General features: G+C 73.0%; 72 protein-coding genes, 1 rRNA gene and 1 pseudogene. 30 read left to right on the top strand and 44 right to left on the bottom strand.

What is annotated here, in order from left to right; all coding sequences use genetic code 11:
- Window positions 1–93 (top strand): 5S ribosomal RNA (gene rrf / locus ABD330_RS23290); the annotation flags it as partial.
- Between the two features lie 84 nt (window positions 94–177).
- The gene (locus tag ABD330_RS23285; RefSeq protein WP_344467897.1) at window positions 178–867 is read left to right on the top strand and encodes a class I SAM-dependent methyltransferase; all 690 of its coding nucleotides are present in this window, start codon (window positions 178–180) and stop codon (window positions 865–867) included.
- Window positions 868–938: 71 nt separating this feature from the next.
- Here ABD330_RS23285 and ABD330_RS23280 read toward each other — a convergent pair whose 3' ends face one another.
- The gene (locus ABD330_RS23280) at window positions 939–1340 is read right to left on the bottom strand and encodes a VOC family protein (protein ID WP_344467896.1); all 402 of its coding nucleotides are present in this window, start codon (window positions 1338–1340) and stop codon (window positions 939–941) included.
- A gap of 127 nt (window positions 1341–1467) precedes the next feature.
- Here ABD330_RS23280 and ABD330_RS23275 point away from each other — a divergent pair.
- Window positions 1468–1548 (top strand): annotated as a pseudogene (locus tag ABD330_RS23275) (carboxymuconolactone decarboxylase family protein); the annotation flags it as partial.
- A 35-nt stretch (window positions 1549–1583) separates the two neighbouring features.
- On the opposite strand, the gene ABD330_RS23270 reads toward ABD330_RS23275, so the two are convergent.
- Window positions 1584–2057: a GbsR/MarR family transcriptional regulator gene (locus ABD330_RS23270; RefSeq protein WP_344467895.1), complete on the bottom strand. Its 474-nt coding sequence runs from the start codon at window positions 2055–2057 to the stop codon at window positions 1584–1586.
- 98 nt (window positions 2058–2155) lie between these two features.
- On the opposite strand from ABD330_RS23270, the gene ABD330_RS23265 reads away from it, so the two are divergent.
- The 5 genes from ABD330_RS23265 to ABD330_RS23245 all read left to right on the top strand — a co-directional run bounded on the left by ABD330_RS23265 (window position 2156) and on the right by ABD330_RS23245 (window position 10237).
- The gene (locus tag ABD330_RS23265; protein WP_344467894.1) at window positions 2156–3061 is read left to right on the top strand and encodes an ABC transporter ATP-binding protein; all 906 of its coding nucleotides are present in this window, start codon (window positions 2156–2158) and stop codon (window positions 3059–3061) included.
- Window positions 3058–4650 carry an ABC transporter permease gene (locus ABD330_RS23260; RefSeq protein WP_425555615.1) on the top strand — a complete coding sequence of 531 codons (1593 nt, stop codon included), beginning with the start codon at window positions 3058–3060 and terminating at the stop codon, window positions 4648–4650. Before ABD330_RS23265 ends, ABD330_RS23260 begins: the two co-directional genes overlap by 4 nt.
- A 79-nt stretch (window positions 4651–4729) precedes the next feature.
- Entirely contained in the window at window positions 4730–6112 is a 1383-nt protein-coding gene (locus ABD330_RS23255; RefSeq protein ID WP_344467893.1) for a DUF2254 domain-containing protein, read from the top strand.
- 195 nt (window positions 6113–6307) lie between these two features.
- Window positions 6308–7171, top strand: coding sequence for an SMP-30/gluconolactonase/LRE family protein (locus ABD330_RS23250; RefSeq protein ID WP_344467892.1), 864 nt, complete (start codon window positions 6308–6310; stop codon window positions 7169–7171).
- A 171-nt stretch (window positions 7172–7342) separates the two neighbouring features.
- On the top strand, window positions 7343–10237 hold the full coding sequence (locus ABD330_RS23245) for a glycosyl hydrolase 2 galactose-binding domain-containing protein (RefSeq protein WP_344467891.1): 2895 nt from the start codon (window positions 7343–7345) through the stop codon (window positions 10235–10237).
- 149 nt (window positions 10238–10386) lie between these two features.
- Here ABD330_RS23245 and ABD330_RS23240 read toward each other — a convergent pair whose 3' ends face one another.
- From ABD330_RS23240 to ABD330_RS23225, 4 genes are all read right to left on the bottom strand, one after another.
- Window positions 10387–12462 carry a glycosyl hydrolase family 8 gene (locus ABD330_RS23240; protein ID WP_344467890.1) on the bottom strand — a complete coding sequence of 692 codons (2076 nt, stop codon included), beginning with the start codon at window positions 12460–12462 and terminating at the stop codon, window positions 10387–10389.
- Between the two features lie 223 nt (window positions 12463–12685).
- Window positions 12686–13489 (bottom strand): alpha/beta fold hydrolase, encoded by an 804-nt coding sequence (locus tag ABD330_RS23235; protein ID WP_344467889.1) that lies wholly within the window; start codon window positions 13487–13489, stop codon window positions 12686–12688.
- A gap of 124 nt (window positions 13490–13613) precedes the next feature.
- Window positions 13614–14282 carry a DUF4097 family beta strand repeat-containing protein gene (locus tag ABD330_RS23230; RefSeq protein ID WP_344467901.1) on the bottom strand — a complete coding sequence of 223 codons (669 nt, stop codon included), beginning with the start codon at window positions 14280–14282 and terminating at the stop codon, window positions 13614–13616.
- Window positions 14283–14762: 480 nt separating this feature from the next.
- Window positions 14763–15614, bottom strand: coding sequence for an SDR family NAD(P)-dependent oxidoreductase (locus ABD330_RS23225; RefSeq protein WP_344467888.1), 852 nt, complete (start codon window positions 15612–15614; stop codon window positions 14763–14765).
- A gap of 101 nt (window positions 15615–15715) precedes the next feature.
- Between ABD330_RS23225 and ABD330_RS23220 the strand changes: the two genes are divergently transcribed.
- Complete coding sequence (locus ABD330_RS23220; protein WP_344467887.1) at window positions 15716–16177, top strand: MarR family winged helix-turn-helix transcriptional regulator; 462 nt, start codon at window positions 15716–15718, stop codon at window positions 16175–16177.
- Between the two features lie 79 nt (window positions 16178–16256).
- On the opposite strand, the gene ABD330_RS23215 is transcribed toward ABD330_RS23220, so the two are convergent.
- Both ABD330_RS23215 and ABD330_RS23210 read right to left on the bottom strand, forming a co-directional pair.
- Window positions 16257–17039: a thioesterase II family protein gene (locus tag ABD330_RS23215; RefSeq protein WP_344467886.1), complete on the bottom strand. Its 783-nt coding sequence runs from the start codon at window positions 17037–17039 to the stop codon at window positions 16257–16259.
- A 112-nt stretch (window positions 17040–17151) separates the two neighbouring features.
- The gene (locus ABD330_RS23210; protein ID WP_344467885.1) at window positions 17152–17886 is read right to left on the bottom strand and encodes a WXG100 family type VII secretion target; all 735 of its coding nucleotides are present in this window, start codon (window positions 17884–17886) and stop codon (window positions 17152–17154) included.
- A 677-nt stretch (window positions 17887–18563) separates the two neighbouring features.
- Here ABD330_RS23210 and ABD330_RS23205 point away from each other — a divergent pair.
- Window positions 18564–20375 carry a hypothetical protein gene (locus ABD330_RS23205; RefSeq protein ID WP_344467884.1) on the top strand — a complete coding sequence of 604 codons (1812 nt, stop codon included), beginning with the start codon at window positions 18564–18566 and terminating at the stop codon, window positions 20373–20375.
- A gap of 85 nt (window positions 20376–20460) precedes the next feature.
- On the opposite strand, the gene ABD330_RS23200 is transcribed toward ABD330_RS23205, so the two are convergent.
- Together ABD330_RS23200 and ABD330_RS23195 are read right to left on the bottom strand one after the other, a co-directional pair.
- Window positions 20461–21141, bottom strand: a complete 681-nt coding sequence (locus ABD330_RS23200; RefSeq protein WP_425555617.1) for a response regulator — start codon at window positions 21139–21141, stop codon at window positions 20461–20463.
- Between the two features lie 95 nt (window positions 21142–21236).
- Complete coding sequence (locus ABD330_RS23195; protein WP_344467882.1) at window positions 21237–22121, bottom strand: sensor histidine kinase; 885 nt, start codon at window positions 22119–22121, stop codon at window positions 21237–21239.
- 151 nt (window positions 22122–22272) lie between these two features.
- Here ABD330_RS23195 and ABD330_RS23190 point away from each other — a divergent pair, with 151 nt between their 5' ends.
- Together ABD330_RS23190 and ABD330_RS23185 are read left to right on the top strand one after the other, a co-directional pair.
- Window positions 22273–23028 (top strand): ABC transporter ATP-binding protein, encoded by a 756-nt coding sequence (locus ABD330_RS23190; RefSeq protein ID WP_344467881.1) that lies wholly within the window; start codon window positions 22273–22275, stop codon window positions 23026–23028.
- A complete protein-coding gene (locus ABD330_RS23185) occupies window positions 23025–25373 on the top strand; it encodes an ABC transporter permease (RefSeq protein WP_344467880.1) in 2349 nt (782 codons plus the stop codon). Before ABD330_RS23190 ends, ABD330_RS23185 begins: the two co-directional genes overlap by 4 nt.
- A gap of 125 nt (window positions 25374–25498) precedes the next feature.
- On the opposite strand, the gene ABD330_RS23180 is transcribed toward ABD330_RS23185, so the two are convergent.
- From ABD330_RS23180 to ABD330_RS23155, 6 genes are all read right to left on the bottom strand, one after another.
- On the bottom strand, window positions 25499–26623 hold the full coding sequence (locus tag ABD330_RS23180) for an NHL repeat-containing protein (RefSeq protein ID WP_344467879.1): 1125 nt from the start codon (window positions 26621–26623) through the stop codon (window positions 25499–25501).
- Window positions 26624–26843: 220 nt separating this feature from the next.
- Window positions 26844–27071, bottom strand: a complete 228-nt coding sequence (locus tag ABD330_RS23175) for a hypothetical protein (protein ID WP_344467878.1) — start codon at window positions 27069–27071, stop codon at window positions 26844–26846.
- Between the two features lie 121 nt (window positions 27072–27192).
- A complete protein-coding gene (locus tag ABD330_RS23170) occupies window positions 27193–27423 on the bottom strand; it encodes an EF-hand domain-containing protein (protein ID WP_344467900.1) in 231 nt (76 codons plus the stop codon).
- Window positions 27424–27462: 39 nt separating this feature from the next.
- A complete protein-coding gene (locus tag ABD330_RS23165) occupies window positions 27463–27909 on the bottom strand; it encodes a VOC family protein (protein WP_344467877.1) in 447 nt (148 codons plus the stop codon).
- A 135-nt stretch (window positions 27910–28044) separates the two neighbouring features.
- Window positions 28045–28638 (bottom strand): DUF4240 domain-containing protein, encoded by a 594-nt coding sequence (locus ABD330_RS23160; protein ID WP_344467876.1) that lies wholly within the window; start codon window positions 28636–28638, stop codon window positions 28045–28047.
- A 20-nt stretch (window positions 28639–28658) separates the two neighbouring features.
- Complete coding sequence (locus tag ABD330_RS23155; RefSeq protein ID WP_344467875.1) at window positions 28659–30233, bottom strand: MFS transporter; 1575 nt, start codon at window positions 30231–30233, stop codon at window positions 28659–28661.
- A gap of 135 nt (window positions 30234–30368) precedes the next feature.
- Between ABD330_RS23155 and ABD330_RS23150 the strand changes: the two genes are divergently transcribed.
- A complete protein-coding gene (locus ABD330_RS23150) occupies window positions 30369–31280 on the top strand; it encodes a helix-turn-helix transcriptional regulator (RefSeq protein ID WP_344467874.1) in 912 nt (303 codons plus the stop codon).
- On the opposite strand, the gene ABD330_RS23145 is transcribed toward ABD330_RS23150, so the two are convergent.
- The 16 genes from ABD330_RS23145 to ABD330_RS23070 form a co-directional block, all read right to left on the bottom strand.
- Entirely contained in the window at window positions 31267–32160 is an 894-nt protein-coding gene (locus tag ABD330_RS23145; protein ID WP_344467873.1) for a glycosyltransferase family 2 protein, read from the bottom strand. The genes ABD330_RS23150 and ABD330_RS23145 overlap by 14 nt on opposite strands.
- Window positions 32157–32564 carry a DUF2304 domain-containing protein gene (locus ABD330_RS23140; protein ID WP_344467872.1) on the bottom strand — a complete coding sequence of 136 codons (408 nt, stop codon included), beginning with the start codon at window positions 32562–32564 and terminating at the stop codon, window positions 32157–32159. Before ABD330_RS23140 ends, ABD330_RS23145 begins: the two co-directional genes overlap by 4 nt.
- Window positions 32561–33250, bottom strand: a complete 690-nt coding sequence (locus tag ABD330_RS23135; RefSeq protein WP_344467871.1) for a glycosyltransferase family 2 protein — start codon at window positions 33248–33250, stop codon at window positions 32561–32563. The genes ABD330_RS23140 and ABD330_RS23135 overlap by 4 nt, the downstream gene beginning before the upstream one ends.
- A 66-nt stretch (window positions 33251–33316) precedes the next feature.
- Window positions 33317–33781, bottom strand: coding sequence for a DUF2304 family protein (locus ABD330_RS23130; protein WP_344467870.1), 465 nt, complete (start codon window positions 33779–33781; stop codon window positions 33317–33319).
- 121 nt (window positions 33782–33902) lie between these two features.
- Window positions 33903–34289 (bottom strand): hypothetical protein, encoded by a 387-nt coding sequence (locus tag ABD330_RS23125; RefSeq protein WP_344467869.1) that lies wholly within the window; start codon window positions 34287–34289, stop codon window positions 33903–33905.
- 91 nt (window positions 34290–34380) lie between these two features.
- Window positions 34381–34908, bottom strand: a complete 528-nt coding sequence (locus ABD330_RS23120; protein ID WP_344467868.1) for a GNAT family N-acetyltransferase — start codon at window positions 34906–34908, stop codon at window positions 34381–34383.
- Window positions 34909–35025: 117 nt separating this feature from the next.
- Window positions 35026–36138 (bottom strand): DUF1648 domain-containing protein, encoded by a 1113-nt coding sequence (locus ABD330_RS23115; RefSeq protein ID WP_344467867.1) that lies wholly within the window; start codon window positions 36136–36138, stop codon window positions 35026–35028.
- Complete coding sequence (locus ABD330_RS23110) at window positions 36135–36629, bottom strand: GntR family transcriptional regulator (protein ID WP_344467866.1); 495 nt, start codon at window positions 36627–36629, stop codon at window positions 36135–36137. The genes ABD330_RS23115 and ABD330_RS23110 overlap by 4 nt, the downstream gene beginning before the upstream one ends.
- A gap of 148 nt (window positions 36630–36777) precedes the next feature.
- Window positions 36778–37821, bottom strand: a complete 1044-nt coding sequence (locus ABD330_RS23105) for a DUF6528 family protein (RefSeq protein ID WP_344467865.1) — start codon at window positions 37819–37821, stop codon at window positions 36778–36780.
- An 87-nt stretch (window positions 37822–37908) separates the two neighbouring features.
- The gene (locus ABD330_RS23100; protein ID WP_344467864.1) at window positions 37909–39279 is read right to left on the bottom strand and encodes an MFS transporter; all 1371 of its coding nucleotides are present in this window, start codon (window positions 39277–39279) and stop codon (window positions 37909–37911) included.
- Window positions 39280–39425: 146 nt separating this feature from the next.
- Entirely contained in the window at window positions 39426–39785 is a 360-nt protein-coding gene (locus ABD330_RS23095) for an ArsR/SmtB family transcription factor (protein WP_344467863.1), read from the bottom strand.
- Between the two features lie 111 nt (window positions 39786–39896).
- The gene (locus ABD330_RS23090) at window positions 39897–41066 is read right to left on the bottom strand and encodes an alpha-hydroxy-acid oxidizing protein (RefSeq protein ID WP_344467862.1); all 1170 of its coding nucleotides are present in this window, start codon (window positions 41064–41066) and stop codon (window positions 39897–39899) included.
- 139 nt (window positions 41067–41205) lie between these two features.
- On the bottom strand, window positions 41206–42117 hold the full coding sequence (locus tag ABD330_RS23085) for a phosphatidylinositol-specific phospholipase C (protein ID WP_344467861.1): 912 nt from the start codon (window positions 42115–42117) through the stop codon (window positions 41206–41208).
- A gap of 123 nt (window positions 42118–42240) precedes the next feature.
- Window positions 42241–42936, bottom strand: coding sequence for a TNT domain-containing protein (locus tag ABD330_RS23080; protein ID WP_344467860.1), 696 nt, complete (start codon window positions 42934–42936; stop codon window positions 42241–42243).
- Between the two features lie 212 nt (window positions 42937–43148).
- Window positions 43149–43727: a hypothetical protein gene (locus ABD330_RS23075; protein ID WP_344467859.1), complete on the bottom strand. Its 579-nt coding sequence runs from the start codon at window positions 43725–43727 to the stop codon at window positions 43149–43151.
- A 128-nt stretch (window positions 43728–43855) separates the two neighbouring features.
- Window positions 43856–44419, bottom strand: a complete 564-nt coding sequence (locus ABD330_RS23070) for a carboxymuconolactone decarboxylase family protein (protein WP_344467858.1) — start codon at window positions 44417–44419, stop codon at window positions 43856–43858.
- A gap of 28 nt (window positions 44420–44447) precedes the next feature.
- On the opposite strand from ABD330_RS23070, the gene ABD330_RS23065 reads away from it, so the two are divergent.
- The 11 genes from ABD330_RS23065 (at window position 44448) to ABD330_RS23015 (ending at window position 60310) form a co-directional block, all read left to right on the top strand.
- Window positions 44448–45035, top strand: a complete 588-nt coding sequence (locus ABD330_RS23065) for a MarR family winged helix-turn-helix transcriptional regulator (protein ID WP_344467857.1) — start codon at window positions 44448–44450, stop codon at window positions 45033–45035.
- A 235-nt stretch (window positions 45036–45270) separates the two neighbouring features.
- A complete protein-coding gene (locus ABD330_RS23060) occupies window positions 45271–47304 on the top strand; it encodes an APC family permease (protein WP_425555614.1) in 2034 nt (677 codons plus the stop codon).
- 402 nt (window positions 47305–47706) lie between these two features.
- The gene (gene kdpF, locus ABD330_RS23055) at window positions 47707–47796 is read left to right on the top strand and encodes a K(+)-transporting ATPase subunit F (RefSeq protein WP_344467856.1); all 90 of its coding nucleotides are present in this window, start codon (window positions 47707–47709) and stop codon (window positions 47794–47796) included.
- Between the two features lie 76 nt (window positions 47797–47872).
- Window positions 47873–49534, top strand: coding sequence for a potassium-transporting ATPase subunit KdpA (kdpA, locus tag ABD330_RS23050; protein WP_344467855.1), 1662 nt, complete (start codon window positions 47873–47875; stop codon window positions 49532–49534).
- Entirely contained in the window at window positions 49534–51645 is a 2112-nt protein-coding gene (kdpB, locus tag ABD330_RS23045; protein WP_344467854.1) for a potassium-transporting ATPase subunit KdpB, read from the top strand. Before kdpA ends, kdpB begins: the two co-directional genes overlap by 1 nt.
- A 19-nt stretch (window positions 51646–51664) precedes the next feature.
- The gene (gene kdpC, locus ABD330_RS23040; protein WP_344467853.1) at window positions 51665–52300 is read left to right on the top strand and encodes a K(+)-transporting ATPase subunit C; all 636 of its coding nucleotides are present in this window, start codon (window positions 51665–51667) and stop codon (window positions 52298–52300) included.
- Window positions 52301–52476: 176 nt separating this feature from the next.
- Entirely contained in the window at window positions 52477–55092 is a 2616-nt protein-coding gene (locus ABD330_RS23035) for an ATP-binding protein (protein WP_344467852.1), read from the top strand.
- Window positions 55089–55763: a response regulator gene (locus ABD330_RS23030; RefSeq protein ID WP_344467851.1), complete on the top strand. Its 675-nt coding sequence runs from the start codon at window positions 55089–55091 to the stop codon at window positions 55761–55763. Before ABD330_RS23035 ends, ABD330_RS23030 begins: the two co-directional genes overlap by 4 nt.
- A gap of 538 nt (window positions 55764–56301) precedes the next feature.
- Window positions 56302–57774 carry an MFS transporter gene (locus ABD330_RS23025; RefSeq protein ID WP_344467850.1) on the top strand — a complete coding sequence of 491 codons (1473 nt, stop codon included), beginning with the start codon at window positions 56302–56304 and terminating at the stop codon, window positions 57772–57774.
- Window positions 57771–58331 carry a TetR/AcrR family transcriptional regulator gene (locus ABD330_RS23020; RefSeq protein WP_344467849.1) on the top strand — a complete coding sequence of 187 codons (561 nt, stop codon included), beginning with the start codon at window positions 57771–57773 and terminating at the stop codon, window positions 58329–58331. The genes ABD330_RS23025 and ABD330_RS23020 overlap by 4 nt, the downstream gene beginning before the upstream one ends.
- 194 nt (window positions 58332–58525) lie before the next feature.
- Window positions 58526–60310 carry a cholesterol oxidase substrate-binding domain-containing protein gene (locus ABD330_RS23015; protein ID WP_425555616.1) on the top strand — a complete coding sequence of 595 codons (1785 nt, stop codon included), beginning with the start codon at window positions 58526–58528 and terminating at the stop codon, window positions 60308–60310.
- A 138-nt stretch (window positions 60311–60448) separates the two neighbouring features.
- Here ABD330_RS23015 and ABD330_RS23010 read toward each other — a convergent pair whose 3' ends face one another.
- Entirely contained in the window at window positions 60449–60652 is a 204-nt protein-coding gene (locus ABD330_RS23010; protein WP_034090357.1) for a cold-shock protein, read from the bottom strand.
- A gap of 367 nt (window positions 60653–61019) precedes the next feature.
- Here ABD330_RS23010 and ABD330_RS23005 point away from each other — a divergent pair, with 367 nt between their 5' ends.
- A complete protein-coding gene (locus ABD330_RS23005) occupies window positions 61020–61247 on the top strand; it encodes a hypothetical protein (RefSeq protein ID WP_344467847.1) in 228 nt (75 codons plus the stop codon).
- Window positions 61248–61352: 105 nt separating this feature from the next.
- Here ABD330_RS23005 and ABD330_RS23000 read toward each other — a convergent pair whose 3' ends face one another.
- The gene (locus ABD330_RS23000) at window positions 61353–62504 is read right to left on the bottom strand and encodes an acyltransferase family protein (RefSeq protein WP_344467846.1); all 1152 of its coding nucleotides are present in this window, start codon (window positions 62502–62504) and stop codon (window positions 61353–61355) included.
- A gap of 137 nt (window positions 62505–62641) precedes the next feature.
- Entirely contained in the window at window positions 62642–64756 is a 2115-nt protein-coding gene (locus ABD330_RS22995; RefSeq protein ID WP_344467845.1) for a DUF8189 domain-containing protein, read from the bottom strand.
- A gap of 212 nt (window positions 64757–64968) precedes the next feature.
- On the opposite strand from ABD330_RS22995, the gene ABD330_RS22990 reads away from it, so the two are divergent.
- The gene (locus ABD330_RS22990; RefSeq protein WP_344467844.1) at window positions 64969–67125 is read left to right on the top strand and encodes a DUF8189 domain-containing protein; all 2157 of its coding nucleotides are present in this window, start codon (window positions 64969–64971) and stop codon (window positions 67123–67125) included.
- 167 nt (window positions 67126–67292) lie between these two features.
- Here ABD330_RS22990 and ABD330_RS22985 read toward each other — a convergent pair whose 3' ends face one another.
- From ABD330_RS22985 to ABD330_RS22950, 8 genes are all read right to left on the bottom strand, one after another.
- Window positions 67293–69644, bottom strand: coding sequence for a glycosyltransferase family 4 protein (locus tag ABD330_RS22985; protein WP_344467843.1), 2352 nt, complete (start codon window positions 69642–69644; stop codon window positions 67293–67295).
- Window positions 69641–71437 carry a stealth family protein gene (locus ABD330_RS22980; RefSeq protein ID WP_344467842.1) on the bottom strand — a complete coding sequence of 599 codons (1797 nt, stop codon included), beginning with the start codon at window positions 71435–71437 and terminating at the stop codon, window positions 69641–69643. Before ABD330_RS22980 ends, ABD330_RS22985 begins: the two co-directional genes overlap by 4 nt.
- Window positions 71434–73146: a hypothetical protein gene (locus tag ABD330_RS22975; protein WP_344467841.1), complete on the bottom strand. Its 1713-nt coding sequence runs from the start codon at window positions 73144–73146 to the stop codon at window positions 71434–71436. The genes ABD330_RS22980 and ABD330_RS22975 overlap by 4 nt, the downstream gene beginning before the upstream one ends.
- 147 nt (window positions 73147–73293) lie before the next feature.
- Window positions 73294–75087, bottom strand: a complete 1794-nt coding sequence (locus tag ABD330_RS22970; RefSeq protein WP_344467840.1) for a stealth family protein — start codon at window positions 75085–75087, stop codon at window positions 73294–73296.
- Window positions 75088–75308: 221 nt separating this feature from the next.
- Window positions 75309–75533, bottom strand: coding sequence for a hypothetical protein (locus ABD330_RS22965; RefSeq protein WP_344467839.1), 225 nt, complete (start codon window positions 75531–75533; stop codon window positions 75309–75311).
- A gap of 105 nt (window positions 75534–75638) precedes the next feature.
- The gene (locus tag ABD330_RS22960; protein ID WP_344467838.1) at window positions 75639–75842 is read right to left on the bottom strand and encodes a cold-shock protein; all 204 of its coding nucleotides are present in this window, start codon (window positions 75840–75842) and stop codon (window positions 75639–75641) included.
- Between the two features lie 284 nt (window positions 75843–76126).
- Window positions 76127–76408 (bottom strand): metal-sensitive transcriptional regulator, encoded by a 282-nt coding sequence (locus tag ABD330_RS22955; protein WP_344467898.1) that lies wholly within the window; start codon window positions 76406–76408, stop codon window positions 76127–76129.
- 199 nt (window positions 76409–76607) lie between these two features.
- Window positions 76608–78929, bottom strand: a complete 2322-nt coding sequence (locus ABD330_RS22950; RefSeq protein ID WP_344467837.1) for a heavy metal translocating P-type ATPase — start codon at window positions 78927–78929, stop codon at window positions 76608–76610.
- Window positions 78930–80108: 1179 nt separating this feature from the next.
- Here ABD330_RS22950 and ABD330_RS22945 point away from each other — a divergent pair.
- Window positions 80109–80738: a hypothetical protein gene (locus tag ABD330_RS22945; protein ID WP_344467836.1), complete on the top strand. Its 630-nt coding sequence runs from the start codon at window positions 80109–80111 to the stop codon at window positions 80736–80738.
- A gap of 142 nt (window positions 80739–80880) precedes the next feature.
- Here ABD330_RS22945 and ABD330_RS22940 read toward each other — a convergent pair whose 3' ends face one another.
- Entirely contained in the window at window positions 80881–82446 is a 1566-nt protein-coding gene (locus ABD330_RS22940) for a cytochrome P450 (protein ID WP_344467835.1), read from the bottom strand.
- 157 nt (window positions 82447–82603) lie between these two features.
- Between ABD330_RS22940 and ABD330_RS22935 the strand changes: the two genes are divergently transcribed.
- The 3 genes from ABD330_RS22935 to pip all read left to right on the top strand — a co-directional run bounded on the left by ABD330_RS22935 (window position 82604) and on the right by pip (window position 86079).
- Window positions 82604–83086 carry an NUDIX domain-containing protein gene (locus ABD330_RS22935; RefSeq protein WP_344467834.1) on the top strand — a complete coding sequence of 161 codons (483 nt, stop codon included), beginning with the start codon at window positions 82604–82606 and terminating at the stop codon, window positions 83084–83086.
- Window positions 83087–83227: 141 nt separating this feature from the next.
- Entirely contained in the window at window positions 83228–84955 is a 1728-nt protein-coding gene (locus tag ABD330_RS22930; RefSeq protein WP_344467833.1) for a prenyltransferase/squalene oxidase repeat-containing protein, read from the top strand.
- Between the two features lie 164 nt (window positions 84956–85119).
- Entirely contained in the window at window positions 85120–86079 is a 960-nt protein-coding gene (gene pip / locus ABD330_RS22925) for a prolyl aminopeptidase (protein ID WP_344467832.1), read from the top strand.
- The last annotated feature ends 235 nt before the right edge of the window (window positions 86080–86314 follow it).

The raw sequence follows: 86314 nt of genomic DNA, 5'->3' as shown, positions 1-86314 counted from the left end.
ACGCCCGGTTACATTCCGAACCCGGAAGCTAAGCCTCGTAGCGCCGATGGTACTGCAGGGGGGACCCTGTGGGAGAGTAGGACGCCGCCGAACAATCTTTCACAAATGACCCCTCATCCGGGAACGGATGGGGGGTCATTTGCATATCCGGACCGGTACGGCCGGTAGCCTTCGGCCATGAGTGATCGATCGGAAGCCGCCGGGAACGGCGTCAGCCCCGCCGGCGGAACCGCTGGGTATGCCGAGACGGCGGACGCGCTGGCCGTCCAGTACGAGGAGGTCACCTTCGCCGAAGTCCACCGCGACGTGTTGCAGCTGGTCCCCGCCGAGCCCGGGCGCATCCTCGATGTGGGCGCGGGGACCGGGCGCGATGCCGCCGCACTGGCGGCCCGTGGACATCGGGTGGTGGCCGTCGAGCCGACTGCCGAGCTGCGGGCGCACGGGCAGCGCATCCACGCGGACAGCGGGATCGACTGGGTCGACGACGCTCTTCCGCACTTGACGGAATTGACGGAATTGACGGGCTTGACGGGCTTGACGTCGCGTCAGCGCCCAGGCCGGTTCGACGCGGTCTTCGCCACTGCGGTGTGGATGCACCTGGACGCGGAGGAACGTCGGCGCGCGATGGCCAGGATCGCCGAGTTGCTGGTGCCCGGTGGCCGGTTCTTCGTCAATCTGCGCCACGGCCCTGTGCCCGCCGGCCGCCGCATGTTCGACGTACCCCCTGCCGAGCTGACCGAGCTGGGTGCTGCGTACGGCCTGGAGACGGTCCACCGCAGTGAGCGTTCCGACCTGCACGGCCGGGACGGCGTGCGGTGGAGTTCTCTCGTGCTCCAGGCGAAGGACGTCGACCGCTCACGCGACTGAACGCGAACCCCTGAAGCCAGGTCCGCCGGTTCCGGGCCGGTCTGGCCCGGTGCCGGCGCGCCCGAGCGGGCTCAGCTGCCCCAGGTGCGGGAGCAGAGCACCAGGCGGTAGCCGTCGGGGTCCGTGACGGTCACGCCGTACCGGTCCCAGTAGGGGTTGTGCGCGGCCACCCGGGTACCGCCGGCCGCCAGCAGCCGGTCCAGGAGGGCGTCCTCGACCGGTGCCCCGAGGTAGAGGACGAAGAGGTCGTCGACGGTCGGGGCCGGGTCGAGCGGGTGCTCGGGATCGCGGGTGAGTTCGAAGTGCCAGGCCCCGCCGGCCGGACCGACCATCAGCAGGTCGTGCTCGCCCGGGATGTGTTCGGTGGTCCGCCAGAGCACGTCGAGTCCCAGGCCCTGGACGTAGAAGCGCTCGGCGGCGGCGAGGTCCCGCGACGGCCGGGCGACCCGGATCGGAGTCATCGAGTTGATCATGTCGAGGAGGCTAACTCACCGCTCCGACGGCAGGATCCGGCAGAGTGCCTCCAGCGCCGCGTGGTAGGCGTGGTCCGGCGGTGCGGCGAAGCCGACCACGAGTCCGTCCTCGGCCGCCGCGCCCAGCAGCCTGATCCTCGCCATCAACACCTGGAACCGGATCGCCATCAGCACGGGGAAGGTCCCGGGCACCGATGAGCGGGTGGCGCACCGACGCCCCGGCCCGCCGAGGCCTGCGGGGTGTCAGCCGCGGCGCTCGCCGCGCTGGGCGTGCCAGCGTGCCAGCAGGTCGGGCAGCTCGCCGCGGACGAACTCGAAGAAGGCCAGCGACTCGGCCATCCGCACCCCCGCCGGGCTGGCGGCGCCCAGGGCCGCGACGCCCTCGCGCAGGCTGCCCTCCCAGCGGAGCAGCATCTGGTCGCGGCGCACGGCGGCCTCGTACCAGACGTCGTCGTGCACCCGGTAGCGGTCGCGGCGCGAGCCGGGCTCGCGTTCGCGGCCGACCAGGTTGAGCTGCACCAGGTAGCGCACGGCGCCGGACACGGCGGCCGGGCTGATCCGCAGTGTGCCGGCCAGTTCGGCGGCGGTCAGCCGGCCCGAGTCGGTGGCCAGCAGGGCGGCGAACACCCGGGCGGGCATCCGGGCGAAGCCGCTGTCGGTGAGCACCCCGGCGAACCGTTCGATGAAGGTCAGCACCGCCGCTTCGTCCCGTTCCACCAAGGCCCCTCCCGCTCGCCGGAGTCCATCGGAGTCCACCGGAATCCAGAGGATTCAGTAACTTCACGAATATGTGAAACAAGAGTAGCGTCGAAGCCATGACGACCGCCATCTCGGTGTCCGCTCTGGTGAAGAACTTCGGGCGGACCCGCGCCCTCGACGGCCTCGACCTCACCGTCGCCCAAGGGGAGGTGCACGGCTTCCTCGGCCCCAACGGGGCCGGCAAGTCCACCACGCTGCGCGTCCTGCTCGGGCTGCTCCGCGCGGACTCGGGCGCCGTCCGGCTGCTGGGCGGCGACCCGTGGCGGGACGCCGTCGCCCTGCACCGCCGGCTCGCCTATGTCCCCGGCGACGTCACGCTCTGGCGCAACCTGTCCGGCGGCGAGGCGATCGACCTGCTCGGCCGGCTGCGCGGCGGCCTCGACGGCGCCCGCCGGGCCGCGCTGCTGGAGCGCTTCGAGCTCGACCCGACGAAGAAGGGCCGCAGCTACTCCAAGGGCAACCGGCAGAAGGTCGCGCTGGTCGCCGCGTTCGCCTCCGACGTCGAACTGCTGGTCCTGGACGAGCCGACCTCCGGCCTGGACCCGCTGATGGAGGAGGTCTTCCGCTCCTGCGTCCGGGAGGAGCGCGAGCGCGGCCGGACGGTGCTGCTCTCCAGCCACATCCTCTCCGAGGTCGAGGCGCTCTGTGACCGGGTCAGCATCATCCGGGACGGCCGGACGGTGGAGACCGGCACCCTGAGCGGGCTGCGGCACCTCACCCGGACCGCCGTCGACGCCGAACTCGCCGGACCACCGGACGGGTTGGCCGGCCTGCCGGGCGTCCACGGCCTGACCGTCGACGGCCGCCGGGTGCGCTGCCAGGTCGACACCGACCACCTGGACGCGTTGCTGCGTGCGCTCACCCGGGCCGGCGTCCGGAGCCTCACCAGCCGCCCGCCGACGCTGGAGGAACTGTTCCTGCGCCACTACGAAGCGGCCGCCCCGGCCGGGGCGGCCCGGTGAACGCCTTCGCGGGCACCGGCACCCTGTTCCGCTTCGCCCTGCGCCGCGACCGGGTCATGCTGCCGGCCTGGGTGTACGCGCTCACTGCCGCGACCGCCTCCACCGCCGTCTCCTTCGAGAAGCTCTACCCCGACGCCGGTTCGCGCGAGCGGCTGGCCGCGAGCCTGGCGGGCGACAGCTCGCTGCGCGCGCTCTACGGCCCGCTGCACGACGCCACCACGATCGGCGGCATCACCGCCTGGCGGATGGGCGTCTTCGGCGCCGCGCTCGCCGGGCTGATGAGCATCCTGCTGGTCGTCCGGCACACCCGGGCCGAGGAGGAGGACGGGCGTCTGGAGCTGGTCCGGGCCGGAGCGGTCGGCCACCGGGCCCCGCTGACCGCCGCCCTGCTCACCGCCGCCCTCGCCGACCTGCTGCTCGCGGCCCTGGTCACCGCCGCTCTCGTGCTGCTCGGGCAGGGCGCCGCCGGATCGGCGGCGTTCGGCCTCGCGCTGGCCGCCTGCGGGCTGGTCTTCGCGGCGGTCGCCGCCGTGACCGCGCAGCTGGCCGGCACCGGCCGGGCGGCCAACGGCTCGGCCTGCGCCGTCCTCGGCCTGGCGTACGCGCTGCGCGCGGCCGGGGACTCGGCCGGCGGCGGGCTGAGCCTGCTCTCCCCGATCGGCTGGAGCGAGCGGGTCGAGCCGTTCGCCGCCGACCGCTGGTGGGTGCCGGCGCTCGCGGCGGCCTTCGCCGCCCTGCTGACCGCCGCCGCCTACGCCCTGCTCGCCCGGCGGGACCTAGGCGCGGGCCTGTTCCCGTCCCGCCCCGGCCGGGCCACCGGCGTGCCCGCGCTGCGTACCCCGCTCGCACTCGCCTGGCGACTGCAGCGCGGCACGCTCTACGGCTGGTGCGCGGGCTTCGCGGTGGGCGGCGCCGTCTTCGGCGGCGTCGCGAAGGGGGTGCTCGACCTGGTGCGGGGCAACAGCGGGGTCGCGGACGTGCTGCGCCGGATCGGTGGCCGAGACGCCGTCCTGGACGCGTACCTGTCCACCGTGCTGGGCCTGCTCGGGATGCTCGCCGCCGTCTACGCGGTGCAGAGCGTGCTGCGGCTGCGCGGTGAGGAGACCGGCGGGCGGGCCGAACCCGTGCTGGGCACGGCCGTCTCCCGGCTCCGCTGGGCCGCGGGGCACCTGCTCTTCCCGCTGCTGGGCAGCGCCCTGGTCCTCGCGGTGGGCGGCCTCGCGGCGGGCCTGGCGGAGGCGGCGGCGACGGGCGGCTCCTCCGCCGCCGCCGCGGCGCGCCTGCTCGGCGCCGCCCTGGTGCAGCTGCCCGCCGTGTGGCTGACGGCCGCCGCCGCCACCGCGCTGTTCGGCCTCGCGCCCGGGTGGACACCGGCGGCCTGGGGCGTCCTGGCGGTCTTCCTGCTGATCGGCTGGCTGGGTCCGGTCCTGCGGTTCGGCCGGTGGCTGCTGGACCTGTCCCCGTTCACCCACCTCCCGCACCTGCCCGGCGGAGCCTTCGACGCGGAGCCGCTGCTGTGGCTGACCCTGCTCGCCGCCGCGCTGACGGCGGCGGGACTGGCCGGGCTGCGCCGCCGCGACCTCGGCTGAGCGGGAACCGGGACGGGCCAGGGTCTACCGTGGGATGCGGGGAGCCGGGCAACCCAGGTCAGCGGCTGGTGGTGGCAGAGTGATCGGCAGGGTCCACCTGGAGTCGCAGTGGCGCCGGGAGGCGCTGCGGACCAACCTGTGGCTGGTGCCGACCCTGGAGGTGGTGGCGGCCGTCGGGCTCTTCCTCGGCACCTGGTCGCTGGACCGGGCCGCCTACCGGGGTTCGTTGCAGCTGCCGTCCTGGGTGATCAGCGGCACCGCCGACGCCGCCCGGCAGATCCTCGCCTCGATCGCCGCGGCGCTGATCACCGTCGTCGGCGTGGTCTTCTCGATCATGATCGTGACGCTCACGCTGGCCTCCACCCAGTTCGGGCCCCGGATGCTGCGGACCTTCATCCGCGACCGCACCACCCAGTTGACCCTGGGCACCTTCGTCGGCACCTTCGTGTACGCGATCCTCGCCCTGGTCTCGATCGGTCCGGGCTCGCACGGCGACTTCGTGCCGCACCTGTCCATCACGGTCTGCATGGCGCTGGTGCTGGTCGACCTGGCGGTGCTGATCCACTTCATCCACCACATCGCCACCTCGATCCAGCTGCCGCACGTGATCGCGAGCATCGCCGCCGACCTGTCCGAGGCGATCGAGGCCGGCGCCGGGGAGCCGGAGTGGTCGGGCGGGGTGGAGCGCGGGCCCCCGGTGGACGAGCTGCTCGCCCGGCTGGACGCGGCGGGCGGTGCCGTACCCGCGCCGTCCAGCGGCTACCTGCAGTTCGTCCGGCACCGGACACTGGTCCGGATCGCCGCCGAACTCGGCGCTGTCGTACGCCTGGACCACCGCCCCGGCCACTTCCTGGTGCAGGGCCACCAACTCGCCACCGTCTGGCCCGCCGAGGCGGCGCCGGAGGTGGCCCGCAGCCTGGCCCGGGCACACATCACCGGCTCCTCCCGGACACTCACCCAGGACATCGCGTTCGCGGTCGACCAGTTGGTCGAGATCGCCATCCGCGCGCTGTCCTCGGCGGTCAACGACACCTTCACGACGCTGACCTGCATCGACTGGCTGGGGGAGGGGCTGTGCCGGATCGCGGCCCACTGGCATCCCAACCCGGTCCACCGCGACCGGGCCGGCTACATCCGGGTGCTGGCGGCGCCCGTGGGCTACGAACGGCTGGTCCAGCGCGCGTTCGAGAAGATCCGGCAGGCCGCCGGGGGCATGCCGGCCGTCCTGATCCGCCAACTCGACGCCCTCGCCGAGATCATGGCGGCGACCACCGCCCCCGGCCAGCGCCAAGTCCTGCTCGACCAGGCCGAGATGATCGAGCGGGTGAGCACCGGATCGGTCCCGGAACCGGCCGACCGCGAGGACGTCCACCGGCGCTACCTCGCGCTGCTGGCACTGCATGAGCGCCTCGGCGCAGGCGGTGGCGGGGGTGCCTCCGGGGGTGGCGGGGGACTGGGCTGACGGCGGCAGGGAGTTGGGGTGCCCGGGGGCGGGGTCTGCCGGTGCTGCGCCGGCCCTCGGCCGACGGCTGCGCCGGCCACGGCGTGTACGTTGACGAGGTGCCGCAGCTGCCGGGCGCCCGACCACCGGCCGGACGGCGCACCACCGCCCGCGCGCCGCGCCCGGGTGGTCCGTGACCACCCCGAGGAGCCCGTCGTGCGCGCCGAACCCGCAGACCCGACCCGTCTCACCCTCGGCGAGGGCGTCAGCTGGGACGCCGAGGCCGGACGGCTCCACTGGATCGGCATCCCCGACCGGCGGGTGCTCTGGCTGGACGAGGCCACCGGCCGGACCGGCTCGCACCGGCTGGACGTCATGCCCGGCACCCTGGCGCCGTACCGGGACGGGCAGGTGCTGCTCGCCACCGAGCGCGGCTTCGAGCTGCTCGACACCGCACAGGGCGTGACGAGCCTGGTCGCGGCGGTGGAGGGGGACCGGCCGGAGCGCCGGATGAACGACGGCAAGTGCGACCCGTACGGCCGGGTGCTGGCCGGGACCATGCAGATCGACGAGCCCCGGGTGCCCGGGCCGCTGTACCGGCTCGAACCCACGGGGGAGGTGCTCGCGGTGCTCGACGGGCTCGCCATCCCGAACGGGCTGGCCTGGCCGGAGCCGGACCGGCTCTGGCACATCGACAGCCCGACCCGCCGGATCGACCTCTACGAGTACCCCGAGCGGGGGCCGGTCGGCCCGCGCATCCGCTCCCTCGACGTCTCGCACCTGCCCGGGGTGCCGGACGGGATGACCCTGGACACGGACGGCAACCTCTGGGTCGCCTTCTGGGACGGCTCGGCCGTGCACTGCCTCTCACCCGCCGGACGGGTGCTGGCCACGGTGGAGCTGCCGGTCCGGCGGCCCACCAGCTGTGCTTTCGGCGGCCCCGGCCTCGACACGCTCTTCGTCACCACGGCACACGCCTCCGCCGATGCCGAGCAGGCCGTGTCCGGCACGCTGTTCCGCTGCGCGCCGGGCGCCACCGGCAGGCCGGCCCAGTGCTGGGCCGGCCTGTCCGGCCGCTGAGACCGGCTGCCGAACCGGGCGGTGAAGCGGTCGCCGAGCCGTCTGGTTCGGCAGCCGTCCGGGCACCGTTGACCGCTGTGCGGAGGGACAGTAACGTCAGCAGTAAGTAAAGTTTCCTAACTTAATAGCCCAGCCGGCGAGTTCCCCCGCACTCTCGTCCAAGGAGCACAGATGGCAAGTCATCGAAAAACGCTGGCGACCGCCGCCGTGGCCCTGAGCCTGCTGGCGCTGAGCGTCCGGCAGTCCGGCGCCGCTCCCAGCGCCGCCGCCGAGCCCGTCCCCGCCTCCGTCCCCGCGCCCGTCCCCGCCTCCGTCCCCGCCGTCTTCGCCGATCCGCCCACCGGCTCCAGTGCGGTGGCCGACGTCGGCGCCACCACCGGCTGGAAGGTGCTGACCAGCGCCACGGCCACCCAGCCCGGCGCTCGGATCTCCACCCCGGGCTTCGACACCGCCGGCTGGCTCACGGTGGCGAACGACGGCGGCGGCGCCCCGGGCACCGAGATCAGCGCGCTGCTGCAGAACGGCAGTTGCCCGGACGTCTTCTCGTCCACGAACATGAAGAGCTGCTTCGGTCAGCTGACGAAGACCGGCGCGGACACCCTCGCGCAGTTCTCCGCGCCCTGGTGGTACCGCACCGACTTCACCGCGCCACCCGCCGGCCGGCACGCCGAGCTGGTCCTGAACGGCGTGGTCGGCGCGGCGGACGTCTGGGTCGACGGCACCGAGGTGGCCGCCTCGGCCGCCGTCACCGGCGGCTACGCCCGGAACGCCTTCGACGTGACGGGCCTGCTGCGGGCCGGTACCAACTCGCTGGCGATCGAGATGCATCCGAACGACCCGAGCAGGATGCTCACCGTCGACAACGTGGACTGGTCGCAGATACCGCCGGACAACAACACCGGCATCCAGTTCCCGGTGCAGTTGCAGACCGGCGGCCCGCTGATCGACGGCAACGCCCACGTCGTGCAGAACACCTCCGCAGACCTGCGCAGTTCGGCGCTGACGGTCAAGACCGACGTCACCAACACCTCCTCCGCCGCGCAGACCGGCACCGTCACCGCGACCGTCACCCCGCCGGGCGGCGGCGCGCCGGTGACGGTGAGCCAGAGCGTCACGGTGCCGGCCGGCGCGACCCGGACGGTGAGCTTCACACCGTCCGGCTACCCGGCCCTGACGCTCGACGGCCCGCAGATCTGGTGGCCGTACCAGCTGGGCGCGCAGCCGCTCTACACGCTGGCCACCTCGGTCGCGCAGAACGGCACCGTGCTGAACTCGACCGACGAGACCTTCGGCATCCGGACCGTCGCCTCCTCGCTGGTCGGTGCCTCGGCGGCCGCGCCGGACGGTGTGCGCGCCTTCCGGATCGACAACGTACCGCTGGTGATCCGCGGCGGCGGGTGGGACCCGGACCTCTTCCTGCGCTACGACCCGGCGGACACCGCGAAGCAGATCGGCCTGATGCGGGCGATGGGCGTCAACGCCGTCCGCCTGGAGGGCCACTTCATGCCGGCCGACTGGTACCGCCAGATGGACGCGGCGGGCATCCTGGTCAACGCCGGTTACCAGTGCTGCGACTTCTGGGAGGCCACCAGCTACACCGCCGCTCAGCAGGCCGCGTACCAGCTGACCGCCCAGTCGGTCGGGCAGACCCTGCGCGACCACCCGTCGGTGTTCAGCTTCCAGTGGAGCGACAACGCCCCGACGGCGGCCCAGGAGACGTCGGCCCTGAACGGCTTCGCCGCCGCCGACTTCAGCGTCCCGTTCATCTCCTCGGCCGAGTACAACTCCAGCCCGAAGACGGGCGCTTCGGGCGAGAAGGAGGGCCCGTACGACTGGGTGCCGCCGAACTACTGGTACGACACCGCGCACTACGACAGCGGTGACTCGACGCGCACCAACGTCGGCGGCGCCTGGGGCTTCGACAGCGAGCAGAGCTCCGGCAACACCGTGCCGACGATGGACTCGATCAACCGGTTCCTGTCGGCCGCCGACCAGGCCGCGCTGTGGCGGACCCCGGGCGCGAACCAGTACCACGACAACTACGAAGGCACCTCGCACAGCGGCTACCACTTCGGCACCGACTACAACCTGGACACCGCGATCACCAACCGCTACGGCGCCTGGTCGAGCCTGAGCCAGTACGTCGAGGAGGCGCAGCTCCAGAACTACGAGTCCACCCGGGCCCAGTTCGAGGCCTACCTCGCCAACTCGGCCAACACGTCGGCGCCTTCGACCGGCACCGTCTACTGGCAGATGAACAAGGGCTGGCCGACGCTGCTCTGGTCCCTCTACAACAACGACGGCGACCAGGCCGGCGCCTACTTCGGTGCGCAGAAGGCCAACCGGCCGCTGCACGCGCTGTTCACGCTGGACAAGCGCACCGTGACGCTGGACAACCTGGGCGGTGCGGCCCAGTCCGGGGTCAGTGTCGAGGCCAAGGTCTACAACACCGCTGGTACCCTGCTGGACGACCGGACCTCGGGCAGCCTGACGCTCGGCTCGCAGCAGGTGCTCGGCTCGGTGCTGAAGCCCGCCCTGCCGTCCGCCGCCCACACGGTCTACTTCGTCGAGCTGCTGGTACGCCGCAACGGCACCCTGGTGGACCGCAACGTCTACTGGGACTCCACCACACCGGACGCCGCCGACTGGTCGAAGACCACCGGACGGCCGCAGGCCGTGATGAGCTCGTACGCCGACCTGAAGGCGCTGCAGAGCCTGCCGCAGGCGACGGTCACCGCCACCGCGCACACCACTGTCCAGGCCGGGCCGAACGGTTCGGACAGGCTGGTCACGGTGCAGGTCACCAACCACTCGACCACGCCGACGGTCGGCCTCCTCCTGCGGGCGGACATTCGCCGGGGGACGGCGGCCGGGGCCGAACTGCCGGGCGACAACGAGCTCCTGTCCTCGGTCTGGAGCGACAACGACGTCACGCTCTGGCCCGGCGAGTCCGAGACCCTCACCGCCTCGTACAGTTCGGCCGACCTGCGGGGCGCGACCCCGGTGGTCAGCCTCTCCGGCTCCAATGCGGCCAGGACCGACGTGGTGGCGGGGGCCGGAGGGTGACGCAGGAGTCCCCCGGTGCCGGAGCCGGCGCGAACGGCGTCACCGCGAAAGGCGCCCTGCGGGTCCCCTGAACCACCCGTCGGCCGGAGCGGCCGGGGCCCGGGAGCGGCGGTCCGTCCGCTGCTCCCGTGCCCCGGCCCGTGCGGGTGTCAGGGGCTGACGTTCAGGGCGGTGTCGTCGAGGACGAAGTCGGTGGTGCCGCCGTTGGCGTCGGTCTCGGTGCCGGTGAACTTGAGGGTGACGGTCTGCCCGGCGTAGGCGGCCAGGTTCGCGGTGTGCTGGGTGTAGCCGGTGTTGTGGTTCAGGTTGGAGTAGCCGGCGAGGGTGGCGAGTACGGTGCCGGCGCTGTTCAGGAGTTGGACCTTGAGGGTGTCCGGGGTGGCGCTGGTGGTGTTCTCGGTGGTGTCCACGTGCAGCCAGTACGAGAGCGTCGCGGTCCCGCAGCCGGCCGGGAGGGTGACGGTCTGGGCGAGCGTGTCGGTGTCGGCCTTGCCGGCACCGTTCAGCCAGGCGGTCCAACTGCCGCCGTGGGCGGGCTCGTCGGCGGTGTCGTTGTTGACAGGGGCGGAGCCGACGCCGGAGGTCTGGACCCAGGGGGCGGCGGTGGCGCCGCTCTCGAAGCCGGGGTCGGCGAGGAGTTGGGCCGACGTGCAGCTCCCGCCGCCGGATCCGGTGACGGTGAGGGTGTAGGCGGCGCTGTGGCTGCCGGAGGCGGCGGATCCGGTGACGGTGACGGGGTAGCTGCCGGCCGGGGTGGAGGCCGAGGTGGTGATCGTCAGCGTCGAGCCGGAGCCCGCGGTGACGCTCGCGGGGCTGAAGGAGGCGGACGCGCCGGAGGGAACCCCGGAGGCGCTCAGCGTGACGGACTGCGCCGCGCCGGAGGTGACGGCGGTGGAGACGCCGACGCTCACCGAACTCCCGGCGGCCACCGAGCCGTTGGACGGGCTGTCGGAGAGCGAGAAGTCGTTGGCGCTGGTGCCGGCGCTCGCCGGGCTCCAGTAGTCCCCGGCCATCACGACGTAGACCAGGGTCTTGATGGTCTCGCCGAAGTAGCCGTCGCCGAACGGGTTGGTCGCCAGCTGGTTCCAGATGGCGTCCGTCCAGGCCTGGTCTCCGGCGGCCATCGCGGCCGGGCCGACCGAGTCGCCGGCCTCCTCCGCCTGGTCGCTGGTGCTGTACGGCGTGCAGTTGAGCTTGGTGTGCGGGTAGACCTTCTGCGGGTTGCCGCCCGACTCGCTCTTCAGGCAGGCCGACTCCTTCTTGGCCGTGCTGTACGAAGTCGCGGCTGTGGAGCTGCCGTTGACCAGCGCGTCGGTCCCCAGGTGCCAGGGGACGCGGATCGAGTTGTAGCCGACGATGTTGTCCGGCTGGCTCTCCTGGTAGTTGGCGGGCGCGGGCTGCGGGCTGGTGGTGCCGGCGTTGACCACGAAGTCGGAGAGCAGGCCGCCGGTGGCCGAGTACGCGGAGGTGAACTCGTTGATCACCGCCTCGGTCCGGGTGACCACCTTGTTCCAGTCGTGCGCCGTGTCATAGGCGGCGAAGGCCCGCAGGTGGTCGAGCATGTGGTCGGACGGCCGGGTGTCGGTGTTCGGTCCGTCGTCCTCGCACTTCAGGTGGCCGTCGGGGGCCACGTTGTGGGCGTAGAAGTCGGCGAGCCAGGTCTTGGCGTCGGCGGTGTAGCCGCCCCACTGCTTGTCGGCCAGGATCAGGCCGTAGCCGATGTCCAGGTCGCCGTCGGTGGCGCCGTCGGGGGTGCCGCCGCTGTAGTACTTGCAGGTCTTGCCGTCGAGCTGCCACTGCATCATGCCGTACTGGTCCTGGTGGTCCTTGACCAGCTGCCAGAGACCGTTGAACTCGGCCTGTGCGTTGGAGTCGTAGCCGGCCATCAGCGGCACGATGTTCATGCCGTAGCCCTGGCCCTCGGAGACCGGGCCGTTGTTGGTGGCGTCCGCGTCGCCCTTGCTGGAGACGTAGTACTCGTTCGAGGCGCAGCCGTGGACGAGGTAGGTGGCCTTCCAGGAGTCGTACTGCTTCTCGACGGCCGCGTCCCGGCTGGCCTGGGAGGCCGACGGCATGACGCCGACCTGGTAGGTCACGTGGGTCGGGAAGGGGTGGGCGGCGGTGGTGGCCGCCTGTGCGGGGGCTGTCGTCAGGACGGCGAGCGACAGGGAGACCAGGGCTCCTGTCACCACCGGGGCGAGCTGTCTCTGCCAACTGGTTCGCACGCGGGCTCCTTCGGTGGGGGTGGACCTGAGTGGACCTGGGTGGGCCTGGGAGAGGACGCAGCCCGGGGAGCCGAGGAACGGGGGCCTCGGGGTGGCGGCGCGCGATCTCCCCTGCAGGGAACGGAGAGTGAGGGCGGATCAGTAGTTAGGAAAGCTTCCTTACTTATGCCTGTCAAGGGCGCGTGCAGTGTCGGTACGGGGATGGGGAGCGTGGCGGGCACCGTCAGCGGGCCAGGTGATCACGGGCGGCCGCGGTCTCGCGCACGGCCCCGGCGATGGCGGGGGAGTCCTTCCGCAGGAGCGAGCCGTGGTTGCCGGCGACCTTCGCGCTGATCCGGATGTTCGGGTTGCGGGCGGTCACCGCGGTGAGGCTGGTACGGATCCGTTCCTGCTCGTCGCCACGGCTTCCGAAGGACGTCCCCGATGCGACCACGTACCGCACCGGGACGGTGATGCCGTCCAGCACCGGGCCCAGCTCGCGCTCGCGGGAGATCACGCCGAGCTCGATGTTGCTGTCCGCCTGCTGTCCGGCGGTCATCCGCGGGGCCAGGCCCGTCGGGCGCAGCAGCGGCATGACCCAGCCCAACCGCCGGAACAGCTTCCGGATGCGCTGCTCCATGGCCTCGTCGAGCCAGTCGTGCGGGAAGGCGCCGTCGACCAGGACCGCGCCCAGCGTGCGCTCCGGGTTCCGGCCGGCCCAGTGCGCCGCGACGACCGCGCCGTAGGACCAGCCCACCAGCAGGGCCCGGTCCACACCCCTCGCTGCCAGTACGGCGTCGACATCGCGGACGGCGGCCTCGAAGGAGTAGTCCGCCGAGCGCTTCGACCTGCCGCGGGCCCGCTCGTCGTAGGTGAGGTGGCGCCACTGCGGCCCGAGTTCGGCGATGACGTGGCGCCAGTACCCCTGGGTGGCGAACTGGCCGTTGAGGTAGAGCACGGGGATGCCGGGACCGCCGGTGTCGGTGACGGCCAGGGCGGTGTCCTCGACCGGCACCATGCCGGTCCAGGCGGATTGCTCGATGGTCATGGTTTCGCCTTCTGCGGGGTGGGAAGCGGGTCGGGGGTGGTGGTGGGCGGTGTCGCCGTGGGGCCTGCGCAGCCGGCTGCCCCGGACGGCCGGGGCAGCCGGGGCAGCCGGGGCGCGTGCCCGGTCAGAGGCTGCGGGCGGTGATGTCGCCGTGTCCGGTGGTCGCGTGGATGGTCAGGCCCGGGGTGCCGTCGGTGTTCCTGAGCGAGTTGTGGATCCGGCCGTAGCCGGTTCCGGCGTCCAGGGCGGCGGAGACCCCGTGGGCGGCGCCGACCGACACGTCGCCCATCTGGGTGCTCAGCACGACCGTGCCGTGCACGGCCTCGGTGACCCGGATGTCGCCCTTCTGGGTGCTGATCTGCGCCGGGCCGCCCAGGCGCCCGACCGAGACGTCACCGACGAAGGCGGTGAGGCGGACGCTCGCGGCCTCGTCGACCTTGACGTCGCCCTGCGCGCCCTCGAAGGCGACGTCGCCGAGCCGTCCGACGGCCCGGAACTCGGCGCCGGCCGTTTTCGCCGTGACGCTGGAGCCGGCGGGCAGCTTGACGGTGACCTCGACGGAACCGGAGGGCCCGAAGTACTGGTTCTTCGGCGCCGGGGTCCCGATCCGCAGGACGCCGTTGTCGTAGGTGACCTCGATCTCCTCGGCCGCCGTCACGTCGCGGCGCTTCGAGGCGTTCGCGGGCAGGACCTCGACCACGGTGTCGGCCCGGTCGGCGGCGATGAGCAGGATGCGGCCTGCGGGGACGTCGAGGACGGCGGAGACCGGGGCGGCGGTGTCGAACTTCTGCATCGTGCTCTCCTCATTGCGCATGCGGTTTCTGACTCCGTGAACGCTACGTAGCGTTCATGGATCTCGCAACAAGCAACTTGAGCGCAGGAGCTGTTATTGCAGGTGAGGGCCGGATTTTCGTTGCAACGCTCATGGCTTCAATGCAACGAATCCTGTCCTGATCGTTGCAATGGATGAGAGGTGAATGCTCAGCGGCCGGGAAGGGCGGCGACTCGCCCTCCTCGAACGGGGCGGCGTTGCGGACCGGCTGCCGGGGTCGGCGTGCGTACCGTGCGTGGCGTGGGCGAAGCGGCGCCGGGCGTCCGGAACGGATCTGTCCCCGATGCCGGGCGGAGTGCGGCCCGCTGCGGGGGCCGCCGGGTATGCCGGAACGGCTCGGCCGTCGGCGGGTTCGCCGACGGCCGAGCCGTGTTGGTGGGGGACTGCTGTGGCGGGCCGTTCGCGCCGCCGGGTCGGGGTGGGTCGCCGCCTGGGCCTGGGTCAGGCGATCCAGCCGGCCGTCATGCCGACCACGGCCGAGCCGTCCAGGTCGGCGAGCTTCGTCCCGGTGAACTCGCTCGCCCAGCCGGAGGTCTGGACCCGGAAGGCGGGATTGTCGGCGGTCAGCAGGCCGATGATCGGGACGGCGGCCTCGGCGGAGGTCTGCGCGTTGCCGAAGGACTTGAGGGCCCGGTCGATGTAGGACTCCAATGCCGGGGCGTAGGGGCCGTGGGCTGCCAGCAGAGCGGGCAGGTCGATGTCCTGGCTGGCCACGAACTCGCTGGCCACGGCGCCCGGTTCGACCACGCTGACGGCGACGCCGACGGTGGCGGCGACCGGCGCCAGGGACTCCATGAAGCCCTCGACCGCGAACTTCGCGGCGCAGTACGCCTCGTTGAAGGGCTGGCCGACCACGCCGCCGACGCTGGTCACGGTGATCACCCGGCCGCCGGAGGCCCGCAGGTGCGGCATCGCGGCCTTGGTGACGGCCACCACGCCGAAGTAGTTGACCTCCATCGCGGCCCGGATGTCCGCGAGGTCCAGCTGCTCGACCGTGCCGACCAGCCCGGCGCCGGCGTTGTTGACGACGGCGTCCAGCCTGCCGTGCTCGGCGATCACCGCGTCCAGGCAGGCGGCGACGGACGCCGGGTCGGTCACGTCCAGCTGCCTGACCCGGACCAGGTCGGCGACCCCGGCCTCGGCGGCGGCCGCCAGCAGTGCGTCGGCCTTGCGCGGGTCGCGCATGGTGGCCACGGTCAGCCAGCCGGCCTGTGCGGCCGCCACGGCGGCGGCCAGGCCGATGCCGGAGGAGGTGCCGGTGATCAGGACGGTCTTCTCGGTGGTGACGCTCACGGGGACCTCGTTCCAGGGGGAGTCTTTCTGTGCGTGCGCACACACTCTACAGGTGCGTGTGCACACACGCAATGTCGGGCCGGACTCGCTAGACTCGGGCCATGCCACGCACCGACATCACCCTCGGGGACCTGGCCGCCCGTGACCACGCCTTCTACGGGCTGGTCTGGGCGGGCACCACGCTCACCGCCCGGGTCGACCGCGCCCTGACCCGGGCGCACGACATATCGCTCTCCTGGTTCGAGGTCATGCTCTGGCTCCAGGGCCAGACCGAGCCGGTCGCCGCCTCCGACCTCGGGGCCCGGACGCTGCTCAGCCGCAGCCAGGTCTCCCGCGTGGTGGACTCGCTGCAGGCCCGTGGCCTGGTCGAGCGCAGCACCGCGCCGCACGACGCCCGCTCGGTCCGGATCGCGCTCACCCCCGAGGGCCGCGCGGCCTTCGCGGCGGCCGACGCGACCCGCCGTGAGGCCCTCGCGGAGGTCTTCGACGACCTGCTGGACGACGCGGACATCACCGCACTGGAGAACGTCTGGGCGAAGCTCAAGCGGACCGGCGCGGCCTGAGACCGCGCACGCAGAGCCCGGGGCCGCGTGGAGCCCGGGAGGGCCGCGCAGCGCCGGGGTGATCCGGGGTGATCCGGGGTCAGGCCGGGGTGGCGGCCAGCTCCGCCGTGACGGTGGCCAGTACGGCCGGGGCCGACTCCTCGGTGAGGAAGAAGTGGCCGCCGGGGTAGGTGTGGACGGTCGTGCTCGCGCTGGTGGTCCCGGCCCAGTGGTGCAGGCCCTCGGGGGTGACGGTGTCCTGCTCCCCGCCGAACACGGTCACCGGGCAGTCCAACAGCGGGCCGTCGGGCCGGCGGAAGGTGTCGCAGAGGGCGAAGTCGGCGCGCAGCGTCGGCAGGACGAGCGAGAGTATCTCGGGGTCGGCGAGCACCTCCTCGGGCGTCCCGCCCATCGACCGCAGGTCCGCGACGAGTTCCCGGTCCGACCAGCCCGAGCGGCCCGGCTTGGCGTGCGGGACGCCCGGTCCGCCGCAGCCGCTCAGCAGCAGCCGGCCGGGTGCGCGGTCGCCGTGCCGCGCCGCCGCCATGGCGACGCCGTACGCGAGCAGGGCGCCCATGCTGTGCCCGAACAGCACGTACGGGCGGTCGAGGTGCGGGCGCAGCGCGGTGTGCAGCTGCGCCACGGCGTCCTGGTAGTCGGTCAGGCAGGGCTCGGCGATCCGCGTTTCGCGTCCCGGGAGCTGTACCGCCAGGACTTCGACGTCGGCGGGCAGCCGGGCGGCCCACTCGCGGTACATCCCCGGGCCGCCGCCGGCCGGGTGGAAGCAGATCAGCCGGAGCCTGGCCGCAGGGCGCTCCACGGGCGTACGCACCCAGGCGGCGCTGCGGGGGCGGGCGGTGGTACTGGCGGTGTGCGGCGGCATGGCGCGGGAGCCTTCCGGGGGCCGGTCGGTGGACACGGGAAGGATACGGGGAGGGCTCGGGCCCTCCCCGCGTCAGCCCCTCCCGGCCCGGCTGCCGGGGCGCTCGTTCACGTCACTCGAAGCTCACGCCCGCCAGCTTGGACTGGAACGCCTGCGCGTGGCCGGACACGGTCTCGGCGTGGCCGTGCATGGTCTGCGCGTGCGCCTCCAGTCCGACCGGGTCGATCCGGAAGCCGGAGCCGCCGGCCCCGCCGCCGCCGTCGGCCGAGACCCCGAGGGCCGACTCGGCGCCCTGGAACACCAGCCCCGACACCGCCCGGCCGACCACCTCCGTCAGCGGCCCGACCGCCGCCTCGATGACCTCGCCGATGACGTACTGCTCCAACTGCTGCTCCAGGTAGTTGACGAGCTTCTTCGCCGCCTCCTCGATCAGCGCCACCGCCGCCTCCGCCAGGCCGAAGGTCGCCACCGCCGCCGCCTGGTCCGCCACGAAGGCCGCCGCCATCGCGGTCAGCTCGGCGATCGCCTCCGCCTTCATCGCCGTGATCACGCCGGCGGCCACGTCCAGTGCGGTCGCCACGGCGTGGCAGGCCTGCACCATCTCGGCCAGGTGGCTGTTGGACAGCTGAGCCCACTTGGACAGCAGCGCTTCGTACGACGCGCCCTGGTACGCCTCGCCCAGCTGGTTCACGGTCGCCGTCGAGTCCTGGTGGGCGGAGTCCAGGCTCTGCGCGAACTCCCTTACGTGCGAAGCGAACTCGCGGACCTTGTCCTCGTTCACCTGGGGCCAGTTGATCCCGAAGAACTGCAGGAACGACACGACCTCGCCCGGCAACTCGATCGCCACAGTTCTCCCTCAGTCGACAGCCGGCCACTGCTCGGCCACGGCCAACGTATCGGGCATCCCGGCCTCCTTGAACCCCTTTGGCGGCGATCCCGCAGTCGTACGGGCGGCTGCCGTGCGCGCGCCGGGGTGCTCCGGCCGGGGGCGGCGCCCCTCGGGGCCGTCCGACCGAGCCCGTCCGACCGACCCCGGTCGGACGGGCCCAGAGGTGCTTCGCGGGGTTTCCGGGCCCGGGGGAACCCGTCAACCCCGCGAGGCGGCAGCCAACTTTGCACAGTCGGGGCTGCCTGCTGTCCCGGACGGAGGGCGGTTCCGGGGAGGACCGCCACCCGTCCGGAGCCGGGGGTGAGGACTGTGTCTCACCTCCTTCAGCGCCGACGCCCCCGGTTGTGTCACACCTTCGGGAAATCTTTTTTTCGGACCTCTCCGCAGGGCGCTCGCAGCGTGCCTGCGCGGCGGGTGAAGGGCGGCGGAACCACTCGCGCCGCCTACTGGGGTTCCCGGTGGGGCATCGGCCCTGCCGTCACCGGCCGCCCGCTCGGCGTCGGGGACGATCGGGCAGGTCGCCGCCGTCGCTTTCGTCTGACGCCGGGTCGGTTGACCCGGAATCAGAGTGCCTGGTGGAAGGGGTACCCGGGTTCGGTGTTGAAGGCCGGTGGTTTTGCGGCACCATGGTCGTCATGACTCGTACGCCAGTTCCCCGAAGGTCGGACGTCCCGCTCCGGCTCGGCCGACTCACCGCGACCGAGCAGCGGATCTGGCGGGCCTTCCCGCGCGGCGAGCTGGTCGACCTGCGCACCGGCGACCCCGCCGCCGACGCCCCGGCCGAGGCCGACCGCTGGGACGCGGACCGGGTGGTCCGGGGCGAGGTGATAGCCGCGCTGCTGCTCGGCGTCAGCCCGGCCGCGCCCGGCGCCGTCGGGGCGGTCCGGATCGTCGGAGCCAGGATCACCGGCGAGCTCTCGGTGGACCACGGGCGGGTCGCCGCACCGCTGCTGCTGCGCGAGTGCCGCTTCGACGGGCCGGTGGACCTGGACGAGGCGGTCACCGGCTCGATCGACCTCAGCGGCTCGCGGCTGGCCTCGCTCTCCGCGTACGGCGCACACGTGCGCGGCACCCTGGACCTGCACGGCGTCGTGGTGAACGGGACCGCCGAGCTCGCGGTGCACGCCGACGGCATCACGGTGGATGGCAGCCTGAACGCCGACGGCATCGCGGTGACCGGCCCGTTCGGCCTGATCAACGCCGTGATCGGCGGCCAGGTGACGTTCAACGACGCGAAGCTGGAGAACGACGCGCCGGACGGGAAGTCGCTCAACGCGGGTGGCATGCGGGTCGGCCGCAGCCTGCTCGCGCGCGGGCTTGAGGCCACGGGCGAGGTGCGCCTGCCGGGTGCGCACATCGGCAGCGCCCTGCTGTTCGACGGCGCGCGGCTCACCGGCGGCCAGGGCGGCTCCGCCTTCCAGGGCGAGGGGCTCACCGTCGCCAGCAGCGCGTACTTCCGCTCCCTCGCCCGCCGGGACGGGGCGGACAGCGTGGACAGGGCGGACGGCCCGGACAGGTCAGGAGGCCAGGACAGGGCGGTCCGCCGCTTCACCGCCGCCGGCACCGTACGGCTGGTCGGGGCGAGGATCGGCGGTGGCCTGTACTTCGGTGGAGCCGTGCTGACCGCCGGTACGGCGTCCACGGCCCCGGTGGACCCCACCGACAAGGAGCGGCCCGCGCTCGCCGCCAGCCGGATGGTGGTGGAGGGCAGCATCTACTTCGACGACGGCTTCCACACCGCTGGCGAACTCCGGCTGACCGGCACCCGGATCACCGGCCACCTCGACCTGCGCGACATGGACAGCCCGGACGCGCTGCTGACGCTCTACGCCGCGACCGCCGTCGGCGGTGTCCGCGACGACCTGGAGTCCTGGCCGAGCCGGCTGAACCTGGACGGCTTCAGCTACGACTCCTTCAGCCACTACCTGGAGGCCCGCGAGCGGATCCCGCTGCTCGCCCGCCAGGTCAGGCGCGGCGCACCCGACCGGATCGGCGGCTTCCGGGCCCAGCCGTACGAGCAGCTCGCCGCCTACTACCGGGGGCTGGGCAACGACGGCGAGGCACGGACGGTGCTGCTCGCCAAGCAGCGCGCGCTGCGCCGCCGGCTCCCCTGGTGGCAGCGGGTCCCCGGCCACCTGCTGGACCTGCTGGTCGGCTACGGCTACCGCCCGCTGCGCGCGATCGGCTGGGCCGTCGGGCTGCTGGCCGCCGCGAGCGTGTACTTCGCGCAGGTGCGGCCGGACCACGTGAGCACGGAGGACCACTCGGTCTTCAACCCGGTGCTGTTCGCCGCCGACCACCTGATCCCGGTGATCCGCTTCGGCCAGCCCGAGGTCTGGCAGTACCACGGCGCCGCCGCCGTGGTCACGGTCGTGCTGACGGTGCTGGGCTGGACGCTCGGCATCGCGATAGCGGCCGCCGCCACCCGGACCCTCACCCGCAGCTGACACGCCGGCGGGGCGGCACATCGGTGCGGCGGCGCGTCGGTGGGGCGTCGGTGGGGCGGCGACCGGAGCCGGCCGCGCGCGCGGCTCAGTCGGCGCCGTCCCCCGGTGCGACGAGCCCGGTCTCGTACGCGAGGACGACGGCTTGGGCGCGGTCGCGCAGGCCGAGTTTGGCGAAGATCCGGGCCACGTGGGTCTTCACGGTGGCCTCGCTGAGGGTGAGTTCGCGGGCCAGCTCGCCGTTGGAGCGGCCCCGGCCGAGCAGGGTCAGGACCTCCAGCTCACGGGGTGTCAGGGCGGCGAGGTCGCGGTGGACGCCGGGCGGCTGCGGAGCCCGGCCGGGCTCCGGATCGGTGGTCCGGTCGGGTGCCTGACCGGGGGCCTGGTCCGCTGCCGGGTCGGCGGGGCCGGGCCCGAAGCGTTCGACCAGGCGCCGGGTGATCGAGGGCGCGAGCAGGGCGTCACCGGTGGCGACCAGGCGCACGGCGGCGGCGAGGTGGGCGGCGGTGACGTCCTTGAGCAGGAACCCGCTCGCCCCGAGAGCCAGCGCGGCGTAGACGTAACGGTCCAGGTCGAAGGTGGTCAGCATGATCACCCGGCAGTCCGGGTCGTCCGCCAGCACCCGCCGGGCCGCCTCCAGGCCGTCCATCACCGGCATCCGGATGTCCATCAGCACCACGTCCGGCCGCAGCCGGCGCGCCTGCGCCACCGCCTCGGCGCCGTCGGCGGCCTCGCCGACCACGTCGATGCCGCGCGCGGTGAGGATCATGCGGAAGCCGGTCCGGATCAGCTCCTGGTCGTCGGCGATGAGCACCCGGGGGCCCGGCTCGGCCGGCGCCTGGACGCCGGGTGCCGCCGGGGCCGTCACGGCCGGTCCAGCGGGATCCGGGCCCGGACCCGGTAGCCGCCGCCGAGCCGGCGCTGGGCGTCCAGGTCGCCGCCGTACACGGCGACCCGCTCCCGGAGCCCCAGCAGCCCGCGCCCGGCGCCGTCGCCGCGCCCGGCGGCCCGTTCGGCAGCCCGTCCGTCGGCCCGCCCGGCCCGCTCGGTCCGCGCCGCCGGCGCCGAGGGGGTGCTCGACAGTACGCTCGGCCCGCTGTTCAGCACCTCCACCCGCAGGTAGTGGTCCGCGTACCGCACCGTCACCTCGGCCTTCCCTCCGTCGCCGTGCTTGAGCGCGTTGGTCAGCGCCTCCTGGACGATCCGGTACGCCGTCAGATCGATCCCGGCCGGGAGGGCGCGCGGCTCCCCGGAGATCCGTACCTCCACCGGCAGCCCGGCGAACGCGATCCGGTCGATCAGCGGGCTGAGCCGGCTCAGGCTCGGCTGCGGGGACAGCTCGCTGCCGTCCGCGCGGTCGTCCCCGCCGTCCTGTGCGGGGGCCAGCAGCCCGAGCAGGTGCCGCAGTTCGGTCATCGCGTCCCGCCCGGCGCCCTCGACGGCCAGCAGCGCCGCCTCGGCCGCACCGGGCATGGTGGGCAGCACCTCGCGCGCGGCCCCGGCCTGCACCACCATCAGGCTCACGTTGTGACTGACGACATCGTGCAACTCCTCCGCGATCCGGGCACGTTCGGCCTCGACGGCGGAGCGGGCGGCGCTCTCGCGCTCCTTCTCCAGCAGCCAGCTCCGGTCCCCGAGCGCCGTCCGGTGCAGCCGCCGCGCGCGGACGAGCAGCACCGCCAGCCACCCGGCCGCCGTACTCGTCGCCGCCAGCGCGGCGAACAGCAGTTCCGTCCCCGATTCCCCCACGGACGGATCTTCGCAGACCCGCGGCACGGCCCGCATCCCCCGCCGGGTGCAGTGCCGTACATCCCCGGGATGACGGGGGCCCGGCCCGCGTCGACAGGATGCATCCGGGGGTGGATGTCCGGCCCCGGCCGGTGCGGCCAAGCTTCCTGTCATGACTACTGACGAGGGATCGGGACGAGTGGTCGTCCGGTTGGACGGCGTTCGCAAGGAGTACGGCGACACGGCGGCGCTGGACGGCGTCTCGCTGGAGATCCGCGCCGGGGAGGCGGTCGCGGTGATGGGCCCTTCGGGCTGCGGGAAGTCGACGCTGCTCAACATGGTGGCCGGGCTGGACCGTCCGACCGCCGGGTCGGTGACCGTGGACGGCGAGGACCTGGGACGGCTGAACGAGACCGGGCTGGCGCTGTTCCGGCGCCGCCGGATCGGCATGGTCTTCCAGTTCTTCAACCTCATCGACGACCTGTCCGCCCTCGACAACGTCGCGCTGGCCGCGCAGCTGACCGGCAGCTCCGCCGCCCAGGCCCGCAAGCGCGCGCTGGAGCTGCTCGACGAGCTCGGTGTCGCCGACCGCCGGAACGCCTACCCCTCCGTGCTCAGCGGCGGTGAGCGCCAGCGGGTCTCGGTCGCCCGGGCCCTGATGAACCGTCCGGCCCTGCTGCTGGCGGACGAGCCGACCGGCGCACTGGACAGCCGCTCCGGCGAGCAGGTGATGGACCTGCTGATCGACCTCAACCAGATCGGCCAGACGCTGCTGATCGTCACGCACGACCAGCACCTCGCCACCCGCTGCGCGAGCCGCCTGGTCCAGGTCGCCGACGGCCGGATCGCCGGCGAGAGCGTGATCGCCGAGCCTGCGGCCGCGCGGCCGTCCGGCGTGGGCCGGTCCGGTGTGGGGCGTACCACGTGAGTGCCGTGTGGCAGGTCTCGCGCGCCGCCGTGAAGCGGCGCAAGGTCCAGACCTTCGTCATCGGTCTGGTCGTCCTCACCTCCACCGTCGCGCTGGTGGTCGCCCTCGGTCTGCTCGACGCTGCCTCGACCCCCTTCGACCGCACCTTCGACCAGCAGTACGGCGCCCACCTGGTCGTCACCTTCGATCCCGCCAAGGCCACCGGTGCGCAGCTCGCCGAGGCCGCCCACCGCCCGGGGGTGACCGCCGTGTCCGGGCCGTTCGCCCAGGTGGTGCTGACCGCCCCGCCGACCCGGACGAACCCGCCGCCCGGGGTGGACTACCCGGCGCCCGGGCCGATCACGGTCGTCGGCCGGGCCGATCCGGGCGGCCCGGTGGACCGGGTCGACCTCTGGGACGGCCGCTGGGTCAGCGGGCCGGGCGAGGTCGTCCTGATGCGCCCGCCGGGCCAGGAGTTCGGCGTCAACGAGCGGGTCGGCAGCCGGATCCTGCTGCCGGACGCCCCGCCGCTGACCATCGTGGGCTTCGCCTCCAGCCTGAGCCAGAGCGCCGGCGCCTGGGTCACGCCCGGCCAGATGGCCGCCCTGCACCCGACGGCCACCCAACTGCTCCTGCGGTTCGCCCACGCCGACACCGACGGCCAGGTCGCGGCGGGCCTGGCCGCGGTCACCGCCGGGCTGCCGCCGGGTGCCTCGCTCGGCTCGCTCTCGTACCTCGCCGTCAAGCAGGACATGACCGGTACGGCCAGGGCCTACGTCCCGTTCCTGCTGGGTTTCGGCGTCCTCGGGCTGGTGGTGGCGGTGTTGATCGTCGCCAACGTGGTGAGCGGCGCGGTCGTCTCCGGGTTCCGGCACATCGGGGTGCTCAAGGCCCTCGGCTTCACCCCGAACCAGGTCGTCTCGGTGTACCTGGTGATGGTGCTCGCCCCGGGCGTGGCGGGGGCCGTGCTCGGCACCGGTCTCGGCCACCTCGCGGCCCAGCCGTTGCTGCGGATGGTGTTCCAGGGTTTCCACGCCGGGTACTTCAGCGCCACCCTCAGCCCCTGGGTGGAGGTACTGACCCTGCTGGGGATGCCCGCCACCGTCCTGCTCGCCGCGCTCGTCCCGGCGCTGCGCGCGCACCGGCTCTCGGCGGCCCGGGCGATCAGCGCGGGCAGCGCGCCGCGCGCCGGGCGCGGGCTGCGGGTGCAGCGCCGGCTGAGCGGTACGAGGCTCCCGAGGGCCGTCAGCCTGGGCCTCGGTCTCCCGTTCGCCCGTCCCGGCCGGACCGCGCTGACGCTGGCCTCGCTGGCGCTCGGCGTGACGACGGTGACGCTCGCGACCGGCCTGGCCTCCTCGGTGAACGCGCTGATGCTGACCTCCAAGGAGGACGTCCAGACCGTGGTCTACGTGGGCGACGCGAGTGTGGCCGGCCAGGTGCAGCCCAAGCTGACCGACCAGCAGATCGACTCGACCCTGCGTGCGCTGCCGGGCGCCGCCCGGGTGGCCGCCGCCGCGCCGGTCCAGCTCCACGTGGTGGGGGCCGACCAGGGCGCCTGGGTCTGGTTCCTGCGGGGGGACTCGGCGACCGTCGGCGGGGCACTGCTCAAGGGCCGTTGGCTGAACGGGCCCGGCGAGGTGGTCGCGCCGACGCCCTTCCTGCGCAAGTACGGCCTGTCGGTCGGCAGCCGGCTGACGCTGGAGCTGAACGGCCGGCAGCAGGCCGTGACCGTCGTCGGCGAGAACCTGGACGGCAATGCGGACAGCATGGACGCCGGCTGGGGGGCGCTCACCGCGCTCACCTCGGAGCAGGCGGCCCACCGGTACGTCAACCAGTACTGGGTCGGGCTGGCCCCCGGCGCGGACGTCGGCGCCTACGACAACGCCGTCAAGGCGGCCGAGCCCGGGCTCGAACCGGCGGCACGTGGTGGCACCAACAGCATCACCGTCTCCATCGTCGGCTCCACCTCCGTCCTCACGCTGCTGCTGAGCACGGTCGCCGCACTCGGCGTCTTCAACACCGTCGTGCTCAACGCCCGGGAGCGCCGCCGCGACCTGGGCATGCTCAAGTCGATCGGCATGACGCCCCGACAGGTTCGGGTGATGATGGTGACCTCGATGGCCGCGCTGGGACTGGCCGGGGGAGTGCTCGGCGTCCCGGTCGGCATCGCCGTCCACCATGTGATCATCCCGGCCATGACCGACGCCGCCGGCTTCGGCCTCCCGCCCGGCGTGATGGCCGTCTGGCACCTGCCCCTGCTCGCCCTGCTGGTGCTGGCCGGCATCGCGATCGCCGTCCTCGGCGCCCTCGTCCCGGCCCACTCGGCGGCCCGCCTGACGATCGCGGAGGTGCTGCGCAACGAGTGAAGCCCGACGGCCGCACCGAGCGATGCCCTGACATGTCGAGCGATGCCCGGGCGCACCGAGCGGCGTCCGGACACGCCGAGGTGGACCGGACCGTAGGGCGGTCCGGTCCACCGGTCGTCCGGTCGTTACTTGTGCAGCCGGTTCAGAGTGTTGGTGGCGTCGTCGACGAAGTAGACGGCGCGTGCGTCGGGTTGGACGGCCAGACCGAAGAGCGCGCCGGCGCCCGGCGGGGTGCCGGAGGAGTCGAGGGCGCGGGTCTCGACCTGGTGGCCGGTCGGGGTGGTCTCGACCAGGTTGCCGTCACCGCCGTTGACGGTGAGGATCTCGCCGTCCGGGGCGACGGCGAGGCCGAGCGGGGCGTTCAGGCCGCCGTCGCAGCTGACGTCCTGTCCGGTGCCGGCCGAGGAGTGCCGGGTCAGCGCGTCCGGGATCGCGGCGATCCGGTTGCCGACCGTGTCGGCGACGTACAGCGTCCCCTCCGGGGAGAGGCCGACACCGGTCGGGCCGACCACCAGGGCGGCGGAGTCGGTACGCTCACCGAAGCCCGAGCCGATCTCGGTGGTGGACTCCAGGCGCGGCGGCTGGTCGGCCCGTTTCGCGTCCCGGACCAGCGAGAGCCGCAGGACGGTGCCCTCGTTCACGGTCGCACCACCGGCGTCCACCGTCCCGTTGAGCACGTTGGTGACGAACAGCTCGCTGCGCTCGCCCTTGCTCACCGAGGTCATGTCCCAGGGCCCGTTGATCCCGTGCCCGGTGAACGTCTCGCGGACCTTCCCGTGGCTGTCGAGCACCAGCAGGCAGCCGGCCTGCGCGGTCGCCGAGGTCCCGTCCGTGGTCGGCAGGCTGCCCACCACCACCCAGCCGCCGGGGAGCACCGTGAGGGCGGTGGTCAGCCCGATCCCGCCCGTGCACGGGCCGGGCAGTGTCGCCGGGTCGATCCGGGCGAACTGCCGGAGCGTCCCGGAGGGGCTGACCTGCACCAGCGTGGTGCCGGTGCCCTGGAGGTTCTGGGCGTTGTTGAAGTTGCTGACCAGGACGTGGCCCTTGTGCAGATCGCCGATGTCCTCCGGGACGACGACGGTGCCGTACGGGTTGACGTCCCCGTTGGCGGGGACGGTGGAGCCGACGGTCGACACCGTGTGCAGAGGGCCGACGAACGTGCCGTGCGCACTGGCCAGGCCTGCTGCGGTGGATCCGAGCAGCAGGGCGGCAGCCGCTGCCGCCAGCCCTGTTGTCCTACGTGTTCTCAACGTACTTCTCCTCGTATCGGGACCTCACGGGCGGTACTCGTTCGAACTGCACTCATTCGAACTGCGCCGTTTCGGTCCCGCCACCAGTCGTACGCCGATCGGTACGGTGTGTGACCGGGGCCCGGGGCCCGGGGCCAGGGGGCGGACACGGGTCGGCCCGGCGGACGGAACCGCCGGGCCCGGTGCCCTCGGCCGGTGGGCCGGCCATCGATCGGAGGGGTCAGTGGTCGGCCGCCGCCATGGTCTCGCGGACGGTGCTCATGCACGGCGAGCAGTAGCGGTCCGACGGGGTGTCCTCCTCGGTGTCGGCGGGTACCGGTGCGCGGCGGCCGGCCTGGAGCAGGCGCCCGCACAGGGACTTGGATGCGTCGTCCTTCGTGATGACGTGCCAGAGCAGGACCCTGCCGTCCACCGCGGCGGGGTCGTGCTCGGCCCACATGTCGTACATCGTTGCCTCCCGGATCACGCGGGGCGGGTCGGCCTCGCGCATCCATGCAACCGCCGCACCCCGGGCGCGGCCACCCGGGAGCGCCCGCCCGGGTGGTTCCGGACGGCCGCCCCCGGCCGTGCTACCGCGCGGTGCCGAAGGACGGGTCGACCGTCCACCAGTTGCCGGGGGCGGCCGGGTCCGAGCTGCTCCGGAACTCGACGATCGCGCTGACGAACTCCTCACCGGAGAGGGTGCCGTCGCCGTCCCGGTCCAGGTGTTCGAATGCGACGGCGTCGGCCGGCTGGTTCCCGCGTCCGCACGCCGGCGTGTGGCGGCCCGGTCCCGCAGGATCTTGGCCAAGACCCGGCAGCGGCCAGGACCCTTGAGGAGAAAGGGATCTGACGATATGTCAGTTCTGTGTGCCGGCGGCGCTCCGGCGGGGCTCGCCCGGGTAGGTGCCGAAGGACCAGCGGTTGCCCTCCGGATCGCGGGCGGCGAAGTCCCGGGAGCCGTAGTCGGTGTCGTGCGGCGCGGCGGTGATCTCGGCGCCGGCGGCGCTCGCGCGGGCGTGCAACTCGTCGGGGCGGGCGGTGACCACGTAGGCGCCGAAACTGCCGGGGCGCAGCGGCCAGGAGTCGGCGTCCTCCTCCTTCACGCTCCCCAGCATCACGCCGCCGCCCTCCGGCCAGGACAACTGCGCGTGGTCGACCCGCTCGCCCTCCCCGTACACCACCGTCTCCTCGAAGCCGAAGGCGTCCACCAGGAAGCGGATCAGCGCGCGGGCGTCCACGGCCCGCAGCGTGGGCCAGACCTGGGGTGCGGGTGCGGCTGCTGTCACTGTCTTGTCCTCGGTCATGGTGACCGGACCTCCTCGGTAGGTGCCGCTGTGTCCTGTTCCCCACTCTGACCCGGCCGGGCCGCCCCGGCGTGCCACCGGGCCCGGCCGGGCGTGCCCTGTCTCCCAGGGCCACTTCCCGGGGCGCCCTCGGCCCTAGGGTCTGCCGGCGGAGTTCCCGCTCGGGAGCGGGAACAGGGCGCTCAGCTCGGGCAGGCGGCGGGCCGCCTCCGCCGCGTTCCGGACGTCCCACGGCTCGCCGGTCGGGTCCGGGCCGGCCGGGAGGTCGAGCCCGAGTGCCAGCAGGGCGTCCTCCAGCCCGTCCTCCTCGCCCGTCAGCTCCTCGAAGGCCTCGGCCGCGACGTAGCCCAGTGCCTCCCACTCGGGCCACTGCGCGTCCGACCAGTCGGCCATCGGCCGCCCGGCCAGCACCCGCAGCTCCGGCACCCGGGCCAGCGAGTCCGGGCCGGCCGCCGCCCGCTCGCACACCTCCCGGCCGAGGCCGAGCAGCCAGAGCTGGAAGTGCCGGAAGCCGTCGTCCGAGCACCCGCCGACGATCTGGTCGGCGGCCGCCCACATGTCCCAGGTGTCGACCGGACGCCGCAGCGCCTCCAGACCCACCTGGAACCGCACGATCTCCGGCAGCGGCCGCCGCATCAGCTGTCGGCGCAACCAGGCCAGGCGCCCGTCCGGATCGCCGGTCTGCCGCCGACTGTCTTCGAGCAGCTCCCAGAGCTCCTTCTCGTCCATGGCGGCACTCTGCCAGACGGCTATGACATCGGCCGCGACGACGCCGCGATCCGGCCCCGCACGGGGGACAGGGCGAGGTAGGTGAGGAGCGCGCCGAGCAGCGAGAGCGCGGCCAGGACGAGGCCGAGGGTGTGGAAGGAGGAGGTGAGCGCCTCGGCCAGCACGGCGCGCCGGCCGTCCGCGACCTGGCCCTGGACGGCCCGGCCCGCGAGCCGTCCGGCCTCGGTGGCGGGGACGTGGCGGGCGCGCAGGCCGGCGCCGGTGAGGGTGGTGAGGAACGCGGCGGTGCCCGCGACGGCGACGGACTCGCCGGTGATCCGCATCGTGTTGAAGATCCCGGCGGCGGCCCCGGCCTGCTCGACCGGCACGGTGCCGACGGCGGCGTCGTCCATCACTCCGAAGGCGAGACCCACGCCGAGCCCGAACGGCAGCAGCGGGCAGGCCAGCACCGGCCAGGAGCTGCCGGGAGTGAGCAGCGGGAGCAGCAGCGCACCCGTCGCGATCAGCAGGGAGGACCCGGTCAGCACCGTCCGTACCGAGGTGCAGGCGGCGAGCCGGCCGCCGAGCAGCGGCAGGACCAGCACGGGCAGCGTCAGCGGCAGCAGGAGCAGCCCGGTTGTGAAGGTCCCGCGCCCGCCGACGCCCTGGAGATAGCCGGGCAGGTCGACCAGCAGCACGACGAAGCCGAGGGTGACGGTGAACGGCTGGCAGACCACCGCGACGAACTCCGGGCGCCGGAACAGCCGCACGTCGAACATCGCCCGCTCGCCGCGCCTGGCCTCCAGCACGGCGAACCCGGCGACCAGCGTGAGCGCCGCCGCGAGCAGCCCGAGCGTGGACGGTGCGGCCCAACCCGCCGTCGCGGCCCGGACGAAGACGCACGACAGGCAGGCCAGCCCCAGGGTGAAGACGGCCGCCCCGGCGACGTCGAACGCCCCGGTGCCCGGGCCGCGGGACTCGGGAGCCTGCCGGGCGCACAGCCAGGCGGGTCCGGACAGGGCCGCGATCAGCAGGAACACCGAGCGCCAGCCCGCGAGTTCGACCATCGCGCCGGCCGCCAACGGGCCGAGTGCCAGCCCGGAGCCGAAGGCGGCGCCCAGCACGCCGAAGGCGAACCCGCGCCGTCTGCCGGAGGTGGCGTGGGCCAGCACCGCGGCGCCCGAGGCCAGCACGGCCGCCGCGCCGCACCCTTGTACCGCCCGTGCCAGGTCGGCCCACAGGATCGACGGGGCCAGGCCCACCAGCAGGGCCGCCGACCCGGCCAGCGCGATCCCGCCGAGCAGCACCCGCCGCCGGCCGGTCCGGTCGGCCAGGCTGCCCGCCGCCAGCGGCAGCGCCGCGAAGGCGACGTTGAAGGCGTTCTGCACCCACTGGGCGGCGCCGGTCGAGGCGCCGAGCTGCTCGGCCATCCGGGGCAGTGCCACTGCCGCGCCGGTGACCGAGAACGGGAGCAGCGCGCCGGCCACCGCGACGGCGGCCACCGTCGGCCCGAACGCGGTCCCGTCGCCGCCGGGCGTCGCGGCGCAGGGGGAGGGGGAGGGCCGGGAAGGCGGGGACGGCGGGGACGGCGGGCGTGACGCGGTGGAGGAGGACATGGCCCGATCCTTCGGGCCCGCGCGCCGCCCCGGAAGGGAAGCCCGCTCCCAGGGATCCCCGCACCCTGGACCACCCGCACCCTGGGACTGACAGGCCCATCCACACCCCGCCCCGCCGAAGCCATACTGGGCGGCATGGTCGAGAGCCGGAGTACGAGCCGAAGCGGTACCGGGCAGAGCGGGTCGCTCGAAAGCAGCCTCGGCGGGTACCTGCGCGCCCGGCGGGCCCTGGTCTCGCCCGAGGAGGCCGGACTGCCCGTCACCGGCCTGCGCCGGGTACCGGGCCTGCGGCGCGAGGAGGTCGCCGGGCTGGTCGGGGTGAGCATCGACTACTACGTACGGCTGGAGCAGGGCCGGGCGGACCGCCCGTCGGCGGAGGTGCTGGAGGCGCTCGCCCGGGCGCTGCGCCTCGGCTCCGCCGAGCGCGCGCACCTGTTCGACCTCGCCCGGCCCCGGCGGTCCCGGCAGGCCGGGCGCGCCGAGCGGCCGGAGGGGCTGCGGCCCGGCCTGGTCCGGGTGGTCGACGCCATCCTCACCACCCCGGCCGTGGTGCTGAACCAGTACACCGACGTGCTGGCCTGGAACCCGCTCGCGGCCGTGCTGATCGCCGACTTCGCGGCGCTGGCGCCGCAGCGCCGGAACATGGCCCGGCTGATCTTCCTGGACCTGGCCGCCCGGCAGGTCCACCCCGACTGGGAGCGCGCCGCCCGCGACACCGTCGGCATCCTCCGGATGGCGGCCGGCCGCCATCCCCACCAGCCCGCGCTGGTACGGCTGGTGGGTGAGCTCTCGCTCGGCAGCGAGGCCTTCCGCAGGCTCTGGGCCAGCCACCACGTGCACGAGAAGACCCACGGGCCGAAGGTCTTCCACCACCCGCTGGTGGGTGAACTCGCCCTCCGGTACGAGAGTTTCGCCGTCCCCGGCGAGGCGCACCAGGTGCTCGTCGTCTACACCGCCCCGGCCGGGAGCGCGGCCGAGGAGGCGCTCGGCTTCCTCGGCAGCCTCACCGCCGTGCCCCCTGGCGGGACGCCGGTCAGCGCGAGCTGAAGGCGTGCCGGGCGAGCACCCGGACGCCGTCGTGGTTCCCCCGGCGCAGCGCGCCGGGGATCATGGTCAGGGCGTGCAGCCGGGAGGCACTGTGCACGCGGGCCGCGCGGGCGGCCTTCGGCCAGCCCCGGGCGTCCATCCGTTCGGCCACGGCGGTGAAGTACCGGGCGGCCTCGGTGAACCGGGTGCCCGAGAAGGCCTGGAGCGAGGACTCGCTGACGGAGTGCCGGCGGTACTGGAAGACCGGTCCGGCGGTGTCCAGCACCAGCTGCTCGCCGCGCTCCAGCAGGTCGACGACCAGGGCGAGGTCCTGGATCACCGAGTACTCGCTGCGGAAGTTCACCGCGCGCAGGGCGTCGCCCCGCCAGCAGACCGACGGGAAGTAGAGCCAGTTGCCGCGCAGCAGGCTGGCCGCCAGCGGCTCCCCGCCCAGCACGGTGCGGCCCGGACGCGCGGGCGAGTACAGCCGGTGCTTCGCCCGGTCGGCGAGGCCCGAACGGACGGCACCGGTCTCGTCGATCACCTCGACGCCCGGCTGGATCATCCCGATCCCCGGGTGCTCGGCCAGTACGGCGCGGAGCGTGCCCAGGTAGTCCGGCTTCAGCAGGTCGTCGCAGCCCATGACCACCACCCGGTCGAACTCCGAGAGCTCGACGCACTTCTGGAAGTTGCGGGTGATCCCGAGGTTGCGCTCGTTGCGCAGATAGCGCACCCGGGGGTCGTCCAGCGCGGCGAACCACTCGGGGACCTCCGCGGCGTCGCCGTCGTCGATGACGGTGAGCCGGAAGTCCGGGACGTCCTGGGCGAGCACGCTCCGGACGGCGTCCTGCATGAGCCGGACGTCCCCGTAGAACGGGAGCATGATGTCGAAGGCGGTCACGCGCTCTCGGTCTCCTCGCCGACGGGTTCCCGGACGGCGGCGGAGTCGAGACCGCCGCGCTGGGCGTTCACTCTGATCCCCTCGCTGATCGCGACCGACCGGGCCAGCTCGGTCAGCTTCCGGTCGAACGAGCGGAACCGCAGCAGGGTGTTGAGGGTGAGGAAGCCCACCGCGAGCGTGAGCCCGTACAGCACCAGGTCGGTGCCGCGCCCGACGCCGAGCCGGTTCGCCACCCAGCTGACGTCGGCCGGCCGGAGCACCGCGTACATGTTGGTCACCGCGAAGAGCGCGAAGGTGAGGCGCTTCCAGGCCCTGGTGTTGGAGGTGTCCCAGCGGCGGATGAACATCACCGCCAGCGTGAGCACGCCGAGCAGCAGGACGGACTGGATCCAGAAGTACTTCATCGACGGCCGCGCTCCCGGAACGAGAGGTCGAAAACGATGTTGAAGCCGTTCATCAGGGACTGCCCCTTGGCACGCGAGTAGGCGGTGTAGAGGATCTCCACCGGCAGTTCGGTGACCCGCAGGCCGGAGCGGGCCAGGAAGCCGACGATCTCCGAGGCGTGCGCCATGCCGTTCATGGTGATCCGGAGCCGGGAGGCCGCCTCGCGGTTCAGCACCCGCAGGCCGTTGTGCGCGTCGGTGAGTTTCAGCCTGCGTGCGGTGGGGCTGACGGCCGCGGCCGTCCGCAGCACCACCCGCTTGGCCCACGGCACGTGGTCGCTGCACCCGATGAACCGTGAGCCGAGCACCGCGTCCGCCGTGCCCTCCCGCAGCAGGGCGACCATCCGCTCGACGTCGTGGGTCTGGTGCTGGCCGTCCGCGTCGAAGGTGGCGAGGTACTGGGTGCCGGGCTGCGCCAGGGCGTAGGCCAGGCCGGTCTGGAGGGCCGCGCCCTGGCCCAGGTTGACCGGGTGGCGGACGAGGTGGGCCCCCGTCGCCAGCACGGTGCGGGCGCTGTCGTCGGTGCTGCCGTCGTCGACGACGACGATGTTGGGGAAGGTGGTGCGCGCTCGTTCCACCACGTCGGCGATGACCGGGCCTTCGTTGTAGGCCGGGATCACCAGCCAGACATCGTCATAGCGGGACACGGGGGCTCCAGGGGCCGGAGGACGTCAGGTCGGTTCAGCGGGAGGGGGGCACGGTGGCGCGGGCGGTCAGCGCAGCGATCCGTCCTCCAGCAGATCGGCGAGCGGGCCGTCGGCGCCACCCCGGGGCGTGGGCGGGCCGGCGGAGGCGGCGGGGACGGGCGGCTGCGCTCGCGGCGGGCCGTCCGGGGCATGGGCCGTCGGAAGCTCCAACAGGGCCCGCAGCGAGCTCAGTTCAGCGCTCAGCAGATCGGACCGGTGCCGCAGGCCGTGCTGCTCACGGCCGACGGCGACGGCCAGGAAGGACAGCAGGAACAGGCCCGAGGCCAGCACCAGGTCCGCCCCGGACCGCACCCGCAGCAGCACCGCGACCGGATCGAGCAGCGAGGGGGCGAACAGCACCGGCAGCAGCGGCAGACTCACGGCGATCCACCGGGCCGCCGCCCGCCGCTCCAGCTCAGGGCGGCGCAGGATTCGGACGACCGTGACCAGGACGGCGACGCCCGCGAGCGAAGTGAGAATGGAAAGTGGCACCGTCCCGCCTCCCGGGTCCGGATGTGTCGTCCATCTGACAACGGTCACGCCGGGCGGCCGGTAACGACACGACCGGGTGACTTCGCGGAGGCGGGAGGCGGGAGGCAGGTGGCGCTCGCTGCTACTGGTCGGAGTAGCTGAGGTCTCCGATCGTCCAACTGCTGATGCTCTCGATGGAGATGCGGTACATGCCGCCGGCGTTCGGGAGGCCGAAACTGCCCTGCAGGATCCGTGCGAGGTGCAGGTGCAGGTGGTTCGGCCGGGCGCCTTGGCGGGTCGAGGGGCCGTGCGGCACGCGGGGACGGACGGGGGCGAACACCGAGGAGAACGGCTTCAAGCTCTCGGAGGCGTCGAGCACCTCGGCCACCCGCTGCCGCCACACCGCCTCGGGTGCCAGCCGGCCGGTGATCACCGCGCCGGGGACGACCACGGTCAGGGACATCTGGTTGCTCTGTTCCGACTCCACCATGGCGGCGAGGGCGACGAGCAGTTCGTCGGGCTTCGACATGAGGCCAGCGTAGCGGCTGCGGGCGCGCAATTGCGGGCGCGCACCCGCAGGGCTCACGCGGGTGGGAGCGGTCAGGGCCGCGGTGGCGGTGTCACTCCTCACCACCCGGGAACACCTTCTGGAGGACGAAGCAGGCGCGGCCGAGCTCCCGGTCCTTCCGGCGGTCGATCTCCCGGTAGCCGAGTGCGGTCCAGAACCCGAGGGCCGCGGTGTTGTTCTCCAGCACCGCCAGGCGGACACCGCCGCGCCCTGCCGCCCGGAGCCGGGCCTCGACCAGCTCGACGGCCCGGCGCCCGTAGCCGAGTCCGTGCAACTCGCGGTGGGTCATCAGCAGGCCGATCCACGGGAAGGTGTCCGCAGGGTCGGGGTGCTCGTGGAGGAGGAAGACGACACCGGCCAGCGCGTCCGTCCGGTCGCGCAGCAGCAGGATCTCGGAGGACGGGGTCTGCGACTCCGCGCCGAGCACGGCGGCGACCTGGTCCGGACGGACCTGCTCGGGGTCGGGGAAGTCGCCGCTGAGCCGGTGGAAGGCGACGTTCGACGCGAACACCTCCGTCACCTCGGCGAGCGTGGGGTCCGGTAGCACACCGTCCATGAGCAGCAGCGATTGGAGTTCCATCGTCGGCACCTTAGAGGAAGTGACGACGGATCGCATGCGTGTTCACCGGGACCCGGGCCCGGCTCGTTGCCGGAGCGGTGTCCGCCGTCCGCCCGACGGGGGGACGGGCTCCGGGCATCAGCGGGTGAGCAGGTCCATGGCGAGCGGGAAGCCGGCGATCAGGACGACCAGCAGCAGGGTGCGCGGGTTGCCGAGGTTGACCGTCCAGCCGATGCCGAAGCGCTTGGGTACCAGGAGCGCCGGGTCCTGGCGGTTGGCGTAGAACAGGCCGCCGGCCCGCCAGTACCGGTCGTCGTCGTGGTGGACGGCGCCGGTGTCCGGTGCGGCGGTGCCGTTGGTGACGCCCTCGGGGACGGGGATCCGGCCGCCGTTCTGGCCGCTGAGGACCGCGGTGCCGATCACCAGGCCGGCGCCGGCCAGGGCGGGCACCAGCAGCGGGGTGAGGGACAGGGTGCGGTCGCCGTGCCAGATCTGCCAGGCGGCGGCCAGCAGGGTCAGGTCGATGCAGGCGGCCAGCAGCAGCATCGCGACGGCCATCCGCCCGAGGAAGCGGCGGTGCTGGTATGCGGTGGCGGCGGGCCGGGCCGGGTCGAGGTCGGCCCGGGAGCGGAAGGTGAGCCACATCAGCAGCAGCAGGATCGCCGTGAGCGCGGCCTGCGCGACGACCGGCGCGAAGGCGCTGCCGAGCGTCTTGGCGGCGAAGTGGTCGGCGGTGCCCGCGCCCTGGTAGTGGGTGGGCAGGCGGTCCGGCATGGACGGGTAGCGGACCACGCCCGTCACCGCCGTGACGACGAGGACGAGCAGCGCCGGTGCCGCCCAGAGCCAGGGGAAGCGCTCGGGATCGGTCCGCAGCGAGGTGTCGACCGCCACGGTCTGCCGCAGCCCCTGGAACCAGCCCTCCCGCTGCTTGACCGCGCGGATCGCCCGGCGGGCCCGCAGGTAGCCGGCCAGGCAGAGGGCGAGTGCCAGGAGCGAGGGCAGTGCGCCGTACCCGCCGTGCGGGCCGGCCAGGGTCAGTCCGGCGCCGGCCAGGACGAGCACCGCGCCCGCGCCGCCCAACAGCAGCCGGTACGCGCCGCGCTGTCGGGCGATCACCGGAGCGTCCGTGTACGCGGCCGGGACCCGTACCCCGAAGGGCAGGGTCGGCCCGGAGAGCGCCGGTGCGAGCCAGGCCGTCGCCAGCACCAGCAAGGGGGCTATCACGTTGCTGAACCACTCTCCGGTCGTCATGCCGGCTCTCCCAAGTCTGCTGTCAGGTGTCCCGGGTCGGAAGCGGAGCCCGGCGCGTGCTCCGGCGTGCGGCCCGGCGCGTGCTCCGGTGTGCGGTCTGCCGCGTGCTCCGGTGCGAACGAAGCGAGGGTCGTGCCGCAGGCGGCCAGGACGGCGGGCCCGCCGACGCCGTGCGCGACGGCCTCGGCGAGCAGGGTGCGCAGCCGGGCCTGCCACTCCTCGGTGAACTGGGCGGTCGGCGGGCCGGAGCGGGCGTCGCGCTGCACGACGGCTCCGCTCTTGCGGTTCACCCGGACCAGGCCTTCCTGCCGCAACTGGTCGTAAGCCTTGTTGACGGTGTGGAAGTTGATCGCCAGGTCAGCGGCGAGCTGCCGGGTGGAGGGCAGCGCACTGCCCTCGGCGAGTCCGCCGGAGGCGATGGCCTCGACGATCCGGTCCCGGATCTGCTGGTAGATCGGGATGTCGCCGCTCAGGTCGATGCTCAGGATCACGCCGGCTCCTGCCCGCTGTCGTTCTGCTCTATTACTTATAGAACAGATGGCCAGCCGGAGGCAAGGGGCGCGCGGGCGGTCCCGGGGGCGTGCATACGTGCGGGCGGGCCTGCTTGGCGCGGGGCGGGTGACGGTTGCTGCCGACGCGTCACCAGCGCCGGGTGGTCCACCAGCGGGCCTTGTACAGCTGCGTGCCGGTGAGGACCCGGGTGCCGTCCGGGCGGTAGAGCGTCAGCACCGAGGTGCACCAGACGCACGGGCCGCCCGGCTCGGGAGTCGTGGTGAGGATCCGCCCGGTGAGCGGGTCGTCCCCGACGCTCTTCACGTTCCAGCCGTCGTCGTGGCCGTCGTCGTGGCCGCCGCCGAGGTGCACCCGGGCGAAGGCGTCGCGCTCGGGGTCGTACTGCCAGACGTGGGCGCCGGTGGCGACCCAGAGCCGTCCGGGTGGGGAGTAGACGGGTGTCAGGTCGTGCCCGTCGGCCTCCGGCAGCGGGGTGCTGCGGACGCGCACCAGGGCGGGGGCGGACTGGGTGCCGGTCACCTTGTACGCCGTCAGTTCGCGGTTGCCGATTGCCCAGAGCAGCGCGTGGGCCGGGTCGTAGTGCACGCCGTGCGCCCCGGCGAGCGGGACCTCCGCGTACCGGTCGGCGCGCGGGCCCTGTGAGGCCGGGTAGAGGCGCAGCCAGCCGCCGCCGCTGGCGGTCACCGCCACGTTCCCGTCCGGCAGCAGCTCCAGGCTGTGCGGGTTGGCGGCTCCCAGGGCCGCCGCCCAGTAGACCTGCGCGCCCGGGTAGGAGACCACGGCGGCGAGTCCGCCCGAGGAGGCGGTGAGCAGATAGCGGTGGCCGTGCAACAGCCGGCTCTTGGCCTCGGAGGCCCCCCACCAGATCGAGGCCGGGTGCAGGTCGGCCAGGCCCGGAGCGCGGTCGGCGCTCCAGGACCAGCGCACCTCGTCCGGCCGGTCGCTCTGCTCCAGCCGGCCGCCCTCTTCCAGTCGGAGCGTGTGACGGCGGTCCAGCACCAGCACGGACCGCGACTGCTGATCCACCGCCACGATCTCCGAGCCGGGCAACCCGTCCGCATCGTCCGCAGGCCCCGGCGCGGCCCCGGCCGCCGAGACCGGCAGACCCACCGTCAGCAGCACTGCCAGTGCCGCCGCCCGTACGACCGCCGCCGTCCGCCCTCGCCGCACCGCACCCTCGCCTCGCTCGTCCCGCCCTGCCGGTTCCGATCACCAGACTCCGGCCTGCGGAGCGCGGGCGCGAGCCGCGTGGGCCGATCAGGAGGAGGCGGTCCGGCCGGAGCGGGGCCAGTGGCGGTGGTGGCGGTCGATGACGTACTCGTGGCCGTGCAGCCAACCCGAGCGGGCGCGGTGGGCGTCGGCGAGGTGCGGGTGCCCGGCGGGCAGGTCGGCGTGCACGTGGGTGAGCCGGGCCGGGTCGCGGGCCGGCCAGACCACGGCCGCCGTCGTGGCGCCGGCCAGCGCGACCGCCCCGAGGACGGCGGCGGTGACCGGCAGTCCGGCCCCGGCCGCGAGCCACCCGGCCAGCGGGTAGGTGAACAGCCAGCAGCCGTGCGAGAGCGAGAACTGCGCGGCGAAGGCGGCGGGCAGGTCGTCCGGCGCCGTCGAGCGCCGGATCAGCCGCCCGCCCGGGGTGAGTACGGCCGAGCAGGCGGCGCCGAGGGCGGCCCAGGCCGTCAGCAGCAGCGGCCAGGTCCAGCCGGTCGGCGGTCCGGCGGTGACCACCGCGACCAGGCCGAGCAGCACCGGCAGGGCGAAGGCGGCGGGGAGCATCACGCTGCGGTCCCGGGCCCGTTCCAGCAGGCGGGGCAGCGGCAGCGCGGCGGCCAGCGAGCCCAGGCCGTAGGCGCCGAGCGCGACGGAGACGGCTCCGGCGGAGCGGTGCAGGTGGTCGCGGACCAGCACGACGGTGTTCACGAAGACCAGCGCGCCGGCTGCGGCGACCGCGAGGTCGAGCGCCAGCAGGGCCCGCAGCCGGGGCGTCGCCCAGAACAGCCGGGTGCCGTGGACGGCCCGGGCCCGCACTCCGCCAGCCGGGCCGGCGGTCTCGGCCGGTGCGGGCTTGGGAAGCACGGCCGAGACCACCAGCGCGGCGGAGGCCAGGAACCCGAGCGTGGTGCCGGCGAACAGCCAGTCGTAGGAGACCAGGGTGAGCAGGCCGGCGGCCAGCGCCGGGCTGAACAGGCTCTCCAGGTCGTACGCCAGCCGGGACATCGACAGTGCGCGGGTGTAGTCGCGTTCGGCGGGGAGCACCTCGGGGATGGTGGCCTGGAAGGCGGGTGTGAACGCCGCCGACGCCGACTGGAGCAGGAAGATCAGCAGGTAGACCTGCCAGACCCGGTCGACGAACGGCAGGGTGAGGGCGACCCCCGCCCGGGTCAGGTCCATCGTCACCAGCAGAGCCCGCCGGGGGATCCGGGCCGCGAAGGCGCCGACCACCGGAGCGATGCCGACGTACGCGACCATCTTGACCGCCAGCGCCGTGCCCAGGACTGCCGAGGCGTCGGCCCCGGCCAGGTCGTACGCCAGCAGACCGAGCGCCACCGTGGCCAGCCCGGTGCCGGTCAGGGCGACGAGCTGCGCCGCGAACAGGTGGCGGTAGGTGCGATTGCGCAGTACGGCGAGCATGCGGTCCCGTCCCGTCCGGCTTCCGAGGGCCGCTCCAGCGTAGCCGCTTCGGGCAACGTGTGCATACCTGTGCACATGTCTGTGCTGTCGGCGCCCCGGTGGCCGGGCACGGGTGGCCGGGCGCGGCGGGTCGGTCGTGCGGTGGGTCAGTCGTGCGGCGGGAGGGCGCGGATCTGGTGGTCGGCGACGTTGAGCGCCTCGTCCACCAGCCGCCGCAGGTGGCCGTGGCGCAGCGCGTACACCGCGCGGCGGCCGTCCTTGCGGCTGGTGACCAGCCCGGCCAACCGGAGCTTGGCCAGGTGCTGGCTGACCGAGGGCCGGGCGGCCTGGCAGGCCTCGGTCAGGGTGGTCACGTCCGCCTCGCCCTCGCCGAGCCGCCGCAGCAGCGCGAGCCGGGTCCGGTCCGCGAGCAGGGCCAGCGTGGCGGCGGCCACCTCCAGCCGTTCACCGTTGCCGCCGGGGTCCTGCGCATGATGCGCAGGTGAGACGGGTGTGCTTGCGCTCATCCGCCCATCCTAGGGTCGGAACCTCCGCCGGCAGGCCCGCCCGGCAGCTCGTCGGCCCCGGCGCCGGGTCGCCGCTCCGCGTGCGCGGCACCGTCGCGGGCGGTCCGGGTCTCAGGCCTCCCGGCGCCGCAGTGCCGCCGGGGTGAGGTCGGCCAGGGCCGGGTAGCCGTCCACCGCCATGATCAGGTCGGCCTCGGCGAGCAGGGAGCGCAGGACGTGCACGATCCCGTCGGCGCCGCCGGCCGCCAGGCCGTAGACGTACGGGCGCCCGATGCCGACGGCGGTGGCGCCGAGCGCGAGGGCCTTGACCACGTCGGCCCCGCTGCGCACGCCGGAGTCGAAGAGCACCGGCAGGCCGTCGGCGGCCTCGACGACGCCGGGCAGCGCCTCCAGGGCGGGCAGCCCGCCGTTGGCCTGCCGGCCGCCGTGGTTGGAGCAGTAGACGCCGTCCACACCGCCGTCCTTCGCCCGGCGGACGTCCTCGGGGTGGTGGAGGCCCTTGAGGATCAGCGGGAGGCCGGTGAGCGAGCGCAGCCACGGCAGGTCGTCCCAGCCGAGCGGGTTGGGGAAGACGCCGGCCCAGTGCAGGACGGCCGCACCCGGGTTCTCCTCGGGGGTCTGGGCGAGCCGGCTGCGGAAGACCGGGTCCGAGGTGTAGTTGGCCAGGCAGTGGCCGCGCAGCTGGGGGAAGTTGGCGGTGGCCAGATCGCGCGGGCGCCAGCCGGTCACCCAGGTGTCCAGGGTGACCACGATGCCCCGGAACCCGGCGGCCTCGGCCCGGTGGACCAGGCTCGCGGCCAGCTCGCGGTCGGCGGGGGTGTAGAGCTGGAACAGGCCGGGGGTCGTCCCGAACTCCTTCGCCACCTCCTCCATCGGGTCCACCGACAGGGTGGAGGCGACCATCGGCACCCCGGTCCGGGCGGCGGCGCGCGCGGCGGCCAGGTCACCGTGCCCGTCCTGCGCGCAGAGCCCGAGCACCCCCACCGGAGCCATGAACACCGGCGACGGCAGCGACAGGCCGAACAGTTCGACCGACAGGTCGCGTCGCGCCGTCCCGGCCATCATCCGGGGGACCAGCCCCCATCGTTCGAACGCCGACACGTTGGCCCGCTGGGTGTACTCGTCCCCCGCGCCCCCGGCGACGTACGACCAGACGCCCGGCGGCAGCGCGGCCTCGGCCCGCCGCTCCAGCCCCGCGAAGCTCATCGGCAGCTCCGGCAGTACGCCGCTCAGCCCGTTGAAGTAGATCTCGTTCTGGTAGTCGCCGAACTGCCGGTCCATCAAAAAGCCTCACTGTGCGGGAAGTTCGGAACTTCGGAACTTCGGGACTTCGGAACTTCGGGACTTCGGGGTTTCGGCGCTTCGGCGCTTCGGGTCCGTGGTGTCGACGGATCGCGGTGCGCGGCCGGACGCCCGCGCGTTACCCGCCGAAGTTCAGGGCGTAGAGCGGCCGGAGGGCGGCCGGGGTGACGAAGTCCATCGGGACGGTACCCAGCACCGGCCGCGCGGAGTGGTCCAACGAGCCCAGGTAGCCGGTGAGCCGGGGGGCCATCGCCTCGGCGGCCTGCTGCGGCCACAGGCCCCAGCCGGAGGAGGAGGTGAAGGTGATGAACAGCTTCTGCGGGTCGGTGGCGGCGCGGGCCGCGTCCAGGTGGGCTGAGGTCTCGGGCCACTTGCGGGAGGCGATCTCGAAGATCGTGCCGATCTGGTAGTCGTCCTCGATGTCCGTCCGCGCGCCGCCCCACGGGATGCCCGGGAGGGCCGCGTTGTCGGCGAGCACCACCACCTTGCCGCGCACCTCGCCGAGTTGCGGGATGCGGTCCTCGGCCCAGAACAGGCCGGGCCAGTTCGCCTGGTAGGTCGCGAAGACGGCGAGGAAGTCCGCGTCGGAGACGGTCGAGTACTCCTGCTTGACCCGCATCAGCACGGTCTCCTGTGGGTGCCGGGTCAGGAAGTCCTGGCACTGGTTGAGCACGTCGCCGAAGAAGATGTGCTGGAAGAAGGAGCTGTGGTGGATCGCGAAGACGCCGTTGATGTCCCGGCAGCGGATGTCGAAGAACCGGGCACCGGCCGCGAGTTGGTCGGGTATCGACAGCGTCTGGGTCTGCGTGATCGGGCCGCCGTAGAGCGAGCAGGTGTCGTGCGTGCCGGGGATGGTGAGCCGGGAGAGGTAGCTGTCGGAGGGCACCGCGCCCAGCCAGTCCGACCCGCCGGGCAGGTCCGCCGCCCGGGCGGGCTGCCCTGCGGAGGCGAGCCAGCCGCCCGTGGTGAGCAGTGCCAGCGCCGACCGGCCCAGGGTGCGCCGGCTCAACCGAGTGCCCGTCAGATCCATCTGCCTGGTCCCGTCTTCCGCCCGTGGCTGATTGCCATGCTCATTATCGGGAGCGGGAGAGGTCAGGCATAGACCCGTGCGCGGCCCGCCGGACGGTCGTCCGGGCGGGCCGCCGCCGGTGGGTCAGGCGACCCGGGACAGGTAGCCGTTGTCGATCAGCCACATCACGTTCAGCCGGGTCGGGCTGCCGGGGAGCAGGGTGGCGTCCAGCTGGTACTGCCAGCCGTAGCCGGGCTGGCCGAACCACGGCGCGATCGGTCCGGCATCCACCGTGAAGGGCTTCAGGACCTGGTAGTCGTGGTAGTTGCAGGTGGCGGCCGGGGTGCTGACCAGACTCTGCGGCGGGATGGAGCGGCTCCCGTACGAAATGCCCTCCGGCGCCAGGAACGAGCCGTACTCGCTGCCGAACCGGTCGATCCGCTGGCCGGGCTGGAGGGTCTGCTGGATCTCCAGCGGCTGCCCGTCCGGCAGCAGGACGTAGCCGTTGGACGGCGGGTACTTCCAGGAGCCGGCGGCCGAGTCGTAGTAGGTGGCCAGGAAGCTCTGCACCGGCAGGCCGCCGGTCCGCTGGTAGCCCCACAGCTCGCGGCCGACCGGCCCCCGGGTCGGCAGCTGCTCCGGCCCGAGCCGGGCGTCGTTCTGGAAGGTCGCAGTGGAGCACTCGTCCGCCGGAGTGACGTCCGCCCGGGTGGCGGCCGCCGACTGGGCGGCTGTGGGTGCGGTGGGCGCGGCGGATGCGGGTGCCGCGCCGACCGCCATGGTCCCCGTGAGCAGGGCCGCAGCCGCACCGACCGCCGCGAAAGTCCGTCGAATCCCCATCAAGTCTCCCTATGGCCAGGGCCGTTGACACAGGTCACCCCGAAAGGGAACGAGAGTGACCGATCGGACACAGATAGCGATCATCAAATCGGTCCTGCCACTGCCACGTCAACTACTGCCACTCCGGTTGCCCGGATATGACGTCACGTCACTCTCGTGGCGGGGCGGTACGGACAGGCTTGTGCGGGCCGGCCGGTCCGTACGGTCCCGGGTCAGGCGGGCTGGTCGGGCGGGTGGCCGTGCAGGGCCGGCGGTTCGGCCCGCGCCGGAAGGCGTTCCGTCTGGACGGGCGTACGGGCCCGCGGCGGTCCGGGCTGGTCGGGCCGCCGTCCGGGGGTCAGCCGCCGGAGCACCAGCTCCACCTGGACCCGGGCCGCCCCGGCCTGGCGGAGTTCGGAGACCACGGTGCGCAGTTCGCGCTGGTCGACGCAGGCCAGGTGCAGCTCCAGGTCCGCGTCGCCGGCCAGCGCCAGGCCCGACTCGACGGCGGGGAGCCGCTCGGCCAGCCGCTCGAAGTCCAGCGGCACCGGCCCGTAGCTGACCCGGGCCAGGGCCCGCAGCGGCCGCCCGAGGCCCCTCGGCGTGGCGGCCGGTGCGGCGACCGGTGGGCCGATCGGCGCGGGGGGTGAGGCGGCGGGCGGCGGGGGGAGCGACGGGCCCGACGGCGCCCCGGTCGTCGGCCGGGGCACCGTCACCACCGGCGCCGCCCGGCGGGGGGCTCCAAGGGTGCGGGGTCTGCGCAGATCACAGCTGCTGCTCCGGAGGGCGGTGGAGAACGTCGAGGGGTCCACGGTGACCCGCTCTGGGCAGCTGTGACAATACGCCGAAGTGGGCCGCCCGTTGCGCCTGCTGACGCTTCGCTGACTGTCCGGCCGCCCGCACCGGCGGTGTCCTGACGGTGTCCTGACGGTGAACCGGGTCAGGCGGCCTGCTCGTGCTCGTGCCACGCGAAGGGGGCCAGCTGCTCGTCGGTCACGGCCCCGGTCATCCGGTTGGCGAGCGTGGACAGCGTGTAGGTCCCGATGCCGAGCACGACCTCCAGGGCGCTCCGGGGCGTGTAGCCGTGCGACAGGAAGGCCTGGAGCGGGCCGTCCTCGACCGCGCCGGCGGTGGCCAGGACCTCCAGGGTGAAGACCCGGACGGCCTCCAGCCGGACGTCGGCCAGCGGCTGCCGGTCGCGCAGCGCGGCGATCAGCCCGGGGTCGGCGCCCAGCCCGGTCAGCTTCGCGGTGTGCATGGCCACGCAGAGGTGGCAGCCGTTGCGGGTCGCGATCGTCATGACGAGTACTTCCCGTTCGAGCGGGGCCAGCGAGGTGGACTCGAAGAGCGCGCTGAGCTTGAGGAAGCCTTCGAGCAGCTGCGGCGACTCGGCCAGCCTGCCGACGGCGGAGGGGAGGTGGCCCAGGTGCTTGGTGGTGGCCTCCATGGACCGGCGGGAGCCGGCCGGGGCGGAGGCGAGGGTGTGGTCGACGAAGAGGCTCATGGGGTGCTCCTGGCGTAAACTCGACAACGTGATTGACGAAACCGTAAACCAGGTTGTCGAAAATGGCAATGGCGAACACCGGCAGCCCGGCGGTCCGACGCCCCGGCCGGGCCGGAACCAGGGGCGGAAGCCCGGCCAGGGCCAGGGCCAGAGTCAGGGCCGTCCGGGCTTCGCGCTGCCCCTGCTGCTCTTCGCCGGCTTCCGCTCGCTGATCGACCAGCTGCACGAGGAGCTGGCCCGGCAGGGCCACCCCGAGGTGCGTCCGGCGTACGGATTCGCGATGCAGGCGATCGGGCGCGACGGCGCGACGGCCACCGAGGTCGGGCGACGGCTCGGCGTCTCCAAGCAGGCGGCCGGCAAGACCGTCGACCGCCTGGCGGCACTCGGCTACGCCGAGCGGGCCGACGACCCTGAGGACGGGCGGCGCAAGCTGGTCCGGCTCACCCCGCACGGGGTCGACGCGCTGGCCCGGTCGGCCGCGATCTTCGAGGAGCTGCACGAGCACTGGGCCGCGACGCTGGGAGCCGAGCGGCTGGACGCGCTGGAGACCGACCTGGTCACCATGGTCCCGGCGGGCGGCATCCGGCTGGACGTGGCGGGGTGGTTCGGCGGCTGACGGCTGGCGGCTCCGACGGCGGCCGGTCCGCCCGGCCGCCCGGCCGGTCCGCCCGTCGGGCCGCTTGTCCGGCCGCCCGTTCGCCCGCCACCCCGCTCGTTCGCGCGCTCGATCGTCTCCCGGGGGTTGCCGCACTGCGCCACATGGATGATCTGATCTGCATATTCGATACTTCGGGCGCCGTGGCGCGCGCCACGCCCCGGTGGGGCCGTGCCTGCGGCTTACGCTCGCGAATGTGTTCAATCTGCCCCAGGCGCTCAAGCGTCTCGTGATCGGTCAGGCCATGCGCAGCGAAGAGCTGGGCGAGACCCTGCTGCCCAAGCGTCTGGCGCTGCCCATCTTCGCCTCCGACCCGCTCTCCTCGGTGGCCTATGCCACCGAGGAGATCCTGCTGGTCCTCACCGTCGGCGGCACCGCGTTCCTCTACCTGACCCCGTGGATCGCGGCGGGGGTCGTCGCGCTGATGGCCGTCGTGGTGTTGTCGTACCGTCAGGTCGTGCACGCCTACCCGGACGGCGGTGGATCGTACGAGGTGGTGACCCGGAACCTCGGCGACCGGCCGGGCCTGGTGGTGGCGGCCGCGCTGCTGGTGGACTACGTGATGACCGTCGCGGTCTCCGTCGCCTCCGGGGTGGACAACATCATCTCCGCCTTCCCGAGCATCGGCGGCGGTCGGGTCGCGATGGCGGTCGGCTTCGTGGCGCTGCTCGCGGCGGTGAACCTGCGCGGCGTACGGGAGTCGGGGCGCGCGTTCGCGGCGCCGACGTACCTGTTCATCGGCGGCATCATGCTGATGCTGGTCACCGGCTTCATCAAGATGATCTTCGGACATACGCCGGTGGCGTCCAGTGCGCAGTACCGCATCATCCCGACCGACCACAACAACACCCTGGCCGGCATCGGGCTGATCATGCTGGCGCTACGGGCCTTCGCCTCCGGCTGTACGGCGCTGACCGGCGTCGAGGCGATCTCCAACGGTGTGCCGGCCTTCCGGCCGCCGAAGTCGAAGAACGCCGCCACCACGATGGCGGCGATGGGAATCACCGCCGTGGTGATGTTCGTCGGCATCACCGCGCTGGCGCTCGTCACCAAGGTGCACAAGACCACCGACACCTGCCAGCTGGCGGGCTACCCGGGCGACTGCAGCACCGCCTCGCAGCCGACCGTCATCGCCCAGCTGGCGGCCTCGATCTTCGGCGGGGACCGCTCCGTCCTGTTCTACTTCATCCAGGCGGTGACCGCGCTGGTCCTGGTGCTGGCCGCGAACACCGCCTTCAACGGCTTCCCGCTGCTGGCCTCGATCCTCGCCCAGCACCGGTACCTGCCGAGGCAGTTGCACACCCGTGGCGACCGGCTGGCGTTCTCCAACGGCATCATCGCGCTCGCCCTGGTGAACATCGCGCTGCTCTGGGCGTACAAGGCGAGCGTCAACAACCTGATCCACCTCTACATCCTCGGGGTGTTCACCTCGTTCACGCTCTCCCAGATCGGCATGGTCCGGCACTGGAACGAGCTGCTCGCCACCGAGACAGACGCCGCGGCACGCAACGCCGCCCACCGGTCCCGGGTGATCAACGGCTTCGGCGCCTGCGTCACGGCGCTGGTGCTGGTGATCGTGATGCTCACCAAGTTCACCCAGGGCGCCTGGCTCGCGGTGGTCGCCGCCCTGGTGCTGTTCGGGATGATGCGGGGCATCCGGCGGCACTACGACGCCGTCGCGGAGGAGCTGAGCGTCGACGACCCGCACTCGGAGGCGGTCCGGCCCGCGAAGGTGCACGGCATCGTCCTGGTCTCCAAGATCCACAAGCCCACCCTGCGGGCGCTCGGTTACGCCCAGGCCTTCCGGCCCGACACCCTGGAGGCGCTCAGTGTCGCGGTGGAGAAGGACTCCACCGACGAACTGCGGGAGAAGTGGAACGAGTTCGACATCCAGGTGCCGCTGAAGGTGCTCGACTCGCCGTACCGGGAGATCACCAAGCCGGTGGTGTCGTACGTGCGGGCCGTCAAGCGCAGCACCCCGCGCGACGTCGTCGCGGTCTTCATCCCGGAGTACGTGGTCGGCCACTGGTGGGAGCACCTGCTGCACAACCAGTCGGCGCTCTGGCTGAAGAGCCGGCTGCTCTTCACCCCCGGCGTGATGGTGATCAGCGTGCCCTGGCAGCTCGCCTCCGCGCCGCGCGCCGACCACCCCGCCCGCCGGGCGCCGGGCTCGGTGCGGCGAGGGGAGCCCGCCCGCTCGGGTGGCGGCAAGGACTCCGGCAGCGCGTAGCGGCTCCGCCGGGGGAGCAGGCTACGCGGCGGCGGGGGGCGTGAACGGCGGCGCGAGGCGGTGGGTGCGGCGGCGCACCCAGCGCCTCGCGCCTTCCCCGTCCCCCATTCCAGGCGCGCGTCGCCGGGCGGCCGGGTCTCGAATGTGTGAAGCGCGTGTCAAGGCGGCGTCAAGGACGCGCAGTCACCCGTATGGACCCCGTCAGGGGGAGCCTTGGCGCGGTTCCGACCTGGTGTTCTGATCCAGCCGGTCTTCCTCCGGCGCCGTGCGGGCCGTTCCGGCCGTTCACGGCCTGGTCCTGAAACCACTCTGGGTGGAACTCATGCCCGATCTCATCTTCGTCGGTGTCACGGTCGCCGTGTTCGCCGTCATCGCCCTGATCGCACGGGGGGTGGAGAAGCTGTGAGCGCCGAGAACATCGCAGGTCTGCTTGTCGCCGTCGCGCTCGTCGGCTACCTCGTCGTGGCATTGATCTACCCGGAGAAGTTCTGAGCATGAGTGAGCGCAGCGAAAGAATCATGAACACCGTGCCCGGCGGCGCCGGCACCGTGCGAAGCGAGGCGGGGGAATGAGCTCCACTCTCGCCGGCTGGTTGCAGGCCCTCGCCCTGGTGGGCGCGCTGGCTCTCTGCTACCGCCCCCTCGGCGACTACATCGCCAAGCTGCTGACCACCGCCAAGCACCTCAGGGTCGAACGCGGCCTGTACAAGGTCATCGGGGTGGACGGTGACGCCGACCAGCGCTGGCCGGTCTACCTCCGCTCGGTGCTGGCCTTCTCGGCCGTCTCGGTGCTCTTCCTCTACGCCCTGCAGCGCCTGCAGAACCTGCTGCCGCTGAGCCTGGGCAACAAGGGCGTCGAGCCGCACACCGCGTTCAACACCGCGATCTCCTTCGTCACCAACACCAACTGGCAGTCCTACGCCGGCGAGTCGACCATGGGCCACGTGGTCCAGATGGCCGGTCTCGCGGTGCAGAACTTCGTCTCCGCCGCCGTCGGCATCGCGATCGTCGCCACCCTGATCCGGGGCTTCACCCGCAACCGGACCGACCGGGTCGGCAACTTCTGGGTCGACATGACCCGGATCACGCTGCGCCTGCTGCTGCCGCTGTCGGTCGTGTTCGCGCTGGTGCTGGTCGCCAACGGCATGATCCAGAACTTCCACGGCTTCCACGACGTCACCACGCTCACCGGCGACACCCAGTCGATCCCGGGCGGACCGGTGGCCTCCCAGGAGGTCATCAAGATGCTGGGCACCAACGGCGGCGGCTTCTTCAACGCCAACTCCGCCCACCCGTTCGAGAACCCGACCGGCTTCACCAACTGGCTGGAGATCTTCCTGCTGCTGGTGATCTCGTTCTCGCTGCCCCGGACCTTCGGCAGGATGGTCGGCGACCACCGCCAGGGCTACGCGATCGTCTCGGTGATGGGCCTGTTCTGGGTCGCCTCGGCCTCGCTGCTCACCTTCTTCGAGACGCACCACGGCGGCGCCGCCCTGACCGCGGCGGGTTCGGCGATGGAGGGCAAGGAGGTCCGCTTCGGCATCTGGGCCTCCAGCCTGTTCGCCTCCTCCACCACGCTGACCTCGACCGGCGCGGTCGACGCGGCGCACGACTCGCTCACCCCCGGCGGCGGCGGTGTGACGATCTTCGACATGATGCTCGGCGAGATCGCGCCCGGCGGTACCGGGTCCGGCCTCTACGGCATGCTGATCCTGGCGATCGTCGCGGTCTTCGTGGCCGGTCTGATGGTCGGCCGCACCCCCGAGTACCTGGGCAAGAAGCTCGGCGGCCGGGAGATGAAGTTCGCCTCCCTGTACATCCTCACCACCCCGGCGATCGTGCTGATCGGCACCGGCGTCGCGATGGCGCTGCCCGGTGAACGGGCGGCGATGCTGAACTCCGGAGCGCACGGCTTCTCCGAGGTGCTGTACGCCTTCACCTCGGCCGCCAACAACAACGGGTCCGCGTTCGGCGGTCTGACCGTCAACACCGAGTGGTACGACACCGCGCTGGGCCTCGCGATGGTCTTCGGCCGGTTCCTGCCGATGGTGTTCGTGCTGGCACTGGCCGGCTCGCTCGCCCAGCAGCAGCCCGTACCCGCCACCCAGGGCACCCTGCCCACCCACAAGCCGCTGTTCGTGGGCCTGCTGTCGGGCGTCGTCCTGATCGTCGTCGGCCTCACCTACTTCCCGGCCCTGGCTCTCGGGCCGATCGCGGAAGGTCTCCACTGATGTCGTCCACCCTTTCCCCCGCTCCGGTCGAAGAGACCGGGGCCGCCCCGGCCCACAGAGTCTCCAGCGGTCTGCTCGACCCGAAGGTGCTGCTGGCGGCCCTGCCGGACGCGGTGAAGAAGCTCGACCCGCGCGTCATGATCAAGAATCCGGTCATGTTCGTGGTCGAGGTCGGTTCGGTGGTCACCACCGTCTCCGCCGTCGCCACCCCGAGCGTGTTCGCCTGGGCGATCACCGTCTGGCTCTGGCTGACCACCGTCTTCGCCAACCTGGCGGAGGCCGTCGCCGAGGGCCGCGGCAAGGCGCAGGCCGAGACGCTGCGCCGCACCAAGACCGACACGATGGCCCGCCGCCTGCTCGACTGGCCCGCCTCGCAGGCCGAGGAGCAGGTCCCCGGTACGGCGCTGCGGCTCGGTGACCACGTGGTGGCCGAGGCCGGCGAGATCATCCCCGGCGACGGCGACGTCGTCGAGGGTGTCGCCTCGGTGGACGAGTCGGCCATCACCGGCGAGTCCGCCCCGGTCATCCGCGAGTCCGGCGGTGACCGCAGCGCGGTCACCGGCGGTACCAAGGTGCTGTCCGACCGGATCGTCGTGAAGATCGCCTCCGAGCCCGGCAAGTCGTTCATCGACCGCATGATCGCCCTGGTCGAGGGCGCGGCCCGGCAGAAGACGCCGAACGAGATCGCGCTCAACATCCTGCTGGCCTCGCTCACCATCGTCTTCCTGGTCACCGTCTCGGCCCTGCAGCCGATGGCCGGCTTCGCCGGAGCCCCGCAGACGCTGATCGTGCTGGTCGCGCTGGTCGTCGCGCTCATCCCGACCACCATCGGCGCGCTGCTCTCCGCGATCGGCATCGCCGGTATGGACCGCCTGGTGCAGCGCAACGTGCTCGCCATGTCGGGCCGCGCCGTCGAGGCCGCCGGTGACGTCAACACACTGCTGCTGGACAAGACCGGCACCATCACGCTCGGCAACCGCCAGGCCGCCGAGTTCCTCTCGGCCGCCGGGGTCGGCACCGACGAGCTCGCCGACGCCGCCCAGCTCTCCTCCCTCGCGGACGAGACCCCCGAGGGCCGCTCGATCGTGGTGCTGGCCAAGACGGCGTACGGCCTGCGGGCCCGCGCCCAGGGCGAGTTGGCGCACGCCACCTGGGTCCCGTTCACCGCCCAGACCCGGATGTCCGGCGTCGACCTGGCGGAAGAGGAAGGCGTGCACTCGGTGCGCAAGGGCGCGGCCGGGTCGGTGACCAACTGGGTCACCGAGAACGGCGGCACCGTCGGCGAGGACGTCGCCGAGCTGGTCGACCGGATCTCCGCCGCCGGCGGCACCCCGCTGCTGGTCGCCTCCAAGGCCGGCGCCGCTGCGGCCCGGGCGCTGGGGGTCATCTACCTCAAGGACGTCGTCAAGGAGGGCATGAAGGAGCGCTTCGACGAGCTCCGCCGGATGGGCATCAAGACCATCATGATCACGGGCGACAACCCGCTGACCGCCAAGGCGATCGCGGACGAGGCCGGCGTGGACGACTTCCTCGCCGAGGCCACCCCCGAGGACAAGATGGCCCTGATCAAGAAGGAGCAGGAGGGCGGCAAGCTGGTCGCGATGACCGGCGACGGCACCAACGACGCCCCGGCCCTCGCCCAGGCCGACGTCGGCGTGGCGATGAACACCGGCACCATGGCGGCCAAGGAGGCCGGCAACATGGTGGACCTGGACTCCAACCCCACCAAGCTGATCGAGATCGTCGAGATCGGCAAGCAGCTCCTGATCACCCGTGGCGCGCTGACCACCTTCTCGATCGCCAACGACGTCGCGAAGTACTTCGCGATCATCCCGGCGATGTTCGTCAGCGTCTACCCGGGCCTGAGCCACCTCAACATCATGGCCCTGCACAGCCCCAAGTCCGCGATCACCTCGGCGATCATCTTTAACGCCCTGGTCATCATCGGCCTCATCCCGCTCGCCCTGCGCGGGGTCAAGTACCGCCCGTCCGACGCCAGTTCGCTGCTCCGCCGGAACATCCTGGTGTACGGCGTCGGCGGTCTGATCGTGCCGTTCATCGGCATCAAGGCGATCGACCTGATCGTCCAGTTCATTCCCGGCCTGCGCTGAGACACGGAGGAAAGCCATCATGCCCAAGCCACTGCCCACCTCCGTCCGCAACCTCTTCACCGCCCTGCGCATGCTGCTGGTGATGACCGTGGTCCTCGGGATCGCCTACCCGCTGCTGGTCACCGGCATCAGCCAGGTCGCGTTCAGCGGCAAGGCGAACGGGTCGATCGTGAAGTCCGACGGCAAGGAGATCGGGTCGAGCCTGCTCGGCCAGAACTTCAACCTCCCCAAGAAGGACCCGAACGACCCGAAGGAGCAGGCGCAGCCGGACCCGAAGTGGTTCCAGCCGCGTCCGTCCGCCGCCGGTACGGGGTACGACCCGAAGAGCTCCAGTGCCTCGAACCTCGGCCCGAACAGCGACGTGCTGCTCAAGCAGGTCAACGACGACCGTGCCGCCGTCGCCGCGTTCGACGGGGTCGACCCGGCGAGCGTGCCGGCCGACGCGCTGACCGCCTCCGGCTCGGGCCTGGACCCGCACATCTCGGTCGCGTACGCCAAGGAGCAGGTCAACCGGGTCGCCAAGGCCCGGGGCCTGTCCGCGGACACCGTGGCCAAGCTGGTCGGCACGTACACCGAGGGCCGATCGGCCGGCTTCCTCGGCGAGGCCGGCGTCAACGTGGTCCTGCTCAACAAGGCCCTCAGCGAGACGAAGTGACGGTCCACCTCGCCGCTGAGTGAGTGAACGACCGGCCCGGGCGCGGGGGAGCACACCCCCGCACCCGGGCCGGTCGGCCGCATTCTGTTCCGTACGCGGAACACCCCGCACCGCACCGGCGCTGAGCTGATCAGCAACGGTCCTGTCCGCCGCCCTCGCAGGAAAGAGCAGCGCCCATGGCTCGCGACCTCACCCCCGGCTCCCTGACCCGCCGCGGCAGGCTGAGGGTGTACCTCGGTTCGGCCCCGGGCGTCGGCAAGACGTACCGGATGCTCGACGAGGCCCGGCGCAGACAGGAGCGCGGCGCGGAGGTGGCGGTCGGCTACATCGAGTGCCACGGACGCCGCCACACCGAGAACATGCTCCAGGGGCTCGACGTCGTCCCCCGGCTCACCCGCACCTACCGGGGCACCGAGTTCAAGGAGATGGACCTCGACGCGCTGCTCGCCCGCCGGCCCTCCGTCGCGCTGGTCGACGAGCTCGCCCACACCAACATCCCCGGCGGCCGCAACGCCAAGCGCTGGCAGGACATCGAGGAACTGCTGGCGGCCGGCATCGACGTCATCACCACCGTCAACATCCAGCACCTGGAGTCGTTGAACGACGTCGTCCAGAAGATCACCGGCATCCCGCAGCGCGAGACCGTGCCCGACGAGGTGGTCCGCCGCGCGGACCAGCTCGAACTGGTCGACATGGCCCCGCAGGCCCTGCGCCGACGGATGGCCCATGGCAACGTCTACAAGGCCGAGAAGGTGGACGCCGCGCTCTCCAACTACTTCCGGGTCGGCAACCTGACCGCGCTGCGCGAGCTCGCCCTGCTCTGGGTCGCGGGCCGGGTGGACGAGGGCCTGCGCGACTACCGGGCCACCCACAACATCGACCGGGTCTGGGAGACCCGCGAGCGCGTGGTGGTCGCGCTCACCGGCGGCCCCGAGGGCGAGACCCTCGTCCGCCGGGCCGTGCGGATCGCGGACCGGACGGCCGGCGGCGAGCTGCTCGCCGTCCACATCACCCGCAGCGACGGCCTGGCCGGCGCCTCGCCCGGCAACCTCGCCGAGCAGCGGCGGCTGGTGGAGACGCTCGGCGGCAGCTACCACGTGGTGGTCGGCGACGACATCCCCACCGCGCTGCTCGCCTTCGCCCGCGCGCACGACGCCACCCAGCTCGTCCTCGGCACCAGCCGGCGCGGCCGGGTCAACCGCTTCCTGACCGGCCCGGGCATCGGCGAGACCACCGTCGACCGGTCCGAGGACATCGACGTCCACATGGTCACCCACGAGTTCACCGGGCGCGGCCGACTGCCCTCGCTCGGACGCCGGCACTCCAGGCGGCGCACGATGGCGGGCTTCGGCTCCGGGCTGGTGCTGCCGTTCCTGCTCACCGGCGTGCTCTCGCAGCCGCACTCGCTGAACCTGACCACCGTCGCCCTGATCTTCCAACTCGGCGTGGTGGCGGTAGCGCTGCTGGGTGGCGCGGTCTCCGCGCTGATGGCCTCGCTGATCGCCTCGCTGCTGCTCAACTACTACTTCATCCCGCCGGTCCACACCTTCACCATCGACGAACCCAACAACGTGATCGCGCTGGGGGTCTTCGCTGCCGTCGCGCTCACCGTCTCCACCGTGGTCGACCGCGCCACCCGGCTCACCCTGCGGGCCGCCCGCGCCACCGCCGAGGCCGAGACGCTCTCCACCCTGGCCGGCAGCGTGCTGCGCGGCGCGGACGCCCTGCCCGCGCTGCTGGAGAAGTCCCGGGCGGCCTTCGGGATGGAGTCGGTCGCCCTGCTGGCCCGAGCCGGCGGCGAGGTGCTCGCCCGCAGCGACTCCGGGCCGTCGGCGGGCGCGCCCGCCGACGACCCGGTGACCACCGAGGTCCCGGCCGGGCCGGACGCGCTGCTCGTCCTGACCGGCCGCCGCCTGCCCGCCGCCGACCAGCGGGTACTGGCCGCGTTCGCCGCCCACGTCGCCGCCGCGCTGGAGCGGGACCGGCTGGCCACCGTCGCCGCCGAGGTCGAACCGATCAAGGCCGCCGACCGGATGCGCACCGCACTGCTCGCCGCCGTCAGCCACGACCTCCGGACGCCGCTGGCCGCCGCCCGCGCCTCGGTCGGCTCGCTGCGCAGCCCCGACGTCGAGTTCTCCCCGGAGGACCAGGCCGAACTGCTCGCCACCGCCGACGAGTCGCTGGTCAAGCTGACCGGCCTGGTCGACAACCTGCTCGACATGAGCCGCCTCCAGGCCGGCGTCCTGACCCTGCACCTGGCCGAGACCCACCTCGACGAGGTGCTCCCGCGCGCCCTGGACTCGCTGGCCGATCCGGACGCGCCGGTCCAGCCGCTCGACCTCGACACCGCTCCGGCGGTGCTCGCCGACCCGCCGCTGCTGGAACGGGTGCTGGCCAACGTCATCACCAACGCCCTGCGCCACAACGCCCCCGGCGCACCCGTCCTGGTCGCCGCCAGCAGCCATGCCGACCGGGTGGAGATCCGGGTCGTCGACCGTGGGCCCGGCATCGCGCCCGAGGACCGGGACCGCGTCTTCCTGCCCTTCCAGCGCCTCGGCGACACCGACAACACCACCGGCGTGGGCCTCGGGCTCGCGCTCTCCCGCGGCCTCGCCGAGGCGATGGGCGGCTCGCTGGAGGTCGAGGACACCCCAGGCGGCGGCACCACCATGCTGCTGACCCTGCCGGCGGCGGGTGGGCCAGCCGCTCCTGTGGGGGCCACCGAGGCCGCTGAGGGTGCTGAGGACGTTGGGAGCGCTGGGAGTGCCGAGTTCGTGGAGGTCGTGGAGTGAGCCACATCCTGGTCGTCGACGACGAGCCGCAGCTGCTCCGCGCGCTCAGGATCAACCTGCACGCCCGGCACTACTCCGTTTTAACGGCCGGTACGGGGGCCGCGGCGCTGGAGTCGGCGAGCCGTGACACCCCGGACGCCGTCCTGCTCGACCTCGGGCTGCCCGATCTCGACGGCATCGACATCATCCTGGGCCTGCGCGCCTGGAGCCCGGTGCCGATCATCGTCCTGTCCGGGCGGGAGAGTTCGGCCGACAAGGTCCGCGCGCTCGACGCCGGGGCCGACGACTACCTCACCAAACCGTTCTCGATGGACGAACTGTTCGCCCGGCTGCGCGCCGTCCTGCGGCGCCCGCCGGTCGGGCAGCCCGAGCCCCGGCTCATGGTGGGCGCGTACGAGGTCGACGTCGCGGCGAACACCGTGACCGGCCCGGCCGGTCCGGTCCGGCTGACCCCCACCGAATGGCGGATCCTCACCCTGCTGCTGGCCGCCCCCGGGCGGCTCGTTCCCGGCCGCCAGATCCTCCGCGAGGTCTGGGGCCCCGAGCACGAGGACCACGGCAACTACCTCCGGGTCTACTTCGCGGGTCTTCGCCGCAAACTCGAACCCGACCCCGCGCGCCCCCGGCACCTGGTCACCGAACCGGGCATCGGCTACCGCTACCAGCCCTGACGGGCCTGACGGGCCTGCCAGGCCTGACGGGCGGCGCGTGGCGGCCCGGACGCGCCGGGGTTCGCCGGGGTTCGTCGGGGTTCGTCGGGGGGCGGGCGTCAAGATTGGCGCCCGCCGCGCCAAGGCCGCGTCAGGGAGCCCCGGCGGGGATCTTCCGGGGCATAGCGTCGGTGACGAGGGAACGGTTCCGCTCCGTGGGGGAGTCGCGGACCGTTCCGACGCCGGCGAACACCGTCGGCGGCCAGGTGAAAAGAGGGAGAGGGGACGCGCGGCACTGCGGCGGGCACACCGGCCACAGTGCGTACCGGGGAGACGAACCCGCCGTGGGGGGCGGGGTTCCGGTACGCCCGGCAGGGCACCCGCGCCGCGCGTCCCGCCCCACCGGCCCGTCACCGGCCGTGACCCGCCGGCACCCGTACCGGCCCGCACCCGCCGGCGCTCCTACCGGCCCGTACCCATCAGCACGCCTACCCGCCGGTACCCGGCCGTTTCCAGCTCGCCCCCAGTGTGTCATCATCTGAAGACATCAGCTGATGACATGACTCTGGGAGTACCCGTGGAGACCTGGACGGACCAGCCGCAGTGGCGGCAACGCGCACTGGTGCCGGTGCTGGTGTTCCTCGGCATGGTGGTCGCCGTGATCAGCAGCCTCGGCGCACCGCTGGTCCCGACCATCGCCGCCATGGACCACGTCTCGCTGTCCGACGCCCAGTGGTCGCTGACCATCACGCTGCTGGTCGGCGCGGTCGCCACCCCCGCGATGGGACGGCTCGGCGACGGGCCCCGGCGCCGCGCCGTGATCCTCGGCGGCGCCGTCGTCGTCCTGCTCGGCAGCGTGCTCGCCGCGCTCCCGCTCGGCTTCGGCTGGCTGGTGGCGGGCCGGGCGTTGCAGGGTGTCGGCCTCGGCCTGACGCCGCTCGCCATCGCCACCGCCCGCGACACCCTGCCCGCCGGGCGCTCGCACTCCGCCGTCGCGCTGCTCTCGATCACCACCGTGGCCGGCATCGGCCTCGGCTACCCGCTGACCGGGCTGATCTCGCAGTCCTTCGGCGTGCACGCCGGGTTCTGGTTCGCCGCCCTGATCGCCGCGCTCGCGCTCGGCGCCGCCGCGACCGTCCTGCCGTCCACCGCCGGCCGGGCGCCCAGCCCGCTCGACGTGCTCGGCGCCGTCCTGCTCGGGGCGGCGCTGGCCGGGATGCTGCTGGTGCTCAGTGAAGGCGAGGTCTGGGGCTGGGCCTCGCCGCGGCTGCTGGCGCTGGCGGCGGCGTCCGTCGCCCTGCTCGGCTGGTGGACGTTCCACGAGCTGCGCACCGCCCACCCGCTGGTCGACCTCCGGCTGCTGCGCAACCCCGTGGTGCTGACCGCGGACGTGGCCGGTCTGGTCGCCGGGGTGGCGATCTACCTGCTGATCTCCCTGGTCACCCGCTTCGTGCAGACCCCGGTCACCGCCGGGTACGGCTTCGGCACCTCCATCGTCGTCACCGGGCTGATCCTGCTCCCGTTCTCGATCACCAGCGTCGCCGCCAGCAAGGTGGTCCCGGTGCTGGCCCGCCGCACCTCCTCGGCCCTGGTGCTGCCGATCGGCTGCGTGGTCTCGCTGCTCGCGCTGCTCACCTTCGCCTTCGCCCGGGACGGCCTCTGGGAGCTGTTGCTCGCGATGGGGATCGCAGGGCTCGGCGTCGGCTGCACCTTCGCCGTGATGCCGGGCCTGATCGTCGGGGCCGTCCCGGCGGGGGAGACCGGCAGTGCGATCGGCTTCAACCAGGTGCTGCGCTACGTCGGCTACTCCACCGGCAGCGCGCTGAGCGCGGCGGTGCTGCAGGCCCACACCTCGCCCGGGCGGCTGCTCCCGTCCGGCGCCGGGTACACCGCCGCCGCGCTGCTCGGGTGTGCGGTGTGGGTGGCCGCCACCGTGGTTACCATCGTCCTGCCCCGGCGGCGCACCGCCGTCCGGTCCGAGCGGGACGAGGAGTCGGTTGTGCAGCAGCGCGCGGTAGGGGCGACCCGGTGACGCCGGCCCGGCGGCGGGACTCGGCCCGCAGCCGCGAACTCCTGCTCCAGGCGGCGGTGGAGCTGTTCACCGAGCGCGGCTTCGACCGCACCACCACCCGCGAGATCGGCGAGCGCGCGGGCGTCGACCCCACCCTGATCGCCCGCTACTACGGCGGCAAGACCCAGCTCTACGTCGCCGCGATGGAGGCCGAGTTCGGCTCCGCCCCACCGGCCGACCTGCTCGACGAGGACCGGCTGCGGATGCTGCTCGACGGCGTCCTGCGGCGCGGCCCCGGCCCCGCCTACCGGGTCGCGGTCCAGCCGTACGACGACCCGGTCGTCCAGGACACGGCCCGCACCCAGCTCCACGACCGCCTGGTCGCCCCCCTCACCGACCACTTCACCCGCTCCGGCCTGGACCGCCCCCGGCTCCGCGCCGAACTCGCGGTCGCGGCCTTCGTCGGCGTGATGCTCGGCCGTGGCAGCGGCGCCTTCGACCAGCTGGCCGAGGCCGGACCGGACGAACTCCTGCTCCTGGTCCGCGACCTGCTCGGCGGAGTCCTGCCGCGAAGCTGAAGTGCCCGGACGTCACCCGATCGAGTGCTGTTGATCAGTTCGAGTCACGACCGTCCGTTCGCTGCTCTAGGGTCGTGCCGGTACGACAGAACTGACGGCACGGCAGCTGGGGGCGGGGCATGGCGGACGGACGAGCCGGCACGGGCGGCACAGGTGGCACGGACAGTGCGGGCGGCACGGGCGGCACGGGCGGGATGACGCGGCGGGGGCTGCTGGCGGCCTCCGCCGCGCTCGGCGGTGCGGCCTGGATCCTGCGCGGCGTGGTCGGGGCGGACAGCGCGCAGGCGGTGGGCACCGCGCCGCCCGCGCTGCCGGACGGGATCGCGGCGTACCAGCAGGTGTACGAGAACTGGGCCGGCGAGATCCGTACCGACGCGCTCTGGACGTGCGCCCCGAGCACCCCGCAGCAGGTGGCCGACCTCGCCGGCTGGGCCGAGGCCAACGGCTGGCGGCTGCGCGCGCAGGGCCACCGGCACGGCTGGGCGCCGCTCACCGTCGCGGACGCCACGCCCGCCTCGGCCCAGGTGCTGCTGGTCGACACCACCGCCCACCTCACCGCCGTCTCGCTCGCCGACGGCTCCTCGGTGCGGGTGCAGACCGGCGCGTCGATGGAGGACCTGCTCGCCTTCCTCACGGACCACGGGCTCGGCTTCACCGCCTGCCCGGCACCCGGTGACCTCAGCGTGGGCGGGGCGCTCGCCATCGGCGGGCACGGCACCGCCGTCCCCGCCGTGGGCGAGACGCCGCCGCCCGGCCACGGCTTCGGCAGCCTGAGCAACCAGGTCACCTCGCTGACCGCCGTGGTCTGGGACGGCACGGCCGGTCACTACGTGCTGCGCACCTTCGACCGGTCCGAGGCGGACAGCGCCGCCTTCCTGGTCCACCTGGGCCGGGCCTTCCTCACCGAGGTGGTGCTCCGGGTCGGCGCTGACCAGAACCTGCGCTGCGTCAGCCGGGTCGACATCCCGGCCACCGACCTGTTCGCCGCGCCCGGCACCTCCGGCGGCCGCACCCTCGCCGACTTCGTCGCGCGCACGGGCCGGGCCGAGGCGATCTGGTTCGCCTTCACCGCCAACCCCTGGCTGAAGACCTGGGAGGTCACCCCCGAGCAGCCGTGGTTCACCCACCACGTCACCACGCCGTACAACTACCCGTTCTCCGACAACATCCCGCAGCCGGTCGCCGAACTGGCCGGCCAACTGGTCGGCGGTTCCTGGGGGTTGGCGCCGACCTTCGGCCAGCTCCAGTACCTGGTCACCACCATCGGCCTCACCGGGGACCTCACCGACCTGCTGCTCTCCGGCAGCCTGCTGCGCAACCTGCTGAGCGGGGACGCCCTCGCCCACCTGCTGGGCGGCGGCCTGAGCTCCGACCTGTGGGGCGCGTCCCGCCACCTGCTCCACTACGTCCGGCCCACCACCCTGCGGGTGACGGCCAACGGCTACGCGATCCTGGCCCGCCGGGCCGACATCCAGTGGGTGGTCAACCAGTTCACCACCTTCTACCAGGGGCTGCTGGAGCAGTACCAGGGCCGGGGCGAGTTCCCGATGAACGGCGCGGTGGAGATCCGCGTCACCGGCCTGGACGACCCGGCCGCCGCCGGGGTGCCCGGCGCCCGCCCGCCGCTGCTCTCCGCGCTGCGCCCGCGCGCGGACCGGCCGGAGTGGGACACCGCCATCTGGCTGGACATCCTCACCCTCCCGGGGACTCCGGGCCTGCACCGGTTCTGCCGCGACATCGAGCAGTACCTGCTGGGTCTGTGCGACGGCACCCGGGCCGGCCTGCGGGTCGAGTGGTCCAAGGGCTGGGCCTACACCGCCGACGCCGCCTGGGCGGACCCGGACATCCTCGGCCGCACCATCCCCGACGCCCTCCGGGCGGGCGGCGGCCCCGGCTGGGACGAGGCCGTCGCCACCCTCGACCGCTACGACCCGCACCGCGTGTTCGGCAACCCCTTCCTCGACGGGCTGCTGCGGTAGGGCTCCGCCGGGGCGCGGGCGCGGGCTCCGCGCCCCGGCGGGAACCGCCCCGGGCATGGCGAAGGGCCCGTACCGTGCGAACACGGTACGGGCCCTTCAGGTGCGGTTCGGGTCAGACCCGGACCGCGGTGCTACAAATCAGAGCGGGCGAATGTTCTCGGCCTGCGGGCCCTTCTGGCCCTGCGTGACGTCGAACTCGACCTTCTGGCCCTCAAGCAGCTCGCGGAAGCCCTGGGCGTTGATGTTCGAGTAGTGGGCGAACACGTCAGCGCCGCCACCGTCCTGCTCGATGAAGCCAAAGCCCTTTTCCGCGTTGAACCACTTCACGGTGCCAGTAGCCATAAAAATTTCTCCTTCAAGGGGCTGTCCAAAACCCGCAATTCACGGGCTTCGCTTAGCCGCAATGATGACCCGCCCCGAAAAAGCCGGGGAAACAGAAATGCGCCTGGTGGTCACAACCAGCAGGCGCACACAAAAGTTCATGGGAACCACAACTGCAACTGGTACCGACTGTAGCAGGCCGCGAGCCGGAACGGGAGGTTCGACTCCAGATCGGGTGTGTCGGCCGTCCTGGGGTGCCGGAGGTCACCGTCTGAGGGGCTACCCCTCCGGGCTGGTCCGTGCATCAAGCAGATATTCCGATGGGCATTCAAATCCGTTACCACCGGGCAGGGCTGGTGCCAGTGGTTTCGGGCGCATACTGGTCCTGATGACGAAATCAGCCGCGGTCCGGCGTCCCCTGCCCACCAGCCCCTTCAAAACGCCGGTCCCGGCACCCCCGAAGCACTTCGCCGTGGGCGACCGCGTCTCCCACGACGTGCACGGCCTCGGCCGCACCGTCGGAGTGGAGGGGGCCGGCGACATCGCCGTCCTCGTCGACTTCTGCGGCCGCCAGGTCCGTGTCCTCTCGCCGTACACCAAGCTCTTCAAGCTCTGACGAGAAGCTCCAGGAGAGCTCCTCGGAGCGCGGGGACGGCACGGCCCCGGCACCGGAACGGGCCCGCGTGCAGCATCCGGATGCTGCACGCGGGCCCGTTCCCGGCTACGGCCGGACGACCTGTCGGCTCGCTGTGCGGGCCTGCTCGACGGCCGCACGCAGCCGGGGCCTCATCCAGGCCGACAGCGGGCGCTCGACGAGCACGTGTACCAGGTAGGAGACCAGCAGCATGAGCAGCACGGTCCCGCCGAGGACGGCGTACACGGGGTAGTGGCCCTGCAAGTTGCGGAAGATCTCCCAGCCGATGTACTCGTGCAGCAGGTACAGGGGGTAGGTGATGGCCCCGGCGACGGGGAGCCAGCGCCACTTGATCCAGGAGAGCCTTCCCGTGGCGACGAGGGCCATCAGCCCGAAGCACACGGCAAGGATCACGGTGACCGGCCACTCCGGGACGTTCCGCCCCATGCTGTGCTCCTCGCGTCCGAGCTGGATGAGGGCGAAGCGCTGTGCGGCGAGGAAGCAGGTGGCGACGATGCCGGTCAGCAGCAGGTTGGGCCTGTAGCGGTACATCAGGTAGAAGGCCATGCCCGCGATGAAGTACCAGCTGTAGGCAGGCATGACCATCTGCTTGAGCGGCCCGTCGTCCCATTTGATCAGCGCGGCGCTGGCTATGGCCCAGCCGAAGCAGAAGACCACGATCTTCCGGTAGGTGAGGCCACGCCACGCGACGACCGCCATCAGCAGGTAGAAGTGCAGCTCCGCGGCCAGCGTCCAGTAGACCGCGTCGACGTCCCGGGAGTTGAGGGGCTGCTGGAGCATCGTGAAGTTGGTCAGGATCTCCGGCCAGCTCCGCGGGGTCAGCCCGCCCGGGACGAGGATGACCACTGCGGTCGTCGCGATGATGCCGACCCAGTAGGCCGGGTAGAGCCGTGTCACCCGTGACACGAAGAACTCGCCGACCGGCTTGCCCCAACAGCTCATGCAGATGACGAAGCCGCTGATGACGAAGAAGAGCTCGACTCCGAGCCAGCCGTACGACGCGGGCAGGTGGCCGCGCGGGAAGAGCTTGGTGACGGAGGAGGTCCAGCCGCCGCCGATGGCCATGTAGTGGTACGAGACCACCATCAGGGCGGCCAGCAGCCGGATGCCGTCGAGCACCGCGATCCGCCCGGGGCGCGGTGGCACCGGGCTCGGGGCGGGCTCGGGACTTTCGGGCGGATGGGCCGCTGCCGGTGAGGGCAGGACTGGGGTCGACACAGGGGATCCTTCTTGAAGACGGTGCTCGTCGGTGGCAGAGCTACGAACTGGTCTGCTCAGGGCGGCTGGGCTGTACCGGTCACCGACTGGTGGGCATACGGGTTGCTCGCGCTCGGGGCCGTGCGCTCGCCGTGCGCTCAGACTGTCAGCCAGGGGCTGAAGGGGCTGTCCAGGTCGCCGGTGGTCTGGCGGGCGACGTGCAGGCGGCCGTCGGTGCCGATGACGGCGAGGACGGCGTGGCCCGCCGCGTCGAGGGCGGCGGCGGGGGCGTAGGTGACCGAGCCGCTCAGGTCGTGCCACTGCGGTCCGGGCCGGCCGGGTGCGTCGGGGGCCGGGGGGAGCGAGACGGTGAGGGAACCGGCCGCGTTGCGGTGCGCCAGCAGGACGTCGCCCGCGCTGCGGCGCGGGACGGGGACGACGGCGATCGGGCCGGTGCCGTCGTGGCCGCCGAGCCCGGCCGAGCGGCCCGGCCAGCCCTTCTGCTGGGGCTGCTGGCGGTAGGCCATCACCTGTGCGGTGCCGGCCTGCCGGAAGTACAGCGTGATGCGGTCCGGCTCGGCCTCGACGGCGGTGATGCCGCCGCTCGCCGCGGGCATGCTGGTCAGCTTGTCGTCGCGCAGCAGCTGACTGGAGGGCGTCGCCTGGTACCAGCGCCTGATGGTCTGCTTGCCGGGCACGTACAGCTCGACCCGGCCGCTCGCGGTGGTCAGCGCGACCGGCGCGTCCTGCAGGAAGTCACCGCCGATGCCGAACCACTTGCCCCAGCTCCGGTCCGGCTCCTCGATGATGCGGCTCATGCCCTGCGCGAAGTTGCGGGCGAAGACGTGCAGCCGCCCGGTCGCGTCGGCCGCCGCCGCCGGGACCCCGAGCTCGCGCTGGCGGCGCCGGTCCTCCTCGCCGGCGTCCGGGTTGCCGATCGAGACCCAGCCGCCGAACGGCTCACCGGGCGCGTTCCGCACCCGGTGCACCAGGTCGACGGTCGGGAAGCCGGTGTCGTCGTTGGTCCGGCGCAGCCCGACCAGGTGGGTGCGCCCGTCCCGGCCGGCCACCACCGCGAGGCTCGGGGCGATCCAGTCGCCGTCCAGGGTGTGCGGGCCGTCCCAGTCCCCGGTCTCCGGCTGCTCGTCCCAGTGCACAACCTGTCCGCCCTGGACCGCGAAGGCGGCCAGCAGGCCGTTGCTCTGCCGGACCAGCCAGGAGGTGGTCGGGGCGTAGCGGTACGCGGTGCTGAACAGGTGGGTGCTGCGGTACGGGTTGGGGCCGAGCTGGAAGTCCCCGAGGTCGGCGCCGGGGTCGGGGACGCCGTCCGCGCCGGCGTACGTGTTGAGCAGCTCGGCCTTCTCCGAGGCGGCCCGGTGGCTCAGGTTGTAGGCCCAGAACCGGTTGGCGTACGCCCGGTAGTGCTCCAGCACCGGTGCGATCCCGGTCTCCTCGCGGTAGCGCCGGACGGCCTCCAGGGCGTACTGCGCGGTCGCGGTGTGCTCGTGGTGGTCGGACTCGACGTGGCTGTCCTTGTGGCCGCCGTCGTGCTCCGGGTCCGGGTCCAGGGTGCGGACCACCGTCGGCCGGTAGACCTCCAGCAGCCGGGCCAGCGCCTGGGTCACGTCCTCGTGGCCGAACACCTGCGGGTGGGTGACCGGCGAGTCGGCGACCACCAGGGTCGAGGCCTCGGCCGTCTCGCGGCGCCACATGGTCGAGAGGCCGTGCACCGCGCCGGACGGCGTGTTCCGCTCGCCGCGCAGACTGTGCGACACCTGGAACAGGCAGAGCCGCAGTTGCTGACAGGCACTCAGGATGTCGCACTCCATGGCGACGTTGTCGGTCAGCTGCACCAGCTCCCGGTGCCAGGGGCTGTCCGGGTCGCCGGTCGCCATCCGGGCGTACGCGCGGCGCAGGCCGTTGTGCCGGGCGCGGCTGTACGTGGCGTAGTCGGGCTTGGCGTTCTTGCGCGCCCAGTAGCCGGTGTCCAGGTTGACACCGTCGCTCTCGGCGGCGGTCAGCACCACGGTGACCACGGTGCCACCGGACTCGACGGCGCGCCGGACGTCGGGGTTGATGAAGTAGAGGTCGTCGTCGGGGTGGGCGACGATCTGGACGATCGTCCCCGGATCGGTCCACAGGTGCAGCGCCGAGGAGTTCGGGCCGGGCTTGAGAGCGCGCGGGGAGTTCGAGAAGACCCGGCGGAGCAGGGACTTGCGCGGGGTGGAACCGCCCGGGGTCGCCGAGCTGTCATACGGCAGGCTGCTGGACATGGCGCTGCTCTCCCTGGTCGGTCCTTGATCGGGCCCTGGGTCGGTCCGGTGGTGCGCCGCCACTGGTAGGGGCGACGGTCTTCACCGGCCGTTCATGATAGGAGAAAGAGCGGTCCGTTCGAACACGGGGGCTCCTTCCGTGCCTGGTCGGTGACGTACGGTCGGTGACCTGCTTCCGGAGGAGGAAGGTCCACTACTTAGGATGTTTGCCCATGGGGATTCTCGAACGGGCCGCCACCAGGCGGGCAGTACTGGCGGCTGCGGTGACCACCGGTCTGGCCGGAGTGGCGGGTGCGGCCTGGTCGGTCATCAGCGGGCGGGCGGAGGATCCGTTCGCCAAGGTGGCGCCTGCTCCCACCGATGAGACCTCTGCCTTCCCGCAGGCCGCGCAGCTCTCGTTCGTCCAGGTCATCGCCCACCCCGACGACGACCTCTACTTCATGAATCCCGGTGTGCAGCGAACGGTGTCCCGGGGGTCCAAGGTCGCGACGGTGCTGATAACCGCCGGCGAGGGCGACGGCATCAACGTCGACACGTCGGACTCGAAGCGTGACCGGCTCCCGGTCGACTACGCGGGTTACAGCGGCGCCAGGCACAACGGTCACCGTTCCGCGTACGCCCGGATGGCGACCGGGAACGCCGACTCCCCATGGCGGACCGACGTGGTCGCCCTTGCGGGCGGGCTCCAGGTGGAGCGCTGCACGCTGATCGCCCGTCCGACCGTCAGCGTGTACTACCTCAACCTGCGCAAGGGGCCGGAGACCGCCCAGAATCCGAACCTCGCCCTGTCCGAGCTCTGGTCCGGTGCGATGCCGCAGCAGTCGACTCTGCCGGTGCCCGGCTCTCCGGTGAACGAGGTCCAGACCGTTTCGAAGGACCAGTTGTTGGCAGGGCTGGTCGACATCCTGGAGAAATGCGCACCTACCGTGGTGCGGACCCTCGATCCCGACCCCGAGCACGACTCGCGGGAGAGCGGGTACGTCGTCTCGGATCACCGGGACCACACGGCAGTCGCCCGGTTCACCCTGCATGCGGTGGCGACGCACCGGGACCGCACCGGCGCGACGCCGGCCGTCGACCACTACCGGGGTTACGCGAACCGCATCTGGCCGTACAACCTCTCGGTCGCCGATGTGGCCGCGAAAGCCACCCTCATCAAGACCTACGCGGGCTACGACGGCCGCCCGTGCCCCGCGCACAACTGCGGCGACTACCAGCTCGGCCCCAACCCGGTGCGCAGCACCCACATCTACAGCACCAAGCTGCGGCACGAGCCCACCACCAACTGGCTCGTGCGCGCCGCCGACGGGCGGCTCTCGCTGTACGCGGTACTGGCGGGGCGCGTGGTCGGCTGGCAGGAGCGGACGGCCGGCAAGGACGACTGGACGGGCCCGACCCTGATCGACGCCGGGCGCGACGGCGGCTGGATGCTGCCGGTGGTCAACGCGGTGGCCGGCCGGGACGGCCGGGTGCACCTGGTCACCCTGCGGCGGACGGAGGTGTCGGGGGGCGAGGCCCGATTGGAGGTCGTGCGGGCCGTCCGGGAGGCAGGCGCCGCGGACTTCGGCAAGTGGCAGCCGCTCGGCGGCCCGGACACCGGCGAGCGGGAGCAGCACGAGATCGGGGTGCCCACCGCGGCAGCCGACGGGGACGGGCGGCTGCACGTCTTCGTCCGCAACTACGACCAGGGGCTGAGCGCCGTCGTCGAGGACGCCAGTGGGGAGTGGGGCGACTGGACGAGCCTCGGTGGCACCGAACTCCAGGACGGTCCCACCGCATTCGGCCGCACGGACGGCCGGGTCGAGGTGTACGCGGCGGACAAGCACGGGGTGCAGGGCTGGCGGCAGGCGTCGCCCGGTGCCGACCTGAAGTCCGTGGCGTCGGTGCCCGCCACCGGTCCGGTGGCCTCGGGCCGGGTGACGGTGGTCGAGGCGGAGGACGGCGCGATCGCGCTGTTCTACCGGCAGGCGGACACGGCGGTGGTACGGGCGGTCCGCCAGCAGAAGCCGGACGGCGACTGGTCGGAGCAGCCCGTCGACCTGGCCGGCGGCGACGGGGTGGGCCCGGTCGCGACACTCTGGCGCTTGGGCAAGGACGTCGGCGACGCGCTCTCCGTCCGGCTCGGCACGGACCTCGCGGCGCACGGACTGGTGGGCCGGGACGGCTCCGCGCAGTGGCCCGCGCTCGGCGACGTCACCGTCCTGCGGAGTGCGTCGCTCGCACTGAGCCAGGACGGGACGCCGGTGGTCGCGGTGCTCGGCGCGGACGGTCACCCCCGGGTGGCCCGCTACGGCTCGGTCGCGGGGGGCGTCGGGCGCTACAGCACGGCGGCGGGGGACGCGGGTTTCGGGGCCTGGAAGACGCTCTGAGGCATCCGCATTGCGGTCGCGCACGCCGGTTTCGCTGTCCGAAGGGCGCGCGGAACGGCGCGAAGCGGAGGGGCGGCGGTGTCGCCTCCGGCTTCGCGCAGTTCCCCGCGCCCTTGGTGGTGACCCCGGCGTGTCAGGGGAAACCCGACTTGTCGGGGTGGGGGTGGTCAGCCCCGTTCGACGACCTGGACGGAGAGTTCGCCGGAGCCCGTGCAGAAGGGGCGTACGTCGATGCGGGCGACCGGGAGGACGACGCTGTAGCCCGGGACGCCGCCGTCCACCAGGGGGATGGCCGGGTACTCGAAGACCGGTTTGACGTCGACAAAGTCGTCAAGGACGCGCCCGATCCGGATCGGTCCGGCGAGGGGTTCGGGTGCGGGTTCGGGTTCGGGTTCGGAGAGGTCGGCCGGTGCGTCGTCGTACGCCGGGCGGACGTCGGAGTCCAGTCCGGCCCGGAGGCCGGATTCCACGTCCAGGCGCTGCGGTCCGGTTGCGGGGGCGGCTGTCGGGGTGGCGGCGGTGCCGCCGGGGAGCAGCCAGCAGTCCCAGTCCTCCCAGCGGTTGAGCCGGGCCATCGAGAGCTGTTCGGCGGGCACCTCGAAGCGGAACTCGTGTCCCGTCACGGTGCCGTCGAAGGTCAGTTCGGTGCCGGCGCCGCCGCGTCGCCTCAGCATCAACTGTGCGTCCTGCGCGGGCCGGAAGGCCCCGAACACCGTGCCGTGGACGACGACGGAGTCGTCCGTCACCTCGACGGACCGGCACTCCGCGTGCCGGTCGAGCCGTCGGCTGAGGATCGCCAGGTGGCCTTCCTTGGTGGTGTACGAGGTGAGCCGGTCGATCCGTCCGGCCCGGTGCGGTGCGGCCAGCAGGGCGCGCCGGCTCTCGATCAGGGCGCGGTTGTCCCGCAGCCCGGACTGCACCCGGGAGCGGACTCCGGAGGCGGTCTCCAGCACCACCGTCCAACGTCCGTCGTACAGCGCGTCCTGGACGTCCTCGCCGAGTACGGCCGTGAGCCGGAGGAGCCCCGGGCCCTCGGGGGAGGGGCCCGCGGTGGTCGGCAGCAGGATCAGCTTCCGGTTCCGGGCGTCCCGGACCTCGCGCAGCAGGACGGTCAGCCCGACCTCCTGTCCGACGGGGACGTCGATGTCCAGGACGGGTGCGGCGCCGGTGGACAGGTCCAGGTGGGCGACCGCGCCGTCGACCCGCAGGGCCGCGCCGGTGGCCACCGAGACCAGGGCCAGGCCGCCCTTGCCGAGGGTGCCCGGGGTCCAGAACCGCCGGGCCCAGCCCATCGCGCGGGTGGTGCCGCGGGCCAGCTGGTCGGGTCCGGCCGCGGCGGCCGCCGCCGCGGCCGGCCTGCCGAAGGCCAGCCCGCGCGCGGCGGCGGCCTGGCTGAACAGCTCGGCGTAGCGCTCGGCGATCTCGGCGGGGTCGAAGCGGCGGGCGTTCTCCCGGGCCGCAGCGGCCATCCGGGCCCGCAGTCCGTCGTCGGAGATCACCCGGCGCAGGCCGTCCGCGATGGCGGCGGCGTCCTCGGTCCGGACCAGCAGCCCGTCGACGCCGTCGGTGATGATCTCGCGCGGGCCGACCGGGCAGTCGGTGGAGACCACCGGCAGCCCGCAGCGCATCGCCTCGACCAGCGTCATCCCGAAGGATTCGGCGCTGGAGGTGACGGCGGCGACCGAGCCCTTGACCCACTCGGCGTCCAGTGGCGCGGCGCTGCCCATCAGCAGGATCCGCTCGGTGGCCCGGAGTTCGCTGATCAGTGCCCGCAGTGAGGCCCGTTCGGGGCCCTGGCCGTAGATCCGCAGCTGCCAGTCCGGGAAGTCCTCGCGCAGTTCGTCGAAGGCCCGTACGAGCAGGTCGTAGCGCTTGATCGGGTCGAGCCGGCCGGCGCCGACCACCACCTTGGCGGCCGGGTCGGCGGGGCGCAGCTGCGGCTCGGGCACGCTGTTGGGGAAGCAGAGCACCGGTACGCCGGGCACCGGCGTGGTGTCGCGGAAGGTCTGCGCGTCCGCCTCGGTGACGGTGGTGATCGCGTCCAGGCGGGGGTAGACCCGGGCCATCTCGGCCCGTACCTCGGGCGGGATCGCGAGGTGCGTCATGTGCTCCTGGGCGATCCGGACGCAGTCCTCGCGGCCGAACCGCGCGACGAACAGGTTGAGGCTGGAGCGGGTGCCGATCACCACGTCCGCGTCGGTCTGCTCCAGGTACTCCCGGATCCGCCGGTCCGACAGCAGGCTGTACTGGCCGTAGAACTCCTCCTGCGGCGGCACGATCTCGGTGGGGTCGGCGAGCAGCGGGTTGCCCCGGTCCGCGCCCGCGCTGCCCGGCCGGAGGTCGACCAGCGGCCGGACGGCGACCTCGGCCGGGATGGCGAACTTGATCTGCTCCTGGCGCCGGAAGATCGAGACGATCTCGACCTGGTGGGCCTTGGACAGGCCCTGCGACAGGTTGATGACGGTCCGGTTGGTGCCGCCGATGCCGTAGATGTTGTTGATCAGAAAGGCGATCTTCATGCCGTCGGTCCGTGGTTCTCGTCGGTGGGGTACGGCGTGGGCCGCTCGAACGGGCTCGGGACCGGGAAGTACGCCTGGAGGAACTCCCGCAGCCGCGCGTCCTGCTGTTCCTGCCCGGTGGCGGCGGTCATCGTGTCGTTGAGGCAGAAGGCGTCCCGGTCCCGGTGGGCGAGCAGGATGCCGAGCCGGCGGGCCACCTGGGACAGGCCCAGGTCGAGGTAGAGGTACTTCAGCTCCGACGGCATCGCCCGGCCGGTGTGGTAGGCGAAGTAGTGGTAGAGGCAGGACGGGACGGAGATGTCCGCCATGCTCCGGAACCGGCTGGCGGCCGTCCGGCCGTGCGGCTCCGCGAACTCCCGCTCCAGCTCGGCGAGGACGCTCCGGCGCAGCGGGTACGGGACGTGCTGCATCTTCTGGGTGATGAAGGAGCCGAAGCGTTCGTGGATCAGCGCCCGGTTGTTCTTCCCGGCGGCGTCCACCGGCAGGTCCGCCGGGTCCGGGCCGCCGGCCGGGAGCAGCGCGGCGGACGGGAAGAACCTGGTCATCCCGTTGGCGAGGAAGAAGTCCTGCGGCAGGACGGGCCTGCCGAGGAACATGTCGTCGTTGAAGTACAGGAAGTGCTCGGCCAGGCCCTCGATGTGGTGCAGCTGGGTCTCGATGGCGTGCGAGTTGAAGGTCGGCAGCAGGCCCGGGTCGGTGAAGATCTCCTGGTGGCCGACCACCCGGAGCCGGGGGTGGACGTCCGCCAGCCAGGCCGGCCGCTGGCCGTCCGTCACCAGGTAGACGTTCCGCACCCAGGGTGCGTAGAGCGCCAACGAGCGCAGCGAGTAACGGAGTTCGTCGCGGTTGAGGTAGCGGGCGGCGTTCGCGGACTGCACGTGGTAGCTGCCGCCGTCCGCCTGGGCCCGCTTGCGCTGCCAGGCGGGGTCGCTGCCGTCGACCCAGGTGTAGACGACGTCGATGGGGAAGGTGATGTCGTCCGGGCGGTTGACCACGAACTCGGGCCGGGTGCGGACCACCGGCTGGGTGTGCCCGGCCGCGTGGGTGAACTGGGTGAGGGTCGAGGCGGGCACCTCGACCTCGGAGGCGTGCGCGGCCACCTTCAGCGCGCAGTGGTTGGGCCGGGGGGCCACCAGCATGTCGCCCACCATCGGCCAGAACTCGATGTCGCAGCCGTGCGTCGCCCCCATCAGCAGCTGCCGGCTCGGCTCGGTCCAGAGCTGGGCCACCCGCACCGCGTCGGCCCGGCGCAGCCGCTCCCAGGCGGACGCCTCGGACATCTCCCGGACGAAGCCCACCAGCGCGCCCTCCCGGTCGGAGGGGGCGACGTAGAACGGCGTACGGGTGCCCAGCGCGCGCAGCGCCAGCACGGCGGCGGCGCGTTCGTCGGCGGCCACCGCGACGAAGGTCCGCACGTCGGCCAGGCCCCGGACGGCGAAGTGCCGCACCCCGGCGGCGGTGAGCGCGGAGGTGACCAGCCGGTAGGTGTCCTCGCGCAGGGCCACCGGGGTGGGCTGTGGCTTGACCAGGGCGACCAGGTTGCCGAACACGGCGGCCTGCTGCCGCCCCGGGACGTGCTGGTCGGTCAGGTGCGGCCAGCGGCGCAGCAGCCGCCGGGCGATGACCCACTTCAGGCTGCGGGTGGCCGGGCTGTGGGCGTCGGCCATCGCGTCCTTGACCCGGCGGCGGACGTCCACGGGGATCCGGTTCGCGAGCGAGCTCCGGGTGGCGGGGGAGAGCGCGTGGCGGTACACGCTGACGACGCGTGACGCCTCGGGGTTCTGGCCGCTCATGCCCGGCCGCCTTCGGCCGCGCTCTCGCCGGGAGCCGGCTCGGTGAGGGCCGCCTCGGCGGGGGAAGGCGCTGCGGTGGCCGGTGCGGTGGGGGCCGGTTCGGTGAGGGTCGACGCCGCGGGGGCCGTCTCGGCCGGGATCGCTTCGGCGGGGGCCGTCTCGAACGGGCTGTGCACCGGGAAGAAGGTGTCCAGCAGGTGCCTGACGCGCTCGGCCGCGCCCGCCGGGGTGTGCGGGTCGGTCAGCCCGGTGAAGTGCAGCAGGGGGGTGTCGCGCCGGGCGAGCAGCCGGACCAGCCGGGCGTCCAGGTCGGGGGCGGCGGCGTGCAGGGCGATCGAACGGGCCTCGCCGGGCAGCGCCCGGCCCTCGGCGTACGCCCAGTAGTGGTGCAGGCAGTCCAGCGGGTCCGCCTCCAGCCCGCCGACGGGCAGGCCCGGCGGCAGGCGGTCGGCGAGGGTGGCGCTCAGCGAGCGCAGCCGGGCCTGCGGGCCGGGGCGGATGCCGCCCGTGACGGTGCGGTCGAACTCCCGCTCGACCAGCCGCCGCCACGAGCTGCCGGGGTCCTCCCCGGCCTCCGGGGAGGTCCGCAGGAACCGGGCGTGCCCGAACGGCGTGAAGAACAGGTGGGGCTTGGTGAGCTGACCGAGCACCGACCCGCTCGGGAGCAGGACGAACTGTTCGGCGAGCCCCGGTATCAGGTGCAGCCGGTCCCGGACGGGGGCGCCGTCGGCCGTCCGCGCCGCGCGTACCGTCCGCAGCTGCGGGTGTTCGGCGACCCAGGACGGCACGGCGCCGTCGGCGACCAGGTGCACCAGCCGGACCCACGGCGCGTGCTGGTGCAGCGAGCGCAGGGTGGCCCGCAGCAGGGCCTCGTCCTGGCCGGCCTCCCACAGGCAGACCGCGTCGACCGGGAAGGTGATCTCGTCGGCGCGCGGTGCGGTGTAGCAGGCACGGGTGCGCACCTGCACGTCGCCGGTGTCCTGCGGGTCGCAGAACTGGGTGAAGTGCCGCAGCCCGGCCATCGACTCGGGTTCGCCGACCGGGACCTTTCGCATCACCCGGTTCGGGCGCGGGCCCAGCAGGAAGCCCTTGGCGACGTTCCAGAACTCGATCTCCACCCCCACGCTGGAGCCGATCACCAGACCGCCGGTCGGGTCCGAGCGCAGCCAGCTGACCCGGATCACCTTCGCCCCGTCCAGCCGGCTGAACTTGACGCCCGTCCCGTACTGCGAGCCGCTGCGCTTGGGCGTGGGCAGCACCTGCTGCACCGCGCCGGGCGTCTCCTGGAACAGCGCGGCCAGCGCCCGGTAGACCTTCAGCCGGTGGTTCGCGGGCACGGCGAGGCTGGCGTGCCGGTCGTTCAGCGCCGGGACGGCGAAGTACGTGACGCCGTTGGCCTCCAGCGCGGTGGTGATCGCCTCCAGGTTGTGCCGCAGCGTCTCACCGGGCGTCAGCCCCTCGTGCACCTGGGCCAGCCGCCCGCCCGGCAGCCGACGGGTGCCGATCGCCCGGCTCAGGTACGAGCGCTGGAGTCTTCGGTGCACGCGCCTGGTGCCGATCCGGTCGGCGGGGGCCACCACGGTCGTGAGCTGACGTTTGACCCGGGCGCGGGCCTCACGTGAGATCTGGGTGCTCACGCGTCGGCGCATGCCCTCGGGCACGAGGGCGCGATAGGTGTTGCCGACGACATGGGACGCATCTGCGGCCATTGGGTGGATCCCCCCTGAGTTACTGACATCTTGCGGTACTGCGGCCGTGCGGTGCTGCTGGTGCGCTGCGCTGTTCCTGGCGGGCTGTTCCTGGCGGGCCGTTCCGGGTGCTGCTCCGGGTGCGGCGGGAGGGTTACGGCGGGTCGGTTACGGCGTGTCGGTCGGGCAGGGCGTGTCGGGCAGCTCGTACCGGCTCGGCACCGGGAAGTAGGAGTCCAGGAAGGGGCGCAGCACGGCGTCCTGCGCCGCCATGTCCTCCGGGGTCGAGAAGGCGTCGTTCACGCAGATCGCGTCCCGGTCGCGCCGGGCGAGCATGGCTGCCAGCCGTTTGGCGAGCTCGGGGTGGGCCAGCTGGACGTAGCCGTACTGGACCGCGCTCGGCACCGAGCGCCCGGTGAACATCGCGAAGTAGTGGTGCAGCGAGGAGGTGACCGAGAGGTCGGTCATCGCACGGAAGCGGCTGCCGGCCGTCCGCGCGTACGCCTCGGGGAAGGCGGCCTCGATCTCCGCCATGACGCTGCGGCGCAGCGCGTACGGGATGTGGTCCATCGGCTGCGAGTTGACCCGGCCGAAGCGGGCCTGGAGCAGCGCCCGGTTGTTCTTGCACGCCGCGTCCACCGGAGTGTCGTCCGGGGTGACCGGCCCGAGGGGGATGCGGGCGGCGGACGGGAAGTGCTTGGTGATCCCGGACGGCGTGAAGAAGGCGTGCGGCGCGATCGGGCGGCCGAGGAACATGTCGTCGTTGAAGTAGAGGAAGTGCTCGGCCAGGCCGTCGATGTGGTGCAGCTGGCTCTCGATCGAGTGCGAGTTGAAGGTCGGCAGGTCGGCCGGGTCGTCGAAGATCTCCCGGTGGCTCACCACCCGGGCGCCCGGCAGGTCCTCGGGGAACCAGGCCGGCCGCTGGTCGTCCGTGACGATGAAGACCGTCCGGATCCACGGCGCGTTGGCGCGCAACGACCTTAGCGAGTAGCGGAGTTCGTCGCGGCTGAGGAAGCGTGCGTCGCTGGCCGACTCGGCGTGGTAGACCTCGCCCGAGGCGGCGGCCTTGCGCTGCTGCCAGCGCGGGTCGGTGCCGTCCACCCAGGTGTAGACCGCGTCGACGGGGAAGTCGATGGTGTCGATCCCGGCCCGGTTGAACTCCGGGCGGCTGACCAACGGCACATGGTTGACCGGGTCGGTCCCGTGCGCGGACAGCAGCCGGCCGAACCGGTGCGCGGGGACCGGGACGGCGGGGCCGTCGGCGGCGATCCGCGGGGTGAGGCGGTTGCCCCGGGGAGCGACCAGTTCGTCGCCCTCGCGGCGCCAGAACTCGACCGTGCACCCGTACTCGTGCCCGACGGTCAGGCTGCCGGACGGGTCGGTCAGCGGCCAGGACAGCTGGATCGCCCGGGCAGCCGACAGCGCCGCCCAGGCGGCCCGGTCGGCCGGCCGGTTCGGCAGTTCGACCGGCCGGGAGGCGTGCACGGCCGACGCGTAGCCGGTGACCGCCGCCGTCGCCGCGGCCAGCGCCGCGAGCGCCGCGTCCCGCTCGTCCTCCGGCACGCCGACGGCCGAGCTGCGGTCCTCCAGGCCGGGAACGGCGAAGTGGGTGACGCCGCCGGCCGCCAGTGCGGCGGCCACCGCTGCCCGGTTCGCCTCCCGCCCGGTGGGCGGGGTCAGCTCGGGCAGCACGTACTCGGCGGTGCGGCCGCTGTCGGTGTTCTCGCGCGGCACCCCGAGCAGCGTCCGCAGGGCTGCGGCGAGAGCGGTGTCCTCGGCGGCGGCAGTCCGGGCCGCCCGGGCGGGGGCGGTTCGGGGGCCGGGGCCGGGGCCGGTTTCGGGTCCGGTTTCGGGATCGACGAGCGAGGAGGCAGCAGTCAGTACTGTGCCGTCAGCCGAGTTGTGCACGTCGTTCCCGCCCCGTTTGTCGATGCCGTCGGCGAGCCGTGGTCGAGCGGCCACGCTGCGTACTGACACTCATCACGCTGTTTTCATCTTGGATGGTAGTAGCTGCCCCGGGCGGAGTCACAGCGGTACAGCGGGAGCGTGAAAAGGCTGCTGCCGTGTCCCGGCCGGGTACCGATCCCATAACGCGGCAGGTGGGGCCACTTGTCCCGGCATATCTGGACAAGTGGCCCTATTCAAGTTCGGGTACGACCTCCCGGGCCGCCCGGCCGCCGCCGCTAGCGGTAGTCGTCCTCGTCCTGCGCGACCACCCGGGACTGCTCGGCCGCGTCGGCCGCGTCGGCGGTGGTGGGGTCGAGGCCGGTCAGCGGGTCGTCCCCGGTCGGCGTGAGGGCGGTGTGCTGTTCGGCACGGTCCGCTTCGGGGGCCTCGGGGTCGGCGGCCTGACCGTCCTGGTCGTCGTCGGTCTCGAACGTTTCGGGGTCGGTCGGGTCGACGGGCACGGGGGCCTCCTCGGTGCGGACGTACCGGTACGTGTCCTCAGTGTCCCGCAACGGCAAAGGGCCCGCACCGTGCGCATGCGCGGTGCGGGCCCCAGCTTTCAAGAATTACAGCGGGCGAATGTTCTCCGCCTGCGGGCCCTTCTGGCCCTGCGTGACGTCGAACTCGACCTTCTGGCCCTCGAGCAGCTCGCGGAAGCCCTGAGCGTTGATGTTCGAGTAGTGGGCGAACACGTCAGCGCCGCCACCGTCCTGCTCGATGAAGCCGAAGCCCTTTTCCGAGTTGAACCACTTCACGGTACCGGTAGCCATAAGAATCTCTCCTTCGAGGGGCTGTCCGAAACCCGCACCTCGCGAGTTTCGCGTCGCCGCATGAGCACCCACCCGGGGAGACCCTGGGAAACAGAAATGCGCCTGTCGGTTGGAACCAGCAGGCGCACACAAAAGTTCATGGGAACCACAACTGCAACTGCCATCGACTGTAGCAGGGCACGGCCTCGAACGGGGAGATCGTTCGCGAGGAACTGTGCTCCCCGCTCCGGCCGGGGCCGGAGCGGGTGGGAGGCGCGTCGGGAGCGCACCGGGCGGGCGAGGACTCAGGAACGGACCAGGCGGGCGATCGCGTCGTTGGCTTCCTTCAGCTTGAGCACCGCCTCGTCGCCGCCCTCGGCGACCGCGCGGCTGACGCAGTGCGCCAGGTGCTCCTCCAGCAGCTGGAGTGCGAAGGACTGGAGTGCGCGGGTACTGGCGGAGACCTGGGTCAGGACGTCGATGCAGTACGTGTCGTTCTCGACCATCCGCTGGAGTCCGCGGATCTGGCCCTCGATCCGGCGCAGGCGCTTGAGGACGTCGTCCTTGTTGTTGGTGTAGCCGACCATGGCGCTCTCCACTTCCCCCACCCCTCTCCTGTCTCCTGCCCGTCGTCCGGCCGGCGGACGCCGGCCGGTCACTCGGCGGCTGCACGGGTCTGCGAAGGCTACTTTACCCGGGGGTGGTATCCCCGACACGGCCTCCGAGGCCCGCCCCGCGCCCGCGCCGACCCGGACCGCACCGGGCCCTGCGCGGGGACGCCGGGCCCTATGCGGGGACGAAGCGCCGCAGCCGCAGGCTGTTGGACACCACGAAGACCGAGGAGAGCGCCATCGCCGCCCCGGCGATCATCGGGTTGAGTAGTCCCGCCGCGGCCAGCGGTATCGCGGCGACGTTGTAGGCGAAGGCCCAGAACAGGTTGGTCCTGATGGTGGACAGCGTCCGCCGCGCGAGGCGGACCGCGTCGGCGGCGACCCGCAGGTCACCCCGGACGAGGGTGAGGTCGGCGGCCTCGATGGCGGCGTCCGTACCGGTGCCCATGGCGAGGCCCAGGTCGGCCTGGGCCAGGGCCGCCGCGTCGTTGACGCCGTCGCCGACCATCGCCACCCGGCGGCCCGCCGCCTGGAGCTCCTTGACCACGTCCAGCTTCCCGGTCGGCAGCACCCCGGCGATCACCTCCTCGATCCCGACCTCGTCCGCGACCGACCGCGCCACGAGGGCGTTGTCGCCGGTCAGCAGGACGGGCGTCAGCCCGAGCCGCCGCAACTCCCGGACGGCCGCCGCCGAGGTCGGCCGGACGGTGTCGGAGACCACCAGCACCCCCCGCGCCCGGCCGTCCCAGCCGACCGCGACCGCGGTCCGCCCGGCGGCCTCCGCCGCCTCCTTCGCCCCGGCCAGCTCGGGGCCGAGCGGCTGGCCCGACTCCGCCAGCAGGCTCGCCCGGCCGACGAGCACGGCATGCGTACCCTCCGCGCCCGCCACGACGCCCTGGACGCCGAGGCCCTCGATGCTGCCGAAGCTCTCGACCCGGGGCAGCGCGCCGACCCGCTCGGCCGCGCCCCGCACGACGGCCCGGGCGATCGGGTGCTCCGAGGCGTCCTCCAGTGCGGCGGCCAGCCGCAGGACCAGCTCCGGGTCCTCCCCGGGCGCCGGAACCACCTCGACCAGGGACATCCGGCCGGTCGTCACGGTGCCGGTCTTGTCGAGCACCACCGTGTCGATGCCCCGGGCCGACTCCAGCACCTCGGGTCCCTTGATCAGGATGCCGAGCTGCGCGCCCCGGCCGGTGCCGACCAGCAGGGCGGTCGGTGTGGCCAGGCCGAGGGCGCACGGGCAGGCGATGATCAGCACGGCGACGGCCGCCGTGAAGGCCGTCGCGGCACCCGCGCCGACGGCCAGCCAGAACCCGAGGGTGGCCAGCGCGAGCCCGATGACGATCGGGACGAAGACCCCCGAGATCCGGTCGGCCAGCCGCTGCACCTCCGCCTTGCCGTTCTGCGCGTCCTCCACCAGCTTCGCCATCCGGGCGAGTTGGGTGTCCGCGCCGATCCGGTCGGCCCGGACGACCAGCCGGCCGCCCGCGTTCACGGTGGCGCCCGTCACGGCGTCCCCGGGCGACACCTCGACCGGGACGGACTCGCCGGTCAGCATGCTCGCGTCGACGGCCGAGGTGCCTTCGACGATCACCCCGTCGGTGGCGATCTTCTCGCCGGGACGGACCACGAACAGGTCGCCGACCGCCAGCAGCTCCACCGGTACCCGCTCCTCGCGTCCGTCGCGCAGCACGGCGACGTCCTTGGCGCCCAGCTGGAGCAACGCGCGCAGCGCGGCTCCGGCCCGGCGCTTGGAGCGGCCCTCGAAGTACCGTCCGGCCAGCAGGAAGGTGGTGACGCCCGAAGCCGCCTCCAGGTAGATGTTGCCCGCGCCGTCGCTGTGCCCGATGGTCAGCTCGAACGGGTGCCGCATGCCGGGCATCCCGGCGGTGCCGAGGAACAGCGCGTACAGCGACCAGCCCATCGCGGCCAGCGTGCCGACCGAGATCAGGGTGTCCATCGTGGCCGCGCCGTGCCGCAGGTTGGTCCAGGCGGCCCGGTGGAACGGCCAGGCGCCGTACGCGACGACGGGCGCGGCCAGGGTGAGCGAGAGCCACTGCCAGTTGGTGAACTGAAGCGCCGGGACCATCGCCATCGCGATCACCGGGACGCTCAACACGGTTGATATCACGAGGCGTTGGCGCAGCGGATCGGCCGGCCCGGGTGCCGGGCGGCCCGTCGACTCCTCGGGCGAGCCCCCGGGTGAGGTTTTGGGCGCGGCCCCGGCCGGGGCGGCGGCGGGGGCCGGGGGGAGCGGCAGCGTGGCCCGGTAGCCGATCTTCTCCACTTCGGCGACCAGCTCCTGCGGCGTGACCGTGCCCGGGTGGCTGACCGAGGCCTTCTCGGTGGCGTAGTTGACGGTGGCGGTGACGCCCGCCAGCCGGTTCAGCCGCTTCTCGATCCGGGCTGCGCAGGACGCGCAGGTCATGCCCTCGATCGCCAGCTCGACGTGCTCCGCTGCGGTCGGGCGGGTGGTGTCCTGGACTGTGGAGCTCATCGCTCCCCTCCTCAGGGTCGGTCGTCGGGCCGGCGGGCTGCGGGGGGCGGGAATCGCCGGGTGCTCCGAGGTGACGGAGTGGGCGTCGATCCCTGCCCCCGGGCCGGGCGCCCGGGCAGGGCCGCCCGGCGGTGCGGCGGACCGTGCCCCGTGCTCCCGAGCTGCCGGATTACTGTGAAAGGTACCCCCTGGGGGTACCGATCGCAAGTACCCCCAGGGGGTATCTCGCGAGGCCGTCCGACGCCCCGCTGCGGTGTCCCCGTCTCCGGGGCGGTGCTACGTTCGGAGGGAGAACCTGCCAATACCCCTAACCGGTATGGAGTACCTCATGACTTCCTTCGGAAGTACCGCCGAATCCCGCTGCCGGACGGCATCCGGAGTGATCGCGACCGGCGTCGGCCGCCCCGCCCGGGACGTCGGCTGGAACTAGGGCCTGTCTGACAATTCCCGCCGGGTCCGGCCCGCCCGGCACGCACTCTCGCCGCACGGCCGGAACGCCCAAGTAGCTCCGCTACGAGGGCGTCCCGGCCGCACGCCGAGAGCACGCACCGAACGACCCGGCCTGATCCGACGCGAATTGTCAGACAGGCCCTGGGCCTCCCACCCTTCCCGCAGGGCCGGCCGTACCCCGGCCCGCTGCCGGAAGGTGCGCCCGGGGCCGAGGCGGCCCCTTCCGCAACCCGAGCGGGTGGTACTCCGGTGTTCGAGGAGTGCCACCCGCTTCTTCGGTCGGCGACGCGGGCATTCGGTTGGGGCCGTGACTCTGCCGGATGCCGGATGGTAATCGCCTTGCTGTGAAGGTGAATTGCCGCAACCGGATTCGATTCCCCGTGAAATGCGGTTGGTGCGGGATCAGTGAACACCCGTATTTCCCGGCGTGGTTGGAAATGCTACCCAGCGTCAGGGAGGGTCAGCCCTCCTTTGGTGCCGCCCGTGCCAGATGCTCCGTCGCTGGTGGGCAGGCCTGACGGGTTCCTGATGCCGTGTCCGTCGGCGATGGGTGTCATTCGCAGACGGTTTGTCCGGATGGGGGGAACTATCGGCTTGTGACGGACCTTCGGTCACAGCTCACCCACTATCGTCACAGGCGTGAAACAGAGGTGAAGAGATGAGCGTATGCGTGTTCTAAAGTGACGGAGGCCGCAAGGGCGGCCGCTTCCACAACAGGGGACACTCACCATGCCGAACCGTCGACTTCTCGCCACCACCGCTCTGCTGGCCACCGCGCTGACCCTCTCGCTCAGCGCCTGCGGTCCCGACAGCACGGGTGGCACGAACGCGGCTGCGAGTGTGAGTGCGAGCGCCGGCGGTCAGAACTCCGCCGCGCCGATATCGGCCGCGAGCACCGCCCCCACCGGGACGGCGTCCGCGAAGTCCTCGTCGAAGCCCTCCGCGAAGCCGTCCGCCAAGTCCTCGGCGCCCGGCGGGTCTTCCGACTGTGCGGCCAATGCGAACAAGCCGGGCCACAGGGTCATCAACGCCACGGTGGCCTGGGGCGACCCGAACCGGATCGGCGGCAACGGGACGAAGTTCGTCTGTGGCCCGAACGTCCCGGACGACGGCTACTACCAGGCCATCACCCAGGACGCCAGTTACAAGTTCGCCGCCGGCGCCAAGGCCTCGCTGGTCGGGAACTACGTCTCGGAGGGCCGCAAGGACGTCTCGATCACCGACCTGCTGACCCACATCGACCACTGCACCAGCAACCCCTCCGGCCAGCAGCCCTACTCCTGCTACGGCAACATGTACGACATCACCGTCGACGGCTCCGGTCTGATCACCACCATCGCCGAGATCTACCACCCCTGAGTGTGTGCCGTCCGGCCGGAGCCGGGCTGTCCGGTCGCCGGCGGACAACCCGTCAGCGGCTGAGGCTGCGGGCGGCCACGGAGCGTCGGGTACGCCGCCGCCGCTTCGTCCGGCCCGGCCGCGAGCCCGGCGGCCCCCTGGCTCAGGGCCTTCGTACCTCGATGCGGGCCGGCATCGGCCCGTCCGGGCGCAGGTCGGCACCGAACACGGCCCCGTCGGGCGTGCTCCGGAAGACCGGCATGTAGTGGGGGAGCAGCAGGTCGAGCAGGACGGCCGTCGTGCGCATCGCGAACCGGAGCCCGAGGCAGGCGCGACCGCCCACGCCGAAGGGGTAGTAGGCGCCGGGCCGGACGGGCCGGCGACCGGCCGTCAGGAACCGCGTGGGGTCGAACCGCTCGGGATCCGGCCAGAGTCCGGGATCCCGGTGGGTCAGGTACGGGCAGATCAGGATGTCGCTGCCCGCCTCGACCCGGTAGCCGTCGAGGACGTCGTCCGCCGGCGCGTGGCGGGGGATCAGCCACACCGCCGGGTAGAGCCGGAGCGTCTCGCTGACCAGGGCGTGCAGCGCTTCCCCGCGACCGACCGGCGAGTCCGGGCGGTCGGCGGCGGCCAGCCATTCGCGGACCTCGGGGTGCCGGTCCAGCAGCAGGAACAGCCAGGCGAGGGTCTGCGCGGTGGTCTCGTGCCCGGCGACCAGCAGGGTGACGAGTTCGTCGCGGATCAGCCGGTCGGTGTACTCCGGGCGGCTCTTCGCCGTCTCCAGCAGCAGGTGCAGCAGGCCCGTCCCGTCCTGCTCCGCGCCCGCTGTTTCGCCTGTGGCTGCTGCTTCGCCCGGCCGCGTGGGTTCGCCCGCGCCCGCTGCTTCGCCCGGCCCGGCCGCGAGCCCGGCGGCCAGGCCGCGGACGGTCGCGATGGCGCGTTCGGCGCTGGCGTCGATCCGGGCCAGGTCGGCCGCCATCGCGGCCCGGCCCGCCTCTGGCCCGGCGTCCGCCGTCGGCAGGGCGGCCACCACCGCTTCCACCGAGGCGAGTTCACGCCGGGTGTCCTCGTCCAGGGCGAGACCGGTCAGGCAGCGCCAGACGGCGTCCAGGGCGAAGAGCCGCATGTCCTCGCCGACGTCGGTCGGTTCACCCGTCCGCGCCTTCGCCGCCCAGCGGCCGGCGGCGGCGCGCGCGGCCCCGGCGATCCGGTGCTCGTGGCGACGGAGTCCGGTGGAGGTGAACTGTGGCTGGAGCAACCGCCGTTGGTCCTTCCAGGCCTGACCGGACGCGCAGACCACCCCGTCCCCGAGCAGCGGCCGGGCGCGGTGCGAGCGCTTGACGTACCGGTCGGGGTGCTGCGCCAGCACGTGCTGGACCTGCTCCGGGCCGGTGACCAGCAAGGTCTGCCGCCCGCCGAGCCGGAAGCGGCTGACCGGACCCAGCTCGCGGGCCTCGGTGAGCAGGGCGATCAGCTGCCGTCCCGAGCCCTGCCAGGCCGCCACCCGGTCCTCGCCGAGCTCGGGCGGCAGGACGGCGGTTGCGGTGGCGGTCGGGGTGGTAGTTGTGGCGGTGGTTGCGCCGAGAGGTGAGCCGACGGTCGCGTCGCCAGGCCTGCCGCCGGGCGCGCCCGCTGCGGGGCAGGCCGCCGCCTCGGGGGCGGAGCGGACCGCCGTACGGGTGCCGGAATCCGTTGACGGGAGGGTGAGGCGGGGGGCTTCGGTGGCCATTCGGCTCTCCTGCTCGGCCCGGCGTCCGCCGGAGCTTTGACATTGCAGAGCGTATGTTATTCGATGCTCTGCGTGACATTGATCTTGGCTGGACGGGTTCATATGAGGCCGAACGGGACCGAGGCGAGGCCGGGCGAGGCTTGGGATGGTCGACAGGATGGCGCCGGAGACGGTCGACTTCGTGGACGCGGCGGACCGGCCGGCCGGTCGCGGGCCGCGCGGAGGAGCTGCGGGGCTGGGCCTGTACTACCGGGTGGCCGCTACCGTCTGTGACGATCCGCAGGGTCGGGTGCTGGTCTACCGCCGACCCGCGCGGGCCGCCGTCCTGCCCGGCCACTACGACGTGCTGATCGGTGGCTCGGTGCGCGCCGGTGAGAGCTATCTGGCCGCAGCCGCGCGCGAGTTGGCGGAGGAGCTCGGCATCGGACCGCCACTGCGGGAGGTGTTCCGCACCCGCCACGACTCCCCGGCGGGCCCGTGCTGGCTCGCCGTCCACCGCGCCCGGCTCACCGGCCCGGTGCGCCCCGACCCGGACGAGATCGCCTGGTGCGACCTCGTCCCGGCCCGGGACGTGCTGGACGGCCTGCTGCATCCGTTCGTCCCCGCCGGCCGGCAGGCCCTGGAGCGGATCCTCGCCTGAGCGGCGGCCGGACCGGGACACCGGCGGCCCCCGGGGCAGTGCGTGGACTTTCGGCGCGCCGGGCCCGCAGGTCCGACGGCGGCTCCGTCCGGACGGAGGGCAGGAAAGACAGGGAAGACAGGAAAGACGGGGAAGACACCGATGGCCACCTCCACCTCCGCCGTGCCGCCCCTCTCCAGGCGTGGCGCCGGTGCCGGCACCGGCGGGCTCGCCGCACAGTGGGCGGAGGTGCTGCGCTGCCGCGACCGGCTGGCCCGGCGGGTGGCCGGGCGGGTCGGGGCCGACGGGCTGGTCTCCGCGCCGTGCGAGAGCCGGGTGCTGGAGTCGGCCCTGTTGCTGGCGCTGCTCACCGCCGAGGAGTGTGCCCCCGAGGCGCGCGACCGACTGGCCCGCTACCTCAAGACCACCCTCGACACCCGCCCGCCGGACGCGATCCAGGTCGCGCTGGGCCGGGCCGCGCTCGGTGAGGCCGTCCCGGGGGACTCCTTCGTCCAGCGCGCGCTGGCCCCCGTCGACCACTTCACCGCCGAGCGCAAACGCCTGATGTTCCAGACCCTGCTGGCCGAACTCCGCGCCGCCGACTTCCCGCGCGGCCCGCTGGAGGCGTTCCGGGCCGAGGGCCAACAGAGCTGGCTCCAGCTGGAGATGAGGGCGCTCAAGGTGCTCGCCGGGTTCGGCACCGGCGCCGAGCGTGCGATCACCGAGCAGGACTGGGCGGCCCTCGCCCCGGCGGTCCGCCCGGGCCCGGTCTGGGAGGGAAACCAGCTCGCCCGGCTGCTCGGGCTGCTCGCCCTGCGCAAGCACCCGGCCCACCGCCCGGCCGTCCTGGAGGCGTTGGCCACGGTCACGGCCGAGCTGCGCCCGGACGGCGGCCTGCCGTTCATCACCGGGATGGACGTCTTCGCCACCGCCATCGCCGGGTCGGCGCTGGCCGGCACCAGCCGCCCCCGAGCCCTGCTGGCGGCGATGGCGGACGGGCTCGGCGCCCAGCAGAACCGCGACGGCGGCTTCGGCTTCACCCGGGGCGTCGGGCAGAGCGACGTCGACGACGCCTCGTACAGCATCGAGTTCCTGCGCGCCGTCGCGCCCGGACGGCACCGCCGGACGATCACCGCCGCCGAGCGCTACCTGCTGGCGCAGCGCAACCCGGACGGCGGCTTCCCGACGTTCGCGCGCGGCACCCGGTCCGAGATCGCCATGACGGCCGCCGCCGTCAACGCGCTGGCCCCCGAGCCCGCCCACCGCGCCGTCGCCGAGCGGGGCCTCGCCTTCATCACCGGGCGAGCCGGGCGAACCGACCGGTCCGACCGGTCCGACCGGCTCGACCGAGGCGACCGGCCCGGCCGGTCCGGGCGCGCCGGGCGCGCGGGCCCAGCCGGGCGAGCCGCGTACAGCGGCCCCGAGCGCCCGGTCCCCGCACGGCCCTACGGCATCCTCGAACGCAGCTGGAGCCGGAACGCAGGCAACGCCGTCTTCCGGGTCACGCTCGCCTGCGACACCCTCCGGCCCGGCGCGGACCGGGAGTTGCGCCGCGCGGCGGGTGCGGTCAAGCGTGGGGCGGCCGCGTACCTGGCCGACGTCCAGAACACGGACGGCGGATGGGGCCATCAGCCCGAGGACCCGAGCGACCCGATCAGCACGGCCTACGCGGTGATCGCGCTCAGCCGCAGCCCTGCCCACGCCTCCGCCCGGCACCGGGCACTCGACCACCTGGTGGAGGCCGAGCAGCCCGGCGGCGGGTACGTCAGCAGGCCCGACCAGGCAGGGCCACGGCCGCTGCTGTACGACGTCCCGGCGCTGGCCGACGTGTGCGTCCTGCTGGCGCTGGCCCACGCGGTCGGGCCGTCCGGGGTGCGCTCTGCCGGATGAGACGGGCATGCCGACCGGTGTGGAAGTCCGCCACCGACAGGTCGGAGGAGAGGAGGCGACGACGGTTCGCCGCTGGACCCGCACACCGCACGGCATGCGCTCACAGTCGACGATTGGGGAAAATACCGGGGCCGGACTCGAATACTCGCCTAGGATCGACGGTCATGGTTGATCTCTATGATCCGATCCATCCTTACGACAGTGGTTTCCTCGACACCGGAGACGGCAACCGCGTCTACTACGAGCAGCTGGGCAACCCCGAAGGGAAGCCCGCCGTTTACGTCCACGGCGGCCCGGGGGCCGGCGCGCCGCAGCGGCCGACGAGGGCCTGGGACCCCGAGTACTACCGCGTCATCCGCTTCGACCAGCGCAACTGCGGCCGCAGCACCCCGCACGGCAGTGACCCGGCGGCGGACATGGCCTTGAACACCACGCAGCACCTGATCGACGACCTGGAGCGGCTGCGCGAGCACCTCGGCATCGAGAAGTGGCTGATGAGCGGCGCCTCCTGGGGTACGACCCTGATCCTGGCCTACGCGCAGCAGCATCCCGAGCGGGTCAGCGAGATAGTCATCCAGGCGGTGATGACGACCAGCCGAGCCGAGATCGAGTGGCTCTACCGCGGGGCCGGGCGGTTCTACCCCGAGGCGTGGGACCGGTTCCGCGACGGCGTCCCCGAGGACGAGCGGGACGGCGACCTGCTCGCCGCCTACGCACGGCTGATGGAGAATCCCGACCGGGCCGTCCGGGAGAAGGCCGCCGCCGGGTGGCTCGCCTGGGAGGACGCGGTCATCTCCGACGAGCCCAACGGCCAGCCCGGCATGTACAGCGACCGCGACGTCGACGCGCAGATCGCGTTCGCCCGGATCTGCGCCAACATCTTCAGCAACGGCGCCTGGCTGGAGGAGGACCAACTGCTGCGCAACGCCCACAAGCTGGCCGGCATCCCGGGGGTGCTGCTCCACGGCCGGCACGACATGGGCTGCCCGGTGCAGACGGTGTGGGAGCTGGCGAAGGCGTGGCCGGACGCGCGGCTGCACATCTTCGAGGACTCCGGGCACGTCGGTGGCGCCGCGATGCAGGATGCGGCCCGGGAGGCCATCGAGGAGTTCAAGAAGCGGTGACCCGGAGCGCGGCGCGGACCTCGGAGGTGCTCTTCGGGTTCCGCGCCGCGCAGTCCGGGCGCCGGCCGGCCCGGTGAGGGCCGTGGAAGCCGCTGAGGCCGGGCGGGGTGTTACTTGACAGCTTCCCGGAAGTCGTTACGGATGCTCCTATAGACGTCAAGCCGCAGGAGCAAGGTCGGTTTGCGTGATTCGTTCGGTTGGTGTGCTGGTGAGCGTGCGGTAGACCTCGCGGGCG

This window comes from Kitasatospora kazusensis (assembly GCF_039529945.1).
Lineage (GTDB): Bacteria > Actinomycetota > Actinomycetes > Streptomycetales > Streptomycetaceae > Kitasatospora > Kitasatospora kazusensis.
The sequence above is the reverse complement of the archived record's forward strand: the minus strand, read 5'-3'. Positions and strand labels throughout refer to the sequence as shown.

Excerpts from the sequence above, each read along its gene's own strand:
- ABD330_RS23285 (WP_344467897.1), top strand. The coding sequence starts at position 178 with ATGAGTGATCGATCGGAAGCCGCCGGGAACGGCGTCAGCCCCGCCGGC.
- ABD330_RS23280 (WP_344467896.1), bottom strand. The coding sequence starts at position 1,340 with ATGATCAACTCGATGACTCCGATCCGGGTCGCCCGGCCGTCGCGGGAC.
- ABD330_RS23265 (WP_344467894.1), top strand. The coding sequence starts at position 2,156 with ATGACGACCGCCATCTCGGTGTCCGCTCTGGTGAAGAACTTCGGGCGG.
- ABD330_RS23245 (WP_344467891.1), top strand. The coding sequence starts at position 7,343 with ATGGCAAGTCATCGAAAAACGCTGGCGACCGCCGCCGTGGCCCTGAGC.
- ABD330_RS23235 (WP_344467889.1), bottom strand. The coding sequence starts at position 13,489 with ATGACCATCGAGCAATCCGCCTGGACCGGCATGGTGCCGGTCGAGGAC.
- ABD330_RS23230 (WP_344467901.1), bottom strand. The coding sequence starts at position 14,282 with ATGCAGAAGTTCGACACCGCCGCCCCGGTCTCCGCCGTCCTCGACGTC.
- ABD330_RS23220 (WP_344467887.1), top strand. The coding sequence starts at position 15,716 with ATGCCACGCACCGACATCACCCTCGGGGACCTGGCCGCCCGTGACCAC.
- ABD330_RS23215 (WP_344467886.1), bottom strand. The coding sequence starts at position 17,039 with ATGCCGCCGCACACCGCCAGTACCACCGCCCGCCCCCGCAGCGCCGCC.
- ABD330_RS23205 (WP_344467884.1), top strand. The coding sequence starts at position 18,564 with ATGACTCGTACGCCAGTTCCCCGAAGGTCGGACGTCCCGCTCCGGCTC.
- ABD330_RS23200 (WP_425555617.1), bottom strand. The coding sequence starts at position 21,141 with ATGATCCTCACCGCGCGCGGCATCGACGTGGTCGGCGAGGCCGCCGAC.
- ABD330_RS23190 (WP_344467881.1), top strand. The coding sequence starts at position 22,273 with ATGACTACTGACGAGGGATCGGGACGAGTGGTCGTCCGGTTGGACGGC.
- ABD330_RS23175 (WP_344467878.1), bottom strand. The coding sequence starts at position 27,071 with ATGTACGACATGTGGGCCGAGCACGACCCCGCCGCGGTGGACGGCAGG.
- ABD330_RS23165 (WP_344467877.1), bottom strand. The coding sequence starts at position 27,909 with ATGACCGAGGACAAGACAGTGACAGCAGCCGCACCCGCACCCCAGGTC.
- ABD330_RS23160 (WP_344467876.1), bottom strand. The coding sequence starts at position 28,638 with ATGGACGAGAAGGAGCTCTGGGAGCTGCTCGAAGACAGTCGGCGGCAG.
- ABD330_RS23155 (WP_344467875.1), bottom strand. The coding sequence starts at position 30,233 with ATGTCCTCCTCCACCGCGTCACGCCCGCCGTCCCCGCCGTCCCCGCCT.
- ABD330_RS23150 (WP_344467874.1), top strand. The coding sequence starts at position 30,369 with ATGGTCGAGAGCCGGAGTACGAGCCGAAGCGGTACCGGGCAGAGCGGG.
- ABD330_RS23140 (WP_344467872.1), bottom strand. The coding sequence starts at position 32,564 with ATGAAGTACTTCTGGATCCAGTCCGTCCTGCTGCTCGGCGTGCTCACG.
- ABD330_RS23125 (WP_344467869.1), bottom strand. The coding sequence starts at position 34,289 with ATGTCGAAGCCCGACGAACTGCTCGTCGCCCTCGCCGCCATGGTGGAG.
- ABD330_RS23120 (WP_344467868.1), bottom strand. The coding sequence starts at position 34,908 with ATGGAACTCCAATCGCTGCTGCTCATGGACGGTGTGCTACCGGACCCC.
- ABD330_RS23115 (WP_344467867.1), bottom strand. The coding sequence starts at position 36,138 with ATGACGACCGGAGAGTGGTTCAGCAACGTGATAGCCCCCTTGCTGGTG.
- ABD330_RS23100 (WP_344467864.1), bottom strand. The coding sequence starts at position 39,279 with ATGCTCGCCGTACTGCGCAATCGCACCTACCGCCACCTGTTCGCGGCG.
- ABD330_RS23095 (WP_344467863.1), bottom strand. The coding sequence starts at position 39,785 with ATGAGCGCAAGCACACCCGTCTCACCTGCGCATCATGCGCAGGACCCC.
- ABD330_RS23090 (WP_344467862.1), bottom strand. The coding sequence starts at position 41,066 with ATGGACCGGCAGTTCGGCGACTACCAGAACGAGATCTACTTCAACGGG.
- ABD330_RS23085 (WP_344467861.1), bottom strand. The coding sequence starts at position 42,117 with ATGGATCTGACGGGCACTCGGTTGAGCCGGCGCACCCTGGGCCGGTCG.
- ABD330_RS23080 (WP_344467860.1), bottom strand. The coding sequence starts at position 42,936 with ATGGGGATTCGACGGACTTTCGCGGCGGTCGGTGCGGCTGCGGCCCTG.
- ABD330_RS23070 (WP_344467858.1), bottom strand. The coding sequence starts at position 44,419 with ATGAGCCTCTTCGTCGACCACACCCTCGCCTCCGCCCCGGCCGGCTCC.
- kdpA (WP_344467855.1), top strand. The coding sequence starts at position 47,873 with ATGAGCTCCACTCTCGCCGGCTGGTTGCAGGCCCTCGCCCTGGTGGGC.
- kdpB (WP_344467854.1), top strand. The coding sequence starts at position 49,534 with ATGTCGTCCACCCTTTCCCCCGCTCCGGTCGAAGAGACCGGGGCCGCC.
- kdpC (WP_344467853.1), top strand. The coding sequence starts at position 51,665 with ATGCCCAAGCCACTGCCCACCTCCGTCCGCAACCTCTTCACCGCCCTG.
- ABD330_RS23035 (WP_344467852.1), top strand. The coding sequence starts at position 52,477 with ATGGCTCGCGACCTCACCCCCGGCTCCCTGACCCGCCGCGGCAGGCTG.
- ABD330_RS23025 (WP_344467850.1), top strand. The coding sequence starts at position 56,302 with ATGACTCTGGGAGTACCCGTGGAGACCTGGACGGACCAGCCGCAGTGG.
- ABD330_RS23015 (WP_425555616.1), top strand. The coding sequence starts at position 58,526 with ATGACGCGGCGGGGGCTGCTGGCGGCCTCCGCCGCGCTCGGCGGTGCG.
- ABD330_RS23010 (WP_034090357.1), bottom strand. The coding sequence starts at position 60,652 with ATGGCTACTGGCACCGTGAAGTGGTTCAACGCGGAAAAGGGCTTTGGC.
- ABD330_RS23005 (WP_344467847.1), top strand. The coding sequence starts at position 61,020 with ATGACGAAATCAGCCGCGGTCCGGCGTCCCCTGCCCACCAGCCCCTTC.
- ABD330_RS22995 (WP_344467845.1), bottom strand. The coding sequence starts at position 64,756 with ATGTCCAGCAGCCTGCCGTATGACAGCTCGGCGACCCCGGGCGGTTCC.
- ABD330_RS22990 (WP_344467844.1), top strand. The coding sequence starts at position 64,969 with ATGGGGATTCTCGAACGGGCCGCCACCAGGCGGGCAGTACTGGCGGCT.
- ABD330_RS22985 (WP_344467843.1), bottom strand. The coding sequence starts at position 69,644 with ATGAAGATCGCCTTTCTGATCAACAACATCTACGGCATCGGCGGCACC.
- ABD330_RS22980 (WP_344467842.1), bottom strand. The coding sequence starts at position 71,437 with ATGAGCGGCCAGAACCCCGAGGCGTCACGCGTCGTCAGCGTGTACCGC.
- ABD330_RS22975 (WP_344467841.1), bottom strand. The coding sequence starts at position 73,146 with ATGGCCGCAGATGCGTCCCATGTCGTCGGCAACACCTATCGCGCCCTC.
- ABD330_RS22960 (WP_344467838.1), bottom strand. The coding sequence starts at position 75,842 with ATGGCTACCGGTACCGTGAAGTGGTTCAACTCGGAAAAGGGCTTCGGC.
- ABD330_RS22955 (WP_344467898.1), bottom strand. The coding sequence starts at position 76,408 with ATGGTCGGCTACACCAACAACAAGGACGACGTCCTCAAGCGCCTGCGC.
- ABD330_RS22950 (WP_344467837.1), bottom strand. The coding sequence starts at position 78,929 with ATGAGCTCCACAGTCCAGGACACCACCCGCCCGACCGCAGCGGAGCAC.
- ABD330_RS22945 (WP_344467836.1), top strand. The coding sequence starts at position 80,109 with ATGCCGAACCGTCGACTTCTCGCCACCACCGCTCTGCTGGCCACCGCG.
- ABD330_RS22940 (WP_344467835.1), bottom strand. The coding sequence starts at position 82,446 with ATGGCCACCGAAGCCCCCCGCCTCACCCTCCCGTCAACGGATTCCGGC.
- ABD330_RS22935 (WP_344467834.1), top strand. The coding sequence starts at position 82,604 with ATGGCGCCGGAGACGGTCGACTTCGTGGACGCGGCGGACCGGCCGGCC.
- ABD330_RS22930 (WP_344467833.1), top strand. The coding sequence starts at position 83,228 with ATGGCCACCTCCACCTCCGCCGTGCCGCCCCTCTCCAGGCGTGGCGCC.
- pip (WP_344467832.1), top strand. The coding sequence starts at position 85,120 with ATGGTTGATCTCTATGATCCGATCCATCCTTACGACAGTGGTTTCCTC.